The 112,190-nt window shown below is 66.4% G+C and carries 122 protein-coding genes and 1 pseudogene (1 of these 123 running past the window's edge); 44 read left to right on the top strand and 79 right to left on the bottom strand.

What is annotated here, in order from left to right:
• Positions 1-4: 4 nt before the first annotated feature.
• The gene (locus A5707_RS24225) at positions 5-460 is read left to right on the top strand and encodes a glyoxalase superfamily protein (protein ID WP_065016402.1); all 456 of its coding nucleotides are present in this window, start codon (positions 5-7) and stop codon (positions 458-460) included.
• Here A5707_RS24225 and dxs read toward each other — a convergent pair.
• Positions 457-2,370 carry a 1-deoxy-D-xylulose-5-phosphate synthase gene (gene dxs / locus A5707_RS20700; RefSeq protein ID WP_065016303.1) on the bottom strand — a complete coding sequence of 638 codons (1,914 nt, stop codon included), beginning with the start codon at positions 2,368-2,370 and terminating at the stop codon, positions 457-459. The two genes, A5707_RS24225 and dxs, sit on opposite strands and share 4 nt — an antisense overlap.
• Before the next feature lie 81 nt (positions 2,371-2,451).
• Here dxs and A5707_RS20705 point away from each other — a divergent pair, with 81 nt between their 5' ends.
• Together A5707_RS20705 and A5707_RS20710 are read left to right on the top strand one after the other, a co-directional pair.
• On the top strand, positions 2,452-2,895 hold the full coding sequence (locus A5707_RS20705; RefSeq protein ID WP_065016304.1) for a CBS domain-containing protein: 444 nt from the start codon (positions 2,452-2,454) through the stop codon (positions 2,893-2,895).
• A gap of 100 nt (positions 2,896-2,995) precedes the next feature.
• Complete coding sequence (locus A5707_RS20710) at positions 2,996-4,285, top strand: SLC13 family permease (RefSeq protein WP_065016305.1); 1,290 nt, start codon at positions 2,996-2,998, stop codon at positions 4,283-4,285.
• A 93-nt stretch (positions 4,286-4,378) separates the two neighbouring features.
• On the opposite strand, the gene A5707_RS20715 is transcribed toward A5707_RS20710, so the two are convergent.
• Together A5707_RS20715 and A5707_RS20720 are read right to left on the bottom strand one after the other, a co-directional pair.
• Complete coding sequence (locus A5707_RS20715; protein ID WP_065016306.1) at positions 4,379-5,557, bottom strand: class I SAM-dependent RNA methyltransferase; 1,179 nt, start codon at positions 5,555-5,557, stop codon at positions 4,379-4,381.
• Positions 5,554-7,548 (bottom strand): APC family permease, encoded by a 1,995-nt coding sequence (locus A5707_RS20720; RefSeq protein WP_065016307.1) that lies wholly within the window; start codon positions 7,546-7,548, stop codon positions 5,554-5,556. The genes A5707_RS20715 and A5707_RS20720 overlap by 4 nt, the downstream gene beginning before the upstream one ends.
• A 77-nt stretch (positions 7,549-7,625) precedes the next feature.
• Between A5707_RS20720 and A5707_RS20725 the strand changes: the two genes are divergently transcribed.
• Complete coding sequence (locus A5707_RS20725) at positions 7,626-8,291, top strand: potassium channel family protein (RefSeq protein ID WP_197495394.1); 666 nt, start codon at positions 7,626-7,628, stop codon at positions 8,289-8,291.
• Between the two features lie 100 nt (positions 8,292-8,391).
• Complete coding sequence (locus A5707_RS20730; RefSeq protein ID WP_065016309.1) at positions 8,392-9,054, top strand: potassium channel family protein; 663 nt, start codon at positions 8,392-8,394, stop codon at positions 9,052-9,054.
• Here the strand turns inward: A5707_RS20730 and A5707_RS20735 are convergent.
• A complete protein-coding gene (locus tag A5707_RS20735) occupies positions 9,005-9,673 on the bottom strand; it encodes a DUF3159 domain-containing protein (RefSeq protein WP_065016403.1) in 669 nt (222 codons plus the stop codon). The two genes, A5707_RS20730 and A5707_RS20735, sit on opposite strands and share 50 nt — an antisense overlap.
• Before the next feature lie 27 nt (positions 9,674-9,700).
• Complete coding sequence (locus A5707_RS20740) at positions 9,701-10,072, bottom strand: OB-fold nucleic acid binding domain-containing protein (protein ID WP_065016310.1); 372 nt, start codon at positions 10,070-10,072, stop codon at positions 9,701-9,703.
• A 169-nt stretch (positions 10,073-10,241) separates the two neighbouring features.
• On the opposite strand from A5707_RS20740, the gene A5707_RS20745 reads away from it, so the two are divergent.
• A complete protein-coding gene (locus A5707_RS20745) occupies positions 10,242-10,940 on the top strand; it encodes a hypothetical protein (protein WP_065016311.1) in 699 nt (232 codons plus the stop codon).
• Here the strand turns inward: A5707_RS20745 and A5707_RS20750 are convergent.
• Both A5707_RS20750 and dut read right to left on the bottom strand, forming a co-directional pair.
• On the bottom strand, positions 10,937-11,677 hold the full coding sequence (locus A5707_RS20750) for a DUF3710 domain-containing protein (RefSeq protein WP_065016312.1): 741 nt from the start codon (positions 11,675-11,677) through the stop codon (positions 10,937-10,939). The two genes, A5707_RS20745 and A5707_RS20750, sit on opposite strands and share 4 nt — an antisense overlap.
• A gap of 77 nt (positions 11,678-11,754) precedes the next feature.
• Entirely contained in the window at positions 11,755-12,219 is a 465-nt protein-coding gene (gene dut / locus A5707_RS20755) for a dUTP diphosphatase (protein ID WP_065016313.1), read from the bottom strand.
• A 25-nt stretch (positions 12,220-12,244) separates the two neighbouring features.
• On the opposite strand from dut, the gene A5707_RS20760 reads away from it, so the two are divergent.
• On the top strand, positions 12,245-12,721 hold the full coding sequence (locus A5707_RS20760; RefSeq protein ID WP_065016314.1) for a DUF3093 domain-containing protein: 477 nt from the start codon (positions 12,245-12,247) through the stop codon (positions 12,719-12,721).
• 10 nt (positions 12,722-12,731) lie between these two features.
• Here the strand turns inward: A5707_RS20760 and A5707_RS20765 are convergent, their stop codons facing one another.
• Complete coding sequence (locus tag A5707_RS20765; protein ID WP_045382353.1) at positions 12,732-13,034, bottom strand: DUF4193 domain-containing protein; 303 nt, start codon at positions 13,032-13,034, stop codon at positions 12,732-12,734.
• Positions 13,035-13,330: 296 nt separating this feature from the next.
• On the opposite strand from A5707_RS20765, the gene cei reads away from it, so the two are divergent.
• The gene (gene cei, locus A5707_RS20770) at positions 13,331-13,981 is read left to right on the top strand and encodes an envelope integrity protein Cei (RefSeq protein ID WP_065016315.1); all 651 of its coding nucleotides are present in this window, start codon (positions 13,331-13,333) and stop codon (positions 13,979-13,981) included.
• 9 nt (positions 13,982-13,990) lie between these two features.
• On the opposite strand, the gene A5707_RS20775 is transcribed toward cei, so the two are convergent.
• A complete protein-coding gene (locus A5707_RS20775; RefSeq protein ID WP_065016316.1) occupies positions 13,991-14,866 on the bottom strand; it encodes an inositol monophosphatase family protein in 876 nt (291 codons plus the stop codon).
• A gap of 96 nt (positions 14,867-14,962) precedes the next feature.
• Here A5707_RS20775 and ppgK point away from each other — a divergent pair, with 96 nt between their 5' ends.
• Together ppgK and A5707_RS20785 are read left to right on the top strand one after the other, a co-directional pair.
• Positions 14,963-15,772 carry a polyphosphate--glucose phosphotransferase gene (ppgK, locus tag A5707_RS20780; protein ID WP_065016317.1) on the top strand — a complete coding sequence of 270 codons (810 nt, stop codon included), beginning with the start codon at positions 14,963-14,965 and terminating at the stop codon, positions 15,770-15,772.
• A 190-nt stretch (positions 15,773-15,962) separates the two neighbouring features.
• On the top strand, positions 15,963-17,552 hold the full coding sequence (locus tag A5707_RS20785) for an RNA polymerase sigma factor (RefSeq protein ID WP_065016318.1): 1,590 nt from the start codon (positions 15,963-15,965) through the stop codon (positions 17,550-17,552).
• A gap of 49 nt (positions 17,553-17,601) precedes the next feature.
• On the opposite strand, the gene A5707_RS20790 is transcribed toward A5707_RS20785, so the two are convergent.
• The gene (locus A5707_RS20790; protein ID WP_197495395.1) at positions 17,602-17,961 is read right to left on the bottom strand and encodes a DUF952 domain-containing protein; all 360 of its coding nucleotides are present in this window, start codon (positions 17,959-17,961) and stop codon (positions 17,602-17,604) included.
• 136 nt (positions 17,962-18,097) lie between these two features.
• Here A5707_RS20790 and A5707_RS20795 point away from each other — a divergent pair, with 136 nt between their 5' ends.
• The gene (locus A5707_RS20795) at positions 18,098-18,292 is read left to right on the top strand and encodes a DUF7455 domain-containing protein (RefSeq protein WP_065016319.1); all 195 of its coding nucleotides are present in this window, start codon (positions 18,098-18,100) and stop codon (positions 18,290-18,292) included.
• Positions 18,293-18,355: 63 nt separating this feature from the next.
• Positions 18,356-19,336, top strand: coding sequence for a YihY/virulence factor BrkB family protein (locus tag A5707_RS20800; protein WP_065016320.1), 981 nt, complete (start codon positions 18,356-18,358; stop codon positions 19,334-19,336).
• Here the strand turns inward: A5707_RS20800 and A5707_RS20805 are convergent.
• Positions 19,323-19,562: a DUF3039 domain-containing protein gene (locus A5707_RS20805; protein ID WP_065016405.1), complete on the bottom strand. Its 240-nt coding sequence runs from the start codon at positions 19,560-19,562 to the stop codon at positions 19,323-19,325. The two genes, A5707_RS20800 and A5707_RS20805, sit on opposite strands and share 14 nt — an antisense overlap.
• 102 nt (positions 19,563-19,664) lie before the next feature.
• On the opposite strand from A5707_RS20805, the gene A5707_RS20810 reads away from it, so the two are divergent.
• The 3 genes from A5707_RS20810 to A5707_RS20820 all read left to right on the top strand — a co-directional run bounded on the left by A5707_RS20810 (position 19,665) and on the right by A5707_RS20820 (position 22,016).
• Positions 19,665-20,069 (top strand): DUF3099 domain-containing protein, encoded by a 405-nt coding sequence (locus A5707_RS20810; RefSeq protein WP_065016321.1) that lies wholly within the window; start codon positions 19,665-19,667, stop codon positions 20,067-20,069.
• Positions 20,070-20,187: 118 nt separating this feature from the next.
• Positions 20,188-21,174 carry a sigma-70 family RNA polymerase sigma factor SigB gene (sigB, locus tag A5707_RS20815; RefSeq protein WP_065016322.1) on the top strand — a complete coding sequence of 329 codons (987 nt, stop codon included), beginning with the start codon at positions 20,188-20,190 and terminating at the stop codon, positions 21,172-21,174.
• 149 nt (positions 21,175-21,323) lie between these two features.
• Positions 21,324-22,016, top strand: coding sequence for a metal-dependent transcriptional regulator (locus tag A5707_RS20820; RefSeq protein ID WP_065016323.1), 693 nt, complete (start codon positions 21,324-21,326; stop codon positions 22,014-22,016).
• Positions 22,017-22,031: 15 nt separating this feature from the next.
• Here the strand turns inward: A5707_RS20820 and A5707_RS20825 are convergent, their stop codons facing one another.
• Entirely contained in the window at positions 22,032-23,090 is a 1,059-nt protein-coding gene (locus tag A5707_RS20825; RefSeq protein ID WP_065016324.1) for a DUF4192 domain-containing protein, read from the bottom strand.
• 146 nt (positions 23,091-23,236) lie between these two features.
• Here A5707_RS20825 and sthA point away from each other — a divergent pair, with 146 nt between their 5' ends.
• On the top strand, positions 23,237-24,643 hold the full coding sequence (gene sthA, locus A5707_RS20830) for a Si-specific NAD(P)(+) transhydrogenase (protein ID WP_156658245.1): 1,407 nt from the start codon (positions 23,237-23,239) through the stop codon (positions 24,641-24,643).
• A gap of 18 nt (positions 24,644-24,661) precedes the next feature.
• Here the strand turns inward: sthA and A5707_RS20835 are convergent, their stop codons facing one another.
• The gene (locus A5707_RS20835) at positions 24,662-25,450 is read right to left on the bottom strand and encodes a trypsin-like serine peptidase (RefSeq protein WP_065016407.1); all 789 of its coding nucleotides are present in this window, start codon (positions 25,448-25,450) and stop codon (positions 24,662-24,664) included.
• Between the two features lie 206 nt (positions 25,451-25,656).
• Between A5707_RS20835 and A5707_RS20840 the strand changes: the two genes are divergently transcribed.
• The 3 genes from A5707_RS20840 (at position 25,657) to A5707_RS20850 (ending at position 28,481) form a co-directional block, all read left to right on the top strand.
• Entirely contained in the window at positions 25,657-26,634 is a 978-nt protein-coding gene (locus A5707_RS20840; RefSeq protein ID WP_065016325.1) for a proteasome assembly chaperone family protein, read from the top strand.
• A 107-nt stretch (positions 26,635-26,741) separates the two neighbouring features.
• Positions 26,742-27,761 (top strand): alpha/beta fold hydrolase, encoded by a 1,020-nt coding sequence (locus tag A5707_RS20845; RefSeq protein WP_065016408.1) that lies wholly within the window; start codon positions 26,742-26,744, stop codon positions 27,759-27,761.
• Positions 27,762-27,794: 33 nt separating this feature from the next.
• Entirely contained in the window at positions 27,795-28,481 is a 687-nt protein-coding gene (locus tag A5707_RS20850; RefSeq protein ID WP_065016326.1) for a PhzF family phenazine biosynthesis protein, read from the top strand.
• Here the strand turns inward: A5707_RS20850 and A5707_RS20855 are convergent.
• From A5707_RS20855 to A5707_RS20865, 3 genes are all read right to left on the bottom strand, one after another.
• Positions 28,478-28,963, bottom strand: coding sequence for a peroxynitrite isomerase (locus A5707_RS20855; protein ID WP_065016327.1), 486 nt, complete (start codon positions 28,961-28,963; stop codon positions 28,478-28,480). The two genes, A5707_RS20850 and A5707_RS20855, sit on opposite strands and share 4 nt — an antisense overlap.
• A gap of 42 nt (positions 28,964-29,005) precedes the next feature.
• On the bottom strand, positions 29,006-29,470 hold the full coding sequence (gene nrdR, locus A5707_RS20860; protein WP_065016409.1) for a transcriptional regulator NrdR: 465 nt from the start codon (positions 29,468-29,470) through the stop codon (positions 29,006-29,008).
• A 162-nt stretch (positions 29,471-29,632) separates the two neighbouring features.
• Positions 29,633-30,088 (bottom strand): LysM peptidoglycan-binding domain-containing protein, encoded by a 456-nt coding sequence (locus A5707_RS20865; RefSeq protein ID WP_065016328.1) that lies wholly within the window; start codon positions 30,086-30,088, stop codon positions 29,633-29,635.
• Positions 30,089-30,286: 198 nt separating this feature from the next.
• On the opposite strand from A5707_RS20865, the gene lexA reads away from it, so the two are divergent.
• Positions 30,287-30,952: a transcriptional repressor LexA gene (gene lexA / locus A5707_RS20870; RefSeq protein WP_065016329.1), complete on the top strand. Its 666-nt coding sequence runs from the start codon at positions 30,287-30,289 to the stop codon at positions 30,950-30,952.
• A 7-nt stretch (positions 30,953-30,959) separates the two neighbouring features.
• Here lexA and A5707_RS20875 read toward each other — a convergent pair whose 3' ends face one another.
• Complete coding sequence (locus A5707_RS20875) at positions 30,960-32,918, bottom strand: LGFP repeat-containing protein (RefSeq protein WP_065016410.1); 1,959 nt, start codon at positions 32,916-32,918, stop codon at positions 30,960-30,962.
• 210 nt (positions 32,919-33,128) lie between these two features.
• Between A5707_RS20875 and A5707_RS20880 the strand changes: the two genes are divergently transcribed.
• Positions 33,129-34,316, top strand: a complete 1,188-nt coding sequence (locus A5707_RS20880) for a TerC/Alx family metal homeostasis membrane protein (protein ID WP_065016330.1) — start codon at positions 33,129-33,131, stop codon at positions 34,314-34,316.
• Here the strand turns inward: A5707_RS20880 and A5707_RS20885 are convergent.
• Entirely contained in the window at positions 34,313-35,473 is a 1,161-nt protein-coding gene (locus A5707_RS20885) for an acyl-CoA dehydrogenase family protein (RefSeq protein WP_065016331.1), read from the bottom strand. The two genes, A5707_RS20880 and A5707_RS20885, sit on opposite strands and share 4 nt — an antisense overlap.
• Positions 35,474-35,559: 86 nt before the next feature.
• Here A5707_RS20885 and A5707_RS20890 point away from each other — a divergent pair, with 86 nt between their 5' ends.
• Complete coding sequence (locus A5707_RS20890; RefSeq protein WP_331713169.1) at positions 35,560-36,072, top strand: hypothetical protein; 513 nt, start codon at positions 35,560-35,562, stop codon at positions 36,070-36,072.
• 7 nt (positions 36,073-36,079) lie between these two features.
• Here A5707_RS20890 and A5707_RS20895 read toward each other — a convergent pair whose 3' ends face one another.
• From A5707_RS20895 to A5707_RS20930, 8 genes are all read right to left on the bottom strand, one after another.
• Positions 36,080-37,417: a DEAD/DEAH box helicase gene (locus A5707_RS20895; RefSeq protein ID WP_065016333.1), complete on the bottom strand. Its 1,338-nt coding sequence runs from the start codon at positions 37,415-37,417 to the stop codon at positions 36,080-36,082.
• Between the two features lie 249 nt (positions 37,418-37,666).
• The gene (gene hflX / locus A5707_RS20900) at positions 37,667-39,073 is read right to left on the bottom strand and encodes a GTPase HflX (RefSeq protein ID WP_065016334.1); all 1,407 of its coding nucleotides are present in this window, start codon (positions 39,071-39,073) and stop codon (positions 37,667-37,669) included.
• Positions 39,074-39,119: 46 nt separating this feature from the next.
• Positions 39,120-39,992, bottom strand: a complete 873-nt coding sequence (gene dapF / locus A5707_RS20905) for a diaminopimelate epimerase (protein ID WP_065016335.1) — start codon at positions 39,990-39,992, stop codon at positions 39,120-39,122.
• 32 nt (positions 39,993-40,024) lie between these two features.
• On the bottom strand, positions 40,025-40,282 hold the full coding sequence (locus tag A5707_RS20910; protein ID WP_065016336.1) for a Txe/YoeB family addiction module toxin: 258 nt from the start codon (positions 40,280-40,282) through the stop codon (positions 40,025-40,027).
• Complete coding sequence (locus tag A5707_RS20915) at positions 40,279-40,554, bottom strand: type II toxin-antitoxin system Phd/YefM family antitoxin (RefSeq protein WP_065016411.1); 276 nt, start codon at positions 40,552-40,554, stop codon at positions 40,279-40,281. The genes A5707_RS20910 and A5707_RS20915 overlap by 4 nt, the downstream gene beginning before the upstream one ends.
• Positions 40,555-40,620: 66 nt before the next feature.
• The gene (gene miaA / locus A5707_RS20920; RefSeq protein ID WP_065016337.1) at positions 40,621-41,529 is read right to left on the bottom strand and encodes a tRNA (adenosine(37)-N6)-dimethylallyltransferase MiaA; all 909 of its coding nucleotides are present in this window, start codon (positions 41,527-41,529) and stop codon (positions 40,621-40,623) included.
• Positions 41,526-42,212, bottom strand: coding sequence for a hypothetical protein (locus tag A5707_RS20925; RefSeq protein ID WP_065016338.1), 687 nt, complete (start codon positions 42,210-42,212; stop codon positions 41,526-41,528). The genes miaA and A5707_RS20925 overlap by 4 nt, the downstream gene beginning before the upstream one ends.
• Positions 42,213-42,262: 50 nt before the next feature.
• On the bottom strand, positions 42,263-43,174 hold the full coding sequence (locus A5707_RS20930; protein WP_065016339.1) for a DMT family transporter: 912 nt from the start codon (positions 43,172-43,174) through the stop codon (positions 42,263-42,265).
• Positions 43,175-43,622: 448 nt separating this feature from the next.
• Between A5707_RS20930 and A5707_RS20940 the strand changes: the two genes are divergently transcribed.
• Positions 43,623-44,936 (top strand): DUF349 domain-containing protein, encoded by a 1,314-nt coding sequence (locus A5707_RS20940; RefSeq protein WP_419866461.1) that lies wholly within the window; start codon positions 43,623-43,625, stop codon positions 44,934-44,936.
• A gap of 23 nt (positions 44,937-44,959) precedes the next feature.
• Here the strand turns inward: A5707_RS20940 and A5707_RS20945 are convergent, their stop codons facing one another.
• The 9 genes from A5707_RS20945 to A5707_RS20985 form a co-directional block, all read right to left on the bottom strand.
• Positions 44,960-45,544 carry a hypothetical protein gene (locus A5707_RS20945; RefSeq protein WP_065016341.1) on the bottom strand — a complete coding sequence of 195 codons (585 nt, stop codon included), beginning with the start codon at positions 45,542-45,544 and terminating at the stop codon, positions 44,960-44,962.
• The gene (gene miaB / locus A5707_RS20950) at positions 45,532-47,025 is read right to left on the bottom strand and encodes a tRNA (N6-isopentenyl adenosine(37)-C2)-methylthiotransferase MiaB (RefSeq protein ID WP_065016342.1); all 1,494 of its coding nucleotides are present in this window, start codon (positions 47,023-47,025) and stop codon (positions 45,532-45,534) included. The genes A5707_RS20945 and miaB overlap by 13 nt, the downstream gene beginning before the upstream one ends.
• Before the next feature lie 67 nt (positions 47,026-47,092).
• Positions 47,093-47,617: a recombination regulator RecX gene (gene recX, locus A5707_RS20955; RefSeq protein WP_065016343.1), complete on the bottom strand. Its 525-nt coding sequence runs from the start codon at positions 47,615-47,617 to the stop codon at positions 47,093-47,095.
• Entirely contained in the window at positions 47,583-48,623 is a 1,041-nt protein-coding gene (recA, locus tag A5707_RS20960) for a recombinase RecA (protein WP_065016344.1), read from the bottom strand. Before recA ends, recX begins: the two co-directional genes overlap by 35 nt.
• 462 nt (positions 48,624-49,085) lie before the next feature.
• The gene (locus tag A5707_RS20965; protein WP_065016345.1) at positions 49,086-49,451 is read right to left on the bottom strand and encodes a hypothetical protein; all 366 of its coding nucleotides are present in this window, start codon (positions 49,449-49,451) and stop codon (positions 49,086-49,088) included.
• A gap of 92 nt (positions 49,452-49,543) precedes the next feature.
• A complete protein-coding gene (locus A5707_RS24670; RefSeq protein WP_232000806.1) occupies positions 49,544-50,764 on the bottom strand; it encodes a WXG100 family type VII secretion target in 1,221 nt (406 codons plus the stop codon).
• The gene (locus A5707_RS20975; RefSeq protein ID WP_156658228.1) at positions 50,764-51,063 is read right to left on the bottom strand and encodes a WXG100 family type VII secretion target; all 300 of its coding nucleotides are present in this window, start codon (positions 51,061-51,063) and stop codon (positions 50,764-50,766) included. Before A5707_RS20975 ends, A5707_RS24670 begins: the two co-directional genes overlap by 1 nt.
• Positions 51,064-51,285: 222 nt before the next feature.
• Positions 51,286-51,480, bottom strand: coding sequence for a DUF3046 domain-containing protein (locus A5707_RS20980; RefSeq protein ID WP_065016413.1), 195 nt, complete (start codon positions 51,478-51,480; stop codon positions 51,286-51,288).
• Positions 51,481-51,490: 10 nt separating this feature from the next.
• Positions 51,491-52,663 carry a glycosyltransferase gene (locus A5707_RS20985; protein ID WP_065016414.1) on the bottom strand — a complete coding sequence of 391 codons (1,173 nt, stop codon included), beginning with the start codon at positions 52,661-52,663 and terminating at the stop codon, positions 51,491-51,493.
• Positions 52,664-52,704: 41 nt separating this feature from the next.
• On the opposite strand from A5707_RS20985, the gene A5707_RS20990 reads away from it, so the two are divergent.
• Together A5707_RS20990 and A5707_RS20995 are read left to right on the top strand one after the other, a co-directional pair.
• Complete coding sequence (locus tag A5707_RS20990; protein WP_065016415.1) at positions 52,705-53,130, top strand: limonene-1,2-epoxide hydrolase; 426 nt, start codon at positions 52,705-52,707, stop codon at positions 53,128-53,130.
• A gap of 11 nt (positions 53,131-53,141) precedes the next feature.
• Complete coding sequence (locus A5707_RS20995) at positions 53,142-53,549, top strand: DUF5313 domain-containing protein (protein ID WP_065016347.1); 408 nt, start codon at positions 53,142-53,144, stop codon at positions 53,547-53,549.
• On the opposite strand, the gene pspM is transcribed toward A5707_RS20995, so the two are convergent.
• The 4 genes from pspM to pgsA all read right to left on the bottom strand — a co-directional run bounded on the left by pspM (position 53,546) and on the right by pgsA (position 56,375).
• Positions 53,546-54,376 (bottom strand): phage shock envelope stress response protein PspM, encoded by an 831-nt coding sequence (gene pspM / locus A5707_RS21000; protein WP_065016348.1) that lies wholly within the window; start codon positions 54,374-54,376, stop codon positions 53,546-53,548. The genes A5707_RS20995 and pspM overlap by 4 nt on opposite strands.
• A 14-nt stretch (positions 54,377-54,390) precedes the next feature.
• Positions 54,391-55,206 carry a phage shock protein PspA gene (pspA, locus tag A5707_RS21005; protein WP_065016349.1) on the bottom strand — a complete coding sequence of 272 codons (816 nt, stop codon included), beginning with the start codon at positions 55,204-55,206 and terminating at the stop codon, positions 54,391-54,393.
• Positions 55,207-55,355: 149 nt separating this feature from the next.
• Complete coding sequence (gene clgR, locus A5707_RS21010) at positions 55,356-55,682, bottom strand: transcriptional regulator ClgR (RefSeq protein WP_082969607.1); 327 nt, start codon at positions 55,680-55,682, stop codon at positions 55,356-55,358.
• Between the two features lie 96 nt (positions 55,683-55,778).
• Positions 55,779-56,375, bottom strand: coding sequence for a CDP-diacylglycerol--glycerol-3-phosphate 3-phosphatidyltransferase (gene pgsA, locus A5707_RS21015; protein ID WP_065016351.1), 597 nt, complete (start codon positions 56,373-56,375; stop codon positions 55,779-55,781).
• A 63-nt stretch (positions 56,376-56,438) separates the two neighbouring features.
• Between pgsA and A5707_RS21020 the strand changes: the two genes are divergently transcribed.
• Positions 56,439-56,951: an amino-acid N-acetyltransferase gene (locus A5707_RS21020; RefSeq protein WP_232000814.1), complete on the top strand. Its 513-nt coding sequence runs from the start codon at positions 56,439-56,441 to the stop codon at positions 56,949-56,951.
• A gap of 113 nt (positions 56,952-57,064) precedes the next feature.
• Here the strand turns inward: A5707_RS21020 and A5707_RS21025 are convergent, their stop codons facing one another.
• Positions 57,065-59,539: an FtsK/SpoIIIE family DNA translocase gene (locus A5707_RS21025; RefSeq protein WP_082969604.1), complete on the bottom strand. Its 2,475-nt coding sequence runs from the start codon at positions 59,537-59,539 to the stop codon at positions 57,065-57,067.
• Positions 59,540-59,673: 134 nt separating this feature from the next.
• On the opposite strand from A5707_RS21025, the gene A5707_RS21030 reads away from it, so the two are divergent.
• From A5707_RS21030 to A5707_RS21040, 3 genes are read left to right on the top strand one after another with little or no spacing between them, the layout of a single operon-like run.
• Complete coding sequence (locus tag A5707_RS21030; RefSeq protein WP_065016354.1) at positions 59,674-59,988, top strand: putative quinol monooxygenase; 315 nt, start codon at positions 59,674-59,676, stop codon at positions 59,986-59,988.
• Positions 59,985-60,809, top strand: coding sequence for a mycofactocin-coupled SDR family oxidoreductase (locus A5707_RS21035; RefSeq protein ID WP_197495397.1), 825 nt, complete (start codon positions 59,985-59,987; stop codon positions 60,807-60,809). Before A5707_RS21030 ends, A5707_RS21035 begins: the two co-directional genes overlap by 4 nt.
• A gap of 2 nt (positions 60,810-60,811) precedes the next feature.
• On the top strand, positions 60,812-61,684 hold the full coding sequence (locus A5707_RS21040; protein ID WP_065016356.1) for an SAM-dependent methyltransferase: 873 nt from the start codon (positions 60,812-60,814) through the stop codon (positions 61,682-61,684).
• A gap of 15 nt (positions 61,685-61,699) precedes the next feature.
• On the opposite strand, the gene A5707_RS21045 is transcribed toward A5707_RS21040, so the two are convergent.
• From A5707_RS21045 to A5707_RS21065, 5 genes are all read right to left on the bottom strand, one after another.
• Complete coding sequence (locus tag A5707_RS21045) at positions 61,700-63,376, bottom strand: ribonuclease J (RefSeq protein ID WP_065016357.1); 1,677 nt, start codon at positions 63,374-63,376, stop codon at positions 61,700-61,702.
• Between the two features lie 7 nt (positions 63,377-63,383).
• The gene (gene dapA, locus A5707_RS21050; RefSeq protein ID WP_065016358.1) at positions 63,384-64,286 is read right to left on the bottom strand and encodes a 4-hydroxy-tetrahydrodipicolinate synthase; all 903 of its coding nucleotides are present in this window, start codon (positions 64,284-64,286) and stop codon (positions 63,384-63,386) included.
• A 50-nt stretch (positions 64,287-64,336) separates the two neighbouring features.
• Entirely contained in the window at positions 64,337-65,089 is a 753-nt protein-coding gene (gene thyX / locus A5707_RS21055) for an FAD-dependent thymidylate synthase (protein ID WP_065016416.1), read from the bottom strand.
• A gap of 62 nt (positions 65,090-65,151) precedes the next feature.
• Positions 65,152-66,204 (bottom strand): polyprenyl synthetase family protein, encoded by a 1,053-nt coding sequence (locus A5707_RS21060; RefSeq protein ID WP_065016359.1) that lies wholly within the window; start codon positions 66,202-66,204, stop codon positions 65,152-65,154.
• Positions 66,201-66,899 (bottom strand): hypothetical protein, encoded by a 699-nt coding sequence (locus A5707_RS21065; protein WP_065016360.1) that lies wholly within the window; start codon positions 66,897-66,899, stop codon positions 66,201-66,203. Before A5707_RS21065 ends, A5707_RS21060 begins: the two co-directional genes overlap by 4 nt.
• Positions 66,900-67,054: 155 nt before the next feature.
• Between A5707_RS21065 and A5707_RS21070 the strand changes: the two genes are divergently transcribed.
• From A5707_RS21070 to A5707_RS21085, 4 genes are read left to right on the top strand one after another with little or no spacing between them, the layout of a single operon-like run.
• Positions 67,055-68,506, top strand: coding sequence for a hypothetical protein (locus A5707_RS21070; RefSeq protein WP_065016361.1), 1,452 nt, complete (start codon positions 67,055-67,057; stop codon positions 68,504-68,506).
• Positions 68,503-69,015 carry a hypothetical protein gene (locus A5707_RS21075; RefSeq protein ID WP_065016362.1) on the top strand — a complete coding sequence of 171 codons (513 nt, stop codon included), beginning with the start codon at positions 68,503-68,505 and terminating at the stop codon, positions 69,013-69,015. The genes A5707_RS21070 and A5707_RS21075 overlap by 4 nt, the downstream gene beginning before the upstream one ends.
• Positions 69,016-69,017: 2 nt before the next feature.
• Entirely contained in the window at positions 69,018-72,200 is a 3,183-nt protein-coding gene (locus A5707_RS21080; RefSeq protein ID WP_065016363.1) for an ATP-binding protein, read from the top strand.
• Positions 72,197-74,272: an FAD-dependent oxidoreductase gene (locus tag A5707_RS21085; protein ID WP_065016364.1), complete on the top strand. Its 2,076-nt coding sequence runs from the start codon at positions 72,197-72,199 to the stop codon at positions 74,270-74,272. Before A5707_RS21080 ends, A5707_RS21085 begins: the two co-directional genes overlap by 4 nt.
• A gap of 298 nt (positions 74,273-74,570) precedes the next feature.
• On the opposite strand, the gene A5707_RS21090 is transcribed toward A5707_RS21085, so the two are convergent.
• Genes A5707_RS21090 through A5707_RS21100 form a run of 3 tightly spaced genes read right to left on the bottom strand, consistent with a single transcriptional unit; the run spans position 74,571 to position 77,059 of the window.
• Positions 74,571-75,779, bottom strand: a complete 1,209-nt coding sequence (locus tag A5707_RS21090; RefSeq protein WP_065016365.1) for a winged helix-turn-helix domain-containing protein — start codon at positions 75,777-75,779, stop codon at positions 74,571-74,573.
• On the bottom strand, positions 75,780-76,262 hold the full coding sequence (locus A5707_RS21095; protein ID WP_065016366.1) for a dihydrofolate reductase: 483 nt from the start codon (positions 76,260-76,262) through the stop codon (positions 75,780-75,782). It lies immediately after the preceding gene.
• The gene (locus A5707_RS21100) at positions 76,259-77,059 is read right to left on the bottom strand and encodes a thymidylate synthase (RefSeq protein ID WP_065016367.1); all 801 of its coding nucleotides are present in this window, start codon (positions 77,057-77,059) and stop codon (positions 76,259-76,261) included. Before A5707_RS21100 ends, A5707_RS21095 begins: the two co-directional genes overlap by 4 nt.
• A 153-nt stretch (positions 77,060-77,212) precedes the next feature.
• Here A5707_RS21100 and A5707_RS21105 point away from each other — a divergent pair, with 153 nt between their 5' ends.
• Complete coding sequence (locus tag A5707_RS21105; protein WP_065016417.1) at positions 77,213-77,956, top strand: dienelactone hydrolase family protein; 744 nt, start codon at positions 77,213-77,215, stop codon at positions 77,954-77,956.
• Positions 77,957-77,967: 11 nt separating this feature from the next.
• Complete coding sequence (locus tag A5707_RS21110; protein ID WP_065016368.1) at positions 77,968-78,984, top strand: TIGR03617 family F420-dependent LLM class oxidoreductase; 1,017 nt, start codon at positions 77,968-77,970, stop codon at positions 78,982-78,984.
• 7 nt (positions 78,985-78,991) lie between these two features.
• Here A5707_RS21110 and A5707_RS21115 read toward each other — a convergent pair whose 3' ends face one another.
• From A5707_RS21115 to A5707_RS21170, 13 genes and pseudogenes are all read right to left on the bottom strand, one after another.
• Positions 78,992-80,020 (bottom strand): phosphotransferase family protein, encoded by a 1,029-nt coding sequence (locus A5707_RS21115; protein ID WP_065016369.1) that lies wholly within the window; start codon positions 80,018-80,020, stop codon positions 78,992-78,994.
• Complete coding sequence (locus A5707_RS21120) at positions 80,013-80,771, bottom strand: SDR family oxidoreductase (protein WP_065016370.1); 759 nt, start codon at positions 80,769-80,771, stop codon at positions 80,013-80,015. The genes A5707_RS21115 and A5707_RS21120 overlap by 8 nt, the downstream gene beginning before the upstream one ends.
• Positions 80,768-81,589, bottom strand: coding sequence for an SDR family oxidoreductase (locus tag A5707_RS21125; protein WP_065016418.1), 822 nt, complete (start codon positions 81,587-81,589; stop codon positions 80,768-80,770). The genes A5707_RS21120 and A5707_RS21125 overlap by 4 nt, the downstream gene beginning before the upstream one ends.
• A gap of 88 nt (positions 81,590-81,677) precedes the next feature.
• Complete coding sequence (locus A5707_RS21130) at positions 81,678-82,034, bottom strand: type II toxin-antitoxin system PemK/MazF family toxin (protein ID WP_065016371.1); 357 nt, start codon at positions 82,032-82,034, stop codon at positions 81,678-81,680.
• Complete coding sequence (locus A5707_RS21135) at positions 82,031-82,273, bottom strand: DUF1778 domain-containing protein (RefSeq protein WP_065016372.1); 243 nt, start codon at positions 82,271-82,273, stop codon at positions 82,031-82,033. Before A5707_RS21135 ends, A5707_RS21130 begins: the two co-directional genes overlap by 4 nt.
• A gap of 65 nt (positions 82,274-82,338) precedes the next feature.
• The gene (locus A5707_RS21140; RefSeq protein ID WP_065016373.1) at positions 82,339-82,518 is read right to left on the bottom strand and encodes a hypothetical protein; all 180 of its coding nucleotides are present in this window, start codon (positions 82,516-82,518) and stop codon (positions 82,339-82,341) included.
• An 86-nt stretch (positions 82,519-82,604) separates the two neighbouring features.
• Positions 82,605-85,781: an acetyl-CoA carboxylase family protein gene (locus A5707_RS21145; RefSeq protein ID WP_065016374.1), complete on the bottom strand. Its 3,177-nt coding sequence runs from the start codon at positions 85,779-85,781 to the stop codon at positions 82,605-82,607.
• Entirely contained in the window at positions 85,778-87,295 is a 1,518-nt protein-coding gene (locus tag A5707_RS21150) for a class I adenylate-forming enzyme family protein (RefSeq protein WP_065016419.1), read from the bottom strand. The genes A5707_RS21145 and A5707_RS21150 overlap by 4 nt, the downstream gene beginning before the upstream one ends.
• A gap of 74 nt (positions 87,296-87,369) precedes the next feature.
• Positions 87,370-87,690, bottom strand: a complete 321-nt coding sequence (locus A5707_RS21155; RefSeq protein ID WP_156658236.1) for a CDGP domain-containing protein — start codon at positions 87,688-87,690, stop codon at positions 87,370-87,372.
• 90 nt (positions 87,691-87,780) lie between these two features.
• A pseudogene (locus tag A5707_RS24675) lies at positions 87,781-87,881 on the bottom strand (hypothetical protein); the annotation flags it as partial.
• Between the two features lie 53 nt (positions 87,882-87,934).
• Positions 87,935-88,336, bottom strand: a complete 402-nt coding sequence (locus tag A5707_RS21160) for a DUF302 domain-containing protein (protein ID WP_065016376.1) — start codon at positions 88,334-88,336, stop codon at positions 87,935-87,937.
• 15 nt (positions 88,337-88,351) lie between these two features.
• A complete protein-coding gene (locus A5707_RS21165; RefSeq protein ID WP_065016377.1) occupies positions 88,352-88,921 on the bottom strand; it encodes a hypothetical protein in 570 nt (189 codons plus the stop codon).
• Between the two features lie 69 nt (positions 88,922-88,990).
• A complete protein-coding gene (locus A5707_RS21170; RefSeq protein WP_065016378.1) occupies positions 88,991-89,305 on the bottom strand; it encodes a metal-sensitive transcriptional regulator in 315 nt (104 codons plus the stop codon).
• A gap of 137 nt (positions 89,306-89,442) precedes the next feature.
• Between A5707_RS21170 and A5707_RS21175 the strand changes: the two genes are divergently transcribed.
• Together A5707_RS21175 and A5707_RS21180 are read left to right on the top strand one after the other, a co-directional pair.
• Entirely contained in the window at positions 89,443-89,874 is a 432-nt protein-coding gene (locus A5707_RS21175) for an MmpS family transport accessory protein (RefSeq protein ID WP_065016379.1), read from the top strand.
• On the top strand, positions 89,871-92,786 hold the full coding sequence (locus A5707_RS21180; protein WP_065016380.1) for an RND family transporter: 2,916 nt from the start codon (positions 89,871-89,873) through the stop codon (positions 92,784-92,786). Before A5707_RS21175 ends, A5707_RS21180 begins: the two co-directional genes overlap by 4 nt.
• 26 nt (positions 92,787-92,812) lie before the next feature.
• On the opposite strand, the gene A5707_RS21185 is transcribed toward A5707_RS21180, so the two are convergent.
• Genes A5707_RS21185 through dapB form a run of 3 tightly spaced genes read right to left on the bottom strand, consistent with a single transcriptional unit; the run spans position 92,813 to position 94,454 of the window.
• Positions 92,813-93,268, bottom strand: a complete 456-nt coding sequence (locus tag A5707_RS21185) for a flavodoxin family protein (protein ID WP_065016381.1) — start codon at positions 93,266-93,268, stop codon at positions 92,813-92,815.
• Positions 93,265-93,720 (bottom strand): hypothetical protein, encoded by a 456-nt coding sequence (locus A5707_RS21190; protein ID WP_065016382.1) that lies wholly within the window; start codon positions 93,718-93,720, stop codon positions 93,265-93,267. Before A5707_RS21190 ends, A5707_RS21185 begins: the two co-directional genes overlap by 4 nt.
• The gene (gene dapB, locus A5707_RS21195; RefSeq protein ID WP_065016383.1) at positions 93,717-94,454 is read right to left on the bottom strand and encodes a 4-hydroxy-tetrahydrodipicolinate reductase; all 738 of its coding nucleotides are present in this window, start codon (positions 94,452-94,454) and stop codon (positions 93,717-93,719) included. Before dapB ends, A5707_RS21190 begins: the two co-directional genes overlap by 4 nt.
• Before the next feature lie 119 nt (positions 94,455-94,573).
• Here dapB and A5707_RS23560 point away from each other — a divergent pair, with 119 nt between their 5' ends.
• Both A5707_RS23560 and A5707_RS24680 read left to right on the top strand, forming a co-directional pair.
• Positions 94,574-95,509, top strand: coding sequence for a type VII secretion target (locus A5707_RS23560; RefSeq protein WP_082969605.1), 936 nt, complete (start codon positions 94,574-94,576; stop codon positions 95,507-95,509).
• On the top strand, positions 95,506-95,907 hold the full coding sequence (locus A5707_RS24680) for a hypothetical protein (protein WP_232000809.1): 402 nt from the start codon (positions 95,506-95,508) through the stop codon (positions 95,905-95,907). Before A5707_RS23560 ends, A5707_RS24680 begins: the two co-directional genes overlap by 4 nt.
• A gap of 126 nt (positions 95,908-96,033) precedes the next feature.
• Here A5707_RS24680 and A5707_RS24800 read toward each other — a convergent pair whose 3' ends face one another.
• The 9 genes from A5707_RS24800 to A5707_RS21240 all read right to left on the bottom strand — a co-directional run bounded on the left by A5707_RS24800 (position 96,034) and on the right by A5707_RS21240 (position 103,969).
• Positions 96,034-96,162, bottom strand: a complete 129-nt coding sequence (locus A5707_RS24800; RefSeq protein ID WP_269455158.1) for a hypothetical protein — start codon at positions 96,160-96,162, stop codon at positions 96,034-96,036.
• A 112-nt stretch (positions 96,163-96,274) separates the two neighbouring features.
• Positions 96,275-96,490: a hypothetical protein gene (locus tag A5707_RS21205; protein WP_419866460.1), complete on the bottom strand. Its 216-nt coding sequence runs from the start codon at positions 96,488-96,490 to the stop codon at positions 96,275-96,277.
• A gap of 83 nt (positions 96,491-96,573) precedes the next feature.
• A complete protein-coding gene (locus A5707_RS21210; RefSeq protein ID WP_065016384.1) occupies positions 96,574-97,044 on the bottom strand; it encodes an SRPBCC family protein in 471 nt (156 codons plus the stop codon).
• Between the two features lie 34 nt (positions 97,045-97,078).
• The gene (locus A5707_RS21215) at positions 97,079-98,101 is read right to left on the bottom strand and encodes a nitronate monooxygenase (protein ID WP_065016385.1); all 1,023 of its coding nucleotides are present in this window, start codon (positions 98,099-98,101) and stop codon (positions 97,079-97,081) included.
• Between the two features lie 4 nt (positions 98,102-98,105).
• Positions 98,106-99,452, bottom strand: a complete 1,347-nt coding sequence (locus A5707_RS21220) for a M16 family metallopeptidase (RefSeq protein ID WP_065016386.1) — start codon at positions 99,450-99,452, stop codon at positions 98,106-98,108.
• Positions 99,430-101,724, bottom strand: coding sequence for a polyribonucleotide nucleotidyltransferase (locus tag A5707_RS21225; RefSeq protein WP_082969606.1), 2,295 nt, complete (start codon positions 101,722-101,724; stop codon positions 99,430-99,432). The genes A5707_RS21220 and A5707_RS21225 overlap by 23 nt, the downstream gene beginning before the upstream one ends.
• A gap of 358 nt (positions 101,725-102,082) precedes the next feature.
• Entirely contained in the window at positions 102,083-102,589 is a 507-nt protein-coding gene (gene lppU / locus A5707_RS21230; RefSeq protein ID WP_065016388.1) for an LppU family putative lipoprotein, read from the bottom strand.
• A 12-nt stretch (positions 102,590-102,601) separates the two neighbouring features.
• On the bottom strand, positions 102,602-102,871 hold the full coding sequence (gene rpsO, locus A5707_RS21235; protein WP_065016389.1) for a 30S ribosomal protein S15: 270 nt from the start codon (positions 102,869-102,871) through the stop codon (positions 102,602-102,604).
• 123 nt (positions 102,872-102,994) lie between these two features.
• Positions 102,995-103,969 (bottom strand): bifunctional riboflavin kinase/FAD synthetase, encoded by a 975-nt coding sequence (locus A5707_RS21240; protein ID WP_065016390.1) that lies wholly within the window; start codon positions 103,967-103,969, stop codon positions 102,995-102,997.
• Positions 103,970-104,048: 79 nt separating this feature from the next.
• Between A5707_RS21240 and mntR the strand changes: the two genes are divergently transcribed.
• Complete coding sequence (gene mntR / locus A5707_RS21245; RefSeq protein ID WP_065016391.1) at positions 104,049-104,747, top strand: manganese-binding transcriptional regulator MntR; 699 nt, start codon at positions 104,049-104,051, stop codon at positions 104,745-104,747.
• A 3-nt stretch (positions 104,748-104,750) separates the two neighbouring features.
• Here the strand turns inward: mntR and A5707_RS21250 are convergent, their stop codons facing one another.
• The 4 genes from A5707_RS21250 to A5707_RS21265 are packed head-to-tail and all read right to left on the bottom strand — an operon-like array spanning position 104,751 to position 108,481.
• Complete coding sequence (locus A5707_RS21250) at positions 104,751-105,941, bottom strand: lipid-transfer protein (protein ID WP_065016392.1); 1,191 nt, start codon at positions 105,939-105,941, stop codon at positions 104,751-104,753.
• Positions 105,942-105,963: 22 nt separating this feature from the next.
• Positions 105,964-106,848: a tRNA pseudouridine(55) synthase TruB gene (gene truB, locus A5707_RS21255; RefSeq protein ID WP_065016393.1), complete on the bottom strand. Its 885-nt coding sequence runs from the start codon at positions 106,846-106,848 to the stop codon at positions 105,964-105,966.
• Positions 106,845-107,525 (bottom strand): 4'-phosphopantetheinyl transferase family protein, encoded by a 681-nt coding sequence (locus A5707_RS21260; RefSeq protein ID WP_065016394.1) that lies wholly within the window; start codon positions 107,523-107,525, stop codon positions 106,845-106,847. The genes truB and A5707_RS21260 overlap by 4 nt, the downstream gene beginning before the upstream one ends.
• Positions 107,522-108,481: a metallophosphoesterase family protein gene (locus tag A5707_RS21265; RefSeq protein WP_065016395.1), complete on the bottom strand. Its 960-nt coding sequence runs from the start codon at positions 108,479-108,481 to the stop codon at positions 107,522-107,524. The genes A5707_RS21260 and A5707_RS21265 overlap by 4 nt, the downstream gene beginning before the upstream one ends.
• Before the next feature lie 121 nt (positions 108,482-108,602).
• On the opposite strand from A5707_RS21265, the gene A5707_RS21270 reads away from it, so the two are divergent.
• The gene (locus A5707_RS21270) at positions 108,603-109,184 is read left to right on the top strand and encodes a DUF3558 domain-containing protein (protein WP_065016396.1); all 582 of its coding nucleotides are present in this window, start codon (positions 108,603-108,605) and stop codon (positions 109,182-109,184) included.
• Between the two features lie 34 nt (positions 109,185-109,218).
• A complete protein-coding gene (locus tag A5707_RS21275; RefSeq protein WP_065016397.1) occupies positions 109,219-110,244 on the top strand; it encodes an alpha/beta fold hydrolase in 1,026 nt (341 codons plus the stop codon).
• Here the strand turns inward: A5707_RS21275 and A5707_RS21280 are convergent.
• Together A5707_RS21280 and A5707_RS21285 are read right to left on the bottom strand one after the other, a co-directional pair.
• Positions 110,203-110,754 carry a DUF1802 family protein gene (locus tag A5707_RS21280; RefSeq protein WP_065016398.1) on the bottom strand — a complete coding sequence of 184 codons (552 nt, stop codon included), beginning with the start codon at positions 110,752-110,754 and terminating at the stop codon, positions 110,203-110,205. The genes A5707_RS21275 and A5707_RS21280 overlap by 42 nt on opposite strands.
• A complete protein-coding gene (locus A5707_RS21285; protein WP_065016399.1) occupies positions 110,751-111,017 on the bottom strand; it encodes a DUF2277 domain-containing protein in 267 nt (88 codons plus the stop codon). Before A5707_RS21285 ends, A5707_RS21280 begins: the two co-directional genes overlap by 4 nt.
• 42 nt (positions 111,018-111,059) lie before the next feature.
• On the opposite strand from A5707_RS21285, the gene A5707_RS21290 reads away from it, so the two are divergent.
• Together A5707_RS21290 and A5707_RS21295 are read left to right on the top strand one after the other, a co-directional pair.
• A complete protein-coding gene (locus A5707_RS21290) occupies positions 111,060-111,812 on the top strand; it encodes an enoyl-CoA hydratase (protein ID WP_065016400.1) in 753 nt (250 codons plus the stop codon).
• 7 nt (positions 111,813-111,819) lie between these two features.
• Positions 111,820-112,190, top strand: partial view of a hypothetical protein gene (locus tag A5707_RS21295; protein ID WP_156658240.1) — the 5' portion only. The gene runs 37 nt beyond the window's last position; 371 of the gene's 408 nt are visible here — the first part of the coding sequence; the start codon lies at positions 111,820-111,822; its stop codon lies beyond the right edge, outside the window.

Genomic DNA, 112,190 nt, shown 5'->3' on the forward strand with positions numbered 1-112,190 from the left:
GCAAATGAGCTGCTCCCGGCCGGATATCGGACCGCCGGTGCCGCTGCTGCGGATCTTCGACGTCGCCGGCGCGCTGGAGTTCTACTGTGATTACCTCGGTTTTCGCCGCGACTGGGAACATCGCTTCGAGCCCGACCTGCCCGCCTATATCCAGGTGAGCAGGTCGGATGTGGTGCTGCACCTCACTGAGCACTACGGCGACGGCAGTCCCAACACCGTGCTGTGGATTCCGGTCGGTGACGTCGACGCGCTGCACGCCGAGCTGATCGGCCGGCGTCACGGTTACTCCAGGCCGGGGATCGAGAACGACGCCCCCGGCGGGCCGACGATGACCGTCGTTGATCCGTTCGGCAACCAGTTGAGGTTCTGCCAGCGCGCCGGCGACGTCGAAGATCCGCAGCAGCGGCACCGGCGGTCCGATATCCGGCCGGGAGCAGCTCATTTGCAGCGTCAGACCTAGTCCAGGTGCTCGCGGATCTCGGCCTCGGTGACCGAGCTGCCCAACGCCGCCACCCAGCCCGTGATCTGGCGTGCCACGTCCTGATCGGTCAGGCCCACCTCGGCGAGGACCTCGCCACGGGAGGCGTGGTCGAAGAATTGCTGCGGCAGCCCGACGTCGCGGCACGGCACGTCGATCTCCGCGCGCCGCAACGCCGCCGAGACCGCCGAACCGACCCCGCCGGCCACACCGTTGTCCTCCAGCGTGACGACGAGCTTGTGGGCCACCGCCAAGTCGCGCACCACATCAGAAACCGGCAGCACCCACCGCGGGTCGATCACCGTCACGCCGATGCCCTGGTTACGCAGCCGCTCGGCCACCGTCAATGCCATCGACGCAAAAGCCCCGACCGCCACCAGCAGCACGTCGTGGTTCAGCCCCTCGGTCGGCAGCGCGAGCACATCGATCCCTGAGCGCCGCTCGACGGCCGGAATGTCCTCGCCCACATCCCCTTTGGGGAACCTGATGGCAGTGGGACCGTCGTCGACGTCGAGGGCTTCGCCCAGTTCTTCGCGCAGCCGGACGGCGTCTCGGGGTGCGGCCACCCGGATACCGGGCACGATGCCCAGCATCGACAGATCCCACATCCCGTTGTGGCTGGCGCCGTCGGGACCGGTGACCCCGGCCCGGTCGAGCACCATCGTGACGGGCAGCTTGTGCAGTGCCACGTCCATCATGATCTGGTCGAACGCCCGGTTGAGGAACGTCGAGTAGATCGCTACCACCGGGTGCAAGCCGCCCATGGCCAGACCGGCCGCCGAGGTAATCGCGTGCTGCTCGGCGATGCCGACGTCGAACAACCGGTCGGGGAAACGCTGCCCGAACGCCGTCAGCCCGGTGGGGCCCGGCATGGCCGCGGTGATCGCGACCACGTCGCGGCGTTTGGCGCCCAACTCGATCAGCGCCTCGGAGAACGCTGCCGTCCAGCCCGGTCCCGGCACCTTCGTGGCCAACCCGGTCACCGGGTCGATGACGCCGCAGGAATGCATCTGTTCGGCCTCATCGGCCTCGGCCGGCCCGTAGCCGTGCCCCTTGCCGGTGGCGACGTGCACAAGGACCGGGCCGCCGAACCCGCGGGCGCTGCGCAGCGCCGTCTCCACGGCATGTTCGTCGTGACCGTCGACCGGCCCGACATACTTCAGCCCGAGGTCGGTGAACAGCAATTGCGGCGACAACGCGTCCTTGACGCCAGCTTTGACGCTGTGCATGAAGTGGTAGACCAACTCGCCGATGACGGGCATGCCGCGCACGGTGGCGCGGCCCCGGTTCAGCAGTTGCTCATACTTCGGCTGCAGCCGCAGCGCGGCCAGGTGATTGGCGAGGCCGCCGAAGGTCGGAGCGTAGCTGCGGCCGTTGTCGTTGACGACGACGATCACCGGGCGGCGTGCTGCGGCGATATTGTTCAGCGCCTCCCAGCACATCCCACCGGTGAGCGCGCCGTCGCCCACCACCGCGACGACGTGCCGGTTGCGGTGCCCGGCCAGCTCGAAGGCCTTGGCCAGCCCGTCGGCGTACGACAGGGCGGCACTGGCGTGGCTGGACTCCACCCAGTCGTGCTCGCTTTCGGCGCGGGACGGATAACCCGACAGCCCGCCTTTTTTGCGCAGCGTCTCGAAGTCGGCAGCCCGGCCGGTCAGCATCTTGTGCACGTAAGCCTGGTGACCGGTGTCGAAGACGATCGGATCGTGCGGCGAGTCGAACACCCGATGCAGCGCCAGCGTCAGCTCGACGACGCCGAGGTTAGGCCCCAGATGCCCCCCGGTGGCCGCGACCTTGTGGATCAAAAACTCACGAATCTCGTGAGCCAGATCGCGCAATTCCAACTGGGAAAGGTGCTGCAGATCAGCGGGCCCGCGGATCTGTTCAAGCATCCCGCCATCCTACGCACGCCAGCGCCTGCTCTCCCGGCGTGCGGCGCGCCGAGGCGGCCCGAAACGACGTACGGTCGTGGTGTGCACGCCGAGGAGATCGCCGAAGAGTTTCCGGTGGTAACCATCGACTCCGACGCGCTGGAGGTGGCCCGGCTGCTGGCCGAGCATCGACTGCCCGGCATCGTGGTCACCGACACCGACGGTAGGCCCTATGCCGTGCTGCCGGCCTCGCAGGTGGTCCGCTTCATCGTGCCGCGGTATGTACAGGACGACCCGTCGCTGGCCGGGGTGCTCAACGAATCCATGGCCGACCGCGCGGCCGACAAGCTGGGCGGCAAAACCGTCGGTGACGTATTGCCGGACCACCTGCTCAAGGTGCCGGCCGCCAACGCCGACGACACGATCATCGAGGTGGCCACCACGATGGCGCGGCTGCGAAGCCCGCTGATCGCGGTCGTCAAAGACGGCGAGTTGCACGGGGTGATCACCGCATCGCGGTTGCTGGCCGCAGCGCTGCAACACTGAGGCGACCCGCCGACTGATAGCGTGAGCACCGGTGTGCCGGGAAGCCTGGTCGGCGTGAGATGTCCTGCGACCGGGAGTGCACTATGGGCGCCGCCAACCGATGACTGTCATTGCGATCACGGTATTCGCGCTCGCCTATGCGCTTATCGCCAGTGACCGCGTCAACAAGACACTGGTAGCGCTCGCCGGCGCGGGAGTCATCGTCGCGCTGCCGGTGATCAGCTCCGACGACATCTTCTACTCCCGGGAAACCGGAATCGACTGGGATGTCATCTTTCTGCTGCTCGGCATGATGATCATCGTCAGCATCCTGCGGCAGACCGGCGTTTTCGAATACATCGCGATCTGGTCGGCCAAGCGCGCAAATGGCTCGCCGTTGCGCATCATGATTCTGCTGGTATTGGTGACGGCGTTCGCCTCTGCACTGCTGGACAACGTCACCACCGTGTTGTTGATCGCACCGGTGACGCTGTTGGTCTGCGATCGGCTGGCGATCAACGCCGCGCCGTTCCTTCTGGCCGAGGTGTTCGCGTCGAACATCGGTGGCGCCGCGACCCTGGTCGGCGACCCGCCCAACATCATCATCGCCAGCCGCGCCGGCTTGTCGTTCAACGCGTTCCTGGCGCACATGACGCCGATCGTTCTCATAGTCACCGCGGTGTTCATCGTCCTGCTGCCGCTGCTGTTTCGGGGCTCGTTCACGGTGGATGCGCAGCGAGTCGCCGACGTGATGTCGCTGGAGGAACGCGAAGCCATTCGCGACCCGGCGCTGCTGACCAAATGCGGCGTGGTGCTGGCCGCCGTCTTCGCCGCGTTCGTCGCGCATACCCCGCTGCACGTGGAGCCCTCGACGGTGGCGCTGTTGGGCGCCGGTGTGCTGGTGGTGATCTCGGGGTTGGAGCGCTCCGACTACCTGTCCAATGTCGAGTGGGAGACCCTGCTGTTCTTCGCCGGGTTGTTCGTCATGGTCGGCGCGCTGGTGAAGACCGGCGTGGTCGAGGATCTGGCCCGCGCGGCCACTGAGGCGACCGGCGGCAACGCGTTGCTGACCGTGATGCTGATCCTGGGGGTGTCGGCGCCGGTGTCCGGGATCATCGACAACATTCCCTACGTCGCCACGATGACGCCGATCGTCGCCGGGCTGGCCGCGGCCATGCCGGATCAGCCCCACCCCGACGCGTTGTGGTGGGCGCTGGCGTTGGGGGCCGACTTCGGTGGCAACCTGACCGCGGTGGGCGCCAGCGCCAACGTCGTCATGCTCGGCATCGCCCGCCGCGCTGACAATCCGATCTCGTTCTGGGAGTTCACTCGCAAGGGCCTGGTCGTGACCACGATGTCGGTCGCGCTCTCGGCGCTCTATTTGTGGTTGCGCTATTTCGTGTTCGGGTGACGGCGTAACTTCCACCGCGAACGTGCGTGTTTGTACGCCGACGCGCCGCTGAATCCGGCATTCTATGCACCCTCGCGGCCAACCCGTTCGCCGTCAGCGGGTCAGTAGCGCGGCGCACTCGACGTGGTGGGTCAGCGGGAACGAATCGAACACGCGGATCTTCTCGACGGCGTAGCCGTGGCCTCGGTACAAGCCAATGTCGCGCGCGAAAGACGCTGCCTCACAGCCGATGTGCACCACTCGAGGCACATCGGCGCCAGCCAGCAGGTCGATGACGTCGCGGCCCGCGCCTGCACGCGGCGGATCCAGCACCGCCACGTCGGCGCGGGTCGGTTGTGTGGCCACCGCCCGGCGCACCGAATCGTTGACCACACTGATGTGGGGCAGGTCGGATAACGCGGCTCGGGCGGCGCGCGATGCTGCCCGGGAGGTGTCGACGCTCACCACCCGCCCCGACTCACCCACCGCCTCCCCCAGCACGGCTGCGAAAACGCCTGCGCCGCCGTAGAGATCCCACGCGGTCTGGCCGGCACCGAGCTGCGCCCAGTCGGCGACCAACGAGCTGTAGAACCGCGCTGCGTCGCGGTGGGCCTGCCAGAACGCGGTGACCGGCACCTTCCAGCCGCGCTCACCGGCCCGCTGCACGGCCTGGTAGCTGCCCTCGACCACATCGGTCGCGGTGCGCCGGCCCTGCCGTGCGGTGCACACCACATGACGCTGCGCATCGTCGTCAACGGCCACATGCAGTTGCGCGGCCGGCGGCCAACTCGCGGCGGCCAGACCGTCGACCATCCCGGGAATCAGCTGCGCACAACGAATATCGGTGATTACCTCGTCGCTGCGGTAACGATGAAAACCGGCGTGACCGTCGGCGTCCACCGCCAGCCGGACCCTTGTGCGCCACCCCGTCGGGCCGGTCGCCGAAAGCGCTTCGGCCGCACCGCACCACTGCTGATCGCCCAGGCGCGCCAGCTGATTGGCCACCACCTCACCCTTGAGCACCCGCGCGGCCTCCGGTTCGGCGAATGCCAAATCGCAACAACCGGCCCCGTCGACCCCGGCGATCGGGCACAAGGACGCGATCCGGTGCTGCGAAGCCTCCAGCACCTCGATGGTCTCGGCGTGCCAGTAGGAACCCCGCTCGGCGGTGACCCGCACCCGAACCCGCTCACCCGGCAGCGCATAACGGACGAACACCACCCGACCGTCATGCCGGGCCACACAGCTGCCTCCGTTCGCCGGCGCACCGACCGTCAGCGTGAGCTCGGTCAATCGAAGATTCCCCGCCGAGCGTCTCCGGGAGCGATGTGCGGCTGCAACGTCTTGAGCCGCTCCGACGAAGACAGTTGCCATGGAACAGAAGTCACCATCACGCCCGGCATGAACAGCAACCGCCCTTTGAGCCGCAACGCACTCTGGTTGTGCAGCACCTGTTCCCACCAATGGCCCACGACATACTCCGGAATGAACACGGTCACCACAGTGCGCGGCGACTCCTTGCTGACTCGCTTGACGTACTCGAGCACCGGGCGAGTGACCTCGCGGTAGGGCGAGGCGATCACCTTGAGCGGCACACTGATATCGCTGCCCTCCCATTTGCTGACCAGCTCACGCGTTTCGACGTCGTCGACGCTGACCGTGACGGCCTCCAAAACGTCGGGACGTGTTGCCCGCGCATAGGCCAGTGCCCGCAGAGTCGGCAGATGCAATTTCGACACCAGCACCAGGGCGTGGTTGCGGCTGGGCAACACCACACCCTCGTTCTCGGCGGCCTGCTGCTGCAGTTCCCGGCTGACCGCGTCGTAGTGCTTGCGGATCAACTTCATGACCAAGAACAGCGCAGTCATTGCGACGACCGCGATCCAGGCGCCGGCGGCGAACTTGGTGACCACCACGACGCACAGCACCGTTCCGGTGGAAACCAGGCCGATCGTGTTGACCACCCGTGAGCGCATCATCTTGCGCCGGGCCGCTGGCTCAGTTTCGTTGCGCAGCAACCGCGTCCAGTGCCGCACCATGCCGATCTGGCTGAGCGTGAAGGACCAGAACACCCCGACGATGTAGAGCTGGATCAGGGCAGTCACCTGCGCGCGGAACAGGATGATCGCGGCCAGAGCCGCCGCGGACAAGAACAAAATGCCGTTGGAGAAAGCCAACCGGTCACCGCGGGTGTGCAGCTGGCGCGGCAGATAGCTGTGTTGGGCGAGCACCGAACCCAACACGGGGAAGCCGTTGAATGCGGTATTGGCCGCCAGCACCAAGATGAGCGCGGTCACCACGGTGATGAGCAGGAAACCGATCTGAAAGCTGCCGAACACCGCTTGGGCAATTTGGGCGACGAGGGTTTTCTGTTGGTAGTTCTCGGGGGTACCGATCAGTTGACGCGCCGGATCGTCGACGATCTTGACCCCGGTCTTGTCGGCCAGCACGACGATGCCCATCAGCAGGCTGACCGCGATCATGCCCAGCATCAGCAGAGTCGTTGCGGCGTTGCGTGACTTCGGCTTCCGGAATGCCGGCACCCCGTTGCTGATCGCCTCCACACCGGTCAAGGCCGCGCACCCTGAGGAAAACGACCGGGCGACCAGGAAAACCAGTGCGAATCCGACGATCTGGCCGTGTTCGGCGCGCATGTCGAAACCGGCTGATTCGGCCTGTAGTGGATCGCCGAGCACGTAAATCCGGAACAGCCCCCAAACCAGCATGATGCCGAGACCGATGATGAACGCGTAGGTGGGAATGGCGAACGCCACCCCGGACTCGCGGACACCACGCAGGTTCATCGCCATTACCAACAGAATCGCGATGACGCAGAACAGCACTTTGTGATCGGCGATGAACGGAATCGCCGAGCCGATGTTCGACATGGCCGACGCCGTCGAAACAGCAACGGTCAGAACGTAATCCACCATCAGCGCGGCGGCAACGGTCAAGCCCGCATTCGCGCCCAAGTTAGTGGTGACCACTTCATAGTCACCGCCGCCGGACGGGTAGGCGTGCACGTTCTGCCGGTAGCTGGCCACCACGATCAACATGACCGCCGCCACCGCCAGCCCGATCCACGGTGTCAGCGAATACGCCGCCAGGCCGGCCACTGACAGCATGAGAAAGACTTCCTCGGGGGCGTACGCCACCGAGGACAGCGCATCCGAGGCGAACACCGGCAGCGCGACCCGCTTCGGCAGCAGGGTATGGCTCAGCCGGTCGCTGCGAAACGGCCGACCCAGCACCAACCGGCGCGCGGCCGTCGAAAGTTTGGACACGAGAGCCAAGAGTAAGCCCACCGGCGATTGGCGGTAGCGTTCCGTAGACGAGCAGAACGCAGCCGAAAGGACCTCAGGTGCGGGTAGTGGTGATGGGGTGCGGCCGGGTCGGGTCTTCGGTGGCCGACGGCCTGTCCCGGATCGGCCACGATGTCGCGGTCATCGACCGTGACGGGACTGCCTTCAACCGGCTCAGCCCGGATTTCGCCGGTGAGCGGGTCTTGGGCCTGGGTTTCGACCGTGATGTGCTGCTGCGGGCGGGCATCGAGGAGACTGACGCCTTTGCCGCGGTGTCATCCGGTGACAACTCCAACATCATCTCGGCGCGGCTGGCCCGGGAAACCTTCGGCGTACAGCGCGTGGTGGCACGGATCTACGACGCCAAACGCGCGGCGGTCTACGAGCGGCTCGGCATCCCCACGATCGCCACCGTGCCGTGGACTACCGATCGCCTCCTCAACGCGCTCACCCGGGAGACCGAAACCAGCAAGTGGCGCGACCCGACCGGCACCGTCGCCGTCGTCGAAGTGGTGTTGCACGAGGACTGGGTGGGACATCGGCTCACCGATCTGGAAACCGCGACGGGCGCCCGGGTGGCGTTCTTGATCCGGTTCGGCAGCGGATTGCTGCCCGAACCGAAGACGGTCATTCAGGCCGGCGATCAGGTCTATGTGGCCGCGATCTCCGGGCGCGCCGCCGAGGCGGTGGCGATCGCCGCTCTGCCGCCGAGCGAAGAGTTATGAAGCGCGTCGACGACGAAGACGCCGGCGGAGTTGGCGTTGAAAACGACGACATAACTCGGGGTTGTGGGGGTCCCCCCGCTCGCGGGGGAGAGTGGCGCAAATGAAGGTCGCGATTGCCGGCGCCGGCGCGGTGGGCCGCTCGATCGCGCGGGAACTCATCGAAAGTGGCCACGAAGTCAGCCTGATCGAGCGCAACCCCGAACACCTCGATGTCGATGCCATCCCCGCTGCGCACTGGCGGCTGGGCGATGCGTGCGAGTTGAGTCTGCTGGAATCGATCCACCTCGAGGACTTCGACGTCGTCATCGCCGCTACCGGTGACGACAAGGCCAACGTGGTCTTGAGCCTGCTGGCCAAAACCGAGTTCGCGGTACCGCGGGTGGTGGCCAGGGTCAACGATCCGCGCAATGAATGGCTTTTCACCGACGCCTGGGGCGTCGACGTCGCGGTGTCCACCCCGCGGATGCTGGCCTCCCTGGTCGAAGAGGCCGTCGCCGTCGGAGATCTGGTGCGGCTGATGGAATTCCGTAAGGGCCAGGCCAACCTCGTCGAGATCACGTTGCCCGACGACACACCGTGGGGCGGCAAGCCGGTACGAAAACTGGACCTGCCGCGTGATGCGGCGCTGGTGACGATCCTGCGCGGGCCGCGAGTCATCGTCCCGCAGGGCGACGAACCGCTGGAGGGCGGCGACGAGTTGTTGTTCGTCGCCGTTACTGAGGTGGAGGCGGAGCTGCGCCAGCTGCTTCTGCCCGCACACTGACCAGAACGGGACTGGCTGCGCGCTGCGCCGCCTTGATCGCCAGATAGGTCACCACGGCAGCCACAGCGGTCAGCGGCAAGCCCATTGCGATCCGGGCGACGCCCAACCAGCCGGTCTCGTCGGCGTCGTAAAGCAACCGCTGCACCACAAAACGGGCCCCGAAGACCAGCACCCAGGTCAGGGTCGCGAGATCGAAGGCGTAGACGGCGCGACGCACATCACGCCAGCTGCGGTCGTCGCCGGCCCACCAGCTCCACAAGTAGCCCACAACGGGTCGGCGGATCAGCACGGACACCGCGAAGACTGTCGCCCACACCAGCGACACCCAGATGCCCAGCAGGAAATAACCCTTGGACTCCCCGAGCGCGTAGGCGATTGCCGCACAGATCACAACGCCGATGAACCCGGAGACCGCCGGTCGGGTGGACTCCCCCCGGACCAGTCGCCACAGCAGGATGAGGGCGGCCACCACCAGCGCCGCGCCGGTGGCCTGCACCACCCCCGACACGCCGGACACGATGACGAACACCACGACAGGCAGCGAAGAATAGACCATTCCGCTCACACCGCCCAGGTGTGCCATCACCCGTTCGGCGCCGCCGGTGCGGTTATCTGCCATCGTCATCCCCGCCCGTCGCGTCGCATCTCAGCGCTGAATTTCGTAATGCGGGTTGTAGATCGCCTTGGTGCCGTTGTCCAACTTGCCCAGGCGGCCCCGCACTCGCAGCATGCGGCCCAAGTCGATGCCCGGAATACGGCGCTGCCCCAGCCACACCAGCGTGACGGTGTCGGTGCCGTCGAACAACTCCGCGCGAACCCCACCCGCGCAGCCCTTGGCGTTGGCTTCCACGCTGCGCAGCGTGCCCACCATCGTGACCTCTTGGCCGCGACGGCAGTCAATCGCGCGCTGTGCGCCGGTGTTGGTTGCCTCGTCGGACAACTCCTCGACGTCGCGCTGCTCGGGGTCCTCTGTCAAGCGCCGAGTGAGCCGGCGCAGTAAGCCTTCGGGCGTCGCCATCACCTCTTCTGATCACTTCGATCGCTTCCCGCGGGAACCAATCCGCGTATGGCGGCCGAAACCAAACCCTGCTATACCAACGGACACCGTAGACCCGTTGGTTCCTCAACGCCACGCAGCGCCTGGGGTGTCGGATGGATACCCCGCGGATGCCAGGCAATATCAACCTGTGACCGTCGACTTGAGCGGTGTGCCGGCCGTCGTGCTGCCCGGCACCGGATCCGACGACGACTACATCCGGCGGGCCTTCAGCGGCCCGTTACGTGCCGCCGGGGCGCTGATGGTGACGCCGCCCCCGGAGCCGGCTGGCCTGGTGCGGGGATACCTCGCTGCCTTGGACGACGCGGCGCGCGGCGGGCCGATCGCCGTCGGCGGTGTTTCGATCGGCGCCGCCGTGGCCGCCGCATGGGCACTGGCGCATGCCGATCGCGCAGTAGCGGTGCTGGCCGCGCTGCCCGCCTGGGCGGGTGCACCCGACGATGCGCCGGCCGCGCACGCGGCGCGGCATTCCGCGCAGCAACTCCGCCGCGAAGGCCTGGCCGCGACGACGGCGCAGATGCGTGGATCCAGCCCGCCGTGGCTAGGCGACGAGCTTGCCCGCTCCTGGCTGGGCCAGTGGCCCCAACTGCCCGACGCCATGGACGAGGCGGCGGCCTACGTCGCACCAACCTGTACAGAGCTCGCGGGTCTGGCGGCCCCCCTGGCGGTGGCGGCGGCCATCGACGACCCGATCCATCCGCTCGAGGTCGGCGAGCAATGGGCGGCCGCGGCGCCGCGAGCCGCCTTGCGCACCGTGACGCTGGAGCAGATTGGCGCCGACCCCGCTGCGCTGGGCGCCGCCTGTGTGGCGGCGCTGGGGGCCGTTTAGCCTCCGGTGCTGGTGCTGCGCAATTGCTGCATGGCTGACCCCTGGGCGCTGCGCCGGGCAGCCGGTTCCGGGTCATCTTGCTGCGCGGCCGCTTGTTGGGCGGCGGCCTCCCGCAGCTGCGCTGCCATCGGCTCGGGCAACTGAATGGCCAGCGGTGTCCGGACCGGTAGCGGCGTATCGCCGCGACGGACGACGGTGTCCGCCAACGCTTCCCGCGCTTCCTCGGTCAGCGCGTTGATGGTCTCGTGCGTACCGTTGACCACGCAGCGGATCATCCAGCGGTAGCCGTCGACTCCGATGAACCGCACCTCGCCGGCCGCACTGCCGACCACTTCCCGGCCCCAAGGACCGTCCTGAATGCTTACTTTGGCGCCGTCTTTGCGCAGTGAATCAGCGAGCTCGGTGGCCACTTCCCGCCACAACCCGGCCGTCTTGGGCGCTGCATAGGCAGCGATGGTGAACCGGCCGTTGACCGTCACTACCCAGACCGCGCTCGGGACGCCGGTGTCGGTGAGCTCGACTTGCAACTGACCGTCCCCGGGCATCGGGATCAGCACCGAGCCGAGATCCAGGCGGGCCACTTCGGCTGCCGCCGGATCGTCGAAATCCTCGATGTCGAACGGGCCGTCGAGTTCGACGTCAGATTCGGCTGCCGCCGTCGGCTCCGGTTTTTGCACCGGGACCGCCACCTCCGCCTCGGCCGGTTCATCGTGGGGTTTGCGTTTACCGAATGCCATTACAAGCGCCGCTCTCTCCCGCAACCGGGAGGTACCCCCACCTCATTGCACTCTCCCCTCAGCATCCTCGCCCGTGCTCACAAACTCGCATGCCCGCCGGAGGAGCCGTGACCGCCGTCGCCGCGGGAGGTGCCGGCCAGGCCGGCCTCGTCGAACGACGCCACCTCCATCAGTTCGACCAACTCCACTCGTTGCACCAGCAGCTGGGCGATGCGGTCGCCGCGGTGCAGCAGAATCGGAGCCGCAGGATCGAGATTGATCAACGCGACCTTGATCTCCCCGCGATAGCCGGCGTCGATGGTCCCGGGACTATTGACGATCGAAAGTCCCGCTCGCGCAGCTAGTCCGGAACGGGGATGCACCAGCCCGACCATTCCGAACGGGATAGCCACTGCGATGCCGGTGCGCACCAAAGCGCGCTGACCGGGTGCCAATTCGACGTCTTCGGCGCTGTAGAGGTCGACACCGGCGTCACCCTCGTGAGCGCGACTGGGCAGTGGAAGCTCCGGATCGAGGCGGACGATCGCCAGACTGGTCGACACGGGGGCACAGACTACCCTTGACCGCGTGTCGGGTACGCGCGTCGCGCCGCAAAGTGTGCGGTATCGCGAACATTTATGGGTGCCATGGTGGTGGTGGCCGATGGGTTTCGCCGCGGCAGCTCTCATTGCATTGGAGGTCAACCACGGCGTGCCCACGCTGCCCGACTGGTTACCGTTTGCGGTTCTGTTCGCGGTGGCCGCCGGAGCGTTGCTGTGGCTGGGTCGAATGGAGATTCGGGTCACCGCGACCGACGACAGCGTCGAGCTGTGGGCCGGTGAGGCACATCTGCCTGTCACCGCGATCGCCCGTTCCGCGGAGATCCCGCGCTCAGCCAAGTCGGCGGCGTTAGGGCGCCAGCTCGATCCGGCCGCCTATGTCCTGCATCGCGGCTGGGTCGGCCCCATGGTGTTGGTCGTTCTCGACGACCCCGACGACCCGACGCCGTATTGGTTGGTGAGCTGCCGGCACCCGCAGCGGGTGTTGTCAGCATTGCGGAGCTGACCCAACCCGCTCAGGCCGCGCAGTCGGTACAGATCATCACGCCGTTCTTCTCGCTGGCCAGCCGACTGCGGTGTTGCACCAGAAAGCAGCTCGAGCAGGTGAACTCGTCAGCTTGCTTGGGAACAACCCGAACTGACAGCTCTTCGCCGGACAAGTCGGCGCCAGGCAGTTCGAACGACTCAGCGGACTCGGATTCATCAACGTCAACCACAGCCGACGCCGCTTCGTTGCGCCGCGCTTTGAGCTCCTCTAACGAATCCTCGGAAACGTCATCCGTCTCGGTGCGCCGTGGGGCGTCATAGTCGGTAGCCATCGGCCTTTCCCCTCGCTCCCCTCATAAACCCTGCAAGCAACGCTTTGTACCAGCGTCGAACGCATCCGCCAAACGATTCGTGCCCGTAACCCGGTCTGTTCAAGTGTGATTTACGTCACACACCTATCTTGACCGCGCTATCTCGTTCTAAACATCACATTGCGATCGCCGCTCGCCTCGACGGCGGCGACCCACCGCGCCCGGCTACGCCGCGCTTGTGATCGCCGCTAGCCTCGACGGCGGCGACCCACCGCGCCCGGCTACGCCGCGCTTGTGATCGCCGCTAGAGTGCTCCCGTGGTCGCGCAAATCACCCAAGGCACCGCGTTCGACAAACATGGTCGCCCCTTTCGCCGCCGCAACATCCGGCCCGCTATGTTCCTGCTGGCTTTTCTGGTGGTGGCAACCGGCTTCATCTGGACCATTGCGCTGACCCGTCCATCCGACGTCCATGAGGTCGCGATCTGCAATCCCCCACCGCAGCAGACCGATCCGGCGCAACCGCGGCTGGGTGAGCCGGTCCCGTACAGCACAATGATCAACGTCACCCCGGCCAAATTGGCCGATACCAAGATTCGGGTGCTCAACGCCAGCGGGCGCGGCGGTCAGGCCGGCGACGTGGCGGGCGCGCTACGCGACCTGGGCTTCGCCCAGCCGACCGCCGCCAACGACCCGATCTATGCCAACACCCGACTGGCCTGCCAGGGCCAGATCCGCTTCGGCGAGGTCGGCCAGGCTGCGGCGGCCGCCCTGTGGGTGGTAGCGCCATGCACCGAGTTGTTCCGCGACGACCGCGCCGACGACTCTGTCGATCTGGCATTGGGCACCGACTTCACCGCCTTGGCCCACAGCGATGACATCGAAGCGGTGCTCGCCGGTTTACGGCCAGGGCCCGGTGAACCGCCAGATCCCGCGCTGCTGTCGAAGATCCACGCCAACAGCTGCTGATCGCAGATCTCAGTCTTGGATCGGCGCCAGGCCACCGAATCGGTCGAGCGCAGCGAGCAATTCGTCCGCGACCCCCGGCGCGGCCGCCATCACCAGCCCGGCGCTGCCGGCTGACGCGCCCGGTTCCGGCAGCAGCACCCGGGCGCCGGCCTCGGCGGCGATCAACGCTCCGGCCGCGCAATCCCACACGTGGAGCCCATGCTCGTAGTAAGCGTCCAACCGGCCCGCCGCGACCATGCACAAATCCAATGCGGCAGAACCGATGCGGCGCACATCGCGCACCACCGGCAGCATCCGGTCCACCAGCGCAGCCTGGGCTGTGCGGCGCCGCCTGGAATAGCCAAACCCGGTGCCCAGCAGCGCCATCGACAAATCGTCGACGGCAGTGCACCGCAGCCGACGGGTGCCCTGCCGGTCGGTCAGGTGCGCCCCGAGCCCGATGCCGGCCGAATACACCTGAGCACCGACGACGTCGGCGACCGCGCCGGCGACCGACACGCCGTCGACCTGCGCGGCCACCGAGACCGCGTAGGCCGGGATGCCGTAGACGAAGTTCACCGTGCCGTCGATCGGATCCAGTACCCAGGTGACCGTGTCGGCACAGCTGGGGGCCGGGTCGGCCGGCCCGCCGCCTTCCTCACCGAGAATGGGATCGCCGGATCGCAGCTGCGACAGTCGATCACGCAGCAATCGCTCGGTTTCGGTGTCAACGACGGTCACTGGGTCCGTCGGGGTGGACTTGGTCTGCACCGCTTCGCCGGCCGAGGCATTCGCGTCGGCGCCGAACACTTCCGCACGACGACGGCGCACGAACTCGGCCGCTTCGACAGCCAGTGCTTCGGCCACCGAACGCAGCTGAGCAGGGCTGTTGTCAGGTGTCGTCACCGCTCTATCGCATCACAATCGTCGCTGGCCCACCCCCGCGGCAGGGTCATCCCCATTAGGGTGTGGGCGACAGCCACGTCCCGCCGAGGAGATCCGATGACCAATAGCGACTCGACCACGGCTTCGTCTGCAACCGATGGGACCGGCGCTACGCCGCAGCGGCGCGGCTTCGGCGTCGATGTGGGCGGCAGCGGGATCAAGGGCGGGATCGTCGATCTGGACACCGGCGAGCTCATCGGCGACCGGTTCAAGCTGCCCACACCACAGCCGGCCACCCCGTCGGCCGTCGCGAAGACTATCGCCGCCGTGGTCAACGAATTCGGCTGGTCGGGCCCGCTGGGGGTGACCTATCCCGGTGTCGTCACCGAGGGCGTCGTGCAGACCGCGGCGAATGTGGACAAGGCGTGGATCGGGACCAACGCACGCGACGTGATCGCCGGCGAGTTGGACGGCCAGGAAATCGTCGTCCTCAACGACGCAGATGCGGCCGGGCTGGCCGAGGAGCGATACGGCGCGGGCAAGGACAAAACCGGCGTGGTGGTGCTGCTCACATTCGGCACCGGAATCGGGTCGGCGGTCATCCACAACGGGATATTGCTGCCCAACACCGAATTCGGCCACCTGGAGGTCGGGGGCAAAGAAGCCGAACACCGCGCCGCATCGTCGGTACGGGACAAACACGGCTGGAGCTATAAGAAATGGGCGAAACAGGTGACGAAAGTACTGGTCGCTTTCGAGAACGCTTTCTGGCCGGATTTGTTCATCGCCGGCGGCGGAATCAGCCGCAAAGCTGACAAATGGGTGCCATTACTCGAGAACCGGACACCCGTCGTTGCCGCCGCCCTGCAGAACACAGCGGGAATCGTCGGCGCGGCGATGGCGGCGACCAGCGACGTCACCCACTGAATTGCGCGCTCCGGGCGGTGTGGCCGCACTCGGTCGTTACACTGGTCACCGGCAGCCGCCCAACCCATAGCGGCGAGCATCCAAGCTGATATCAAGACCGACATCCGACATAGCCGACACTTTCGGTAACGCACGCCCAGGAGCACCGAAGGCTCGGCTTGACGGACTGAGTCCTACCGAAGGGGTTTACGTGGCAGCGACCAAGGCAAGCCCGGCCACCGACGAGCCGGTTAAGCGCTCCGCTACCAAGTCCCCCGCCAAAGCCGGGACGAAGCGACCCGCGGCCAAATCCGCAAACGGCGCCGCCCCCGCCAAACGGGCCACCAAGACAACAACTCGCGCCAGCAAGGCGCCGGCCAAAGCCGCCAAAGCGGGCGCGGCCAACGGGGCTGACACGGCCAAGAAGAGCCGCACTGCGGCCAAAAGCGCCGCTGCCAAGGCCTCGCCGGCGGGTGGCCGCGCGAAGAAGACGACGTCACCCAAGGACGCCCCAAAGGATCGCGACGTCGTTACCGACGACGCGGTCGATGAAGACCTCGACACCGAGCCCGAACTCGACGGGGAGCCGGGTGAGGATCTCGAGATCGACGCCGCCGACCTGAACCTCGACGACCTCGAGGAGGACGTGTCGTCCGACGGCGACGAAGAAGACAGTGACGACGACGACGCCGAACTCGAGCAAGCCGAAACCGACGACGCGCCGGCCGCCTCGGCCAAGAAGGCACCCGCTGACAGCTCCACCGACGACGACGAGGAAATTGCTGAGCCCAGCGAAAAGGACAAGGCCTCAGGCGATTTCGTCTGGGATGAGGACGAGTCCGAGGCGTTGCGTCAGGCGCGCAAGGATGCCGAGCTCACCGCGTCGGCGGACTCGGTACGCGCATACCTCAAACAGATCGGCAAAGTAGCGCTGCTCAACGCCGAAGAAGAGGTGGAGCTTGCCAAGCGAATTGAGGCCGGGCTCTACGCGACTCAGCTGATGAGCGAGTTGGCCGAACGCGGCGAGAAACTGCCTGCGGCCCAGCGACGTGACATGGCATGGATCTGCCGGGACGGCGACCGAGCGAAAAACCATCTGCTGGAAGCTAATCTGCGTCTGGTGGTGTCGCTGGCCAAGCGTTACACCGGTCGGGGCATGGCTTTTCTCGACTTGATCCAGGAAGGCAACCTGGGTCTGATCCGCGCGGTCGAAAAGTTCGACTACACCAAGGGTTACAAGTTCTCCACTTACGCGACGTGGTGGATCCGGCAGGCGATCACCCGCGCGATGGCCGACCAGGCGCGCACCATCCGCATCCCGGTCCACATGGTCGAGGTGATCAACAAGCTGGGCCGCATCCAGCGTGAGCTGCTGCAGGACCTGGGCCGTGAGCCCAGCCCGGAGGAGCTCGCCAAGGAAATGGACATCACGCCGGAGAAGGTGCTGGAGATCCAGCAGTACGCTCGCGAGCCGATCTCACTGGACCAGACGATCGGCGACGAGGGCGACAGTCAACTCGGCGACTTCATCGAGGACAGCGAAGCGGTCGTCGCCGTCGACGCGGTGTCGTTCACTTTGCTGCAGGATCAGCTGCAGTCGGTATTGGAGACGTTGTCGGAGCGCGAGGCCGGCGTGGTGCGGCTGCGCTTCGGGCTCACCGACGGCCAGCCGCGGACCCTCGACGAAATCGGACAGGTCTACGGGGTCACCCGGGAGCGCATCCGCCAGATCGAATCCAAGACGATGTCGAAGTTGCGCCACCCCAGCCGGTCTCAAGTTCTGCGCGACTACCTCGACTGAGCACGCCCGACGATCCGGGCCGCAAGCCAAGCGGCGGACGCCAAAGCGCTTACGCGGACTCCGGAGCCGCCGGGAAGGTGCCGTCGGGGCCAGGACGATAGTCGGTGACATTGAACACAGCACCGACCGGAAGTGATCCGTACAGATGCGGGAACAGCATCGACTCGGGGTCCGTTGCTACTCCCGGTTCCCAAAGCACCGGTGCATCCAACCGGGCCGGATCGATGTGCAGCAGTACCAGGTCGACGCGTCCACTGAAGAGACGGTTGGCCGGTAGATGTACCTGGCCAGGTGTCGACAGATGGATGAAACCGGAGCCGTCGGGCCGGTGCAGGCCACCGCGAGTCTGGGCAGCAGACCACTGGTCGGCTGAACAGAGGTGGACCAGCACCGCGGGATCGGGGTTCACACGACCACCCTGCCCGAGGTGCAACTCGGTGTAACCGGCAGGGCGTGAGAAACGACACAGCGGGTAACCACTCGGGGAAGAAGGCCAAACGCCCCGACATCTGAGACAGTGGAGATAGGCCAGAAACGGAGTAGCCATGAACGCGACACTGACCAGTCCGGAGTTGACTAGGGCTGATCGCTGCGACCGGTGCGGTGCGGCCGCCCGGGTGCGCGCCACGCTGCCCTCTGGCGCCGAACTACTGTTCTGCCAGCATCACGCGAATGAGCACGAAGCGAAGTTGGTCGAGTTGGCCGCGGTGCTGCACGTTAGCGCCCCTCTGGAGTCTTGAGGCACAACTCACCCCTCGGCAATCCGGACGGCATGACAGCTCGTCAGGAATGCTGGGTTGGTCATGAGTGATCAACGCGCAAAGCCGTCGAGACATCACATCTGGCGTGTGACACGTCGGACGCTGTCGAAAAGCTGGGACGATTCCATCTTTTCCGAGTCGGCGCAGGCGGCGTTCTGGTCAGCGCTGTCGTTGCCGCCGTTGCTGCTGGGCATGTTGGGCAGCCTGGCCTATGTGGCGCCGCTGTTCGGTCCCGACACCTTGCCGGTCATCGAGCACCGCCTAGTGACGCTGGCGCACAGCTTCTTCTCCGAGAACGTCGTCAACGAGATCATCAAGCCGACGATCAGCGACATCGACAAGGGCGCGCGCGGTGAGGTGGTGTCGTTGGGCTTCGTGATCTCGTTGTGGGCCGGATCGTCGGCGATCTCGGCGTTCGTCGATGCGGTGGTCGAAGCCCATGACCAGACCCCGCTGCGTCACCCGGTGCGGCAGCGACTGTTCGCCCTGTTGCTATATGTCGCGATGCTGCTGTTCGTCATCGCAACTGCCCCACTTTTGGTGCGCGGCGAGTGGAAGGTGGCGCAGTTCATCCCCGACAGCTGGCTGGACATCGGCTATTACCCGGCGCTGATCACCGGGTTGATGGTCGCGGTGATGATCCTGTATCGGGTGGCGCTGCCCGAGGCGCTGCCGACCCATCGACTGGTGCTGGGCGCAGTGCTGGCGACCGTGGTCTTTTTGATCGCCACCCTGGGCTTGCGGATCTATCTGAGCTGGATCACCGCCACCGGCTACACGTACGGCGCGCTGGCTACACCGATCGCGTTTTTGTTATTCGCCTTCTTCGGCGGCTTCGCGATCATGCTGGGCGCCGAACTCAATGCCGCCATCCAGGAGGAGTGGCCGGCACCGGTGACCCATGCTCATCGGTTGCGGCGCTGGCTGAAAGCCCGGGCGCAGAACGGCGTCGGCGACGATGCCGAGGGCGCCGACGATGAGGATTCGGGCTGTGTCAGCGGCGAACGGGTCAGCTCTTCTTGAGCTGTTCGTAGATCCGCTTGCAGTCCGGACACACCGGCGACCCCGGCTTGGCCGATCGAGTCACCGGGAACACTTCCCCGCACAGCGCGACGACATGAGTACCCATCACCGCGCTCTCGGCGATCTTGTCTTTTTTGACGTAATGAAAATATTTCGGGGTGTCGCTGTCGGTCCCGTCGTCGACGCGTTCGTCGGTCTCGGTGCGTTCGATCGTCTGGGTCTGCATGCGTTTCATTGTGCCGGAAACCGGTCGGTGAGCCGACCCTGAGCCCGCCTCGCGGCAGCATGCGCCTGTGCCCGACTGAGCCGAATGTGGGACAGTGGATAGATGAAGCACGGCTCCGAGCTGGGTTTCGACGACGACGGTCGGCCGGTGCTCATCACTGCAGCCGCACCCTCCTATGAGGTGCAGCATCGTCAGCGGGTACGCAAGTACCTGACGTTGATGGCATTCCGGATCCCTGCCCTGGTGCTGGCTGCCCTCGCTTACGGTGCGTGGCACAACGGGTTGATTTCGCTGCTGATTCTCGTCGCGTCAATTCCGTTGCCGTGGATGGCGGTGCTGATCGCCAATGACCGGCCGCCGCGCCGCGCTGACGAACCCCGCCGTTTCGATCCTTCGCACCGGCATACCCCGCTGTTCCCGACCGCCGAGCGTCCCGCGCTCGAACGAGACATTCGTCCAGCGCCCCAACCCGAATCACGGGGTCCGGCCGCCGACAGTTCCGAATAGCCGCCACCCGGCGGCACTTCTCAGCACATTCTCAGGGCGTCGGCACATTAGCGCACGTCAACGGGTGTGAGATCGCCGCCCGGTGGGAACTCTTGTCACGGGTTAGTCGTTGGACCACATGACAGTTCAAGCCGATCAGGAGGCCGCAATGGCAAATGCCACCACCCGGGTTGACAGCGATCTGGACGCTCAGAGTCCCGCCGCGGACTTGGTGCGCGTGTATCTGAACGGCATCGGCAAGACAGCGTTGCTCAACGCCGCCGACGAAGTCGAACTCGCCAAGCGCATCGAGGCCGGGCTCTACGCTCAGCATCTGCTGGACACCCGCAAGCGCCTCGGCGAAAAGCGCAAGCGTGATCTGGCCACCGTGGTGCGCGACGGCGAAGCCGCCCGCCGGCATCTGCTGGAAGCCAACCTGCGCCTGGTGGTTTCGTTGGCCAAGCGCTACACCGGTCGCGGCATGCCGCTGCTGGACCTTATCCAGGAGGGCAACCTGGGGCTGATCCGTGCGATGGAGAAGTTCGACTACTCAAAGGGATTCAAGTTCTCGACGTATGCCACCTGGTGGATCCGCCAAGCGATCACCCGCGGTATGGCCGACCAGAGTCGCACGATCCGCCTGCCGGTTCATCTGGTGGAGCAGGTGAACAAACTGGCCCGGATCAAGCGGGAAATGCACCAGAACCTCGGTCGGGAAGCCACCGACGAGGAACTGGCCGCGGAGTCGGGAATCCCGGTCGACAAGATCAACGACTTGCTCGAGCACAGCCGCGATCCGGTCAGCCTTGACATGCCGGTCGGCTCCGAGGAGGAGGCCCCGCTGGGCGACTTCATCGAAGACGCCGAAGCGATGTCCGCGGAGAATGCCGTCATCGCCGAGTTGCTGCACACCGACATTCGCAGCGTGCTGGCCACGCTCGACGAACGTGAGCACCAGGTGATCCGGTTGCGCTTCGGCCTCGACGACGGCCAGCCCCGCACGCTCGACCAGATCGGCAAGCTGTTCGGGTTGTCGCGCGAGCGGGTGCGCCAGATCGAACGCGAGGTGATGGCCAAGCTCCGCAACGGCGAGCGCGCCGACCGGTTGCGGTCGTACGCCAGCTAAGACTTGCCACGGGGTATGCCCGCCGCGTTGCGGCGGGCATACTGCTGCCGTGGGCGCGGTTACCACTAATGCCCCCGGACCGTGGGTGTGTGTTAGCAGACCATTCACGCAGCTGGGCCAGTAGACTCAGGTGCAACGAAGGGTGCGGAATGAACGACCTGGTTGATACCACTGAGATGTATTTGCGGACCATTTACGACCTCGAAGAAGAGGGCGTAACCCCGCTGCGTGCCCGGATCGCCGAGCGGCTCGACCAGAGTGGACCTACCGTCAGCCAGACGGTGTCGCGGATGGAACGCGACGGACTGCTGCATGTCGCCGGTGATCGGCACCTGGAGCTGACCGACAAGGGCCGGGCGCTGGCGATCGCCGTGATGCGCAAGCACCGGCTGGCCGAACGCCTGCTGGTCGACGTGATCGGATTGCCGTGGGAGGACGTGCACGCCGAGGCTTGCCGGTGGGAGCACGTCATGAGCGAAGACGTTGAGCGCCGGCTTGTGCAGGTGCTCAACAACCCGACGACATCGCCGTTCGGCAACCCCATTCCCGGGCTGTTGGACCTTGGCGTGGGACCCGGGTTCGGCGCCGAAGAGGCCAACCTGGTGCGGCTGACCGAGCTGCCGGGCGGGTCGCCAGTCGCTGTAGTCGTCCGGCAACTCACCGAGCATGTCCAAGGCGACATCGACCTGATCACCCGCCTCAAAGACGCCGGCGTCGTCCCCAATGCACGGGTGACCGTCGAGACCAACCCGGCCGGCGGCGTGACCATCGTGATCCCGGGCCACGAAAACGTCAGCCTGCCCCACGAGATGGCCCACGCCGTCAAGGTCGAAAAGGTCTGACCCGCCACTCAGGGCCTAGACCGCACGCTGGCCGAACGATCGACGCGGCGGCAGCCGCACACCGAGGCGCATGGCCAGCCGGTATCCGGTCAGCGCGAGGTCCCGAATGCGTTCGGGTCGCAGTCCCGACTGCAACGCGGTGTCCAGCATGCCCGCCATCCGGTGTGTCGGGTGACACCGCAGCGCAGCCTCCAGCGACACCCCGGCTAGCGGCCCGTCGCCGCGCGCATACGCGCTGAACGCGAGCAGCACCAGCGCTTCGACCCGCCAGCGCTCAGGTAGCTCACGCGAGAGCAGCGCCCACAGCGACTCGGCCTCACCGGCGTGGTCCCCCACTGCCAGGGCATACAGCGTGTCGCGAACGCGCACATCCTCCAGGGCGCAGCCGAGCTTGGCCAGCTCCACCTCCGAAAGCGGTTGCCCGTCGGCCACCCGCGCGGCGGCGGCCATCGCATCTTCAACATCGCGACGGCTGCACCCGTCGGGGTCCGCGCGATGTGCCGCCTCGCGGGAGCGGGCGTATCGGTCCAACGCAGCGGCAAGCTCGGCGCTACCGGCCCGGTCGTCGGCGGCGATGACGGCCTGCAGGTCGGCCCGTCGCGCATACAGGCGTCGGCCGTCCAGGACGGCGGCCACGGCCAGCGGCGACGACGACGGGTCGTCAACCGTGCCGGCGGAGCCACACCCGTCGACACAATGCCAGCGGCCGCCGGGCGCCACCTGATCGACGACGTGGGCGGCCCACAACAGGATGCCGTGGCTGGACAACTCCTGCGTGAGCGTCGTGCACAACTCGCGGTATTCCTCGTTGCACACCGGACACGATGCTCCCTCAGAGTCGACGATCACCGCGATCGCGGCCTCCGGGTCAGCTGCCGCAGCAACCTCGGCGAGGTGCCCCAAACGCTGCGCCAGCGGAGCGGATAGGTCGACGCGCATCACCGAACCCAGCTCGCCGCCGTCGACGGACACCAACACCAGTGATTTCTCCGGCACAAATCCCAAAACCGCGGGCAGTGCGGCGATCAACGCGCCCGGCCGGTTCAATTCAAAGTCGTTTCGATGCTTGGTCATGAGTCGACGCTGTCAATGCCGGCCGTCAACGGTTGGCGGGCAACCGCGGCCGGACCGGTGTGCTGTGGATGAAGTCACGACTGTTGGCCGGTTCGCCGTGCGGCGGCCGGGAAACCGGCGTAGACCTCTATGGCATGGTGAATTCGATGCGGGAGTACGACATCGTCGTCATCGGTTCAGGACCGGGTGGGCAGAAGGCGGCGATCGCGGCGGCCAAACTGGGCAAGTCGGTGGCCATTGTCGAGCGCGGCCGGATGCTGGGTGGTGTCTGCGTCAACACCGGGACGATTCCGTCGAAAACCTTGCGGGAAGCGGTGGTCTATCTCACCGGCATGAACCAGCGCGAGCTGTACGGCGCGAGCTACCGGGTCAAGGACAAAATCACCCCCGCCGACTTGTTGGCGCGGACCCAGCACGTGATCGGTAAGCAGATCGATGTGGTGCGCTCGCAGTTGATTCGCAACCGGATCGACCTGATTGTCGGGCACGGCCGTTTCCTCGACCCGCACACCGTCATGGTGGAGGACGCGTCCCGGGGCGAACGAATCACGCTCTCCGGCGATTTCGTCGTCATCGCTACCGGCACCACGCCGGCGCGCCCGAGCGGGGTCGAGTTCGACGAGGAGCGGGTGCTCGACTCCGACGGCATCCTCGATCTCAAGTCGCTGCCCGCGTCGATGGTGGTCGTCGGCGCCGGGGTGATCGGCATCGAGTACGCATCGATGTTCGCCGCGCTAGGCACCAAGGTGACGGTCGTGGAAAAGCGCGATTCCATGCTCGACTTCTGCGATCCCGAAATCGTCGAGGCGCTGAAATTCCATCTGCGCGACCTTGCCGTGACGTTCCGGTTCGGCGAGGAGGTCACCGCGGTGGACGTCGGAGCTGCCGGCACCATCACCACCTTGGCCAGCGGCAAGCAGATCCCCGCCGAGACGGTGATGTACTCCGCCGGGCGGCAGGGTCAGACCGAGGACCTCGACTTGGCGAACGCCGGCCTCGAAACCGACCACCGCGGAAGGATTTTCGTCGACGACCAGTTCTGCACCAAGGTCGATCACATCTATGCCGTCGGAGACGTGATCGGCTTCCCGGCGCTGGCGGCGACGTCGATGGATCAGGGGCGGCTGGCGGCCTACCACGCCTTCGGCGAGCCAACCGACGGCATGACCGAGCTGCAGCCCATCGGCATCTATTCGATTCCGGAGGTCTCCTACGTCGGCGCCACCGAGGTGGAGCTGACCAAGGACGCGATCCCCTACGAGGTGGGGGTAGCCCGCTATCGGGAGCTGGCTCGCGGACAAATCGCCGGCGATTCCTACGGCATGCTCAAGCTGCTCGTCTCGACCGCCGACCTGACGCTGCTGGGCGTGCACATCTTCGGCAGCAACGCCACCGAGATGGTCCACATCGGGCAGGCGGTGATGGGCTGTGGAGGCACCGTCGACTATCTGGTCGACGCGGTGTTCAATTATCCGACGTTCTCCGAGGCATACAAGGTCGCCGCCCTGGATGTGCGCAACAAGGTGCGTGCGCTCAACCAGTTCCGCAGCTGAGCCTCAGCGCCCAGCCCGCTAACACTCGGTGGTCAGCGCCGGCGGGGCGGCGTCGCCCGGGCCGCCGGCCTCGGCCCGCGCCAACAATGCGGCGGTGTGCTCGTCAAACGGTGCGGAATACGACACGTTTTCCTCACAGCCGCCGCCGTCAAGGCCGCCGACCACTCCCCTCACCGTCGATCCGGTGATCCAGGGCGCGCCGCTGGTACCGTCGACCAGCCCCGCGCACGGCACAGCCGGATAGCCGCCGTGCGCGGTCTGGCTCTTGGCGCGGCAGCCGATCGGCGTGCCGCCCACCCCGGCCGGATAGGCGACAACCGTGATCGCCGTGCCTGGCTCCGGCGCGGTGCCCAGCGTCAGCGCCGAACCGGCCTGCGCCTCGATCGATGCGCCGTCGCCACGACTGACTCGCGCGATCGCATAATCCGCGTGCGGGTCCTTGTCCGTCGTCCACCGCGGATCGAGATAGACGGTGTCCAGCGTCCACGTGTCCGGGGGCGCCGCGGCTCCGGAAAACCCCGGTACGAAGGTCACCTGCGTACCGTCGGACAGACAATGTGCGGCCGTCAGCACCAGGTCGCCTCCGGCTGAATGCAGGACCGCGCCGGTACAGGTGTGCAGATCGCCGGCACCGAAGAACAGCGCGCCCACCCGAGGATCCGGGTCCACCGGTGCGGCCACCACCCACGATGCGGGATCAGCGAGGTGCTGTTGGGTTGTGCTGGCAGGAGGCGACGGATCTGGCTGCCGACCGCAGCCCGTCACGACCAGGATCGCCAGAGCTGCCACCGCCACAACAGTGCGCATCATCGTTGACGATGATGCCCCCGTTCACCCGGCCGCGAAACAGCTATTCCGAATGGGTACCCGTGGAATGCGGGCTTGTGCCGCCGCGTTTCGAACATACAGGCGGGCTAACCGAGGAGTGGGGTCTGTGAGACCTGGCCGGTCCGCCTGAGAGACACTATTTGACACGGTGCGCTATTCGGCGCCGTGGCGAGGAGGCAACATCGATGACCGACAACCAGCCTGCGGACCACGGGCAGCACTATCAGCCCGAGCAGAACGGAATGTACGAGCTCGAGTTCCCGGCCCCGCAGTTGTCGTCCGCAGACGGCCGCGGTCCGGTGCTGGTCCACGCCCTGGAAGGGTTTTCCGACGCCGGTCACGCCATCCGGCTGGCCGCAACGCACCTGAAGAACGCCCTCGACACCGAATTGGTGGCGTCGTTTGCCATCGATGAGCTGCTGGATTACCGGTCACGCCGGCCGCTGATGACGTTCAAGACCGATCACTTCACCCATTACGACGATCCGGAGTTGACCCTCTACGCGCTGCACGACAGCGTCGGCACACCATTTCTGCTGCTGGCCGGGATGGAACCGGATCTCAAGTGGGAGCGATTCATCAGTGCCGTGCGACTGTTGGCCGAGCGCCTCGGAGTCCGGCAGACCATCGGGCTGGGCACCATCCCGATGGCGGTGCCGCACACCCGGCCCGTGACGATGACCGCGCATTCGAACAATCGCGAGTTGATCGCCGATTTCACGCCGTGGATCTCCGAGGTACAGGTACCGGGCAGTGCCTCGAACCTGCTGGAATACCGGATGGCTCAGCACGGCCACGAGGTCGTCGGCTTCACCGTGCACGTCCCGCACTATCTGGCGCAGACCGACTACCCGGCCGCCGCCCAGGCGCTGCTGGAGCAGGTGGCCAAGACCGGGTCGCTGCAACTGCCGCTGACCGCGCTGGCCGAAGCGGCGGCCGACATCGCGGCCAAGATCGACGAACAAGTCGAAGCCAGCAGCGACGTGGCCCAGGTCGTAGCGGCACTTGAGCGCCAGTACGATACGTTCGTCGCCGCCCAAGAGAACCGGTCACTGCTGACGCGTGATGAAGATCTGCCCAGCGGTGACGAACTCGGCGCGGAGTTCGAACGATTCCTGGCCCAGCAGGCCGAGAAGAAGTTCGACGACGACGACAGGACCTGAGCCCGAACGCTCCGGCACGGACGCAGAGCAAGCGAGGTAGCGGACACCCGCCCACTCGCGGGGGGAGAGGAGCGCTTGTGACCGCCGACAACGAGGTTGGCGATGTCATCGGTCGACGGCCAACGCTGCGCCCGGTGCGCGAGGCGGCGCCTTCGTTGCAGTTTCGCACCATCCACGGCTATCGACGCGCCTACCGGATCGCGGGTTCGGGCCCGGCGATTCTGCTGATTCACGGCATCGGCGACAACTCCACGACCTGGGAGACCGTGCACGCCCACCTAGCGCAGCGGTTCACCGTCGTCGCAGTAGACCTGCTGGGCCATGGTCAGTCCGACAAGCCGCGCGCCGACTACTCGGCGGCGGCCTACGCCAATGGTCTGCGCGATCTGCTTTCGGTACTCGACATCGACCGGGTTACCGTGGTCGGTCATTCGCTTGGCGGCGGGGTGGCGATGCAGTTCGCCTACCAGTTTCCGCAACTCGTCGAGCGGCTGATCCTCGTCGGCGCCGGCGGTGTCACCAAGGACGTCAACCTCGTGTTCCGGTTGGCCTCGCTGCCGTTGGGCGGCGAAGCGCTGGCCTTGCTGCGGTTGCCGTTGGTGCTTCCGGCTGTGCAGTTCGCCGGACGCGCGGCGGGCATGGTGTTCGGGTCGACGAGACTGGGCCACGACCTGCCGAATGTGTTGCGGATCCTGGCCGATTTGCCGGAGCCGACGGCCTCCTCGGCATTTACCCGAACCTTGCGGGCCGTGGTGGACTGGCGTGGTCAGATGGTCACCATGCTGGACCGCTGCTACTTGATGGAATCGATTCCGGTGCAGATCATTTGGGGCACCGAAGATGTCGTGGTACCGGTCAGCCATGCCCGGATGGCGCATGCGGCGATGCCCGGTTCCAGACTCGAGATCTTCGAGCACTCCGGGCACTTTCCGTTCCACGACGACCCCGACCGCTTCATCAGCGTCGTCGAGCATTTCATCGACACCACCGAGCCCGCCGAATACGACCCCGACGCACTGCGTGAGCTGCTGCGTACCGGCAGCGGCGAACCGACCGTGTCGGGGCCGCACGACACCCGCGTTGCCGTCTTGAGCGCCATGGGTTCCGACGAACGCAGCGCCACCTGACGCCTTGCGACGACGACGTCGTACAGTCACCCCATGAGCATCGACGTGACGGTGTTGCGGGTCTTCACAGACTCGACGGGCAATTTCGGGAACCCACTCGGCATTGTCGATTCGGCTAGCGTCCCGGTCGCCGAACGGCAGCGGCTGACAAGCCAATTGGGCTACAGCGAAACGATATTCGTCGACATGCCCCAGGCCGGCTCGACCACAGCGCACGCCCGCATCTACACGCCGATGACCGAACTGGCCTTCGCCGGCCACCCGGCCGTCGGACTGTCGTGGTGGCTACGCGAACAGGGCATACCGCTGCGCACCCTGCAGTTGCCGGCCGGGATCGTGCAGGTGAGTTATGACAACGACGTCACCGCGATCAGCGCCCGCTCGGAGTGGGCTCCGGAGTTGGCGATCCACGATCTCGACTCGGTCGATGAGCTCGCTGGCGCCAACCCCGCCGACTTTCCCGACGACATCCAGCATTACCTGTGGGCCTGGACCGACGAGTCGACGGGGTCGCTGCGTTCCAGGATGTTCGCGCCGGGCCTGGGCGTGCCCGAAGACGAGGCGACGGGCTCGGCTGCGGTCCGCATCACCGACTACCTCAGCCGCGACCTGACTATCACCCAAGGCAAGGGCTCGGTGATCCAGACCAGCTGGAACCCGGAAGGCTGGGTTCGGGTGGCCGGCCACGTCGTCAACGAGGGCGTCACCCGCTTTGTCTAACCTTGCCGGTGCAGGACGGCGGCAAGGTGATTTTGCAGCGGCTGGCCGACCGCTCCCATCTGCAGCGAATACGTCAGTTCGTTGCCGTCGATGCGGAAGCGGCGGCCAAGCGCAGTCACCTCTTTGGCGCTGGGTGTCAGGCCGATCGTCGAGGCGGTCAAGTCGATTTCGATGACGTCGCCGTCGACCGTGTAGGTACCGACCTCGATTTCGGTGATCCCGCTGGGATGGGCGAGGACGAGTTCGAGCCGGCCCGGTTGCGGCACCCGCAAATAGCCCGTCTCGGCGTGCAGCGGCTTGCCGTCGGTGGCCGCTTTCGTCTTTTGCCCGTACGCCAAGAACGGCTTGCCGACATGGGTGAACACGACTTCCTCGAGGTAGTCGAACGGCTCGATCGTCGGGTACTTGCCCGATCCGCGGCCGGCCCAGGTGCCCAGCAGCGGTGCGAGTGCTTCGACATCAGGGTGCAGGTCAGCCGGCATGCGGCCAGCCTACGTCGGTCGACGGGGGCCACTCCCGGCGGCTCAACGGGGAGTTGATATCTCGCGGTGCGCGCGCAGCGCCTCGATCTCGCGCTCGAAATCATCGGCCGAGGAAAACGACCGGTACACCGAGGCGAATCGCAGGTAGGCCACCTCGTCGAGGTCGCGCAGCGGCCCGAGGATCGCCAACCCGACCTCGTGGCTCGCGACTTCCGGAGATCCGTTGGCCCGGACGGTGTCTTCCACTTGCTGGGCCAGCAGATTCAACGCGTCGTCGTCGACCTGACGGCCCTGACATGCCCGCCGTACGCCGCTGATGACTTTCTCGCGGCTGAACGGCTCGGTGACACCGCTGCGCTTGACCACGGCCAGTACCGCGGTCTCGACGGTGGTGAACCGCCGACCGCACTCGGGGCATGATCTGCGACGCCGAATCGCCTGGCCTTCATCGGTTTCCCGGGAGTCGACCACCCTTGAATCGGGGTGACGACAGAACGGACAGTGCATGGCCGCTCCTTCGCCGCGCTGATAGCCGGGTATCTCAGAACCTTCTGAGCGTACCTGCGCGCCTCCCCGCAGGCCCAGCGCCGGCCCGATCGGCACCCACCGCCAGCCGCGCGCAGCGGCGACCGTTGGCCCGCCGTGGTTTTCGCCGTCCACGGCCGACGGTCAGCCGACCGGCGCGATCAATGTCTGACCGGCGGCCAGCGTCGCAGTGTCCAGCCCGTTGAGTTCCCGGATTTGGGCGGCGACCTGACCGCTCGGGGCGTCCGGCGCGACCCGGCCGGCCAAGTGCTGCAACGTCTCCCCCGGTTCGACGCGCACCACCGCCAGCTGGTCGGGCATGTCCGCGGAGGTGTTCTGCACGGCCTCGCCGAACTGTGCCACCAAGCCCAGCCACACGGTGATCACCCCGGCCAGCAGGGCCAGCGCCACCGTCGTCGCCGGCGTTATGGGGCGTGGCCGGTGCGGCGCCGTCGACATCAGCACGCCGGTGCCCCGGTAGCGCGGCGGCGCGACGGGCGGCCTCGACGGCCGCGGCCGGCCCTGCTGCCCGACCGGGCGGACCCGCACCGGTCGACTGCGACGCGGCGTACCGGGCCGGGTCGTCTCGATGACTGTCATGGGAACCCCTTCCGTCGCAGGTGATCGATCGCTTGTTCGAACTATAATCGATAACACGTTCGAATTCCGAACATGTGATCGATTCGTTGCATACCCAGCAGCACGATAAAGCGGGGGTCCGACAAGGCCGGGGCGCTTCGACGACACGCCTCGAACACATGTTTGAGTTTCGGTTGGATCGCGGCTACATTCGGACCTATGAGCGACAGCAGCGAGAGCCGGGGCAGCCTGACAGAGCGGCAGCGCACGATCTTGGACGTCATCCGCGCATCGGTCACCAGCCGCGGATATCCCCCCAGCATCCGGGAAATCGGTGATGCCGTCGGTCTGACGTCGACGTCGTCGGTGGCTCACCAACTGCGCACCCTGGAGCGCAAAGGCTACTTGCGCCGCGACCCCAACCGGCCGCGCGCCGTGGACGTCCGTGGCGCCGACGACGCGAGCGGACCCACCGTGCTCACCGATGTGTCGGGCTCGGATGCTCTGCCGGAACCGACCTTCGTTCCCGTGCTGGGGCGCATCGCTGCCGGCGGCCCGATCCTTGCCGAGGAAGCCGTCGAGGACGTCTTCCCGCTGCCGCGTGAATTGGTCGGCGAGGGCGCGCTTTTCCTGCTCAAGGTGGTCGGCGACTCAATGGTCGACGCCGCGATCTGCGACGGCGACTGGGTGGTGGTGCGTCAGCAGAACGTGGCCGACAACGGCGACATCGTCGCCGCGATGATCGACGGCGAGGCCACCGTCAAGACGTTCAAACGCACCGGCGGTCAGGTCTGGCTGATGCCGCACAACCCGGCGTTCGACCCCATCCCGGGAAACGACGCCGCCGTACTGGGCAAGGTCGTCACAGTCATTCGCAAAATCTGAGACGCGCTCACATCGCCTTGGTGAAGCCGTTGGCTTGGGCGACTTCCTCGGTGGTGAACCAGATTTCGGCGAACGCGTCGTCATACAGTGCGCTATCGGGTGTGTAGTACAGGCCGAAACTGACATTGCCCTTGACGGGATAACCGTCGGGCGCTTCGTGGGCGTCCTGCAACGGGAGGTGAATTGCGGGCTGGTCGGCAGCAACCGGCGCCATGGGCTCAGGTTCAGCCTCGGCCTCGGCGGCACTGTCCGTCGCCGCGTGCCGCCCGCCACTGATTTCACTTTCGGTGGGAATTCGCGTCGGCGCGGTGTCCACCGCGTCAGGGTCCTCAGCCTCGGCAGCGGTCTCGAACTCGGAAGGTGCTGCGCCACTAGATGTTTCCTCGCGCGGCAGCGGCTCGTCGAATCCTGCGCCGCCCGGCGGCATCCAGCCGGTATCCGACGAACTGGCGGGGGCCGCTGCCGGTGCCGCCTCGGCATAGCCGCCAGTGAACGCTGACGAGCCCGAATCGCTGTCGCCGTCGGCTGCCCAGCGCACCCGGGATTTCGGCTCGCCGTCATAGCCGGCGTCCATGTCGTGATCGGGCTCGTAAACCGGGGCTTCGCGGCGGGCCATCCGGCGCCGACTCCACCACGGCGCGGCCACGGCGACCAGCCCGATCAACAGCAGGACGGGGATGATGACCAACAGCCACCAGGAGTGCCAGGCCCGCTTCGCGCCGGTGTCGGCAGGCTGCGCCGATCCGGCCGGCTGGTTCTGGCCCGGTATTTGCAGTCCCGACAACGCGGACGCCAACTGGGACGGTTCGGTGCTGAACGTGTTTTTCGCCCGGTCCCAGGCGATCTTGCCGCCGGTGAACTTCTGCGCGACGATGTCGCGGTCCACCGTCTCGTCGCCCACAGGGGCACCGAGCTGGCCGGTCGGGCCACCCAATTTGTCCCATGCGGCCTTCATCGCGCCACGCACGACGAACGCGCCGTGATCGGGAGTCCAGAAAATCACCGGGTCGCCCACGCCGGAGAACGTGCTGATGCGGCTGGCCGGCTTGATTCCCCCGTCGGCCTCATTGGCGGTGGGAAAGCCCAGGTCGCTGCCGACCGGCCCGCCTAGCGACTCGTATTTGGCCAACACCTCGCTCTCGACGGCATTCGCTCCGGTGGCCGGGCTGAAAAAGACCTTGCCGCCGGCGAAGTCCTGGCCCTGGCCGTCGTCGCCGACGGCGTACTGTCCGCCCTGTTTGGCGCCCAACGGACCGGACGCCCCGCCAGCGGCACGCCAGGCCATGTTGATGGCCGCTGTCGGATCGATCGGCACCTGCAGGCCGGTCAGCTGCTGAGCCAGCTCCGGCGGAGTGGTGGTGAACACCTTGGTCTGCCGGTTCCACGACACTTGGCCGCCGCTGAAGAGCTGGGTGGCGACCTGGCCGTCGTAGGTCTCGTCGCCGACCGGCACGCCCAGCACGCCGCCGGAGCTTCCGAGCTTGTCCCAGGCGGCGTTGATGGCGCCGCGCACCACGTGTGCGCCGTGATCGGGCGTCCAGAAGATCACCGGTTTGTCGCCGGCCGAGAATGTGCTGTTCCGGCTATCGGGCCCGGCCAGCCCCGGCACCTCATCGATCGTGGGAAAGCCCAGGTCGCTGTTCGCGGGCCCGCCGAGGGACTCGTATTTCTCCAGCACCGCGCCGTACATGGACCTGGCACCGGTGTCCGGGGTGTAGAACATCTTGCCGTTGGCGAAGTCCTGGGCGAATCCCGCGCCCACGGCATACACGTCGCCCTGCTTGGCACCCAGATCCGAATTCTCGCCGCCGGCATCCTCCCACGCCGCGGTAATCGCATCGTCGGCATCGCTCTCCGGTGAAGCCGCAGCGGTCGGGGACAACAGCGCGGCGGCGGCTGCCAACGCCACCAAAGCAAGGGCCGCGCGGGAAACCACCGCACCCACAAGCCGATGTTGCCCTTTCACCACACCTCCCCGGCGGCGCCGCCATTCGACGCCAGCGAACGAGAATTGCGAAGTCATCTTGCAGACATTACGGAACCAAATATCCGACCGATGTCTAAATCCCCCCGGAACCCGTGCGTGTCGTGGATGGACGAGTGCACACCGACCGTCGGTGCGTTACCGTGCCGGAACGGGCGGCCGAGCAACGGCCGGGGAGGAAATGCATCGGACATGGGTGTTTCCGGGCTGATTTGGGCGCTGACAGTCGTCGTACTCGCCGGCTTGACCTGGTTCGACTACTACTTCCATGTCCGCAGCACACATGTACCGACGCTGCGTGAGGCCGCCATCTGGTCGGCGATCTACACCGGTATCGCGATTGTGTTCGGTGCCGGTGTATTCATCGTCGGCGGCATCGCGCCGGGCGTGGAGTATTTCGCCTGCTACTTGAGCAACGAAGCGCTCTCGGTGGACAACCTATTCGTGTTTCTGGTGATCATCGGAAGCTTTGCCGTGCCGCGGGTGGCCCAGCAAAAGGCGGTGCTGTTCGGCATCGTGATCGCATTGGTCGCCCGTACCGGATTCATCTTTCTGGGCGCAGCGCTCATCACGATCTTCGATTGGGCGTTCTATGTGTTCGGCGTCGTCCTGCTGATCACGGCAGTCAGTTTGGTCAAGCCCTCGGAATCGGAGGGCCGTACCGCCGACACGATGGTCAGCCGGGTCGCCAAGCGGTTCTTGCGCACTTCCGACAGCTACGACGGTGACCGGTTGTTCATGATCGAAAACGGCAAGCGGGTCATGACACCCCTCCTGGTCGTGATGGTCGCCCTCGGCGGCGCGGACCTGTTGTTCGCGTTCGACTCCATCCCGGCGCTGTTCGGCCTCACCGAGAACGTGTATCTGATATTCACCGCGACCGCGCTGTCCCTGCTGGGGCTGCGCCAGCTGTACTTCCTCATCGACGGGCTGCTGGACCGGTTGATCTACCTGTCCTATGGCCTGGCCGCCATTTTGGGCTTCATCGGTGTGAAGCTGATGCTGCAGGCGCTGCACGAGAACAGCGTTCCGTTTATCCACGGCGGCAAGCCAATCCGCGTCACCGAGGTGAGCACGACAGCGTCGTTGACGGTGATCATCGTCATCCTGGTCGTCACCACCGCGGCCTCGCTACTGTCGGCGCGAGGGCGGGCCCAAAACGCCGTCGCCGGCGCCCGCCGGCATGCCACCGAATACCTCGACCGCCACTACGCCCTCGACCCCGCCGAGCGGAGGAAGGTCTTCGAGCGGCTCGTCAGCGAAGAAAATCAGATCCGGGCGCTGCCGATGAAATATCGGGCCAAGATCCGTAACGAGGGCGAACTGATGGATTTACTGCAGCGCGCCCATCACGCCCATGACGCACACACCAACGGCTAGACGCCGAGGCTGCGGCCGATGATCTCCTTCATGATCTCGGTGGTGCCGCCGTAGATGGTCTGCACCCTGGAGTCCAGATAGGCACGCGCCACAGGATATTCGCGCATGTACCCGTAACCGCCGTGCAGTTGCAGGCAGCGGTCGATCAAATTCACCTGCTTTTCAGTGGAGTACCACTTGGCCATCGCAGCCTGCTCGACCGTCAGCTTCTCCTCGAGGTGCAACCGGATGAACTCGTCGACCATGATGCGAACGGCGGTGGCTTCTGTCGCCAGTTCTGCGAGCAGGAACCGACTGTTCTGGAAGTTTCCGATCGAGCGGCCAAAAGCCTTGCGCTCCTTGGTGTATTGCACGGTCTGCTCCAACACCGCTTCCATGGCGGCGGCCGCGGTGATCGCGATCGAAATTCGTTCCTGCGGCAGATTCTGCATCAGGTAGATGAAGCCCATGCCCTCCTTGCCGAGCAGGTTCTCCGCGGGAACCTTGACGTCGGTGAACGACAGCTCGGCGGTGTCCTGCGCGTCCAAGCCGATCTTGTCGAGGTGCCGGCCGCGCTCGAAGCCCTCCATACCGCGTTCGACGACAAGCAGCGAAAAGCCTTGCGAGCCCTTGTCGGGATCGGTCTGTGCCACCACGATCACCAGATCGGAGTTGATGCCGTTGGTGATGAACGTCTTCGACCCGTTCAGCACGTAGTGGTCGTCCTGCTTGACCGCGCGGGTCTTGATGCCCTGCAGATCACTGCCGGTGCCCGGCTCGGTCATGGCGATCGCCGTGATCAATTCGCCGGTGCAGAACTTGGGCAGCCAGCGCTGCTTCTGCTCCTCGGTGGCCAGCCGCAGTAGATACGGCAACACCACATCGTTGTGCAGACCGAATCCGATCCCGCTGTAGCGGCCGGCGGTGATTTCCTCGACGATGATCGTGTTGTAGCGGAAGTCGGGGTTGCCGCCGCCGCCGTACTCCTCCGGCACCGCCATGCCCAAAAAGCCCTGCTTGCCGGCTTCCAGCCAGACCCCGCGGTCGACGATCTTGGCCTTCTCCCATTCGTCGTGGTACGGCGCGACGTGGCGATCGAGGAAGGCCCGGAAGGACTCGCGGAACAATTCGTGCTCGGGCTCGAACAACGTGCGCTGGTATTTGACGGCGCTACCCATGGATCACCTCCGGCGGATGGGAACTCTGCCGCCCAAGATATACCAACCGGGTGGTTGGTTGGACGGCCCCGGCCTACGCTCGGCCTATGGCGCCTATGGCCGAGACGATCGCGGTGCATGAACGCGGCCAGACGCTGGAATTCTCGTTCGCCGACATGCTGCGCTACGCGGGTCCGCACTCGCCCGCCGGTGTCGCCAGCGCGTTCAAGGTCATGCAGCGCGCGTTTGCCGTCTTGTGCCCGGATGCGCCGCCCCAGCGGCGATCGATCGTTATCCGCACGGCGTTTCGGGGCCCCGGTGCCCGCGACGGTTTCGAGGCGGTGACGCGCGCGGTGTCCGACAGGCGCTACACCGTCGACCGCACGCTGGCAAGACCCGATCGGGGCCGATCGTTGGAAGACTTCGTCTTCCAGGTCGGCATCAACGACACCACCGTGACCCTGCTCTTGCGCGATGGGTTTGTCACCGACGAGTTCGTCGATCTGGCCCGACAGCCGGACCGCACACCGGAGCAGGAGCACCGACTCGATGCGCTGAAAGCGCAGCTGGCGCAACGGATCATGGAAACAGCCGACGCTGACCTCTACGACATCGAATAGGCGAGGCTCACCGAGTGCTGTGTTGAGGGCGGACCGCTCTGGCGTCGCGGCGACTGCGCTGCCGGGGATGCCCGTGTTCTGCACCGCTGCGTCGTTGGTCTCGAGCCCGCCGGGATCGGCGACCCTGGCGGCCACCCGTGGGTGAAGCCGCGGTCGCCGCATCCTTGGGGGCCGGCCGCCGCAACGGTGCAACCTCGCCGGCGAGTGTCTGCACCGACGCGGAGTCGGCCGCCACTTCTTGGGGCGTAACGGTGATTCCGGCCTTGCGCAGCAGAAGTCGGGTGTCTTTGCGTTGGTCGGGCAATACGACGGTCACCACCTGGCCCGCGCTGCCGGCCCGCGCCGTGCGACCGGAGCGATGCAGGTAGGCCTTGTGTTCCGCCGGCGGATCCACGTGCACCACCAGTTCGACGCCGTCGACGTGCACCCCACGAGCCGCGATGTCGGTGGCGACCAGCACACGCGCCTCCCCCGCGGTGAACGCGGCGAGGTTACGGTCCCGTGCCGGCTGAGAGAGGTTGCCGTGCAGATCGACCGCCGGCACCCCAGATTCGGTGAGCTGCCTGGCGAGCTTGCGGGCTTGGTGTTTGGTGCGCATGAACAGAATGCGACGGCCGGTGCCCGACGCCAACCGGTGCACCAGTTCCTTTTTCGCCTCGGTTCCGGCGACGTGGAACACGTGATGGGTCATCGCCGCGGGTGGCGCGCTGACTTCATCGACGGAATGCGACACCGGGTTGCGCAGAAAGCGCCGAACCAGCTTGTCGACACCGTTGTCGAGGGTCGCGGAGAACAGCAACCGCTGACCGCCGGCCGGCGTCGCGGCCAGGATGCGGGTGACCCCTGGTAAAAAGCCCAGGTCCGCCATGTGGTCGGCCTCGTCGAGCACGCTGATTTCGACTGCATCGAGACTGATCAGACGCTGTTTCATCAAGTCTTCGAGCCGACCGGGGCAGGCCACCACGATGTCGATACCGCTGTTGAGCGCCGCTACCTGCCGGCTCTGCGCGACGCCGCCGAAGATCGGCGTGACTCTTAGCCCATAGACGGCCGCCAGCGGTTCGAGCGTCGCGCAGATCTGGCTGGCCAGTTCCCGCGTCGGCGCCAAGACCAGGCCCGACGGCCGCGACGGGCGCCGTGTGTGGTCGGCGAGCCGGGTCGCCAGCGGAATCGAAAAGGCCAACGTCTTTCCGCTGCCTGTTTTCGCTCGTCCCAGCACGTCGCGGCCTTCGAGAGTGTCGGGAAGGGTGTTGACCTGAATCGGGAAGGGCGTGGTGATGCCCAGGGCGGTGAGCGCCCCGGCAAGTGGTTCGGGCACGCCAAGGTCGGCGAAGGATGTTGTCATTGAAAGTGCCTTTCAGGCATCGGTTGTGCGGCGCGGCCGCGACGACGACGTCAAGCGGCGCTGGCGCGCAGGTGGCGAGATTGCCGGTCGGCAAAATCGATCGCCGCGAGAAGAGCTTGTGCGGGATGCACTGGTCACCTGAATCGGCATGCAGCCGATGGAGAAAGCGTTCCACGACGTCTTGGCATCATTCCTCGTGACGCCAACGTTCCCGGCAAGCATAGCGTACGAACGAAACAACCCTCGTGTTCAGGTCGTCGAAAACTCACGCACGCTGGCGGCCAAGGCCACCGGCACCCGCGCCTTGATCCGGGTGCCCTCTGCGTTGTGTTCGGCTTGCTGCACCCTGCCCTCGTCGTGTAGCCGGGCCACCAGATCGCCACGGTCGTAAGGGATTACGACGTCGACGGCCGTGTCGATCGGGGCCGCCAATTCGGCCATCCGCCGCCGCAGCGCGTCGACACCTTCGCCGCTGCGGGCGGAGACGAACATCGCTCCGGGCAGCGCGCGGCGCAGCTTGGCCAGCGCCAAATCGCCTGCGGCGTCGACCTTGTTGACCACCAGCAGTTCGGGTGCCGGACGGCCGTCATGGTCGGCGATCACCTCGGAGATCACGTGGCGCACCGCGCTGATTTGGGCCAGCGGGTTGACGTCGGAACCGTCGACCACATGGACCAGCAGATCGGCGTCGACCACCTCTTCCAGCGTCGAGCGGAACGCCTCGACCAGCTGGGTGGGCAGGTGCCGAACGAAGCCGACGGTGTCGCTGACGACATACGTCCGGCCGTCCTCGAATTCTCCACGGCGGGCGGTGGGTTCGAGGGTGGCGAACAGTGCGTCCTGCACCAACACGCCGGCGCCGGTCAGTGCGTTGAGCAGACTCGACTTGCCGGCGTTGGTGTAGCCGACGATCGCGACGGACGGAACGTCGCTGTGCAGCCGGCGACTGCGCTGGGTGTCGCGAACCTGCTTCATCGCTTTGATGTCGCGGCGCAGTTTGGACATTCGTTCGCGGATACGACGCCGGTCGGTCTCGATCTTGGTTTCACCGGGACCGCGCAGACCCACCCCGCCGCCGCTGCCGCCGGCGCGGCCACCGGCCTGCCGCGACATCGACTCACCCCAGCCGCGCAGTCGCGGCAGCATGTATTCCATTTGGGCCAGGGCTACCTGCGCCTTGCCTTCTCGGCTGGTGGCGTGTTGGGCGAAGATGTCCAGGATCAGCGCGGTGCGGTCGACGACCTTGACCTTGACGGCCTTCTCCAGGGCGGTCAGCTGCGCCGGGGACAGCTCGCCGTCGCAGATGACGGTGTCGGCGCCGGTGGCCAGCACCACCTCGCGCAGCTCTTGCGCCTTGCCCGAGCCGATGTAGGTCGAGGCGTCGGGCTTGTCGCGGCGCTGGATCATCCCGTCGAGCACCTGCGAGCCCGCCGTTTCGGCGAGCGCAGCCAGCTCGGCGAGGCTGGCTTCGGCGTCGGCGGCGCTGCCTTCGGTCCACACGCCGACCAGCACGACGCGCTCGAGGCGTAGCTGGCGATACTCGACCTCGGAGACGTCGGCGAGTTCGGTGGACAGCCCGGCGACGCGGCGCAGAGCCGAACGGTCGTCGAGCGCCAATTCGCCGGTGCTGGGAGTGAATTCGTCAGGAGATGTCATAGGCAATAACACATGGTGCACGTCGAAGCGGCGACGTGCATCCGAATTAACGCTGCGCGGCCTGCCACCATTCCTCGCTGATTTCGCCCTGGGCCACCAGAACCGAGGGCCCGCGCAGGTAGCTGGTGGCTTCGGTGATCGTGACGACGACGTCGCCGCCGGGCACCCGCACGGTCAGGGAGCCGCTGGCCGTCCCGGCGTGGGCCAGCCCGGCGACCGCGGCCGCAACGGTGCCGGTGCCGCAGGAGCGGGTTTCACCGACACCCCGCTCGTGCACCCGCATGCTGACCGCGCCGTCCGCGGGCGCGGTGAGCACTTCGATGTTGACCCCGTCCGGGAACTGCGCGTCGTCGAAGGTCACCGGCGCGGCGACATCCAGCGCCGCCAGCGTCTCGGCGGTCAGTTGCGGCTCGACGCACGCCAGATGCGGGTTGCCGACGTCGACGGCGATGCCGGCGAACCGGCGGCCTCCCACGACCGCCTCCCCCGTCCCGAGCCGGTTGGCCTTGCCCATGTCGACGGTGACGTCGGCGTGGGTGGCGTCGCACCCGTGCAGCACGACGGGCCGCGGGCCGGCCAGCGACCCGACGACGAACTCGTCGCGCGACTCCAGGCCGCTGGTCCGCAGATAGTGCGCGAACACCCGCACGCCGTTGCCGCACATCTCGGCAATGGAACCGTCGGCGTTGCGGTAGTCCATGTACCAGTCGTCGGCGCTGACTCCGTCGGGCAGGCGCTCCAGCGCTCCGGCGGCCAACACCGCGCCTGCTGTGCTCACCCGCAATACCCCGTCGGCGCCCAGCCCCCGTCGACGATCGCACAGCGCAGCCACCGCTGCAGGGCGCAGCGCCAGTTCGGCGTCAAGGTCGGGCAGCAGCACGAAATCGTTCTGCGTGCCGTGACCCTTCGAGAAGATCACCTGCTCAGGATACGTGCCGCCACGCCCTTCGATCAGTAGTGATAGCGCGCCATGAGAACCTTGACCTCGCTGTCGTCAGCTCGATACACCAGCCGATGTTCGTCATCGATGCGGCGCGACCAGTACCCCGACAACTCGCCCTTCAGCGGTTCCGGTTTGCCGATCCCGCTGAATGGATCTCGTTGAATCTCTGCTATCAGTCGGACAATCCGGCGGGCGATCTTGCGGTCGGAGGCCAGCCAGAACAGGAAGTCATCCCAGGCGCCGGAATCGAAGTGGACGCTCCTCACTCCTCGCCGCCGGCCATCTCCCGTAGCTTGTCGATCGACATGGTGGGTTCGGAATGCTCCGCCTTGTCACGGGCAACGGCTTCCATCAGCCGTTTGGCATTCTCCGGTGAACGCAGCAAGTAGACCGTTTCTTGCCATGAGTCGTAGTCGTCGGCAGACATGAGCACCCCATCGCCGGCGCGAGAGGTAATGCGCACCGGCTGGTGATCGGTGTTGACTTGTTCCAAGAGCGGGAACAGGCGCTGCCTGGCCTCGCTTGCGCTGATGCTCACGTCCATCACCTTAGCACTAGTTGTACGGAAAATCGGTACTGCAGTAGTACAGGATCATTGTACGTATCAATGCTCCTTCGACCGCCAGGCATGCACTGCCTCGTCGGCGATGCCCACCGCCGTCGCGTCCAGCCAGTGGATGCGATGGTCGCGGCGAAACCAGGATCGCTGGCGTCGGACATAACGGCGCGTGCCAACGAACGTCGGTTCCCGGGCGCCATCGCCGTTGCCGCCGGCCTCGAGGTCGGCGATCACCTGCGCATAGCCCAGTGCCCGAGACGCGGTGACGCCGTCGCGCAATCCGTCTCCGAGCAGTGCAATGACCTCCTCGACCAGGCCGGAATCAAACATCGTGTCGGTGCGCCGGGCCAGCCGCTCGTCGAGAACGCCGGTGTCGCAATCCAACCCGATGATCACGGTGTCCCAGCGGGGCGCGCCGATGCTCGGCGCCGACGCGGCGAACGGTTGCCCGGTGAGCTCGATAACCTCCAGCGCCCGCACGATACGCCGGCCGTCGGTGGGCAGAATCGACGACGCCGCCGCTGGGTCGCGGTGCGCCAGCTCGTCGTGCAGCGCCGCCACCCCCACCTCGGCGAGCCGGCGCTCCCAGGCGGCCCGAACCGCCGGGTCGGTCGCGGGGAACGACCAATCGTCGAGCAGCGATTGGATGTACAGCATCGACCCGCCCACGATGATCGGCACTGCGCCGCGGGCGGTGATCGCTTCGATGTCGGCGGCCGCGTCGCGCTGGTAGCGGGCAACCGTGGCGGTCTCGGTGACGTCGAGAACGTCGAGCTGGTGATGCGGAATGCCCCGACGCTCGGCGGCGGGAAGTTTGGCGGTGCCAATGTCCATCCCGCGGTAGAGCTGCATCGCGTCGGCGTTCACGATTTCGCCGTCGAGCCGCTCGGCGGCCTCAAGCGCCAGCTGCGACTTGCCGGTGCCGGTCGGGCCGACGACGGCCAGCGGTCTCACGGCTGCCAGATACCGGCGAAGTAGCCCACGCCGTAGGGCGCTCCGCGGTAGAGCTCTTTGGCCGACCGGGGTGCCGGCTCGGCCAGGCCGGCCAGCACCTGGAATGCCACCCGCCCCACGATGTGGTCGGGCAGGCGGGTCAGGGCGGCCACGTCGCCGCCGGCCAGCGCGTCGTCCAGGACGCGCTGCACGTCGACGTCGTCGGGGCGGTAGCCGCCGGGCGCGGCGGCAGTCAAGGTGTTGGCGCCGTCGGCAACAACGAGGACGCCGATCGGATCGTTCGCCGCTTCGACCTCGCCCCGCAATCGCCGGCCGACGGCCAGCGCGGCGTCGACGTCGAGATCGGGGCGATACACCTGCACGTCGGCGTGGGCGTCTGGCTGTGCTTGCTCCCGTACCCAGCCGGTGAACAACGCGCACAGCGGCAGCGCCACCGGGTCGCGGGCGCCATGCGGGGACAGTCGGACGGTCACCTCGGCGCCGAATCCCGCGAACGTGCCGACGCTGGATGCGTCGATGACGCCCTCGCCGCCGCCCACGCCCACGGCGATCCAGCGCGGCGGCAGCGCGGCGGCAGCGGCGATCACCGCGGCCCGCAGATCGGCCACTTCGGCGCCTGCGGCGCCGGCCAGCTCGGGAACCAGCACCGGCGCCGAGGGAACGATCGCGATGGCGCCCAACACGCCATCAAACTAACGTCCGCGCCGCGCCTGAGCCGTCGGAGGGCCTAAAGCTATGCGGGCGCCGCCGACTCGTGTGTGCGTTTCACGTCGCGGCCGGCGCCGGACGCGATGGTGGCGGCTTCGCCGCGGGCCAACGCCACCGTCGCGGTGATCACCACCGCGACGGCCGCGATCAGCACGAAGATCTCCGGCCCGTCGACCTGCAGTCGCTCCTCGAGCACCAAAACCCCCAGCGCCGACGCCACCACAGGCTTGGCCACGGTGATCGTCGGCAACGACGCGGTCAATGCGCCGGCTCGAAACGCCGACTGCTGGAAGATCATCCCGGCCAACGATGCCAAGATCCACGCGTAGAACTCGGGTGCCCGCAGCACCGGCCCGAAGCCGCCTTCGAGCAGTTCGACCACACCCTTGGTCAGCACCGCAAACAACGCCAACGACGAACCTGCCACCACTGCCAGCAGCACCGCCGCCGCCGGACCGCCCGACCAGAGCCGCGCCGCCAACACACACAGCACCAACGCCGGGCCCATCACGATGGCCACCACAATCCATGTCCCGAACGAGGCCCGTGAATGCCCGGCGGTCGGGTCGCCGACGCTGACGACCAGGGCCAGCGCGCACGCCAGCACCAGCGCCCACATCCACTCCCAGCGGGTTACCCGGTGGTGGGTGATGCGCGCGTAGATCGGTAGCGCGAACAGCAGAGCCGTCACTTGCAGGGATGTCACCAACATCACCGAGGCCAGAGCCAGCGCGCCGGCTTGCAGCGCGTAGTTGGCAACCGCACCCATGCCGCCCAACCACCACCGGACGTCGCGCAACGACATGCGGAACAACTCGAGGTGGCCGACCTGCTTGTCGGTGATCTCCTGAGCCGAACGCTGACGGATTACATCACCGAGCGCGGATGCCAGCGCCGCGCATAGTGCGAGGAAGATCGCAAGATCAGCCCTCCACATCAAAGACCTCCTTGGCCGTCGTTCGGCCCGGAAGCCGTTACATCTGCGTGCTGTTCGTTCACGGTTCGTCGCCACTCTAGTGCGGTGGACGACGCGCGAACATTAGCCGAACCCCAACGCAACGTACGGCATTACGCACCTCTCATAGCCTATGTATCTGCTATGCAAACGCGGGTCTGTCGGAGCCCGGGTTCACGACGGGCTGATCGCCGAGCACGACGACGCGGTCCGCGTTCCGGCCCGGAAGGCGGACGGCTGCCAACTGGTGCCGTGCCGCCGCGAGAAGTGGTCGCTGAGGCGGCAACGCGAAGGTGGGGGCGCGCCGCCTGGCAAGCTGCTTCAATACTGATTGGGAACCCGTGGAGCGACACGGGCAGTCTCGAGGTGGAGCAGTCGGCGCCGCAATGCGCGGCAGGTGCGCGCGACCCCGCGCGAAGGGTAGGTGACGGTGATGGCGGAAGAGTCCCGCAGCAATGAGTCCAGACCGGTTCCGCGGCCGGGTCCGCGACCTGGTCCCCGGCCGACACCGCGACCCTCGCCGATCGTCGCGCCGCCGACCAGCGACCCACACCGGTTCGGGCGAGTAGACCCGGACGGCACGGTGTGGCTGGTCAGCGCGGCCGGTGAGCGAGTCATCGGCTCCTGGCAGGCCGGCGACACCGAGGCCGCATTCGCCCATTTCGGCCGGCGCTTCGATGACCTGAGCACCGAGGTCACGCTGATGGAGGAGCGACTGGCGTCCGGCAGCGGCGACGCTCGCAAGATCAAGGCCAACGCCGCTGCGCTGGCTGAGGCGTTGCCGACAGCGAGCGTGCTCGGGGACGTCGACGCGCTGGTGGCCCGGCTGGCCGGTATCTGCGAACATGCCGAGGCCGTCGCGTCGGCGGACCGCGCCCGCCGCGAGGAACATCGCGCTGCCCAGATCGCCCGCAAGGAGGCGCTGGCCGACGAAGCCGAGGAGTTGGCCGCCAATTCGACGCATTGGAAGGCCGCCGGCGACCGGTTGCGCGGGATCCTCGAGGAATGGAAGACGATCGGCGGTCTGGACCGCAAAACCGACGACGCGTTGTGGAAGCGCTACGCGGCGGCCCGGGAAACGTTCAACCGGCGGCGCGGCACGCATTTCGCCGAACTGGACCGGGAGCGGTCGGTGGCCCGTGAAGCCAAAGAACGACTGTGCGAGCGCGCCGAAGAGCTGGCCGGATCGACGGAATGGAGCGCCACCAGCGCGGCGTTCCGCAAGCTGCTCACCGAGTGGAAGAGTGTCGGTCGCGCCGCCCGCGACGTCGACGATGCGCTGTGGCGCCGGTTCAAGGCCGCTCAGGACACGTTCTTCAAGGCCCGCAATGCGGCCACAGCCGAACGCGACGCGGAGCTGGGGGCCAATGCCACCGCCAAGGAGGCGCTGCTGGCCGAGGCCGAAAAGCTCGACACCAGCAACCTCGACGCGGCGCGGGCGGCGCTGCGGTCGATCGCCGAGAAGTGGGACGCGATCGGCAGGGTGCCGCGGGAGCGGTCGGCCGAGTTGGAGCGGCGGCTGCGCGCGGTCGAGAAGAAGGTCCGCGAGGCCGGCGAATCGGACTGGACCGACCCGCAGGCCCAAGACCGTGCCGAGCAGTTCCGGGCGCGCGCCGAGCAGTTCGAGCGTCAGGCGGAAAAGGCCGAGGCGGCGGGCCGCACCAAGGAGGCCGACGAGGCCAAGGCGAACGCCGCGCAGTGGCGGCAATGGGCCGACGCGGCCGCTGACGCGCTGAAGTCCTGAGAGCGGGCTGCAGGCACGCCCGCTTATTCGGGCGGTTTCTCGTCGTCGAGGGTTTCCAGCAGCGTCCGGGATTGCTGGCTCGCGGCGGCGCTCCGGCGCTGCTCCTCGGCCGCCAGCTGCACGATCGTGCGAGACCACACCACCCGGGCCCAGTGAAACGTCAGTGCCATCACGGTGATCCACGCGACGATCAGGCCAACGCCGGGCCCGGGGTACCCCTCGGCGACGGTTTGGCGTGACCAGACCGCGAAGAGCCCGACGGCACTGGCCACCGCCGAGCCTGCCAGCGCGATCCAGGCCAGCGTCCAGCGCCGGGTGACCAGGGCCAGCATCGAAAACCCGACGCCGAACACCAGGGCCAGCCAGCCGAACAGCCGCGACGGCAGCGCCACCGCGGCGGCCGCCGCCTCGTCGCCACCGAACAGCACGTCCCATCCGCGCACGTGGCCGGTGTGCGGCAGGATGAACGACGCCACCAGGACAACCACCAGGATCGCCACCACCAAAGCCCTTGCGCCCGGGTCGATCTCGTGGGCGATGCGCCGTTCGGCGGCCTCCAAATCGGCTCGGTAGGCTTCGAAATCCTTGTGCTCGCTCATCGGCTGCATCCTGTTGCTACCGGCGCGGACTGGCCGATGCCGGGCATGCCCAGCCCGACGCCGCCCGGACGCTGCCCGGCGGCCTGCGCGTCACCGGCACGGGTGCGGCGGTGGGTGAGGATGTCGCCGTCGGCGATCAGGTGGTGGGGTGCGGCGTCGGTGACCACCGTGGTGACGACGTCGCCGGGACGCACCTGCTGATCTCCGGGCGCAAAATGCACCAGCCGGCCATCCCGGGCGCGACCGCTCATCCGGGCGGTGCGGCTGTCTTTGCGACCTTCACCGGTGGCGACGAGCAGCTCGACGGTGCGCCCGATCTGGGCACGATTTTCCTCCAGCGAGATCTGCTCCTGCAGCTCGACGAGCCGCTCATAGCGCTCCTGCACCACGGCTTTGGGCAGCTGGCCGTCGAGCTCAGCGGCCGGGGTGCCGGGGCGTTTGGAGTACTGGAAGGTGAACGCCGCCGAGAACCGGGCCTGCCGCACCACGTCGAGCGTGGCGGTGAAGTCCTCTTCGGTTTCGCCGGGGAAGCCGACGATCAGGTCGGTGGTGATGGCCGCGTGCGGCATGGCCGCCCGAACCCGCTCGATGATGCCCAGATAGCGCTGCGCCCGGTAGGAGCGCCGCATCGAACGCAGGACCCGGTCGGAGCCGGACTGCAGCGGCATGTGCAGGGCCGGGCAGACGTTCGGGGTCTGCGCCATCGCCTCGATGACGTCGTCGGTGAACTCGGCCGGGTGCGGCGAGGTGAACCGCACCCGTTCCAGCCCGTCGATGTCTCCGCATGCGCGCAACAACTGCGCGAAGGCGCCGCGGTCGCGGGGCATGGCCGGATCAGCGAACGACACCCCGTAGGCATTGACGTTCTGGCCCAGCAGGGTGATTTCCAGCACGCCGTCGGCGACCAGCGAGCGCACCTCCGCCAAAATGTCGTGGGGGCTGCGGTCAACTTCCTTGCCGCGCAGCGACGGCACGATGCAGAACGTGCAACTGTTGTTGCACCCCACCGAGATGGAAACCCAAGCCGCATAGGCGGATTCGCGGGCCGTCGGCAGGTTGGACGGAAACTCCTGCAACGCCTCGGCGATTTCCACCTGGGCGACGCGGTTATGGCGGGCCCGGTCCAGCAACGTAGGCAGGGACCCGATGTTGTGGGTGCCGAAGACGACGTCGACCCACGGCGCCTTGCGGAGCACCGTGTCCCGGTCCTTCTGGGCCAGGCAGCCGCCGACCGCGATCTGCATATCCGGGTTGCTGCGCTTGTTCGGGGCAAGGTGGCTGAGGTTGCCGTACAGCTTGTTGTCGGCGTTTTCCCGCACCGCGCAGGTGTTGAAGACCACCACGTCGGCGTCGCTGTCCTCCGGGGCCCGCTGGTAGCCGGCCGCCTCCAGCAGGCCCGCCAACCGCTCCGAGTCGTGGACGTTCATCTGGCACCCGTAGGTGCGGACCTGATAGGTCCGCCCCGTGCGTGGTGCCAGCGTCGAAGTCACGGAGCCATGGTACGGCGACTAGCACAGGTCGCCCCATGACGGCCGCCGGACGGTGCCGATCCGCTGGCTAGACGCGTCGACGCTCTCTTTCGGCGGCCAACTCGGTAGTGACCACGTCGTAAGCCATGGTCTGGCTGTACCCGCGGCGCGCCAGCATCCCGACGAGCCTGCGGCTGACCCGGGCATCGTCGTCGAGGTTTTCCCGACGCAGCCTCGCACGCACAAGCTGTTCGGCCCTGTCCCGCTCGGCGCCGGCATCGATATCGCTGAGCACCGCGGTGATCACGTCATTGTCGACACCTTTGGTGCGCAACTCCGCCGCCAACGCCCGCTTGCCTTTTCCCGCGTTCGCCCGACGGGAGTGCACCCACTGTTCGGCGAAATCGGCGTCGTCGACCAAGCCGACAGCGGCCAGCCGGTCCAGAACCGTGGTGCTCACGTCGTCGGGGTATCCCCGCTTGGCCAGCTGACCCTCGAGTTCGGCCCGTGTGCGTGACCTCGCGGTGAGCAGGCGCAGGCACAGCGCCCGCGCCTGCTCTTCGCGGGCCGGCGCCCCGTCAGAAGTCGACGGGGGCGGGCAGGACGTCGTCATCGGTCACCACGGCGCCGATACCGAGCTTTTCCTTGATCTTCTTCTCGATCTCGGCAGCCACGTCGGTGTTCTCCAGCAGGAAATTGCGGGCATTCTCCTTGCCCTGGCCTAGTTGCTCGCCCTCATAGGTGAACCAGGAGCCGGACTTACGGATGAAGCCCTGATCCACACCCATGTCGATCAGCGAGCCTTCCCGGCTGATGCCCTTGCCGTAGAGGATGTCGAACTCCGCCTGCTTGAACGGCGGTGACACCTTGTTCTTGACGACCTTGACCCGGGTGCGGTTGCCCACCGCGTCGGTGCCGTCCTTGAGTGTCTCGATTCGTCTGACGTCCATGCGAACTGAGGCGTAGAACTTCAAAGCCTTTCCGCCCGTGGTCGTTTCGGGACTGCCGAACATCACACCGATCTTCTCCCGCAGCTGGTTGATGAAGATCGCGGTGGTGCCCGAATTGTTGAGTGCGCCAGTCATTTTCCGCAACGCCTGGCTCATCAGCCGAGCCTGCAAGCCGACGTGGCTGTCCCCCATCTCGCCTTCGATCTCCGCCCGTGGCACCAGCGCGGCCACCGAGTCGATGACCAGGATGTCCAGTGCGCCGGAGCGGATCAGCATGTCGGCGATCTCGAGTGCCTGCTCACCGGTGTCGGGCTGGGATACCAGCAGCGAATCGGTGTCCACCCCCAACTTCTTGGCGTACTCGGGGTCCAGCGCGTGCTCGGCGTCGATGAATGCCGCGATACCGCCGGCGGCCTGGGCGTTGGCCACCGCGTGCAGAGCAACGGTGGTCTTACCCGAGGACTCCGGGCCATAGATCTCGACGACGCGGCCACGCGGTAGGCCGCCGATGCCCAGCGCAACGTCCAGCGCGATCGACCCGGTCGGGATGACCGATATCGGCTGACGCACCTCGTCCCCGAGGCGCATCACCGATCCTTTGCCGTAATTCTTCTCGATCTGGGCCATCGCCAAGTCGAGGGCTTTCTCGCGGTCAGGGATTTGCGCCATGGTGCTACCTCTCGGTGTAGTCGGTGTTCGGTTGACCGGTCTTGGTCAGTTGGCCGTGACGCTAGAACAGCCCACCGACAAGTCCTCGTCGTCGAACGCTCACCACAGTAACGAACGTGTGTTCGAGAGCAAGGAGGCGCGCCGAGCGCAGCCAATTGAGCAGTTGTCAAGGACGTGCGGACGCTCCGCCAAGCAGACTCACCCGGCACAGTTTTTGAAGGGCGTACAGTGCTGGCTTCTAATCAATGAACCATTTGATGGGACCATTTGATGCTTTCAGGCGCCAACGGGGGCCCGTATATAAGTTCATCAGTCGCATCCTTCTTGACCTGGTCAGTTCAGCTCGGAGCCAGTAAAAAAATTCTCACACCCCCAGTTGCGGATGCGTTTCTCGGCCGCACGAGCTTAGGCCGGCCGGTTGACCGGACGGCCAACGTTAGCTTGGTGAGGACTTTGGCAAATCTACCCTCTAGCCGATGGCAATGTCAGCTGCAGAAAGCCCGCGCCCCACGGTTGCAGCATCACATCGGCGGGCCAGCTCACGCGATTGTCCTCCCCGCGCAAGTAGTCACCGCTGACGCCGACGGCCTTGACAGGCTTTCCGTGGTCCTCGAAGACCAACAGGCTGGCCTTGGATTCAAAGAAGTTTGCGCGGATCACCGGTGCGCCTACGGTTTTCTCGATGAACTCCCGGTCGGTGTATTCATGGAACAGGTGCACCTCGTCCCAGCGCCACGTGGTGAAGTCGCTGAGTCTGCCCGACTTCTCTTGATGTAGAAGGCTTTCCAAGCCGTCGTTGAGTCGTTGATCGTTGTAGTCGATGTCCATCGATTGCCTCGTTAGCCCACAGCTGGCCGTCAAGAAGCACAGCAATATCAGACTGAGCGCAGTGCGTATCGGCGTTGCACTGGTCGCCACGGTCAGTATCCTCCTGCCGATGTTCCGTAGCCGCCGGGTTGGCCAGGGTCATAGCTTCCACCGGGTCCGGCACCGGTCGCTATTGGCGCCTGGCCGGGTACCGACGCTTTCGTCGTCGTGCCTGCGTCGCCCCAGGGAATGGTGTCGCTCCAGGCCAGCTTCTCGCCGCCAGGCGCGATGACGACGGTGTCGCCTCTGTTGACAGCTTGTTGGACTAGGTCGGCTAGCTGCGCCGGAGTGGCGTGTGGGTTAGCTGCTGCGATTTTTCGTCCGACTTCGTTGTTGTACAGATCCATCGCCTCGGCGGTGGCGGGATTGTTGGGCAGTCGTTCGTGAGCGGTCGTGAAGTCGCGGGTCCAGTTCTCGCCGAATCGTTGCGTCATCAGGGCGTTCCAGTATGCGTGCCGGAAGGCGTCGGTGTGGTTGTCGGCTGTGTCGTTGGGACCATTCTGGGGCGGGAAACGCACCTTGGCCTCGACTGCGGCGGCTTCTTTGATTTGGTTCAGATCCCGCAGCGCAAACGGTGAGAGCTTCCCGAGCATGCGCGCCTCGCGCGCGGTCACATGCACCGGGTCGGTGGCCAAGCTGAGCGGCCACGGCGGCTCCCAATCGAGTTCGCCGTCGGGATCTTCGGATACCTGGTACGTCTTCAGGATCTCTTCAAGCGGATCGACGTGTGGCGGACCGCTTTGGCGGAAATCGACCGCTTGGATGGTTCGGTCGGGCTGGCCGGTCGCGTCATGGCCGGCCGTGGTGATCGCGCGGGCCAGATCGGCGTCGGCGGTATTGCCGTCGACAAGAACTTTCTTGATCCGCGCTTCAAGTTCGACCTGATGCTGTTGGTTTGACGGATGGTCCATGTCGAGCCCATCGCTGGGAGTGACCGTGCCGGTGGCGCGGTCGATCGTGAACCCCCAGGTGTGGGCGTCGCGGTCGATACTGCTCAAGGCGTCTTTGACGTTTTGAATTTCGTCGGCCGATTTGCTGATTGCGGTACCGACGGCCTGCATTTCGTCGGCGTGCGCCGCCAGATGTGTGCTCAGCTTGTCCAATGATGCTTTGGCGGCGTCACCGGCGGTGCCCTGCCAGCTGGCGATCAAGGGCAACCGGCTCAGTCCGGTTTTGACCTCGTTAGCACTGCCGCCACGTTTCCCCAGCGCCGTAGACACCTGGCGAATCAAGCCTACGTCCCAACGGTCGACATCGGCGAGGCTGACCGCCATCAGGTTTGGTCGTTGATGTTGTCTGCGCTCTGGCCGTCCACAGCCCGGTACTGACTGCCGGCGACCCGAAAGGCCTGCTCGTGATCGGCGATGCTGCCACACAATTGCTCGGTGGTGGATTGCCATTCGGCGAGTTTGGCTCGCAGCGCGGCGACCGAGGCGCCGACCCACCCGACTTGCGCGCCTTCGATGTCGCTATCGGCAGTCGCATGAGCGGCCCGCAGATTGTTGTGATGCACGCTCATGTGATTGGCCGAGATGCGCAGATCAACTGGGTCAACTTCCAACGGTTCGAACACGCCCACCTCCCCTGGTTGACCAGGACATCCTAACCGCTTCTCTTGCAGCGCCGATGCACGAAATCGACCTGATGCGCGGGTGCGGCGGCGTCCCGTGGTACCCGTAAAGGAACTTCTCAGGCCTCCGGTGATCGCATGATGGCGATAGCGTTTTGACTGGTCGCTGGTGTGCGTTCAGGTTCTGGATGCAGTCTCAGCGCAGTGGCTACAGCCGCGAAAGACTCACCACTGTTCGCGGGGCACGTCGAAGTCCACGCACAGCGCCCGCCACACGTCGCGTGGATCTACGCCGTCTTCGATCGCTTGGGCGGCGGTGCGTCCGTCGAACCCGCTCAACACATGGTCGGCCAGCACCGAAGCACCGTAGGTGACACCGAACCGCATCGTGACCAGCTCGTTGAACTCCGTGAGACGCACGACGTCCAACTTACCCAGCGTGTGCCAGCGCTTCGTGGCATACCCGCACCGGATCGACCACGTCGGCGATGCTGGCTGCCGCCCGACGGGCCGCGTCGCGGTAGCTCGGGGTGGACAACACGTCGCCAACCGCAGCAACCAGCGCATCGGCGGTCAGCGGCCGGATCAACCGCCCGCTGCCCTGCCGCACCACCCGGTTGGCCATCTCCCACTGGTCACCACCGCCTGGGACCACCACCAGCGGCACACCGGCCAGCAGCGTCTTGGCCACCATCCCATGCCCGCCGCCGCAGATCACCACGTCGGCGTGCGCCAACAGCTCGTCCTGACGGCCCAGCCCCACCACGGCGTACGGCGGAGCAGCCAGCTCGGGACCGTTCAGCCTCGAGACAACGATGCGTGCCCCGGCCGGCAGCTGCTTGCCGGGCACCAGGCAGCCCAGGGCCGTCTGGGCCATTCCCTGTGTTCCAGTCAGCGCCGTCGACGGCGCCACCACCACCACCGGTCCGGAACCGGGCGGGATAGGCAACACGTGCTGGGTCGGTTCGAAGTGCAGTGGCCCCACCACGACGGCTTCGGCCGGCCAGTCCGGCCGGGGCACCTCCAATGCGGGCAGCGTCGCGATTAGCCGCCGCAACGGGCCCGGGTCGCGGGCCGGCAGACCGATCTCGACGCGCACCGCCGCCCGCTGGCGCAGCCCTTCGCGCCAGGACCGGGCGGTCAGCGCCCGCATCACCGCGTCGCGCAGCCGACCGCGAATCCCGATGCCGGGCGCAAGGCCGCTTCCCAGCGGAGGCAACCCCTTAGACGGCAGGTACAGCGGATGTGGGTTGAGTTCGATCCACGGGATTCCCATCAACTCAGCGGCCATGCCGCCACACGCCGTGATGACGTCGGACACCACCAGATCCGGCGCTAAGTCCTGCAGCTGCGGGATATTGAGCACGGCCATCCGCGCTGCCCGCTGGTGGATCTTGGCGCCGGCGTCGCGGTCGTCGTCGGCCGCGGTCGGATCGAGCCCGGCCAACTCGACGGCGTCGACGCCGGCGGCACGCGCGTCCTCGAGCCATTCGGTGCCGGTGAGCAGAGTCGGGGTGTCGCCCGCCGCCGCGAACCGCTGGCACAGCGCGATCGCGGGAAACGAGTGCCCGGGATCCGGCCCGGCGACCACGGCGACGCGCACGGGCCTACCCTGCCACAACGGCCGCATCTAGGCTGGTGACCATGACCGAGCAGACCATCGAAAACACCCGGACGGTCGAGACATTCCTGAACGCGTTGCAGGACGAGGACTTCGACACCGCTGAGGCCGCCTTGGCCGACGACCTGGTCTACCAGAACGTCGGGCTACCGACCATCCACGGGCGCCGCCGGGCGATGAAGCTGTTCCGGCGGATGGAGGGCGGCAGCACCGCGTTCGAAGTGAAGATTCATCGCATCGCCGCCGACGGTGCCGCCGTGCTCACCGAGCGCAGCGATGCGCTGATCTTCGGCCCGCTGCGCCTGCAGTTCTGGGTCTGCGGCGTGTTCGAAGTCCACGACGGGCAAATCACCTTGTGGCGCGACTACTTCGACTTCTACGACATGCTGAAAGCGACGGTTCGTGGTCTCGCGGCCCTGGCGCTGCCGTCATTGAAGGCGTCGTTCTAGGCACGAGTCCGATGCGCGAACGCCCCAACGCTATTCAGTACATCCGTTACTGCTATGGCCACCCGCTGCCCAGTTCGATGCGGGATTGGGTGCGCAACGACTTGGCCGGCAAGGGTGCCACCGCCCGGATGATGATCCGGGTCGCCGTTCCGGCGGTGCTGGTGCTCGCCCCGTTCTGGCTGATCCCGACGACGCTCTATGTGCATGCGGGCATGACGCTGCCGATCCTCATTCCGTTCGTGTATTTCTCGCATGCGCTGAACAAGGTGTGGCGTCGTCACATGCTGCGCATGCACAATCTCGATCCCGACCTGGTCGACGAACGGGCCCGCCAACGCGACGCCCACATCCACCGGGCCTACGTCGAGCGCTACGGCCCGCGACCCGAGTCAGCGCCGCATCGCAGCCACGACATCTAAGCCCGCGGCAACCCGCCGAGTTCGTCGAACGCCTGCGCCCAGCCGACCAGCCGGTCTGTTGCTCCGACCAGTTCTTCGCGATAATGCTGGCGGGACAACGGCGACGGTGCCGCGGCATCACCGTTCGCGGCCGACACCAATTGTGCTGCGGCGGTGACCATTTCGTTGTACTGACGCACACCGGTGCCTAACTGAGCGGTGAACGCGTTAATGGTGGGCACCAGATATGAGCGTGACTGCGGCGTGTACTGCGCCGCCCGCTCCATCGACACCACCTCCGCGGCCGTCGCCGCCATGGCCGCCGCGGTCTGGTTGGCCGCGGTAGTCAGCTCGCGGATCTCGTCGGGCGGCAACATGTTGCCCCGCTCCATCACGCCCAACAGCGAGAAGAAGCCACGTTCGGAAGCGCCGAGGGCGAACATTGCCGATCGGGCGGCAGAGCCCGGCGGCGGTAACCGGCGCGTGCTGCCGGGCCGCTGCACCGGCAGCGGCACCACGCGCAGCCATCGGTAGCGAAGCAGCAGCAGCGTCGCCGGAATCGCCTGCGCGACCGCAATCGAGCCGGTGATCACCAGCAGCAACGTGAACCAACCCCACGCCGCCAACAGCGCCGTCACCACGCCCCAGAACAGGCAGCCGGCGCTGAAGATCAGCCCCCAGCGCAACGCCCGTCGCCGGCGACGCAGCAGTCGCGCCCGCGGGTCGGTGACCGCGCTGATCTTGCGCATGACCAGATCGGAAAGCTCGCCGGCAGTGTCCAGACCCCGCTGCACCAGCGTTCGCCACTGACCGGTAGCCGTTACGCGTTGACCCGATTTCACCGCCATGTCGACCGTCCCGGTTACTGCTGACCGAGCGGCTTCTCAGCAGCGGTCGGGTCGGCAGCGGCCGCCGGTGTGCCCGGACTGGCCGCATTGCCGCCGGCCGGCAACGCCTCGCCACGCATCGACGCGCGGATCTGCTCCAGCCGGGAATGCCCGGCCATCTGCACGCCGGCCTGCTCGACCTCGAGCATGCGGCCCTGCACCGAGTTCTGCGCGAGTTCGGCGGCGCCCAGCGCGTTGGCGTAGCGACGTTCGATCTTGTCGCGGACCTCGTCGAGGCTGGGCGTGTTGCCGGGCGCGGCGAGTTCGCTCATTGACCGCAGCGACGCGCTGACCTGCTCCTGCATCTTGGCTTGTTCGAGCTGGCTGAGCAGCTTGGTGCGCTCGGCGATCTTCTGCTGCAGCACCATCGCGTTTTGCTCGACGGCCTTTTTGGCTTGCGCGGCGGCCTGCAGGGCCTGGTCATGCAGGCCTTTGAGGTCTTCGACACTCTGCTCGGCAGTCACCAGCTGCGCCGCGAACGCCTCGGCGGCGTTGTTGTACTCGGTGGCCTTGGCGGCGTCTCCGGCAGCGGTGGCCTGGTCGGCCAGCGTCAGCGCCTGGCGCACGTTGACCTGAAGTTTTTCGATGTCGGCCAGCTGCCGGTTGAGCCGCATCTCGAGCTGGCGCTGATTGCCGATCACTTGGGCGGCCTGCTGAGTCAGCGCCTGATGGGTGCGCTGTGCCTCCTCGATGGCCTGCTGGATCTGGACTTTCGGGTCGGCGTGCTCGTCGATCTTCGCGTTGAACAGCGCCATCACGTACTTCCACGCTTTGACGAACGGATTGGCCATCTGTCTAGCTCCGCCTTCTTTCGTGACTGCCGGATGGGGCTGGTGCGCTTGCCCTGCTGCTCAATTTATCGGTTTGGCGTCGATGGCCACACCCTTGGCGCGCAGCCGCTCGACAATGTCGCCGCTGAAGCGGCCCGCGCCGACCGCGCTCAGGCGATAGCCAGCGAGACCACCGGCGGAATGACGACCTTTGTGTCGGCATCGATGTTGGCGGCGCTCGACGTGCCCGACGTGGCGCGCTCTTGGCGGGCCAGTCGCTCACCGGCGTCGACGAGCAGGTCGGACAACGACACCTCCAGCGCATCGCAGATGGCGCTCAGCAATTCACTGGACGCTTCTTTGCGGCCGCGCTCGACCTCGGAGAGATATCCCAAGCTGACCCGAGCGGCATCGGAGACTTCGCGCAGGGTGCGGCCTTGTGAAGTCCGGGCCCGACGCAGCACGTCGCCGATGACCTCACGCAACAATGACGACATTGTGCACTCCTTGGTCCGGTCACGCTGATTGACACTGGTCATCTAGGTCAACGTGACGCGGGTGGGCATTGGTTCCCCGGACACAGCCCTTTTGCGTCAGGGCGCTGGCGGCCGGCCCCGAACATCTCGTAGGGCGGAAGCGATGTAGTCCACACCGGTGACCACGGTCAGCACGATGGCGATCGCCATCACCACCGTCGCCAAGACCTGCCATGATCCGGACAACGGCAACACGAACAACCCGATCGCCACCGCCTGCACGAGCGTCTTGAGTTTGCCGCCGCGACTGGCGGGAATGACGCCGCGGCGCAGCACGGCGAACCGCAGCACGGTGATGCCGACCTCGCGCACCAAGATCAGCACGGTGACCCACCAGGGCAGATCGCCGAGCATCGCCAGCCCGATCAGCGCCGCGCCGATGAGGGTTTTGTCGGCAATCGGGTCGGCCATCGTCCCGAATTCGGTCACCATCCCGTAGTTGCGGGCCAGCGCGCCGTCGAACCGATCCGTGATGACCGCTACCGCGAAAATCACGAAAGCCACGATGCGGCTGGGGGTTTCGTGCCCCTCCCCGGCGAATAGCGCCAACAGGAAGACCGGAACCAATACCAGACGCAGCAGCGTGAGCATGTTGGCGAGGTTGGTGACGCGCACACGCCGGACCATCGGACCGGTTTGAGGCTGCCCCGTCACGGCATCAGAATATCGGTTGCCCCTGGGATGGGCCGAAACCGATACTCTGCACCCGTGAACGCAGTGGGGGGTCCACGCGCCTACCGGCCAGCCGTCCGGCGTGCGCGGACCTCCGATGTCCCGGCCATCAAGCGACTCGTCGACACCTACGCCGGCAAGATCTTGCTGGAAAAAAACCTGGTGACGCTCTACGAGGCTGTCCAGGAGTTCTGGGTGGCCGAACACGAGGACCAGGTAGTCGGCTGCGGAGCGCTGCACGTGTTGTGGTCGGACCTCGGCGAGGTGCGCACGGTCGCGGTCGACCCGAGCATGACCGGCCGGGGTATCGGCCACGCGATCGTCGACCGGCTGCTCGAGGTGGCCCGCGACCTGCAATTGCAGCGGCTGTTCGTGTTGACTTTCGAGACGGAGTTCTTTTCCCGGCACGGATTCGCCGAGATCGACGGCACGCCAGTGACCGCCGAGGTCTACGAGGAGATGTGCCGCTCGTATGACATCGGTGTCGCGGAATTCCTCGACTTGAGCTACGTCAAGCCCAACATTTTGGGCAACACCCGGATGCTGCTGGTGCTCTAGCCGCCGAGCGTGAAGCTGGGTTCACGTTGGTGGCCGAACGTGAAACTGGGTTCACGCTCGGCGCCAGTCGGCGACGCTCGGCGCCGCTCGGCGCCAGTCGGCGTCCCTCGGCGTCAGTCGGCGTCCCCGACGTCGTCCCCGCCGCCGCGGATGGACGTCAGCGTCGCGGCCAGCTCGTCGGGTTTGACCAGCACCTCTCGGGCCTTGGACCCCTCGGAGGGCCCGACGATGCCGCGGGTCTCCATCAGGTCCATCAACCGGCCGGCCTTGGCAAAGCCCACCCGCAGTTTGCGCTGCAGCATCGAGGTGGAGCCGAATTGGCTCGACACCACCAGCTCGACGGCCTGCAGGAACACGTCCATGTCGTCGCCGATGTCGGGGTCGACATCCTTGCGCTCCCCGGTGGGCTTGGCGGTGGTGACGCCGTCGGTGTACTCGGGTTCGGCTTGCTCCTTGCACGCGGCGACGACGGCGTGGATCTCCTCGTCGGTGATGAACGCCCCCTGCAGGCGGAGCGGTTTGCCCGCCCCCATCGGCAGGAACAGACCGTCGCCCATCCCGATCAGCTTCTCGGCACCCGCCTGGTCCAGGATCACCCGGGAGTCGGTCAGCGACGACGTGGCGAACGCCAGCCGCGACGGCACGTTGGTCTTGATCAGGCCGGTGACCACGTCGACCGACGGCCGCTGGGTGGCCAGCACCAGATGGATACCGGCCGCGCGGGCCTTCTGGGTGATCCGCACGATCGCGTCCTCGACGTCGCGGGGGGCGGTCATCATCAAATCGGCCAGCTCGTCGACGATGGCCACCACATACGGGTAGGGCCGGTACTCGCGCTGGCTGCCCAACGGCGCGGTGATGGCACCGGAGCGCACCTTGTCGTTGAAGTCGTCGATGTGGCGCACCCGGGAGGCCTGCATGTCCTGGTAGCGCTGCTCCATCTCCTCGACCAGCCACGCCAGCGCCGCGGCCGCCTTCTTGGGCTGAGTGATGATCGGGGTGATCAGGTGCGGAATGCCTTCATACGGCGTGAGTTCCACCATCTTCGGGTCGATCAGGATCATCCTGACCTCCTCGGGGGTGGCCCGCGCCAGCAACGACACCAGCATGGAGTTGACGAAGCTGGACTTGCCGGATCCGGTCGAGCCGGCCACCAGCAGGTGCGGCATCTTGGCCAGGTTGGCGCTGATGAAGTCGCCTTCGATGTCCTTGCCCAGACCGATGACCAGCGGATGGTGGTCGCGACGGGTCTCGCGTGCGGTGAGCACGTCGGCCAGTCGCACCATTTCCCGGTCGGTGTTGGGCACCTCGATGCCGACGGCGGATTTACCGGGGATCGGGGCCAGCATCCGGACACTCTCGGTGGCCACCGCGTAGGCGATATTGCGGTGCAGCGCAGTGATTTTCTCGACCTTGACGCCCGGACCGAGTTCGACTTCGTAGCGGGTGACAGTGGGCCCCCGGGTGCAACCGGTCACCGCCGCGTCGACCTTGAACTGCTGCAGCACCGACGTGATCGCGTCGACCATCTGCTCGTTGGCGGCGCTGCGCCGCTTCGGCGGGTCGCCGGCGATCAGCAAACTCAATGACGGCAGCGTGTACGGTCCCTCGACGACCCGGTCGGTGACCTGCGGTTCGCGCTTGGGTTTGCGCCGGCTGCGCGCGACGGCAGGCTCCGGAACGGTTGGAGTGTCGTCGGCGGCCACGGGCTGGTCGCGGGACGGCCAGGCCTGTGGTTCGTCGTCGCCGTAGGCCGCCGGGTCGTCGTAGTAGCCGTCGGAAAAGTCCTCCGGCACAGCATCGTCGGCTTCGGGCTCGTCGTAGTCGGACTCGTCGGGATAGTCGTAGCCGAACATCCGGGTGCCGAACATGGCGCGCACCGTGTCGGGCACCTCGCGAATCGTGGTGCCGGTCAATAGCAGCAGGCCGAACAGTGCGGCGATGAACAGCAGCGGCGCAGCAATCCACTTGCTCAATCCGTCCGAGAGCGGTCCCCCGATGGCGAACCCGATAAAGCCCGCCGCGTGCTGGCGGGCCTGCGGCGCACCCGGTGAGCCGGCCCACAGATGCCACAGCCCCAGCACCGGCAGCACAACCATTGCCGAACCGAGCACCAGCCGCGGCCGGGCATCCGGGTCGGGCTCGGTACGCATCAGCAGCACCGCCGCCGCGGCAGTGACCACCGGCAGCAGCACGACGGCCGATCCGATGAACGTCCGCAACACCGAGTCGACCCACGCCCCCACCGGGCGGGCGGCATCGAACCACGAGCTGGCGGCGATGACGACGGCAAGCGCCAGCAGAGCCAGCGCGATGCCGTCGCGGCGGTGGCCCGGATCGATGTCGCGGGCCCGGCCCACCGACCGCGCCGCGCTGCCGGTGCCCTTGGCCAGCATCAGCCATCCGGCGCGCATCGCTCGCCCGCAGGTCAGCCCGGCCGTGGCAACCAGCGACGGGTTGCGGCGCTTGGCCGGCGCCGACGGCCGGCGCCGTGGCGATGCTGGGCGCGCGGGCCGGCCGCCGCGCCGCGACGTGGCCTTTGACCTGCTCGTTCGGGTGCCGGATCGGGCCACGGTCTTACTCGCCATGCCGGCAAGCCTAGTCGCAAATGCACCATCTGCACCATCCGCCACACTGGCAACCCGAACCTGGCCGCCTGGACCGCCGGAAAGCCTGAGTAGAGTGACAGCCGTCACGTCAGCTACCTCGAGGAGCTTCCACCATGCCCGTCGTCGTCGTCGCCACCCTCACCGTCAAGCCGGAGTCGGTCGACACCGTCCGCGACATCCTCAGCCGCGCGGTCACCGACGTGCACGGCGAACCGGGCTGCCAGCTGTACTCCCTGCACCAATCGGGCGAAACGTTCGTGTTCGTCGAGCAGTGGGCCGACGAAGACGCGCTCAAAGCTCACAGCACCGCGCCTGCGATGGCGACGATGTTCAAGGACGCCGGCGAGCATCTGGCCGGTGCGCCCGACATCAAGATGCTGCAACCCGTCGTCGCCGGCGATCCGGCCAAGGGTCAGCTACGTCCCTGATGGGCCGTCCTCTCGCCGGCAAAGTCGCGCTGATCACGGGCGCCGCACGCGGCCAGGGCCGCGCCCATGCGGTGCGACTGGCCGCCGACGGCGCCGACATCATCGCCGTCGACCTGTGCGATCGAATCCCGAGCGTGCCGTATCCGCTGGCCACCGCCGCCGATCTGGCCGCCACGGTCAAGCTGGTCGAGGACACCGGAGCCCGCATCGTGGCCCGTCAAGGTGACGTGCGCGACCGCGACTCATTGGCCGCCGCGCTGCAGGCGGGCCTCGATGACCTCGGCCGGCTGGACATCGTGGTCGCCAACGCCGGTATCGCACCAATGCAGGCCGGCGCCGACGGCTGGCGCGACGTCATCGATGTCAACCTCACCGGAGCTCATCACACCGTCGAAGTCGCGATACCGACGATGATCTCCCAAGGCGACGGCGGGTCGATCGTCTTGATCAGTTCGGCCGCCGGGCTTTCGGGCATCGGCAGCGCCGACGCCGGTTCCATCGGCTATGCCGCCGCCAAGCACGGCCTGGTCGGCCTGATGCGCGTCTACGCCAACCACCTTGCGCCGCATAGTATTCGGGTCAACTCGGTGCACCCGTCCGGTGTCGACACCCCGATGATCAACAACGAGTTCACCCGCCGATGGTTGGCCGATCTGGTCGCCGAGTCCGGTGCACCGCCGGACATGGGCAACGCGTTGCCCGTGCAGGTGTTGCAGCCCGATGACATCGCGAACGCGGTGGCATGGCTGGTTTCCGACCAAGCCCGCTACGTCACCGGGATCACGCTGCCGGTCGACGCGGGCTTTTTGAACAAGCGCTAGCGATGGCGCGAAACCCCGCGGCCCAGACCGCTTTCGGCCCGCTGGCGCTGGCGGCCATCGAACAGCACGAACCGCCGGACAAGCGGTTGGTCAACGACGACTTGGCGGCCCGATTCCTGCCGGCACCCACGCGGTGGCTGGTCGCCGCGCTGCGCCCGGCGCCGCTGCGACGACTGCTGATGGCCGGCATGGAGCGCAGCGGCCCGGGACTGTGGACCAACCTCGCCTGCCGTAAGCACTACATCGCCGACAAGCTCGACGAGGCGCTGGAGGGCATCGACGCCGTGGTCGTCCTTGGCGCCGGGTTGGACACTCGCGCTTATCATTTGGCGCAGTACACCGCGATCCCGGTCTTCGAAGTCGATCAGCCGGTCAACATCGCTCGCAAGGCGGCGGCGGTACAGCGGGTGCTGGGCGAGCAACCACGCTCGGTCCGGTTGGTGCCGGTGGACTTCGAGCATGACGACCTGCTCACCGTGTTGGCCGGAGTCGGCTATCGAACCGACTATCGGACGTTTTTCATCTGGGAGGGCGTGACGCAATATCTCACCGCCAACGCCGTACATGCCACGCTGGCAGGACTGCGACCCGTCGCATCGGGTAGCCGGCTGGCGTTCACCTATGTTCGGCCCGATTTCATCGACGGCACCAACCTGTACGGCGCCAAGTCGTTGTACCGCAAGGTTCGGCAGCGTCGCCAACTGTGGCACTTCGGGCTTCAGCCGACCGAGGTGGCGCCGTTTCTCGACCAGTTCGGTTGGCGGCTGATCGAGCAGGTAGGGCCCGAAGAGCTGGTCCGGCGTTACGTCGAGCCGACCGGCCGCAACCTCGCCGCGTCGCAGATCGAGTGGTCGGCGTACGCCGAGAAGCGTTGAGATTGCGTCTGCGGCTCAAATTTCCAGCACCGTCGGCACGATCATCGGCTGGCGACGGTAGGTTTCACCCACCCACTTGCCGACCGTGCGCCGCACCGCTTGGGCGATCCGGGCTGGGTCGGTGACGTTCTCGGCCGCCAGCGATTCCAGTTCGGCCTCGACCTTGCGCACGGCGGGCTCGAGCGCCTTGGGGTCTTCGGAGAATCCGCGCGAATACAGGTGCGGCAATGCGGCGGGCTGACCGGTGCCGCGGCGCACCACGACGGTGACGGCGACGAAGCCCGATGACAGGATGAGCCGTTCACCCAGGGTGATGTCGCCGACGTCGCCGGTGATCAGCCCGTCGACGAACATCTTGCCGACCGGCACCGCACCGGCGATGGTGGCTTTGCCGGCCACAAGATCGACGCTCACGCCGTTCTCGGCCAACAGGATCGACTCCTCGGGCACCCCGGTGCGAGCAGCCAGTGCGGCGTTGGCGCGCAGCATTCGCCAGGTCCCGTGTACCGGCATGACCTGGCGAGGCCGCACCCCGTTATAGAGGAACAGCAACTCACCCGCGTAAGCGTGCCCCGAAACATGCACTCGCACTTGTTGATTGGTGACAACGCGAGCGCCGATCTTCGACAGGGCGTCGATGACTCCGTACACGGCTTCTTCGTTACCCGGTATCAGCGACGACGACAAGATGATCAGGTCGTCGGCACTCAGCGTGATGCTGCGGTGTTCGCCACGCGACATCCGCGACAGCGCTGACATCGGCTCGCCCTGAGTGCCGGTGGTAATCAACACCACCCGTTCGGGTGGCATCATTTCCGCCGCCCCGATGTCGAGCAGATTCGAGTCGTCCACCCGCAAAAACCCGAGCTCGCGGGCGATGCCCATGTTGCGGACCATGGAACGCCCGACGAACGACACCCGCCGGTCCAATGCCACTGCCGCGTCGATGATCTGCTGCACCCGGTCCACGTTGGAGGCAAAGCACGCGACGATCACCCGGCCCTCGGCGCCGCGGATCAACCGGTGCAGCGTCGGGCCGACCTCGCTTTCCGACGGCCCGACGCCGGGAATCTCGGCGTTGGTCGAATCACACAGAAACAGGTCCACCCCATCGGCACCGAGCCGCGACATACCGGGCAGGTCGGTGGGGCGCCCGTCGAGCGGCAACTGGTCGAGCTTGATGTCACCAGTGTGCAGAACGGTTCCCGCGCCCGTGCGCACCGCGATCGCCAGCGCATCGGGGATCGAATGGTTGACCGCGAAGTACTCGCACTCGAACACCCCGTGAGTGCTACGCATGCCCTCGGCGACTTCGATGAACACCGGCTTGAGCTGGTGTTCACGACATTTCGCGGCGACCAAGGCCAAGGTGAACTTCGAGCCGACGACCGGAATGTCGGGGCGCAGCTTGAGCAGGAACGGGATTGCCCCGATGTGGTCTTCGTGGGCGTGGGTCAACACCAGCGCCTCGACTTCGTCGAGTCGCTCTTCGATATGCCGCAGGTCCGGCAGGATCAGATCGACGGCGGGCTCGTCGTGGGTGGGAAACATGACTCCGCAGTCGATGATCAGCAGTCGGCCGAGATGCTCGAAAACCGTCATGTTGCGGCCGATTTCGCTGATCCCGCCCAGCGCAGTAACCCGTAGTCCGCCAGTGGTCAACGGTCCTGGCGGAGAAAGCTCTAGATCCACTTGGGGGTCACCTGAGCACTGAGGCCGCGCGCATGTCGGCAGCCAACGCCTCGACTTGCTCCGGGCTGGCCGGCACTTGTGGCAGCCGGGGGTCGCCGACCTCGATGCCCTGCAACCGCAGCCCCGTCTTGGACATCGTCACTCCGCCCAGCCGGCTCATCGCATCGCACAGTGGGCTGAGCGCGACGTTGATCTTGCGGGCAGTGGCCACATCCCCGGATTGGAAGGCAGTCAACAAGTCTCGCAGTTGCCCTGCCGCGAAGTGAGAGATCACGCTGATGAAGCCGGTCGCGCCCATCGCCAGCCACGGCAGGTTCAGCGCATCGTCGCCGGAGTAATAGGCCAGCCCGGTTTCGGCCATCAGCTGCGCGCCGGCATGCAGATCACCCTTGGCGTCTTTGATGCCGACGATGTTGGGGTGAGATGCCAACGCGCGGATGGTGTCGGGCTGGATCGGCACCACCGACCGCGGCGGGATGTCGTAGAGCACGACCGGCAGGGCGGTGGCGTCGGCGACGGCGGTGAAGTGCGCCAACAACCCGGCCTGCGACGGCCTCGAGTAGTACGGCGTGACGACCAGCAGCCCGTGGGCGCCCACGCCCGCGCACGCCTCGGCCAGCCGGACGCTGTGCTCGGTGTCATTGCTGCCTGCGCCGGCGATGACACGGGCACGATCACCGACCGCTTCCAACACCGCCCGCAGCAGCGTGAGCTTCTCGTAGTCGGCAGTGGTGGGCGACTCACCGGTGGTGCCGGACAGCACCAGACCGTCACAACCGGCGTCGACGAGGTGGTTGGCCAGTCGTGCGGCCGCCACGGTGTCCACCGAGCCGTCCGAACCGAACGGCGTCACCATCGCGGTCAGGACGGTGCCCAGGCGCGTCCGCGCGTCGAAGCCGGCTGTGCTCACGGCTTCTAGATTACCCGCCGGGTACAAGCCTCTCGCACGTCAGCGCTGTCTCAGGCTTCAGTAGCCAGCGGACTGGTCGCCACCTCTGTCCCGTCGGCCAACGTGGTGATCTGGAAGTCGGCGAAGACGGTCGGCGCAACCCCGGCTAGTTCCCGCAGGCAGGCGATGGCCAGCCGCCGGATCTCCACATCGGCGTGCTCGCTGGCCCGCACCGCGACGAAGTGCCGCCAGGCCCGGTAGTTGCCGGTGACCACGATGCGGGTTTCGGTGGCGCTGGGCAGCACCGCGCGGGCGGCTTGACGGGCCTGTTTGCGCCGCAAGACCGCATTGGGCTGGTCGGCGAACTTGGCTTCCAGCTTGGCCAGCAGTTCGGTGTAGACGGCCCGGCTGGTGTCGGCGGCCCGAGCCACGATCTGCTGCAGCTCCGGGTCGTCTTCGATGCCGGGCGGGATCACGACCTGTGCGTTCTTTTCGGGCACGTAGCGCTGCGACAGCTGCGAATAGGAGAAGTGCCGGTGGCGGATCAGCTCGTGGGTGCACGATCGGGAGATGCCGGTGATGTAGAAGGACACGCTGGCGTGCTCGAGCACCGACAAATGCCCGACGTCGATGATGTGCTGGAGGTAGCCGGCGTTGGTCGCGGTCTTGGGGTTGGGCTTTGACCAGCTCTGGTAGCAGGCCCGGCCGGCGAATTCGACCAGCCCCTGACCGCCGTCGGCGTCGGTGCTCCATGGCACGTCCGGCGGCGCCAAGAACTCGGTCTTGGCGATCAATTGCACGCGCAGCGGCGCCGTCTCGGCCACGGCGCTCACCCTAGCGGCGATCGCAAACTCGGCGCAGCCGAGCGCCGCGGGTCGCCGCCAACCTAGCGCCACCGGGCCCATACATAGGGCACCAGCGCCCGCAGGAAGTCCAAGTCGGGGCCGGGTTTCGCGTCGGCGAACGCCTGCTCGAAATACTCCTCGGCGACCAACAGAATGCCCTCGGCGAACTCGCTGGTGTATGCGATGCTGCCGTAGCTGTCCATCAGGGTGCGCACTCGGTGCACCAACTCAGTCGATCGCTCAGATCGACTGAGGTGCAAGTAATCTCGCACCACTTCGAGGTCGCGGCCGTCGGCGACGGACAGTAGATGAACCAGCGGCAGGGTCCGCTTGCCTTCGTAGAGGTCGCCGAGAATCTCCTTGCCGTAAACCCGTTCGTCGCCGACCAGGTTTAACAAGTCGTCACGGATCTGGAAAGCCGCACCGAAATGAAACCCGAACCGCACCAGCGGATCGAGGTGCGCTGTGCCGCGAGAGCCCACCATCGCACCCACCCGCAGCGGATGGATGGTGGTGTACCAGCAGGTCTTGTGCATGATCAGATGCAGGTAGTCGTCCGGCCGCAGATCCTCGACCTTGTCCAGCTGCCAGCCCACCTCGAGCGCCTGCCCTTCCAGGGTGCGCATCGCCATGGTGTCGAACTCGGCCCACACCAACTCGGCTAGGTCGCGGTCGAGCCGCCGGGTCGCCCGCCGCAGCACCTGCCCGGCCACCACCGCCAACGCATCGCCGGCATTCAGCGCTGCGGCTATTCCGTGCGTGGCCGCCAGAGTCGGTCTGCCGCGGCGCATTTCACTGCCGTCGGCAACATCGTCGTGCACCAGAAATGCGTTGTGCAGCAATTCAATTGTCACCGCCAGACCCAGCAGTTCGTCCGAGTCCGCGCCGAACGCGCGGCCGGCCGACAGGCACAGCGCGGGTCGCAACGCCTTGCCCGGGCGGGACGGATACTCGCGCATCGGCGCGTAGAGCCATTGGCTGGGTTCGCCGTCGGGCATCGCGTCGAGCATCGACCGGCGGACCAGCTTGGCAACCTCGCGCAGCCGCTCGTCGACGCCCGACACCAATTGGGTGCGATCGGCGGTGCTGGTCATGTGTCGGGCAGTCGGACGGTCAGCACCACAGGCAGCCAAAGGTCGGGGTGACCGCTGGCCACCAGGGTGCCGCGATAGACGCCGGGCCGCACCTGTGAGCTCACGTCGACCGTGACGACAACACCGCGACTGGACCGACGGGGCATCGGTACGACCGCGGTGTCGATGCGCACTGCATCGGCCGAGATCACGTCGCCGTCGTGACCGAGCAGATCACTGCACTGCAGCCGGACGTCCGCGTGGTCTGCGGGCCCGCGGTTGTGCAACCAGATCTCGGTGCCGGCCGAGCCGGCAACGGCGGCCTCCAGCGCCAAAACACCGTGCGCGTCGGGGTTGTTCAGGTCAAGGGCCAGCACACCGCGGGCCGCCGGCGTGGGCGGTATCGATCGAAGCAGGAGCTGGCCAACCATCGACCACCACGCCCGCGTCAGTCGTTCGAATTCCGGCAGGCCGGCCGGCCCGAGGGTGTCAGTGCCTGCGGCCGCCAACGTCTTTCCGTTGCTCGCTTCGGCGCTGGGCTGTCCGTTCTCCTCCGAGCCGACTGCCCGGACGACGCGATCGACGATCCGGCTGGCGGCCCGAAGCCCTTCGGCCTGAATGGCACTGAGCGCACGCGCGTTAGCCGCGGGATCGAAAACCGATGCCCACGGCAGGTCGTCAATGGTGCCGTCGTCGCCGAAGCCCCGATTCGTCACCGCTGCCTCCCGGCCGTGTGTGGCAAGTAGCCAATGCTAGGTCGCGAGGTGGCCGGAACGCGGCGCTTTTCCGTCGATTCCTCTGCACGAGAACCCGGTGGATCGATCGACGCAACGCTAAACTACCTGGGAAAACCCGGGGACGGGAGACCCAGATGGCGACGACCGACACGCCGACGACCGCTCAATCTCTCCTCGCGCTGTACGGCGCGCTCGATCAAGCGGTCACCGAGACCGGCGACGCGCATACCGAAGCCATCGTCGAGCGCTATCTCCCCGGTACCACGGGGAAAAACGCCGGCTGGTACGACGAATTGCTCGGCTTCCAGAGCAGCCTTGTGCCCCGCACCGTGGAAGCACCCCCCACCCCGGATCTGAGTCAGGCGTTGACCGTTCTGCAAGGCCGAGCCGAGCCGACGGCGATGCCTGAAGCCGAGTTGCAGCCGGGAGTGCAGTACGCCAGGGGCGCAGAAGCCCGACCCGAGCCGCTGACTGCGGTGCAGAAGTCTCGCATGCTCTACGCGATCGGGGCCCTCAGTCACTTGCCGCAGAAGTATCCGCCGAGCGAGTACGACCCGCTGTTCGCGCGGGCGCTGGAGAGCATCGGCACCCCCGGCGGTGACCTGCTTGACCTGCTGCGAAGTGAGTTCAACAGCCCTGACGACTGGCCGCACGTCATGTATCTGGGCGAGCAGCGCGGGCTGATCGGCAGTGTGGTGGCCGCCGTTCCGCTGTGCCAGCGCAAGTTCAAGTGGGTTCACGGCTACCCGTGCGTCGTGCTGACCACCGACTTCGCCCGAACAGATGTGTCGCTCGACGACCTGAAGGCTGTCATCGACCCGCTGAACTGGGACAAGTGCTTGCCGTTCTTCTGCTTGATGACGGGAGAGGTCAAGCGCAACGACGGATGGAGCCGGGTGCTCGAACATGTCAGCACCATCTGTCACGTCCCTGGAGCCCAGATGGTGACGCCACTGAAGTACTGGAAGGGCGAGCAGCTGCCGCAACCCTCGGCGTGGGTCGACTACGAGCTCGACGACGATCCGGCGCCCGGCGAAAAGGGCGACGGGTGGATGGTGGTCGACGAAGGCTTCATCAGAATGACGTCCACGGTCGGCAACTCCGCCCAGGACGGCGTGCGGGTGCGCACCCGCAAGGTTGCGGGCTTCCGCAACCTGGGCTGGGCTCCCGCTGCGATGTATGCGTGCGTGATGGGCTACGGCAACCAAGGCCTGGAGATGCTGATCGACGGAGTCGCAAAGCGAAAGGCCGACGGCGGGGTGGGCTGGACGCCGTGGGAAGCGTCGATAGCGCCGGCTGGGCCCGGCGCCACGCCGGGCTCCGACAAACCGAGGCAGCCGGCAGACGACACGGACCCCGCTCAGCGGGCTGTGGCGCTGGCGGTCGAGCTGGTCAACAAGTGCATCGACGACATGTCGGCAACGAGTGCGGCATTGGCGAGTAAGTGGGCAAGCGGTGCGATGCCGATCGCCGAGACGATGACGTACACCACCGACCTGGCGGCCCGGCTGGCGACCGATCCCTGGCGTTATCTGGAGCGGCTGCGCGGCGCGGACACCGGCCCGGCTCACAAGGATGACAAATGACCAGTCCGTTACCTAATCCGTCGCGCATCACGGAGTGGGCCGAAATCTCACGGCGTTTCATCAACCAGGCGAGTGCCGTGGTGCTGGAGGCCAACGAGCAGATCAAAGCCGAATCCTTCGGCGGAGCCCAGTGGACCAAGTCAGCGCGGCGCCTAGTCAATCTTGCTCTGACCGCGGGGTTGGAAATGGCTCCGCAATCGGTGTGTTTTCCGCAGTCGGCTGCGGACCTCGAGCTGTCGGATTTCATCGACGTCGATCCTGACAATGAATGCGAGAGAGTGCTTTCCGTTGCCAAGCCGTTCGTGTTGGACGGCGCACCGTCGTGTGTGATTCCGAATCAGTTCGTCGTGTTTGTGCCCGCGATCCTGCGCGTGTACGCCAAGCGATTTCGGGTGGGTGTCAGCTGGCCGGACCTTCGAAGCGGCACGTATCGGGGCCGGGTTCGGCTGGCCCGCACCCAGACTCCGCAGCCGGGTAGCCAAGAGATTGACGTCGTCATCGACCTCTGAGCATGTCCGCCGCCCCGCACACCATCGACGAATTGCTGGACCGCGCGGTCCAAGCGATCAACAGTGGTGACCGCGCCACCGCCAGTGCGCTGGCCGAACAGGTGTTGACCGTCGACAGCGCCAACCGCGACGCCGAAGACCTGCTCACCGCCCCAGCCGCCGGTAGCGGCGAATTACGGCGATTGACAATCCTTTTCGCCGACGTGGTGGATTCCACCGCACTATCCACCCGCATCGAGCCGGAAATCTATCGCACGGTGATCGGTCGCTACCGCCAGCAAGTGACCGAGATCGTCGACCGCTACGAGGGCCATGTGTTCTCCACCAAGGGAGACGGGCTGCTCGCGGTGTTCGGTCATCCGATAGCCCACGAGAACGATGTGCGACGTGCGGTCCAGGCCGGTCTGGACATCACGCGTGAGGTGGCACGGCTCAGTGAGCGGGTCCGGTCGCGGTTCGGCTTCGACATCTCGGTGCGCGCCGGAGTACACCGGGGCCTGGTGTACCTCGACGTGGCACAAGACGATGTGTACGGGCTGGGCGCCAATCTCGCCTCCCGGGTCTCGGGACTGGCGTCGCCAGGCTCTGTCGTCGTCTCCGGTGCCATCGCTCCCCTGGTACGCGACCACTTCGAACTCCAAGCTCGGCCGGCCCAGTCCGTCAAAGGTATCGACGAGCCCGTCGACCACTTCCAGGTCGTCGGGGAGCATGTCACCGTCATGCGGATTCCGCTGGGTCCGCTGGTCGGCCGGGAGCGTGAGCTCGAACATCTGCGGGCCAGTTGGGCTTTGGCTGAGAACGGCTCGCTGACCAGCGTTGGGGTCGGCTTCAGCGGTGAGGCCGGGATGGGCAAAAGTCGATTAGCCACGGCCGCAGCCGATTTAGCCGAAAGCGCAGGGCACTTGGTGCTCGCGTTGGTCGGATCGCCGTTTCATACCGACGCCGGCCTCTACCCCATTCGCGCTCTGCTCGAGCAACGATGCGGGATCGACCGGGCAACAGAACAAGCTGACCGGTTGCGGTTGCTGGCCGACGAGGTGCGAACCCGCGGCCTCGATCCGGAATCCGAAGTACCGCTGCTGGCACCGGTATTGGGCATTGCCGCCGAACACGGCTATCAGCCGGTTCGCGTCGAGGGCACCAAGCTCTACCAGCAGATCATCCAGGCCATCGTTGATTACCTGCTTGCCTGCACCGGTAACAGCCCGGCGGTGGTGCTGGCTGAAGACCTGCAGTGGTTCGACGCGTCAACGCTGCACGTAATCGAGTCACTGCTTGGCACGACCAGGGGCCGGCTGCTGGTCGTCCTCACCGGACGCGATCTCACTTCGCTGCGAGACATCGCTTCTCTGCGGGTTTTCGAACTTGCGCCGTTGACCTCGCACGAAACCGACGAGCTGATCACGGCGCTGGACCCGACGTTGTCGGTCGACGAGCGGGGCGAAGTGGCTCGCCGCTGCGACGGGGTACCGCTGTACATCGAAGAGGTCGTCACCAAGATGCACGACCAGCCCACCGACGAGGCGGGCTGGACGCGGGCCCCCGATGCTCTCTACGAGCCGTTGTTTTCCCGGCTTCGGGCAAGTCAGACCACCATTCAGGTCGTCGAGGCCGCTGCCGCGATCGGCCGGGAATTCGACCACGCCCTGCTGCGCAGCGTCCTGGATATGGCCGAGCCCGATCTCGACGCCGCCATTCGGGATCTCGAGGCAGCGCTGGCTTTCGAACCGACCGCCGATGACCGCTGGCGGTTTCGGCATGAATTGCTGCGTGAGGTGGCCTACGAGCTGCCGCCGCCCAGCGTGCGTCGCGCATTGCATGGACGGGTGGCCGACGCGCTTGTCCGGAGCTCGGATGAGCCCGACTGGCACCTGGTCGCGCTGCATTACGAGAACGCGGAACGCTTCGACGAGGCGGCCAATGCCCACCAGCAGGCATCGCTGGTTGCCCAGCGCCGCGGCGCCCTCGAGGAAGCGCGCGCGTGCCTGACCCGCGCCATCGCGCAGAACGAACGGGCGGCATCCGGTCCGGCGCGCGACCGGCGCGAGACCCGGATTCGCCTGCGGCGCGGGTTCCTCACGTCGGCGGTAAAGGGAACCGCCAGCCCGCAGGCCGCCGCCGACTTTGAACGTTGCCTCCAGCTTGCGGGCACCGACCTTCGCGAAGACGTGCTGCTGTCGACGCTGTTCGCGCTGTGGGCGTACTACCTGCCGAGAGGCGACCTGCGCCGCTGCCTACAGCTCTCCGAGTCCACTCGCGGCAAGATTCCCGGCCGCGGCTGGTTTCGCCCCGCGTTCGGCGCCGTCGCGTTGTTCCGCGGGGATTTCGGCACCGCACGCGCGGTCCTCGAAGAAGTCGCGGCAGAAGTGACACAGCGGGACCTCACCGCCTTCGAATCGGTGTGGTTCGTGCCCAGCGACCCGGTCACCTCGGTGCACACCGACTTGGCGCTGGCGCGGTTCGTTCAGGGCGATGTCTGCGGCGCCGAGGAGCAACTCGCCGAAACCGTACGTCGGGTGGCGAATCTCGGGTTCCCGCAGGGCCCGTTCAGCCATGCCTATCAACGGTTTTTCGAAATTTGGATGTGGATGGAGGCCGGCTGGCTGGACCGCGCCGCGGATACTGTCCGGGAGCTCGAGGCGCAGGCCGAACGGCACGGCTTCGAGTATTGGACCATGACGGCGGTCACGCAGCGGGCCACGATCGGCGCGCTGTCGGCACTTTTAGCCGACGGCGGCAACCCGACCATTGTGCAGCCACACATCGAGATGATGACGTTGATCGTCCAAAACCTGCGGGACGCAGAGGTCAAGCTGTTCGTCACCTTCTATGACGCGGTTCTCGCGCGTCTGCTGACCGCGGTGGGCAAGACCGACGAGGCACGCAGACGGTTGGACATCGCATTGCAATTCGGCACAGAAAGCGATGCCAATTTTTACCGCGCCGAACTGTTGCGGTTGCGCGCTCAGACCGCCGCCGACGTCGACGCCCGGGATGCCGACTTGCGCGCTGCCGTCGACACGGCCCACCAGCAGGCAGCGTCGATCTTCGAATTACGCGCTGCGATGGACGTATTCGAGCTGGACGGCCAATCCGGGACCGCACCACTGAAAGAAGCGATCAGCCGTTTCCCGACCGACAGCGATTGGCCGGAGCTCGTCCGAGCCCGGGCGCTGCTCGGGTGAGCCGGCCAGGCGGCAAGGTCGCCATCCTCGGCGGTGGCATGGCCGGTCTGAGCACCGCGTGGCGACTGAGCGAACCCGGTTGGCGCGATCGCTTCGACGCGATCACCGTTTACCAACGGGGCTGGCGGCTCGGCGGCAAAGCCGCATCCAGCCGCGGCATTCACGGCCGCATCGAGGAGCACGGGCTACACATCTGGCTGGGCTCCTACGAGAACGCCTTCGCACTACTTCGCGAGTGCTACAGCGAACTCGACAGGGCCACAAGCGATCCGACGGCACCGATCGCCGACTGGGATCAAGCGCTGATTCCGGCGGACAACGTGGGTGTGGCCGACGAATTCGGCAGCGATTGGCTGATCTGGCTGGCGACATTCACCAGCAACGACGGGCTGCCCGGCGAGCCCGGTGCCACCGGCCGCGAGATGACCGTCGTCGAGTTCACCCGTCGTGCCCTGCGACTGGTGTGCGACTTCGCCGAATCTCAGCGCGGCGCAACGCCTGCCGGACTTACCCTTTCCACCTGTCCCGAGCCGCCGCCGGTCACCCACTGGATCGACACGGTCGCCAACGCGGCGCTGGCGGCGCTGCTCGCGCTGACCGATCCGCACGTGCCGCAGCGCACAGTCGCACAACTGATCGAGGATGCGCTCGACGCGGTGCGCGCTGCACTCGAGTACGAGCGACGCCCAGACCACAAGCGGTCCTGGCTCTTGCTGTCGATGATGACCGCGGTAGTCCGTGGCATTTTCGCCGACAATCTCATCACCGACCCGCGCGGATTCCGGGCGATCAACGACGAAGACTTCACTGCCTGGCTGCTGCGGCATGGTGCTCATCGCGACGTGCTGGACTTCGCGCTGGTGCGCGGTGTGTACGACCTCGTCTTCGGTTACCGGGAGGCCGACCCCGACCAGCTGTCATTCGGTGCCGGGCTGGCGGTCTTCATGACCGGCTTGGTTCTCTTCGGCCACAAAGGGGCGGTCTTCTGGAAGATGACCGCCGGGATGGGCGACGTCGTGATCGCTCCGCTCTACCAGGCGTTGCGGCGGCGCGGTGTCGAGTTCGAGTTCTTCCACCGGCTCGACGCGCTGCATCTCGATGAGCGGCGACTGGCGGTCGACGCGATCACGATGGGACGCCAGGTGCGCCTGACCGACGGCGTGTCCCGCTACGAGCCGTTGACGAAAGTGCATGGGCTGCCGGTCTTTCCCAATGCGCCGCTGGCCGAGCAGCTCGCCGCCGAGCCCAGTCCTGGCGGCGGCTGGCATTCGCTGGAGACGCACTGGTCCGACCACGCCGATGCGGAGACCCGCGTGTTGCGCCGCGGCGTCGACTTCGACCACGTCGTACTCGCCGTCTCGGTCGGCATGCTTCCCGTCGTCGCCGCGGAGTTGATCGACGACCGAGTCGAGTGGCAGGAGATGACGTCTCGCATTCGCACGGTAGCCACCCAGGCGTTTCAGCTTTGGCTTCGCCCCGACGAACCGTCGCTGGGCTGGAACGAACCGGGCGTGACGATCAGCGCCTACCTGCGTCCGTTCGAGACGTGGGCGTCGATGCCGCAGACGCTGTGGGCCGAGGACTGGCCCGAGCATGATCGGCCGGGGACTGTCGCCTACTTCTGCGGCACGCTGAACGCGACGTGGCCCACCGCCGAGGTCGGCGCGAGTTACGCGCGACGCTATGAAGAGCGTGTGCGTGCGGCGGCCACCGACTACGTCGACCGCCATCTGCGACCGTACTTCCCGGCTGCGGTCAGCGACCGGGGCTTCAATTGGCGTCTGCTCGCCGGTGTCAACGGGGAGCGAGGCCGCGCCGCATTCGACACCCAGTACCTGAGTGTGAACGTCGACCCGTCGGATCGCTACGTGCAGTCGGCTCCAGGAACCGATCGCTACCGGCTGCGCCCCGACGAAAGTGGTTACGACAACCTGGTTTTGGCCGGTGACTGGACCGACTCAGGTCTGAACGCCGGCTGCATCGAGGCGGCGGTCTTGTCGGGCCTGGAAGCCGCGAACGCACTGCTGGGCCGTCATCGCTACCACCGCATCCGCGGTTTCTATCTGCCGTGAAGTGGCCGCCCGGCTGTCACGGCGGCGAAACGTGAAAGTCAATTCGTTGTCCGGCTTCCGGCAATCGATTTCCTGCATTGCGCACGCGGTGGAGTTACGGCCGAGGGGTTGGGGTCCCATCCGATCCACCAGATCGGGGCTGACACCGTCGATTGCCGAGCCCGCTTCCGTGTCGGTGCGATCATAACTGGCGGCGGCGGTATTCAATTGCTCACTGAGTTCCGCCAAGTGGCGGTAGTGGTCTGCGCTGTCGTCTTGTGGCGACATCCTCCTGATCTGTGGAGGAGGAATCGCCGGTTTAAAAGACTCCGCGCAACTCGCCGATCAGTCCGCCGCGGCTGCCGACCGTCACATCGGCCAACCCCAGCCAGGACGCCATCGACTCCAGTTGTGCCGCCAGCGCCTCGGCAACGCGCGACGGTGACCGGCCCTCCTCGACGAAGGCGCCGACGACGTGCAGCGCGTCTTTGGTGCGGTCCGCTTTGAGGTCGACTCGTCCGACCAGTTCGCCGTCGAGCAGAAAAGGCCACACGTAGTAGCCGTACCGGCGCTGGCTGGCGGGGGTATAGATCTCGACGCGGTAGTGAAAATCAAACAGCCGCTGCACCCGGGGCCGGAAGAAGATCAGCGGGTCGAACGGGCACAGCAGGGCGGTACCGCGGTCCCGCCGCGGTAGCGATTGGCCTGCCCGTAGGTACGCCGACGCGGGCCACCCGTCGACCTCGACCCGTTCCAACTCACCCTTGGCGACAAGCTCAGCGATGGCCGGCTTGGCCTGGCTGGCGGACAGCCGAAAGTAGTCCCGGATATCGGCTTCGGTGCCGACGCCCAGCGCGGTGGCCGACCGCAGCACGAGTTCACGGATGGCCTCGTCGTCGTCCACCTGACGGGCCACTACCTCGGCCGGCAGCACGTTTTCGGTCAGGTCGTAGTGGCGGGCGAAGCCGACCCGGGTGGCGGTGGTGAGCACACCTGCGGCGAACAATGCTTCGGCGACCCATTTGGTGTCGCTGCGATTCCACCAGGCTCCCTTGGCTTGACGCGGTTCTGCGGCCAAATGAGCTTCGATCTGTCCGGCGGTCGACGGTCCGAGTTGCGCGACCGCGGCGACGATGTCGTCGGCCAACCGCGGATTGGCCTTGACGACATGAGAACCCCAACGGCCGTGCCGATACTGGCGCATCCGCCAGCGCAGCAGCGGCCAGTCGTCGACGGCCATCAGCGCGGCTTCGTGTGCCCAGTACTCGACCAGCAGCCGCGGTGTCCGGGCCGAATGGCTCCATGCCGCGCGGTCCAGTACCTCACGGTCGTAGGGGCCGAGCCGGCTGAACACCGGGGCGTAGTGCGCGCGCACGGCTACCGACACCGAATCCAGTTGCAGCACCTGAATGCGGGAAATCAGACGCCGCAGATGCGCACGGCTGACCGAACCCGCGGGCGCGGCGTCGGCGAAGCCTTGCGCGGCAACCGCTATCCGGCGGGCCTGCGCCACCGTCATCGTGCGCATTTACCGCAGGTAGGTGTGTAGCCGGTAGCGCAGCCCGGACCGACTGGTGAGCCACTCCCCCGCCGTACCTACCCAGGTCTCGTCGAGCACCGGCGCCAGCACGTCGCCGTCGTCGCGGGGCAGGTCGATCTCGATCTCGGTGACCTCGCATCGGGTGGCCCGGGGCATGGCGAGCGCATAGATCTGTTCCCCGCCGATCACCCAGGTCTCGGAGTCGGTTAACGCCTGTTCCAGGGTGTCGACCACCTCGGCGCCTTCAGCCATGTAGTCAGTCTGGCGGGTCAGTACGACATTTCTGCGCCCCGGCAATGGCCGGAACCGATCCGGCAGCGACTCCCAGGTGAGCCGGCCCATCACCACGGTGTGGCCCATGGTGAGTTGTCTGAAGCGGATTTGGTCTTCGGGCAGCTGCCAGGGGATGCCGCCGCCGCGGCCGATGACGCCTGAAGTCGACTGAGCCCAGATCAAGCTCAGGTGCGTCATACGGCGACGGGGGCTTTGATCGCCGGGTGCGGGTCGTAGTTCTTGACGACGATGTCGTCGTAGGTGTAGTCGAAGAGCGAATCCCGCGGTGCCAGAACAAGTTCGGGATACGGCCGGGGGTCGCGGCGCAGTTGCTCGGCGACCTGATCGAGATGGTTGTCGTAGATGTGGCAGTCACCGCCGGTCCAGACGAATTCGCCGACGCCAAGACCGGCCTGCGCGGCCATCATGTGGGTGAGCAGCGCGTAGCTGGCGATGTTGAACGGCACACCCAGGAACAGGTCGGCGCTGCGCTGGTAGAGCTGGCAGCTCAGTTTCCCGTCGGCGACATATAACTGGAACAACGCGTGGCACGGCGCCAGCGCCATCTGCGGGATCTCGCCGACGTTCCAGGCCGACACGATGATGCGCCGCGAGTCCGGATCGGTGCGCAGCAACCGCAGCGCCGCGCTGATCTGGTCGATGTGCTCGCCGGAGGTGGTGGGCCAGGATCGCCACTGCACGCCGTACACCGGGCCGAGATCTCCTGTCGGCGAGGCCCATTCGTCCCAGATGGTGACGCCGTGCTCGCGCAACCACGCGATGTTGGAGTCGCCGCGCAGAAACCACAGCAGTTCGTATATCACCGACTTGAGGTGCACCTTTTTGGTGGTGATCAGCGGGAAGCCGGCTGACAGGTCGTAGCGCATCTGGTGGCCGAACAGACTGCGGGTTCCGGTGCCGGTGCGATCGGCTTTCGGTGTACCGCGCTCGAGTACCAGGCGCAGCAGATCCTCGTACGGTGTGGCGATCGACACGCCCCTGAGCCTAGCGGCGATCGCAAGCGCGGCGAAGCCGGGCGCGGCGGGTCGACGCCGATGGACCAGCCGCGATCGCAAGCGCGGCGAAGCCGGGCGCGGCGGGTCGACGCCGATGGACCAGCCGCGATCGCACAGAGTAGAACGGAGGCCATGCCGAACATCACCGACACCGTCACCACGCAAGACGGCACCTGCCCGATCTGGTTCTACACCCCCGAGGGCGAAGGTCCCTGGCCCGGTGTGGTCATGTACCCCGATGCCGGCGGGGTGCGGGACACCTTCTACGAAATGGCCACCAAGCTGGCCGGCTTCGGTTACGCGGTGTTGCTGCCCGACGTGTACTACCGCTCCGGGGACTGGGCGCCGTTCGACATGTCCACCGCGTTCAGCGACGCCAAAGAACGTCAGCGGCTCTTTTCGATGATCGGCACCGTCACGCCGCTGAAGATGGCGATCGACGCCGAGGCCTTCTTCGACTACCTGGCCGGTCGCCCGGAGGTGAGCGGCAACCGCTTCGGTGTTTGCGGCTACTGCATGGGCGGACGCACGTCGGTGGTGGTGGCCGGCCGCCAACCGGAACGGGTCGCCGCGGCGGCGTCGTTTCACGGGGGCGGGCTGGTGACCGACAGCCCCGACAGCCCACACCTGCTGGCCGACCAAATCCAGGGCGCGGTGTATGTGGCCGGCGCCAAAAACGATGGCTCGTTCACCCGTCAGCAGGCTGAGCAGCTCGACAAGGCGCTGACCGCGGCCGGCGTCGAGCACACCATCGAGACCTATCCCGCCGAGCATGGCTTCGCGGTTCCGGACAACCCGCCGTACGACGCCGACGCCGCCGAACGGCACTGGACCGCGATGCGGGACTTCTTCGGCGCCAAGCTGGCCGACAAGTAGTCGGCGCGCGTATGCACGTCGACGCGATGACGAGCCCGGTCCCGCTGCGCCAAACCGGGGAGCTCGCCCGGAGAGCCCAATCGGCGGGGTTCTCCGGTCTGCTGTTCACTGAGACGGGCCGTACGGCCTACCTCAATGCGGCGATGGCCGCCCAGGCCGCCCCTGGCCTCGAGCTGTCCACGGGCGTCGCGGTGGCTTTTCCGCGCAGTCCGTTCGTGACGGCGGCCGCCGCGTGGGAACTTCAGGAGGCCACCGACGGACGGTTCCGGCTGGGTCTGGGCACCCAGGTGCGCACCCACGTGGTGCGGCGTTACGGCGTGCCCTTCGAGCGGCCCGGCCCGCGGCTACGCGACTACGTGCGCGCCGTGAAGGCCTGCTTCTCGGCGTTTCGCACCGGAAAGCTGGATCACCACGGCGAGTTCTACGACCTGGATTTCATCACTCCGCAGTGGAGCGCGGGACCCATCGAGGCGCCCGACCCCAAAGTGGATATCGCGGCGGTGAATCCGTGGATGCTGCGAATGGCCGGCGAAGTGGCCGACGGGGTGCACATCCACCCGATTGCCGAGCCCGGCTACCTGACCCGCCATGCCGTACCGAACATCGCTGCGGGAGCGGCGAAAGCGGGGCGCAGCGCATCGGATGTGGCGGTGATCGTGCCGGTGCTGACAATCGTCGGCGACAGCGACGAAGAGCGGGATGCCGAACGTGAACGCGTCCGCTTCAGCATGGCCTTCTACGGAAGCACACCCAACTACGCGTTCATCTGGGACGAGGCCGGGTTCGAGGGGACCACCGCCCGGATTCGGGAGAAGCAGAAGTCCGGTGACTTCGCCGCAATGGCCGCCCAGATCAGCGACGAGCACATCGCGGCGTTCGCCACCGAGTCGACGTGGGACGGGCTGGCCGACGCATTGACCGGCAAGTACGCCGACGTCGCGACACGGCTCGTGCTGTACAACGCGCTGACCGACCCGGACCGCGTCGAGCGGTATGGCGAGGTGGCCCGTCGCGTCTCGCGCGGTTGACCGTCTGTCAGATGCCGGCATCGTCGGCCACCTCGCGGGCCCTACGCACCAGCGCGTCGATGCGTTCGGTGGTCGGAGTGCCCGAGGCGGCTTTGTTCCGCGGGTCGTCCATCACGCGACGCATTACACCCTCGGCGATGACGGCCACCTTCCACAAGCCCAGCGCGTGCCAGTACTTCAGTGTTGTTGCGTCTCGCCCGGTTTCGGCCAGATATACCTGTGCCATCTCGGCGCGATTCGGGAACCCGTCAAGCGCGGCGGCGGCAAACGCGCCGGTGGGATCCTCCGCAGCAGATTCCGGCCAATACGCCAGCAAGCTGCCCATGTCGGCCAGTGGCTCACCGAGGGTCGACAACTCCCAGTCCAGCACGCCAACGACTTCGCCGGTTTCATGCGAAGTGATGACGTTGCGCAGATGAAAGTCGCCGTGCACCAAGGTCAATTCCTGCTGCTCGGGCGCCGCGGCGATCAGCCGTTGAGTCAGGTCGTCGAGGTCGGGCAGCTCCCGGGTCTTCGAGAGTTCCCACTGCCCGGCCCATCGTTTGAGCTGTCGCTGTGCGTACGGCTTGTGGCTGGCCAGGTCGTCGAGGCCGACTTGCTCGATGTCAACGGCGTGGATCTTGGCCAGTGTCTTCGCCATTGACAGTCCGATTTGCCTGCGGCGCTGCGGCGTCAGCGATTCTGCCTTTGCCATCCGGTCCAACACCAGGCCGTCGACGAACTCCATCAACAGCAGCGGAACTCCGTCTGTATCGTGAGTCAGCCCATACACCCGCGGCGTGGGCACCGCGGTGCCCTGCAGCGCCGACAGGATCCGGGCCTCGCGCGCGACGTCGTGCGCCGACGCCAACAACGTCCCCACCGGCGGGCGGCGCAGCACCCAGCTGCGATCGCCACGGGCATCATGCACGCGATAGGTCAAATTCGACTGCCCCAGCCCGATTCGCTCGAAGCTCAGCGGCGGACGGAATTCGATTCCGAGTTCCGGCAACCAGTCCGCGATCGCCGCCGGATCGACGCCTAATACGTTAGCCACGAAACGCCTGCGCGTTGCCGAGCAGCGTGCCGCCGTCGATCACCATGGTTTCGCCGGTGATCCAACTCGCCTCATCCGACACCAGGAATGCGACCGCGGCCGCCACGTCGACCGGCTCGCCAACGCGTCCCAATGGAGTCGACGCCGATAAGGCGTCTTCATGGTCCTTCCACAGCGCTTCGGCCAGCCGGGTGCGGACCACGCCGGGGCAGACCGCATTGACCCGGATCCGCGGCGAAAGCTCCAGCGCCAGTTGCTTGGTCACGTGGATCAGCGCGGCCTTGGTGGCGTTGTACATGCCCATGTTCGGCGCGTGGTGCAGCCCACCGATGGACGCGGTGTTGACCACGGCCCCGTGATGCTCGCCCATCCACGCGTTGACCGCCAGTGACGTCCACAGCAGCGGCGCCCACAGATTGACGTCGAAGACCTTGGCGAAGCGGGCGTGGTCCTGCTCGATGAGCGGACCGTAGGCGGGATTGGTTCCGGCGTTGTTGACCAAGATGTCGATGCTGCCGAAGCGGTCGAGTGTGAGCTCGATGCAGCGACGCGCCGCATCCTCGTCGACAGCGTGGGCCGCGACGCCCAGGGCGTTGCCGCCAACCTGTGCGGCCGCTTCGTCCGCGCTTTCCTGCTTGCGAGAAGTCAGCACGACGTTGGCGCCGGCGTCGGCCAGCCGCTGCGCGACGGCCAGCCCGATGCCGCGGGAGGCGCCGGTGACGATCGCGGTCCGCCCGTTCAGATCGGTCATCGCGTCTCTCCCTGCAGGCTGCGCTGGTATCGGCGCATGCCGTGCAGCCAGCGGTCGTAGTCGGTGCCCTTCTGGCGGTACATGTCCAGCACTTGCGGATGTGGAAGGATCAAAAACCGTTCCTCGTCGATGGCCGCCAACACGCTGTCGGCCACTGCGGCCGGTTCCAGTACGTCACCGGCGGTAGTGACCGCCCGGGTGGCGAGGTCCCCGAGCGGGTCGCCGGACTGCTCGCCGGAGTACAGCAGCTTGGTGTTCACGCCCATCGGGCACAGACAACTCACTCGCACCCCTTGGTCGCCGTAGGTGATGTTCAGCCATTCGGCGAAGCCCACGGCGGCGTGCTTGGTGACTGAGTAGGCGGCCGAGCCCAGTTGGGTGAGCAGCCCCGCGGCCGACGCGGTGCTGACGAAGTAACCCTCACCGCGTTCGATCCACTCGGGTATCAGCAGTTGGGCGGCGCGGATATGGGCACGCAGATTGACGTCGATGGACCGGTCCCAATCGTCCTCGCTGATGTCCAGGCCGGCGGGGCCGGTAATGCCGGCGTTCGCGAAATACAGATCCACCGGCCCGAATTCGCTTTGGGCCAGTGCGATCAGCTCGCGGATCTCGGTGGTGTCGGAGACGTTTGCGCCCGCGCTGACGGCCGCGCCCGAGCGCTCGGCGTTGATCTGTTCAACTACCTTCGCCGCGGCAGCTGGATCCAGATCCGCGACGACGACCCACGCGCCCTGCTGGGCCAGCTTTGCCGCCAGCGCGCCGCCGATTCCGCCGCCACCGCCGGTGACGATCGCGACCTTGTGGTCAACTTTCACGCGCACAATCCTTCTAGTTATGGGCCACAATTGCGCCGGATTGATGACGGCAGTGAGCTTGCATCTTCCGGAGCATATTTCGATGGCGTCAGGCGGCGCCTATCGCGATCATGATGCGTTCGCGAATACTCGCCAACTGCACCGCAGTAATCCGCGACTTGGTTGGGGTGACACGCCCCAGCGACACGCTGGTGACGTGATGGGCCAACGCCCAACACGTCGCATCGGCTCCGTTTTCGGCGGTCGGTTCGATGCGCTCGGCGAACGACTTATGCGCCAACCCCTCATCGCGGGTCAACGGAACTACCAGCACGTTGGGATATTGGTCCGGAAATAACTCGTGATCCTCGACGACGACTGCGGGGCGCAGCCTGCTGGGCTCGTGCGGCAATGCACCGCCCCGCCAATCGACTACCACGATGCTGCCGGCTGCGTGCCGACTCACGGCAGCTCGGTCAGCGGCGTCCCGAGCTCATCGAGTTCGCTTCGCGCTTCGGGCTGCTTGGCCAGGTGAGCCATCACTCGATCTCCATCGGCCCGAATCGTCTCCCGCCGCACTTGCCGCGCCGCGGCTTCGGCGATCTCTCGAATGAACGCACTCAGCCCCTTGCCTTGCTTACGGGCTGCCTCCTCGAGCACCGCCCGATCGTCGGCGTCGAGTCGAATCGTCAGTGTTCCGGCCATACACGCTACCGTAACACAGAGTGGTAATACGTTAGCGTAGTCAGCAAGAATCTTTATGCCGACCGTTACGTCGATGTCGCCTGGTCGATGAGCTCGGCGACTTGCTCGGAATGGGCGACGTAGGTGTTGTGCCCGCCCGGGACCTCGACCGGATCGACGCCGAGGCGCTCGCGGGTCATACGCAGCATTCCGGCGCGGGTCAGGACGCGGTCGTCGAGCGGCAGCAGGTAGGTCGAGGGCCGCACGGCGGGATCGACCCGGTGGCGTTTCGGCGTAGATCGCGGTCAAGTCGCAGCGGGCCACGGTCGGCAAGGCCTGCCGCAAGTGTCCGTCAACGGCGGACCAATCTCATGATCCATGCCCGCGAATCCGCCGGGTCGATCACGTCGTCGAGCTCGAACGTGGTGGCCGACGTCAGCGCTTTACCGTGTTGGTAGGCAGCCTCAACGAGCTTGTCGAACAAGTTCTGACGTTCGGTCGGATCGGCGACGGCCGCCAGCTCCTTGCTGAAACCCAACCGCACCGCGCCTTCCAGCCCCATCCCGCCGATCTCGCCGGTCGGCCAGGCCACGGTGAACTGCGGGGCATGGAACGATCCGCCTGCCATTGCCATTGCGCCTAACCCATAGCCTTTGCGCAGGATGATCATCCCCACCGGCACGGTCAAGCGTGCGCCGTGGACGAACAATCGGCTGAACCGCCGTACCGCGCCTTCCTTTTCCGCGTCCGGCCCGACCATGAACCCTGGCGTATCGCAGAGCGAGATCAGCGGCAGGCCAAACGATTCGCAAAGGGCCAAAAAGTCGGCGATCTTGTCGGCAGCTTCTGCGTCGATGGCGCCGCCGAGATGATGGCTGCTGTTGGCCAGCAACCCAAACGGCGCGCCCTCCACACGCGCCAGCGCGGTGACCACCCCGACCCCGTAGTCGGGCCGCACCTCCAGCGTCGAGCCCACGTCGACAACAGATTCGATGGCCCGCCGCACGTCGTAGGCCCGTAACCGGTTCTCGGGCACCACGTGCCGCGCCACGCGCGGGTCCGGCGCCGTCCAGCCGTCGACGCTGCCCTGGAAGTAGGACAGATACTGCTTGGCCAGTGCTACCGCGTGCGCCTCGTCGCGGGCGGCCAGTCCGACCACGCCGTTGCGCCGCTGCACGTCGATCGGTCCGATGTCCTCGGGCCGGTACACACCGAGCCCGCCGCCTTCGATCATCGCCGGGCCGCCCATCCCGATGTTGGCGTCCGGGGTCGCGATGATCACGTCGCACGTTCCGGCCAGCGCAGCATTGCCGGCAAAGCAGCGCCCCGACACGATCGACACCAACGGCACCTGGCCGCTCAGCGCGCCGAGCGCGCGGAACGTCGGCACGTCCAGACCGGCGACGTTGGCGAGATCGGTGTCACCGGGCCGGCCGCCGCCGCCCTCGGCGAACACCACCACCGGAATGCGCTTGCGGGCCGCCAAATCGAAGACGCGGTCGGTTTTCGCATGGTTGCGCATGCCCTGCGTGCCGGCGAGCACGGTGTAGTCATAGGACACCACCACCGCCTCGCCCCCGCCGATCGTGGCCAGGCCCGCGACCAAACCGTCGGCCGGCGTATTGGCGATCAGATCGTCTTCGGATCGCCGGCTGCGCTGCGCAGCAACCGCTAACGCGCCGTATTCCACGAAGCTGCCCGGATCCACCAGGTCGGTGATGTTTTCCCGGGCGGTGCGACGATTCTGGCCGTGCCGCTTGGCCACCGCGGCCGGCCGTCCCTCGTCCAGGGTCAGCAGGTGGCGGCGACGGACCTCGTCGAGATCGCTGCGGGCACGGTCCAGGTCGAGTTCAGCGGCGGCTTCCCCGTCGGCACCGGCGGCGGTGCGGGTGAACACCACCAACGGGTCTCCGGTGCCGACCACCTGCCCCGGCACCACCACGTTGCGCACCGTGTGCACCGCATCTGGCGCGGTGAGCACGTGCTGCATCTTCATCGCCTCCAGTACCACCAACTGCGTCCCGGCCGCCACGTCCACACCTTCGGGTGCTATCTCGACAACGGTGCCGGCGAGTTGGGCCCGCAACGCCTCCTCGCCCGGGTACAACTCGAGCGGCGCAGTCAGGGTTTGCGGTTGGCTGATGATGGCTGCCGCCAGCGCGGGCAGCTTCTCGTCGACAAAACTCGTCGTCACCGCGCCCGACTGAACCTGGCTGTCGGCCAGCAACTCCCGCAGGAATGCGATGTTGGTGCGGATGCCTTCGATGCCGAATTCGTCCAACGCCGTGTGCGCTTTGCGCAGCGCGGCAGCCAACGACGACCCGTGCACATGGGTGATCACTTTGGCCAGCAGCGAGTCGTAGGCCGGGCTCGGGGCCAACCCGCGACGACCGTAGGTGTCGACACGTACGCCGGGACCGCTCGGCGGCGAGAACACCGACAGCATGCCGGCAGCGGGCAGGACCGACCCGTCGGGTGCAAACGTCTCCATGTTGACCCGGGTTTGGATCGCGATGCCCCGAGCCGCGGCAGGTTCGGCCACCACGTCGACGCCGTCGATTCCGGCCGGCAATTCGAGCTCGTCGAGTGTCGCGCCGTCTGCGATCACCAACTGCAGCGCAACCAGGTCGATCCCGGTGACTTCCTCGGTGACGGTGTGCTCAACCTGGAGCCGCGGATTGACCTCGAGGAACACGAATTGCTCGCCAGCGACCAGGAATTCGACCGTGGCCAGCCCGCGATAGCCCACCTGGGCGCACAGCCGCGCTGCTGCGCAGTGCAGCTCGCCTCGCAGAGACGACGAAATACCCTGCGCCGGAGCGATTTCGATCAGCTTCTGGTAGCGCCGCTGGATGCTGCAGTCCCGGTCCCCCACTGCAAGCGCGTGGCCCGGTGTCGCCACAATCTGGACTTCGATGTGGCGCGCGTCGCCGAACAACGCCTCGGCGAATACTGCCGGGTTTCCGAAGCCGAGTTGAGCCTCGGCAGCACAGCGGCGATACGCGTCGTCGAGGTCCTCCCGGCGACGTACGATTCGCATTCCGCGGCCGCCGCCGCCGGCTAAGGCCTTGATCACTACCGCTTCACCGTGGACAGCGAAGAACCGACGAATGTCGTCCAGGCTGCTCGGCCCGTCGGTGCCGGCCAGCACCGGAATCCCGGCCGCAACTGCGGCGCTGCGGGCTGCGGACTTGTTGCCGAACAACTCCAGCAGATCGGCGTCCGGCCCGACGAAAGTGCATCCTGCCGCTGCGCACGCGCGCGCGAATTCGGCGTTCTCACTGAGGAACCCATAGCCGGGGTGAATCAGCGCCGCGCCGGACTGCTTGGCTGCCGCCAGGATCGCGGCGTGATCCAGGTATGCCGCTGGCCCGCTGCCGGACAAGCCGATCGCTTCGTCGGCGGCATGCACATGCGGGCTGTCGGCATCGTCTTCGGCATAGACCGCGACGGTGCCGATACCCAATTCGGTTGCGGTGCGGATGATCCGGAGCGCGATTTCGCCGCGGTTGGCGATCAGCACCGTCATCGCAGCGCAGCGCCCCACTGCACGTGTTCGCGCAACTGGCCCTTGAGAAGCTTGCCGCCCGGATTGCGTGGTAGGGGTTCGCCGGCCACCGTCACGTATTGCGGAATCTTGAAGTCGGCAAGCTGGCCGCGGCAGTGCTCGAGCACGGCTGATACGTCAATTTGTTCGCCGAACAACACGGCCCCGACCTTCTCGCCCATGACCTCGTCGGGCACCGCCAGCACGCAGGCATCGGCCACGCCCGGAGCCGACAGCAGTACCGCCTCGACTTCGACGCTGGAGACGTTCTCGCCACCGCGGTTGATGATGTCCTTGAGCCGGTCGACGATGTGCACTCGGCCCGCATCGTCGACCCGGACCACATCACCGGTATGCAGCCAGCCGTCGACGATCGTGGCCGCGGTGGCATCCGGCCGGTCCCAGTAGCCGGCTGTCACGTTGGCGCCGCGGGCGACCAACTCACCCACGGCCGGATCATCGCCGTAGGTGACCACGCCGAGGTCGACCGAGGGCACGGCATATCCGACCGAGTCGGCGTGCTCGACGGCGTCGTCGTCGGGCAGCACGGTCATCAGCGACGCGGTTTCGGTCATGCCGTACCCGTTGAAGACAGTGGCGTGTGGGAACGCCTGCTTCACCGTCCTGACCAACGACGGGGCAATCGGCGCGCCCCCGTAGCCGACCCAACGGACGTTGGAGACATCTGAGGCAGCAAAGTCGCTGTGTCGCAACAATAATGAGTACACGGCGGGTACGGTCACCAGGGAGGAGATGCGCTCGGCCGATAGCACCGTCACCAACTCGGCGAGGTTGAGCGCGGGCATGATCACCGACGCTCCGCCGACATACCCGGCGAACAGCAGTTGGGAGTTGCACCCGGTCACGTGGAACAGTGGCACCGAGATCAGCGTGCGCAGCTCCTCACCGATGTCACGCGGCTGCCCCAGGCATCGGATCATGTTCTCGGCGTTGGTCAGGAATGCCTCGTGCGTCGTCGGTACACCTTTGGGCCGTCCGGTGGTTCCCGACGTGTAGAAGATCGCCGCGACGTCACGCCGCTCGAGCCCGTCGACCACGTACGGCTCGGCGTCGGGCAACGGCGTGTCAGCGGCCAAATCCAGCTGGGCACCGGCGTCGGACACGACGAACTCAACCTCGGGCTCCGTCGAGCGGGTGTTGACCGGCACGGCCACCCCGCCGGCCATCACCGTCCCCCAGAACGCGAGCACCCAGTTGACGCCCGCGGGATACCGCAGCGCGACGCGGTCACCTCGCCGCAGCCCGCCGGCCCGCAGCCCGCCGGCCACCCGGGCCGCGCGATCCCACAGCTGCCGATAGGTCAACCGGTCGGAACCCAGCTCCACCACCGCCTCGCTATCGGGTCGGTTCTGAACATGCTCGGCAAGCATGTCCAGCAGCGTGGCCGGCGACTCGTCGTAGCGGGGGACGCCGGCTGAGTCCCGGGAGACACCCGTCGTTGGGAAGGGATTGTGGTCACGCGAAATCTCAGTCACCGCGCTCAGTGAAGTCATCACTGCGTCCTTCCGGTTCTTCCTCACCGCATCATCGCTGCGGTCGGGCGCTGATGTCACCCGCCGGCCACAATGCGTTCGGGTGGTTGACCGGCACCGGGCGGGTTGTCTGGACCATAGTCTTCGCAGCGGTGCATCGACGGAATGACGGCGCGGCGGTGCAGTATTTGGGGCGGCGTGGTCATACAGCGGGTCCAGGTGCCGTCGGCTTGGAGCGGACCGTCGCAGAACAAGATTCCGGACGCATCGGTCGCACAGGTGGAATCCTCAACCCCGGGACCGGGTTCGGGATCGGCAGCAGTGTGGGGTGTGCCCGTCAGCGCGGCCATGATGGCGACCAGGCCGGCCGCGGCGAGCATGCGCCGGGTTGATTTCACAGGCATCATCGTCGGTTCGTTTCGCAGTCACCGACTACCAGTACAGCACTAGCCTCGCGTGATCCGGTGCGTTTCAGCCGATGGCGCCGACTACGCCATCAACTGAGCAGCCACCGTCGCGCCGAGGTACCAGCAGGATTCGAGCTCGGCTTTGCTCGACTTCCCCGAACCACCACGGTTTCAGCGCTATCCCACTCGCCGCCGGACCGGTCGTCCGACAACAGCGGATTAGCGCCGGAGCCGGTTACCCCAGCGCGCCGATGGCGGCTTGCAATTTGGCGGTGGCCTGGTCTGCGACATCCTGCAGCGCCCCCGCCTCGCCTGTCACCTGGACCATGACTTGGGGATCCATCGCTTCAATAAGAACCGCATCGCCTGCGCCGTCAGGGTCGGCTCGCACCACCACGTTGCACGGCAGCAACTGCCCGATCTGGCGGTGAACGCCCAGGGCGCGATGCGCCAGCACCGGGTTGCAGGCTCCCAGGATCAGATAATCCTCCATATCCTCCCCGAGTTTCTTCTTCAGCGTGGCTTTGACGTCGATAGTCGTCAGCACGCCGAAGCCTTGCTCAGCGAGCGCATCCGTGGTCCGTTTCACCGCCTCCTCGAACGAGGTGTGCAACGTCGTGCTCAACCCTGGTGTCATGTCGTTCCTCCTCATCTAGGCCGTTGTCCGTGGCCGTTGCAACTGGGTGAATTGGGTAATGCCCGCCAGCGTGGCGACCGCATCGAACAGTGCGGTCGCGGCCTGCTCATCGGGTAATGCGGTCAAGACCGGCCCGAAGAACGTATGCCCGTCGATCCGCAGAATCGGACTGCCGCCGGTCTCGCCGAGCGCCTCCTGTCCCGCCTCATGCGAACCTCGCACAAGTTCGTCGAAGGATGCATCTGCATCGGCCTTTGCGGCGCTGCCCGCCGTTGCCAGCACGTGAGCGACGAGACTGTCATTGAGGGGTTCGGATCGGTCGAAGTACCGCTCACCAAAGGTGAAATACGCAGCGGTCCACCCGCCGGCACCGCGTTCACGACCGATGGCGGCCATCAGCCGGCCAACGCGTTGCGAGTCGCGCATGCGGTCCTGCTGAGGCTGTGGGAGTTCTCGTCCCTCGTTGAGGACTGCCAAACTCATCAGCTGCCAATCGACAGCCACACCGGTCTTCTCGGCGATGGCACGCAGCCACCGTGCGGTGTTCCACGAGAATGGACACACCGGGTCCAGCCACAGCGTCACCTGCGATTCAGCTGGGCGACTATCGGTGGGTTTCACCTGGCCCCCTTTCTTTTCACAGTCGCCTCGCTGTCACGCCAGGCTCAGGAACAGTTTTTCCAATTCATCGATCGTCAAACGATCAGCGGGCGCAGCATCTGACCGCGTGATGCAGTCGCGCAAGCCCGAGGCGATGATCTTGAAGCCGGCGCGATCCAGTGCGCGCGACACCGCGGCCAGCTGCGTGACGACGTCTTTACAGCTGCGTCCCTGTTCGATCATCGAGATGACGCCCCCAAGCTGACCGTGGGCTCGGCGCAACCGGGACAGGACGGCGTCGATATCACCCGCCTCGTAGCCGGCGCCCTCGGCTCTCTGCGATGCGGTGCTGTTCTTTTGAATTGCCATGACTCCTGTATACCATACCCCCTAGGGTATAAATGGACGGCAGGGCCTGCGCATGGGAATTGCGCTGTTTGATGCGCAGCGGCGCGGGCACGTATCCACAAGTCGCCTAGCACCGGCGTCACCGAAGGGAGATCGCGATGTTGGCATTCCTGGGACGAGCTTGGGTACCACTCGTTGTCGTGGCAGCAGTGGGCCTCGGTGGTGTTGCCGTCGACCGACTCCGCGGTGTTTTCGGATCCGACGAAATCTTTTCGGCCACCGGCAGCAGCGCGGCGTCACTCGAGGCGTCCCACGTCAAACGGGTTACTTATGAGGTTTACGGCCCTGGCGGGACAGCCGGAACGGTGAGCTACCTAGATGCGCAGGCCCAGCCCGAACACGCGAACTTCGCTACCCTGCCTTGGACCTTGACGATCACCACGACCGTGCCGGCGGTGATTGCCAGCGTCGTGGCCCAGGGCGACAGCAACGACATCGGCTGCCGCATCACGGTCAACGATGAGGTCAAAGACCAACGGACCTCGGCCGGACACCACGCACAAACCTCCTGCCTGGTGAAGGCCGCATGAACACCGATAGTTACCCCCGTCCGAAATACATGCGGTTCGTCCGCAGGTTCGCCATTCCGATTCTGCTGGCATGGCTGCTGCTGACTGTTGCCCTCAACGTCCTTGTGCCGCCGATTGAGTCGGTCGCGCGAAACCACGCAGTGACGATGTCGCCCCAAGACGCTCCGGCGATGATCGCCGCCAAACGCATTGGCAGCACTTTTCACGAGTCGGACTCCGACAGCATCGCGATGATCGTCCTGGAAGGCGATGACCCGCTCGGGCAGGAGGCGCACCGCTATTACGACGACCTGGTGAAGGAATTGCAGGCCGACTCTAAGCACGTTCAGCATGTCCAGAACGTCTGGGGAGACCCGCTCACCGCCGATGGCGTCCAGAGCCGAGACGGGAAAGCCGCTTACGTCCAACTCAATCTGGCTGGCAACCAGGGCAGCACGCTGGGCAACGAGTCGATCAACGCAGTGCGCGAGATCATCGACAGGTCCGGGCCGCCCCGAGGTCTGCAGGTATACGTTACCGGTCCGGCAGCGCTGACCACCGACATGAATGAAGCCGCCGATAAGAGCATGTTCAAAATGATGGGCGTGACCGGCGTGGTCATCATGATCATGCTGTTCATCGCCTATCGTTCGATCAGCACGGTGCTTCTGGTGCTTGTCATGGTGGGCTTCGAAATGGGCACCGCCAGAGGGCTTGTCGCGTTGTTAGGCAATGCCGGTTTGTTGGGCTTCTCGACGTTCGTTGTCGCCATGCTGTCCTCGCTGGCGATCGCAGCGGGAACCGACTATGCGATTTTCCTCGTCGGTCGCTACCAGGAGGCTCGCAAGTCCGGTCAAGACCGCGAAATGGCCTATTACTCGATGTTCCGCGGTACCTCTCACATCATCTTGGGCTCGGGCTTGACGATCGCGGGCGCGACTCTTTGTCTTCACCTGGCGCGATTGTCGTATTTCAAGGCGTTGGGAATTCCGTCCGCGTTGGGATTGCTTGTCGTCGTGGCGGGGGCGATGACCGCAGCGCCGGCCGTCGTGACCGTCGCCAGTCGGTTCGGTCTCCTCGACCCCAAACGCGTGACAAAAGTTCGCGGTTGGCGACGCGTCGGCACCGCTACGGTGCGTTGGCCCGGTGCGGTGCTTGCCACCTCACTTGTCATCGCGATCATCGGCATCCTCATCATGCCGAGCATGAAGGTCAGCTACAACGACCGCTTCTACATACCCCGTAATCTGTCGTCGAACGTCGGATACGCCGCCGCGGAGCGCCACTTCAGCGCCGCGACAATGAATCCCGACATCCTCATGGTCGAGAGCGACCACGACATGCGCAACAGCGGTGACATGATCATCCTCGACAGGATCGCGAAAGATGTCTTTCGATCGCCGGGAATCGCCATGGTCCAAAGCATCACGCGCCCACTGGGCGGGCCGATCCAGCACACGTCGATACCGTTCCAGATCAGCGCCCAATCGATTCCGATCCAGCAAAACCTTCAGTTCATGAGGGATCGGTCCGCTGACATGCTCAAGATAAGCGACGATCTCGGTGCCATGATCGGCTCGATGGAACGGATGCAAGGCTTGCTGGCAAAGATGAGCCGCGCGACCCATCATATGGTCGACGATATGCATACCGTGCAGGACACGGTGGACGAGATGCGAGACCATCTGGCGGATTTCGACGACTTCGCCAGGCCGCTTCGCGAATACCTGTATTGGGAACCACATTGCTTCAACATCCCCGCATGCTGGGCGACCAGATCAATGTTCGAGGCAATCGACGGCGTGGACAAGTTCAGCGAGAACATGCGCACGTTGATCAAGGACGTGAGCAATATCGACGCGATATTGCCCCAGATGCTCGCCGAATTCCCGCCCATCATCGCCGTCGCCAAATCGATGCAGGGCACCCTGCAAACGATGCACAGCAGTTTCTCTGGTCTGCTCACGCAGATGGCCCAGATGACGGATACGGCGAGCGCGATGGGCCAAGCCTTCGACGCGTCCAAGAGCGACGATTACTTCTATTTGCCTCCGGAAGCCTTCCAGAACCCGGACTTTCAGCGCGGCCTAAAGCTCTTCTTGTCGGCTGACGGCAAGGCAGCGCGGTTCATCATCACCCACGACACGGACCCGGCAACTCCGGCCGGGATTGCCGCGGTCAAGCCGGAGCTCAACGCCGCGCACCAAGCGGTGAAGGGAACGACGCTCACCGGCGCCAAGTTCTACCTGGCCGGAACGGCAGCGATCTACCGCGACATCCAGGCCGGCTCACAATACGACCTGATGATCGTCGGAATAGCGGCTCTGACACTGATTTTCGTCGTCATGGTGGTCATCACACGTGCTCTCGTCGCATCCATGGCGATCGTCGGGACAGTGCTGCTCTCACTGGGTGCGGCTTTCGGGTTGTCGGTGCTGGTGTGGCAACACCTCTTTGGCTTAGAGCTGAACTGGATCGCACCGGTGTTTGGCTTGATCATCCTTTTGGCCGTGGGATCGGACTACAACTTGTTGCTGGTGTCACGGTTCCAGGAAGAGATCGGTGCGGGCCTGAAGACTGGCATCATCCGCTCGATGGGCGAGACCGGTGGTGTCGTGACGGCGGCGGGCCTGGTATTCGCCTTCACCATGATGTCGATGGCCGCTAGTGACCTCCGCTCGATCGGCCAGGCCGGCACGACGATCGGCCTGGGCCTGCTATTCGACACCCTGATCGTGCGCTCCCTGATGACACCGTCGATTGCGGCGCTGCTCGGACGTTGGTTCTGGTGGCCGCAACGAATCAGGCCGCGGCCAGCCAGCTCCATGCTCCGGCCATTCGGGCCGCGTCGTCTCGTTCGCTCGCTTCTACTGGGCGAGAGCGGGGATGCGCCAAACGCCAAGCTCCATACCGCTGAAACATCGGCGACCTAAGCCGATCGCCAACGGCGGGGGCCCGCCTACACCATCAACTGAGCAGCCACCGTCGCGCCGAGGTTCCAGCAGGATTCGAGCTCCGCTTTGCTCGGCTTCCCCGAAACCACCACGGTCTCAGCGGCTTTTACCCAGCCGAGCCCTGTCGTGATGGAGTCGACACCACGCTCGGCTCCTTCGGTGCCCTGGTTGCCATGCAGGTACAGCCCATAAGGTCGCCCGCCGGTGGCGTCCAATATCGGGTAATAGCAGACGTCGAAGGCATGTTTGAGGGCGCCGCTCATGTAGCCGAGGTTGGCCGGGCTGCCCAGCAGGTACCCGTCGGCCTGCAGCATGTCGGTCGACGAGACCGTGAGCGCCGGCCTCCGCACCACCTCGACGTCTTCGATCTCGGGATCGGTGGCGCCGGCCAGCACGGCCTCGAACATCTCCTGGCAGTGCGGCGAGGGCGTGTGGTGGACGATCAACAGCGTCTTGCTCATTGGCGCCCCTGCAAGTCGACGGCCTTCTTCATGGCCTCCCGCGCGCGGGCGCGGTCGCCGGCGTAGTCGTAGGCGCGGGCCAACCGGTACCAGCGCCGCCAGTTGTCCGGGTCGTTGCGCAATTCCGTTCGGACGGCGTCGAATAACGTGTCGGCGGCTTGCCGCTCGATGCGTCCGGACGGCCGCCGCGGCAGGGTGCTGACGTCGAGTTCCATTCCGTCCTCGGCGATGAGCCGGGCCAGCTTCTGATGCGCGAACCCGGCGCGCAGGGTGGCGATCATCGCCCACAATCCGATGAAGGGCAGGACCAACAGCGCCACCCCGAGGCCGACGGCGGCGGCGCGGCCGGAGCCGATCAGCACGACCGCGGTGCGGGCCAGCAACGCGAGGTAGACCAGCAGCGCAGCGCACATGAACGCGATCAACAGCTGAAGGCGCGCGGCGTTGCTCATTGCAAGTTGAGTAGCGATTCAATGCCGATGGTCAGACCCGGGCGTTCGGCGACGCGACGGACCGCCAACAGCACGCCGGGCACAAACGATGTGCGGTCGATGCTGTCATGGCGGATCGTCAACGTTTCTCCCGCGGTGCCGAACAGCACCTCCTGGTGAGCGACCAGGCCGGCCAGCCGCACCGAATGCACCGGGACACCGTCGACGTCAGCGCCGCGCGCACCGGGCAGGCTGGTGCTGGTGGCATCGGGATTGGGCGGCAAGTCTTTTCGTGCCTGCGCGATCAGTTCGGCGGTCCGTGCCGCGGTGCCTGACGGCGCATCGGCCTTGTGCGGGTGATGCAGTTCGATGACCTCGACCGAGTCGTAGAATGGTGCGGCCTGCTTGGCGAAATGCATGCTCAGCACCGCCCCGATCGCGAAGTTGGGTGCGACGATTGCCGCGGTGCCTGGTTTGGCGGCCAGCCACGACCGGACCTGTTGGAGCCGCTCGTCGGTGAAGCCGGTGGTGCCGACAACGGCGTGAATTCCGTTGTCTATCAGAAACTTCAGGTTGTCCATCACGACGTCGGGATGAGTGAAGTCGATGACGACCTCGGTTTGGCTGTCGGTCAGCAGGCTCAGCGGCTCGTCGGCGTCCACTTCGGCGGTCAACGTCAGGTCGTCGGCGGCCTGCACCGCCTGCACCATCGCCGCACCGACTTTGCCTTTGGCCCCCAGCACTCCTACCCGCATGGCTTCACCCTAGCCGGGTCGCATTTCGTGCGGAATGCGGTGCGTGACATTCTCTAGTCTCGTCGGTCCGGCCACTGTTCGCGCGCTGTCGGCGGGCCGGACGCCGCTACCATCGCGGCATGGCCCAGGAACCGCTGAGCGTCGACCCAGAGCGGTTGGCGGCTGCGGCCCAGCGATTGCTGGCTGCGGCTGAGGCGATCCCGCAACCCCCAGCCCCGTACACCTCTACAGGTACAGACCCACTCTCGGCGGCCATCGCTGCCCAGGCATCCAAAGTGGAAGCCCCGGTGGCAGAAGGCCTGCCCGCCCTCCAGAAAGAGGCGAGTGAAAGCGCGCACAATGTGGCGAGCGCGGCCAGTGCCTACGAACGCACCGACCGGCAGCTCGGCGTCGAAATCAACAAGCGCACGTTTCCGGGCCCAGACCGCTCCGAGAATAAGCACAACGGCCGGGTCCAACTTGTTGACTGGAAACAAGGGCCAACCCCGGCACCTAGCCCCGGTCATACAGGCCAAGATGCACGCAACGCGATCAAGGGTCTGCCTAAAGGCACTAAGCCAAACTTTTTAGAGATCCGCAGTGGGGAGGATCTGCGTAGCTTTTGGAACTGGCTTACCCAAGGCGTGCCAGATAGCACGGGTACCGGCTACCCGGGAACGCAGCGCGTTCTATCTGATGGCACCATAGTTGGCATACGCGAAAGCGAAAAGTTCGGACCGACGATGGAGATCCGTTCTCCCAACAAGGATTACTTTAAGGTTCACGTCAATCCGGCTAGAGGCGGCGTACCGAACATCCCGTCCGGTGGGGCGGGGCCGTCGTCTGGCGGGGCCGCACTCGGACCCAGTGCGCCGAGCGGGTCACCGCCTGCCGGCCGTGCGCCCATTGAGCTGCAGCCAGGACAGGTACCGGCCCGTGGCGGCGGCGGCGCGATGCCCTACGACCCGAACGAGTGGTTGGTCCCAGGCCCCCATCCGGTCCCGACGCCGCACACTCATCACGGACCACCACGACTAGGCGAAACCCCGTCAGAAATCTTTGAGGACGAGCCATGAGCACAGGAGCAGACAACGATGGACAAGGTATTGGGCAAATGAACACCGCACGCGAGAAAGTACGCGCGGAACTGCTCACTGACGGCCTTGCTGATTATGTCGACCTTGGTGCCGTTGATTCCCAAGTCACGCGGCACAATCCGCAAGCGTCAGTGTCCGAGGTTCAGAACGAAACCTTGGAGGCGATTCGCTCGTTGGTTAACGACGGGCTGTTTCAACTAGGAGGTCTATCGGCCGAGGGCGGACGTTTCGTTGCCTGGGATGGACCACTTGATGAGTTGATACAGCGGGTCTCCAACGTGTATGTAAGCCACTATGACGATCCGCCTGCGTGGGTCTGGGTCATTTGGATGAAACTCACCGACGAGGGCGAGCGGGCAGCGCGAGCACTTGAATAGAACGCCAAAGATCCGCTCACCTAAACCATGAACGGCCCTCAGGCGACAAGAAACGCGAGAGCCCGTTCGGGTGCGACCATGACGGCGCACCGTGCCCGCACACCGCTCGAGAAGGGGTTCGCCGCGTCACAGCGTGCAGGAGTGGGCGAACAGCAGCACCGGCCAGGAGATGATCGATGCCATCAGCGCGATCAACCCGTCGGTGCCCTGCTCGACTTGCGCCTGGCGCAGTCCCTCGCCGTAGGTGCCGGCCATGACTGCGCCGACGATCAGATACGGGATCGCGCAACAGCGCGACCTCGACGAGCGCCCCGATGCTGATCGGGTAATGCATCATCCGGCGCACCCAGGTGAGCAGCATCGGCGCTCAAGCCACGCAGCCGCCGGTGAAGCCGAGCACCGGCCACAACGCGATCGATCCGAGCAACGACGCAGTGAGGTCCAGGCCGTGCAGCTGCTCGAAATGAGCGCTGTGCGTGCTGGCCCAGGCGATGCCGATCGCCAGATACGGCACAGCCAAGAGCACTGCGGCGCAGACGAGTTCGACGAGGGTGAGCTGGAAGTCCAAGACTCGCTCGAGCATGGTGAGCACATCCATCCCTTCCCGCCGAGGGCAAAGACACGGAATATGTTAACGGCGATTCAGGCTCGGTGGGAGGTACTGCGCTAACCGGTTTCTGCGCGTTCTTTGAGCCGCTGCAGCGTCAGCCGGATGTGATCGGCGTTTACCGACGCTCGGTCGGCGACGCCGGTGGCCAGACCGGCAACTTTGCGAAACCATCCGGGCCGGCGGTCCCAGGTGCTCTCGGTGACGCGGCAACCGCCGTCGACCGTGGTGAAGTCGTAACACCACCGCGCTACCGGGATGACAGACGAGCGCACATCGAACGCAAAGCGCCGACCCGGGTCGGCGTCGGTCACCGTGCATGTCGTACTCCAGCGACGGTTGCCGCTTTGGTTGCGGCCGGTGAACACCGCGCCGGGGCGGACTGCGTCACCTTTGCGCCACCGCATTGCGACGGTCTCCTCGGCCATCGACGCCAACGTCGGCAGATCGGTGACGAGCGCATATACCGCATCAGCGGCGGCGTTGATGTGCACACTGGCCGTGGCCGACGGCGGGCCGGATTCGCTCATCCGGCGATGATAGCGCCGCTCAACTGCGCAACGGTCAACCGGCGGCCAGCGAGGCGACGATATCGGCGGCCGGCCCGGGACGTGCTGAGGCGAACGCCGTTCCCGCCCAGAGGTTTGTCCCGTGCGGATCGTCGGCGGCGACCGCCGCCTTGCGAATCGGCGATGTCATGTGGTTGACCTCGGGATAGCCCAGCGGCGCAACGTCGTCGAGCAGCCGAGTGAAATCGTTCTCCAACCCGCGCGCATACCGCCCGGAGAACGCGCGCGTCACCAACGTCTTGCCGAACTGGGGGTTCTGCAGCGCGGTGCGATGGGCGTTATTGGTCCCGGCTTCGTCGGACAGCAGCAACGCGGTCCCGACTTGGGCCGCCACCGCCCCCCTCTGCAGGACCCTGGCGACATCCTCGGCGCTGCCCAGGCCGCCCGCGGCGATCAGCGGAACGTGGTGGGCGGCGCTGATCCGGTCCAGCAGATCGTCCAGCGACTCGCGGCCGGGCTGCATGTCCGGCGCGAACGTGCCGCGGTGACCGCCGGCGTCCGGGCCCTGCACCACCAAGCCGTCCGCTCCGGCGGCAATGGCGACGCCGGCCTCGTAGGCCGACGTCACCGTGATCAGCAGCACGATGCCCAGCGCACCGAACCACCGCAGGACATCCGGCGGCGGCGCGCCGAAGGTGAACGACACCACCTCGGGCCGTACATCAGCCACCACCTCGAGCTTGCGCTGCCAGTTGTCGTCGTCACCGAACCGGGGCCGGCCAACCTCGACCTCGTAGTGCTCGGCCAGTTCGTCGAGTTGCTCCGCATAGTGGTCCAACTGGACGTAATCGGCGGCGCTGGGTTGTGGAACAAACAGGTTGACCCCGATGGGCCCGCTGGTCGCCGCCCGTGCGGCCGCAATGTCGTCGGCGAACCGCTCGGGGCTCAGGTAGCCCGCGGCGACGAAGCCCATGCCGCCCGCGTTCGATACGGCCGCGGCCAGTGCCGGTGTACCGGGCCCACCGGCCATCGGTGCGCCGACCACTGGCACCTCGAGATCCCAGAAGCCCAGTACCATGGCGCTACCGTACTATTGCCCGAAGCTGCTGTGGCAGAGATCGTTTCGACTTGTGCGGTCCGAGAACAGCTGCGCCGTGGGGTTTGTTCAGCAGCCTGCGGGCCACCGCATTGACCTCGTCGAGGGTGACTTTGTCCAGCTCGAGCAGCGTTCGTTCGATGCTGCGGTGCTCGCCGAAGTTCAATTCGCTGCGCCCGATGCGGTTCATCCGCGAGCCGGAATCCTCCAAGCCCAGCACCAGCCCGCCACGCAGCGAGCCTTTGGCGATCCGGCATTCGGATTCGGTGATGCCGTCGCGTGCGACGGTCTCGAGCACATCGGTGGTCACCCGCACCACTTCACCGAACCGTTCCGGTTGGCAGGCGGCATATACCGACAGCGCGCCGCTGTCGGCGAAGATGTCCAGCGACGAATAGACCGAGTACGCCAGGCCGCGCGATTCGCGGATCTGTTGGAACAGCCGGGAACTCAGCCCGCCGCCCAACGCGGTGTTCAGCACCGACAGCGCCCAACGGTGCTCCCAGTGCCGGCCCGGTGCGCGCACTCCCAGACAGAGGTGGGTTTGCTCGGCCTCCCGATTGGTCACCGCCAGCCGGGGCCGCCCGATGACCCGTCCGGCGCCCTTGCGCGGCGCCACCGGACGCCGACCGCGCACCAGCCGCGGCCCGAAATGTTCTCGCACCAGCGCCACCACGTCGTCATGGTCGACGTTGCCGGCCACCGCGACCACCATCCGCTCGGGCGTGTAGCGCCGAGCGTGAAACGACCGCAGTTGAGATCGGGTCATCGCCGACACCGATTGTGCGGTGCCGATCACCGGCCGCCCGACCGGGTGATCGCCGAACATCGCATCCAGGAACAGATCTCCGAGCGCGTCCTCGGGATCGTCGTCGCGCATCGCGATCTCTTCCAACACGACGTCGCGTTCCAGCTCGACATCGTCGGCCAGGCAGCGTCCGTTGAGCACCACGTCGGCGACCAGGTCGACGGCCAGCGCCAGGTCACTGTCGAGCACATGCGCGTAGTAGCAGGTGTGCTCCTTGGCGGTGAAGGCGTTGAGCTCACCGCCGACGGCGTCCATCGCCTGCGCGATCTGCACCGCGGTGCGGGTCGGCGTCGACTTGAACAGCAGATGCTCCAGGAAGTGCGCAGCTCCGGCCACCGTGGCGCCCTCGTCGCGTGAACCCACGCCCACCCAGACACCGACCGAGGCTGAGCGCACCGCCGGGAGGTACTCGGTGACCACGCGCAGGCCACCGGGCAACGTGCTACGGCGCAGTGCAGCAGACGGTTCGGCCTGGTGCCGGCCGCGGCGCAGCGCGCCGGCCTTAACTGCTGGCGGTCGCGGCATCGGCTGTCGCGGCCCCCGAATCGCCAGTCGCAGCGGCCGGCTCGGCGGACGCGGCTGCAGCTTCTTCGTCCACCGGCACCAACGAAATCTTGCCGCGCTTGTCGATGTCGGCGATCTCCACCCGCAGCTTGTCGCCGACGTTGACCACGTCCTCGACCTTGGCGATCCGCTTGCCTCTGCCGAGCTTGGAGATGTGGACCAGCCCGTCGCGTCCGGGCAGCAGCGATACGAAGGCGCCGAAATCGGTGGTCTTGACCACGGTTCCGAGGAACCGCTCCCCGATCTTGGGCAGCTGGGGGTTGGCGATCGCGTTGATCTTGTCGATGGCGGCCTGCGCCGACGGGCCGTCGGTGGCACCGACGAACACGGTGCCGTCGTCCTCGATCGAGATCTGTGCGCCGGTCTCCTCGGTGATCGCGTTGATGATCTTGCCCTTGGGCCCGATGACCTCGCCAATCTTGTCCACCGGCACCTTGATCGTGGTGACCCGCGGCGCGTACGGGCTCATCTCGTCGGGTGCGTCGATGGCCTCGGCCATCACCTCCAGGATGGTCAGCCGCGCGTCTCGAGCCTGCGACAGCGCACCCGCGAGCACCTGCGACGGGATCCCGTCGAGCTTGGTGTCCAGCTGCAACGCGGTGACGAAGTCCTTGGTGCCGGCGACCTTGAAGTCCATGTCGCCGAAGGCATCTTCGGCGCCCAGGATGTCGGTCAGCGTGACGAACCGGCGTTCGGTGCCGCCGCCTTCAACGTCAATGTCGTCGGAGACCAGGCCCATCGCGATACCAGCCACCGGCGCCTTGAGCGGCACGCCGGCGTTGAGCAGCGCCAGCGTCGACGCGCACACCGAGCCCATCGAGGTGGAACCGTTGGAGCCCAACGCTTCTGAGACCTGACGGATCGCGTACGGAAATTCTTCGACGCCGGGCAGCACCGGTACCAGCGCCCGCTCGGCCAGCGCGCCGTGCCCGATCTCGCGTCGCTTGGGCGAACCGACCCGGCCGGTCTCGCCGGTGGAGAACGGCGGGAAGTTGTAGTGGTGCATGTAGCGCTTGGAGGTTTCTGGCCCCAGCGAGTCGATCTGCTGAGCCATCTTGACCATGTCGAGTGTGGTCACGCCGAGGATCTGCGTCTCGCCGCGCTCGAACAACGCGCTGCCGTGTGCGCGGGGCACCACGGCCACTTCGGCTGAGAGCGCGCGGATGTCGGTGATGCCGCGGCCGTCGATGCGGAAGTGGTCGGTGAGGATGCGCTGGCGCACCAGCTTCTTGGTCAGCGCACGGAAAGCCGCGCTCACCTCTTTCTCACGACCCGCGTAGGTGTCGGCGAGCCGTTCGAGCACCTCGGCCTTGATCTCGTCGGTCCGGTCGTTGCGTTCGGCCTTGCCCGAGATGGTCAGCGCTTTGGACAGCTCGTCGGTGGCCACCGAGGACACCGAGTAGTAGACGTCGTCGCCGTAGTCAGGGAAAACCGGGTAGTCGGCGGTCGGCCTGGCGGCCGCCTCAGCAAGCTCCTGCTGCGCGGCGCACAATGCGGCGATGAACGGCTTGGCGGCCTCTAAGCCTTGAGCCACAATGGTTTCCGTCGGCGCCTGCGCACCGCCGTCGATCAGTTCGATGACGTTCTCAGTGGCCTCGGCCTCGACCATCATGATCGCCACGTCTGGGTTTCCGTCGGCGGAGCCGACGATCCGGCCCGCGACCACCATGTCGAACACGGCCCGCTCGAGCTGCTCGACGGTCGGGAAACCGACCCAGGTGCCGTCGATCAGTGCCACCCGCACTCCGCCGACGGGGCCGGAGAACGGCAGCCCGCCCAGCTGGGTGGAGGCCGAAGCGGCGTTGATCGCCAGCACGTCGTAGAGCTCGTTGGGATCCAGGCTCAGGATCGTCACCACGACCTGGATCTCGTTGCGCAGGCCGTCGACGAACGACGGGCGCAGCGGGCGGTCGATGAGCCGACAGGTCAGGATCGCGTCGGTGGACGGGCGGCCTTCGCGTCGGAAGAACGAGCCGGGGATGCGGCCCGCGGCATACATCCGCTCCTCGACGTCGACCGTCAGCGGGAAGAAGTCGAAGTGCTCCTTGGGGCTCTTGCTGGCGGTGGTCGCCGAGAGCAGCATTGTTTCGTCGTCGAGGTAGGCGACGGCGGCGCCGGCGGCCTGCTGGGCCAGCCGGCCGGTCTCGAACCGGATGGTGCGGGTGCCGAAGCTCCCGTTGTCGATGACGGCGGTGGATTCGAACACGCCTTGTTCAATTTCAGCTACAGACATGGAGTCCGTACGGCCTCTCTGGGTTCATGGCCCGGTTCCTCCTCATCGCGCTGCGCGCTCTGCATCGTCGCCGGGCGGTTCATTCAGCTGTTTTCGCGCGGTCACGCGCAACCCGAGAGAACCGGCCTGGATACGGCTACGGCCGTCGATCGAAGCGGCCGGATAAGCTCATCCGGCAGCCACTACCGAAGACCGCCCGATACAGACGTGCCCTTCTGCGTTCGCGGTCGCGCTGTGACGCGCTGGGACGGTGCACGCGGATCGCGCGAACCGCACCTGCTCGGGCCGATCTGGCCCAGAACGACCTCACTCTACACGCCGACCTGGCGATTCCTAAGCCCGACGGCGGTCGCGACGTTCACGCGACATCTTCAACGCAGACCGTGAACCGTTGATCGGCGTAGGCGTAGCCCACGCCGCTGGCGCACTGATCGACGCTGACCGGGTCCCGCAGGTCGGTGAGGATCTGGGTGGCGCGCTGGCGATGCGGCGCTGATTTGTCGTCGCAATCGACGCGCACCGGGTCGGCGTTGTGCTCCGGGTCGACGCTCATGCAGCCGCCGACGACCCAGTCGATATTCAGGCACGCGGTGTTGGTCGAGTCGCTGAACGCGTTCCGCATCGAATACGAGGAGTCGACGTCGTCCGGGCACTGATCGCGATCGGCGACAGTGGCCGCAACCTTGAAGTTCGACGTCGGGCTACCGCAAGCGACCTTGCTGGCCTCCGGCCGGTCGGCGGTGCCGCCCAGCTTGAGGCAGTCCCCCACCTTGAGGTCCGCGGCGTTGGTCGCAGACGACGAGCAGCCTGTCAGCCCGCCGAGGACGGCGACTGCTGCGATCGCGGCCGCGGCAAGCGCGCGCATCGCGATGGCGAATCAGCGACGCAGGCCGAGGCGCTCGATGAGCGAGCGGTACCGCGCCACATCGATCTGGGCCACATATTTGAGCAGGCGCCGCCGCCGTCCCACCAGCAACAGCAGCCCCCGCCGCGAGTGGTGGTCGTGCTTGTGCACCTTGAGGTGCTCGGTCAGGTCTGCGATCCGCCTGGTCAGCAGCGCGACCTGCGCCTCCGGTGAACCGGTGTCGGTCTCATGCAGGCCGTAGGAGCCCAGGATTTCCTTTTTCTGCTCGGCTGTCAGCGCCACGAAATATCTCCATCAATTGGTCCGCGATCATCAATACCTGGGGCGCGGCCACCGCGAACCGCAGCACGCGCCGTGTCGTCGGGCAGTCTAGCAGCGGGGCTCGTGCGGTCCCCAAACCGCAGCTCAGCCCGCCGACAGCAGGGCGCGGGCCCGCTCGGTGTCGTTACCCATCGCCGCGACGAGGTCCTCCACCGCGGCGAACTTCTCCTGCCCGCGGATGCGGGCCACAAAGTCCAGCGCCACGTGCTGGCCGTACAGGTCGGCGGTGGTGTCCAGAACGAATGCCTCGACGGTGCGGGTACGGCCGGAGAAGGTCGGGTTGGTGCCCACCGAGACCGCGGCCTGGTAGCGCTCGCCCGGGACGACGGTGCCCGTGACCGGCCCATGCCCCAGCACGGTGAACCAGGCGGCATACACGCCGTCGGCCGGGATCGCGGAGTACATCGGCGGCGCCACGTTGGCGGTGGGAAAGCCCAGGGCCTTGCCCCGCCCGTCGCCGCGGACTACCACGCCCTCGACGCGGTGCGGGCGGCCGAGCGCTTCGGCGGCGGCCACCACGTCACCGGCGTCCACACAGGAGCGGATGTAGGTCGAGGAGAACGTCACGGTCTCGGCGTTGTGATGTTCGGTGACCAGCGACATCGATTCCACCGCGAAGCCGAACCGCTCCCCGGCCCGCCGCAGGATGTCGACGGTGCCGGCGGCTTTTTTGCCGAACGTGAAGTTCTCGCCCACCACGACCTCGACCACGTGCAGGCGCTCGACCAGTAGCTCGTGGATGTAGCGGTCCGGGGTGAGCTTCATGAAATCAGTGGTGAAGGGCATCACCAAAAACACGTCGATTCCGAACTCCTCGGCGAGCTCGGCGCGCCGGGTCAGCGTCGTCAGCTGCGCGGGGTGGCTCCCGGGAAACACGACCTCCATCGGGTGCGGGTCAAAGGTCATCATCACCGTCGGCACGCCGCGGGCCCGGCCGGATTTCACCGCATGCGTGATCAGCTCAGCGTGGCCGCGATGCACCCCGTCGAAGACCCCGATGGTGAGCACGCATCTGCCCCAGTCCGTGGGTATCTCGTCCTGCCCGCGCCACCGTTGCACAACCGCAAGCGTACGGCGCGAGGCGGTCTTTCACCGCGCCAGAGTCCCAGATCAGGTGAGCATTGCTTAAACTTCCGGTGTGCGCCCTGACGACGAGCCCGGCGAGCTCACAGCGGTTGCCCAGGACTATCTGAAGATCATCTGGAATGCCCAGGAGTGGTCTCGGGAGAAGATCAGCACCAAGATGCTGGCCGAGAAACTCGGTGTATCGGCCAGTACCGCCTCGGAGTCGATCCGCAAACTCGCCGAGCAAGGCCTTGTCGACCACGAGAAGTACGGCGCTGTCACGCTCACCGAATCCGGTCGCCGCGCGGCGCTGGCCATGGTGCGCCGGCACCGGCTATTGGAGACGTTTCTGGTCAACGAACTCGGCTACAGCTGGGATGAGGTGCACGACGAGGCCGAGGTGCTCGAGCACGCCGTCTCCGATCAACTGGTGGCGCGTATCGACGCCAAACTGGGCTTCCCACAGCGTGACCCGCATGGTGATCCGATTCCCGCCACCGACGGCCAAGTGCCCACCCCGCCCGCGCGTCAGCTGTGGGCCTGCGACGACGGGGAAGCCGGCACGGTGGCACGCATCTCCGATGCCGACCCCGAGATGCTGCGCTACTTCGACAGCATCGGTATCAGCTTGGACTCGCGGCTGCGGGTGCTGACCCGCCGCGAGTTCGCCGGCATGATCTCGGTTGCCATCGAATCAGCGGTATCGGTCGACGGCGCACCGGCCACGGTGGACTTGGGCAGCCCGGCAGCCCGAGCGATCTGGGTGGTCTAGGCGTTAGCGTTCGGCGCGCTGGTAGGCGGTGACGACGGCGGCGCCGCCCAGGCCGATGTTGTGTTGCAGCGCCGCGCTGACGTTGTCGACTTGGCGTTTGTCGGCGCGCCCGCGCAGCTGCCAGGTCAGTTCGGCGCACTGCGCCAGCCCCGTCGCGCCCAAGGGGTGGCCTTTGGAGATCAGGCCCCCGGACGGATTGACCACCCAACGTCCGCCATAAGTGGTGTCGCCGTTGTCGATCAGCTTGGGCGCCTCCCCCTCACCGCACAGGCCCAACGCCTCGTAGAGCAGCAACTCGTTGGCCGAGAAGCAGTCGTGCAGTTCGATGACCTGGAAGTCTTCCGGGCCGAGCCCAGACTGCTGGTAAACCTGTTGTGCGGCTTGCACATTCATGTCGTAGCCGATGAGCGCTTTGGCGGTGCCGTCGAAGGTGGAGGCGAAGTCGGTGGTCATCGCCTGGCCGACGATCTCCACTGCCTGGCCGGCCAGATCGTGTTGGTCCACAAACGATTCGCTGGCCAGGATCGCCGCGCCCGAACCGTCCGAGGTCGGTGAGCACTGCAGTTTGGTCAGCGGATCGGAGATCATCCGCGCGGCCAAGATGTCGTCGAGCGTGTAGGACTCCTGGAACTGCGCGAACGGGTTGTTGACGGAGTGCTTGTGGTTCTTGTAGCCGATCTTGGCGAAATGCTCAGCGGTGCTGCCGTATTGGCGCATGTGCTCGCGGCCCGCGGCACCGAACATCCACGGCGCGACGGGCATTGCGAACTCGTCGATCGCGGCCATCGCTTTGACGTGTCTGCCCATCGGTGATTCCCGGTCTTGGGCACCACCGCCCAGTGAGCCGGGTTGCATTTTCTCGAAGCCCAGCGCGATCGTGCAGTCGGCAAGCCCACCGCGGATCGCTTGCGCCGCCAGGAACAGCGCCGTCGAGCCGGTGGAGCAGTTGTTGTTGACGTTGACGATCGGGATTCCGGTCATGCCCAGCTCGTAGAGCGCCCGCTGCCCTGAGGTGGAGTCACCCGAGCAGTAGCCGACGTAGCCCTGCTGCACTTGGTCGTAGCCGATGCCGGCGTCGGCCAGCGCGTTGGTACCCGACTCGCGCGCCATGTCGGGGTAGTCCCAGCCTTCGCGTCGTCCCGGCTTCTCGAACTTCGTCATGCCGACCCCGACGACGTACACCTTGTTTGTCATTGCCACAGCGTACGGCGGGCGTCTAGAGCGTTGCGGGCCGGATGACGACCACCGACTTGGTCTTGGGCCCGTCGTCGCGCAGCAGTGCGATCACCCGGTTGTCGTCGGCGGCCGCGGCATAGACGCCGTCGATACCGCCCGGTGCCAGTGGCCGCCCGTTGGCGGCCGCCTCGGCCTCCTCCGCGCTGAGCCGGCGGTGCGGGAACATCAGCAGGCACGCCTGGTCGAGGTCCAGGCTCAGCCGCGGCTGCTCGGCCAGCTCGTCGAGGGTGTGGGCCTGCTCCAGCCCGAACCGCCCGACCCGGGTGCGCCGCAGCGCGATCAAATGCCCGCCCACGCCCAGCGTCGCTCCCAGATCGCGGGCCAGCGCGCGGATGTAGGTCCCCGACGAGCAGTCCACCTCGACATCGACATCGACCACCTCACCGCTGCGGCGCACGGCCAGCATGTCGAAGCGGTCGATGTGCACCGGCCGGGCAGCCAACTCGACAGTCTGGCCCTCGCGGACCAGCCGGTAGGCCCGCCGGCCGTCGACTTTGACCGCGCTGACCGCTGACGGCACCTGCATGATGTCGCCGCGCAACTGCGCCATCGCGGTGGCGATGGCCTCATCGGTCAGGTGTCGCGCGGAGACCTCTTGCAGCAGTTCGCCTTCCGCGTCTTCGGTGGACGTCGACTGGCCCAGGCGGATGATGGCTGCGTAGGACTTCGACGTCGCGGTGAGTAACCCGAGGATCTTGGTCGCGCGCTCGACACCGATCACCAGCACACCGGTCGCCATCGGGTCCAGCGTCCCGGCATGTCCCACCCGTCGGGTGGCGTAGATCCGCCGGCAGCGAGCGACCACGTCGTGGCTGGTCATGCCGGCCGGTTTGTCGACGACGACGATGCCCGGCTCGGCGCTCATAACACGATGGCCGTGAGCACCAACCCACGGTCAACCGACCACCGGCCCCGCAGCGCCGTCAGCGGCGCGCCGGACAGCGCGGCCCCGTCGATCAGAATTTTGGAGACGAACTCACCGGCCGCTGCGTCCGACGGATCGACGTCGAACACAATGTGGGCGTCCTCGAATCCGAGCCACCGCTTCGTCAGCGGAAACCACGCCTTGTAGGTGGCCTCCTTGGCGCAGAACAGAATTCGGTCCCAATGCAGGCCGTCCGGCAGGGCGCCGATTTCATGGCGCTCCTCGGACAGCGCGATCGAACCGAGCACGCCGTCCGGCAGCACGTCATGCGGTTCGGCGTCGATGCCCACCGAGCGCACCTGCGTGCTGCGGCCCACCACCGCGCCACGGAACCCCGTGCAGTGCGTCAGGCTGCCCACCACCCCGTCGGGCCAGCAGGGCTCGCCCTTGTCCCCCTTGAGGATCGGTGCCGGTGGAAATCCGAGCTCGCCCAGCGCGACCCGGGCGCAGTGCCGAACGGTGGTGAATTCGTTGCGCCGCTTGGCGACCGACCGCGCGATCAACAGTTCCTCTTCCGGCATCGGCGTTAGGCCGGGTGGGTCGGCGTAGAGCTCGGCCGACGCGAGATCCACGGCGTCGTCGGGCAGCACCGACGACAGCAGCGTTGCGGCCGTCATCGGGACTGCCGCTGGCGGACTCGTTCCCGGAACTTCTCGGCCTGCTCGCGCATTTCGGGCGTGATGACGAAATGCCCGCCGAAATCGTTGAGATAGCCCGGCGCGTACTGCGGATCGGGCAGCACCTGACGCAGCCAGCTGTACGGTTTGCGGCGCCGCCATTCCCGCGGGTAGCCGACCGACACCTCCTCGAAGCGCACCCCGTCGTACCAGGTGGTGCGCGGGATGTGCAGGTGGCCGTAGACCGAACACACGGCGTTGTAGCGGGTGTGCCAGTCGGCGGTCTCGGTGGTGCCGCACCACAGCGAGAACTCCGGGTAGAACAGCGCATCGCAGGGGTCGCGCACCAGCGGGAAGTGGTTGACCAGCACAGTCGGCGTCATCCAGTCGAGGTCGTCGAGCCGCTTGCGGGTGGCCGCCAGCCGATCGCGACACCAGGCGTCCCGGGTGCCGTACGGCTCGCAAGACAGCAGGAACTCGTCGGTGGCCACCACGTTGCGTTGCCGCGCGATCGCCAGCCCTTCGGCTTTGCTGGTCGCCCCCTCCGGCAGGAAGCTGTAGTCGTAGAGCAAAAACATCGGCACGATCGTGGCGGGCCCGCCCCGCTCGGTCCAGACCGGGAACGGATGCTCGGGGGTGACGATGCCCATCTCGTCGCACATGTGGACCAGGTAGTCGTAGCGGGCGCGGCCGAAGACCTGCACCGGGTCCTTGCCGGTGGTCCACAGCTCATGATTGCCGGGCACCCAGATCACCTTGGCGAACCGTCGCCGCAGCAGATCCAGCGACCAGCGAATATCGTCGGTGCGCTCGCCGACGTCGCCGGCGACGATCAACCAATCCTCGGGTGAGGACGGGTGCAGGGATTCGGTGACGGGTTTGTTGCCCTGATGGCCGGTGTGCAGGTCAGAGACAGCCCACAACGTGGGCTGCGCCGCGTCCTGCCGAGTTGCCACGACTCACCAGCCTAGCCACCGGCCCGCACGCCGGACTAGAACAGGTTCTCGTTTCTGCTCTCAGCGCTTCGTCGCGACTTGTACACTGCCACGCAATAGCCAGCGGATTGGAAGGGGTGTTGTGGTCGCCAAAGTGCGCCTGATCGCCGCGCTGGGTGCGCTGGTGATGGCCGTCGTCGTGGTTTGGCAGAGTGCACCCCCGCCAGGCACCAGCGGCGCGACCGTGCAGCTGCGCTCCACCGGAATGCCGCTGTCGCCGGCCAGCACGATGAAAAGCCCGATCGTCGCGACCACCGATCCCAGCCCGTTCGACCCATGCAACGACATTCCGTTCGACGTCGTCCAGCGGCTCGGGCTGGCGTTCACCCCGCCCGAGCCCCAGGAGGGGCTGCGCTGTCAATACGACGCGGGCAACTACCAGCTGGCCGTCGAGCCGATCATCTGGCGCAGCTACGACCAGACACTGCCGGCCGACGCGCTCGAGACCACCGTCAACGGCCACCGCGTCGCGCAGTACTGGATCTTGAAGCCGACCTATCACAACAGCTACTGGTACGTCTCCTGCATGGTGGCGTTCAAGACCAGCTACGGGTTGATCCAACAGGCGCTGTTCTACTCGACGGTCTATTCCGAACCCGACGTGGACTGCCCGTCCACCAACCTGCAACGGGCCAACGAGCTTTCCCCCTACTACGTCTTCTAAAGCCGCCCTCGCAGGTGCCTCTCCGGATGAGCCGATGAGTATCTTCGAGGACTGGCGAAGCGACAGCACCGAGATCCGTTGGCGGTCGTCGACCGCCGCCAACCACGGAGCCGACGTCACGGTCTTCAGCCGCCGCTGCGGCACGCCGGGGGCACCGGCGCTGGTATGTGTGCACGGGTTTCCGACCTCCAGCATCGACTACTACGCCTTGACGCAAGAACTGGGCGCCGAGTTCGAGATCTTCCTGCTGGACTTTCCCGGTTACGGATTCTCCGACAAGCCGCCCGCCCCGTACGTGTATTCGCTCTACGACGATGCCCGCCTGCTGCTCCACGCGATCGCGGAGGTGTGGCAACTGAAGCGCTACACGATGCTCACCCATGATCGGGGCACCAGCGTCGGCATGATTGCGCTGGAGATGATCGCCGCTGCGCAGCAGCCGATCCCGCCGGCCGAAGTCATCTTGACCAACGCCAACATCTATCTGCCCCTGGCCAATCTGACCGCATTTCAACTGGCGCTGCTCGACCCCGCGACCGCCCGCGACACCGCGCGTGCCACCACACCGGAGATGCTGGCCGCCGGTCTGGGCGCGACGACCTTCATGCCGCGACGAACCCTTGAGGATCCCGAAATCAGCGTATTGGCACAATGTCTCGCCTACAACGACGGTATCGCCGTACTCCCGGACACGATTCAATACCTGAATGAGCGTGCCGCCGACGAAACTAACTGGCTGACAGCGCTTTCCCGTAATGACGTCAACACCACTCTGGTCTGGGGCTGCCACGACAGCGTGTCCCCGCTGCGAGTGGCGAACTTCGTCTGGCAGCAGTTCCTCAAAGACAAGCCCGGACGTAACCGCTATTGGGTCGTGCCGGCAGCAGACCACTATGTGCAGTGCGATGCGGCGCCGCAGCTGGCTGACATCGTCCGAAACACCGTCGACGGCAGGGAAATACCGCTGCAGACCTTGGGCAACCGGCCCGACGGCGCAGTGCTGGTCGATCAGACGTCGTCATCCGACGGCGTCGCGGACCCGGGCGGCGACCTGGCGTAGCGCCGCCTTATCGTACACCGGCGCAGCCAACGTCGGCGCCAGCGGAACCTGCACCCAACTGGTGCAACCCGCGAACCCCGGAATGCGGGCCAGTGGCAGCGGCTTCGCCAACGGGACGGCCTGCACCACCAGCACCGCCAGTCGGTGCCGCGGCCGAAAGTCCAGCCGGTCCGCCCGCACCGACTCGGCGGTCCAGATATGCAGGTCCTCGATCGCATCGAGCTGGTCGGGCCGGTTGACCGGCAGCGCCGCAACAACTTTCGCTGCTGCCCGAATGATGACCTGGTCATCGGTACTGTCCGGCGCGGCCCGTGTCAACAGGTCCCGGTGTTCGGGCCGGACCCGCTGTGCGTGGCTGTGCGCGACCGTCGGGAACAACACAAACTCGCGGGCGGCGACGTCGAAGCGCTTTTCGTGAATCCCGCCCTTGCGCAACAACACCTGCTGCCGACCGTCGAGCAGCGCATGCACGACCGCGCTCCACTCCTTGAGCGCCGGGGTGTGGGTCATCGCGCCGACAGCCGGGCAATCACTTCGGGTCGGCGCAGCGGCGGGACGCTTTTGGGCGGCTGGCGGCGCGCCGGCAGCGCCTCGAGCAGCTGCGCCGTCGCGGTGGCGACCTGTGCGACCGCCGCCTCGAACGCCTCGCTGTTGGCCGGCGATGGCCGCGCGATACCGCTGACTTTGCGCACGTATTGGCGGGCCGCCGCTTCGATCTCGACGGCCGTGGCCGGCGGTTCCAGGCCGCGCAGTTCGGTGATGTTCCGGCACATACCCCTCACGATAGGTGCGCCGGCACTGGCTACGGTGATGCGATGACCGACATCTTGCTGATCGATACCGACGAGCGCATCCGCGTCCTGACGTTCAACCGTCCCGAGTCCCGCAATGCGCTGTCGACGGCGCTGCGGGAGAAGTTCTTCGCTGCCCTGGCGCAGGCCGACGCTGACGACGCCGTCGACGTCGTGATCGTCACCGGGGCCGACCCGGTGTTCTGTGCGGGACTGGATCTCAAAGAGCTCGGCGGGCAGTCGGCGCTGCCGGATATTTCGCCGCGCTGGCCGGCGATGAGCAAGCCGGTGATCGGCGCCATCAACGGCGCGGCCGTGACGGGCGGGCTGGAGTTGGCGCTGTATTGCGACATTCTGATCGCCTCGGAACGCGCCCGGTTCGCCGATACCCACGCCCGGGTCGGTCTGTTGCCCACCTGGGGGCTGAGTGTGCGGCTACCGCAGAAGGTGGGTGTCGGGCTGGCCCGGCGGATGAGCCTGACCGGCGACTACCTCTCCGCCTCCGACGCGCTGCGGGCCGGGCTGGTCACCGAGGTGGTCGCCCACGACGAGCTACTCACCGCTGCCCGGCGGGTAGCGGCGTCGATCGCGGGCAACAACCAGAACGCCGTGCGGGCCCTGCTGGCGTCCTACCACCGCATCGACGAGTCGCAGACCGCCGCCGGGTTATGGCTGGAAGCCAGCGCGGCCAAACAGTGGATGAGCACTGCGACCGGCGACGACATCGCCGGCAACCGCGAGGCGGTGCTGCAGCGGGGCCGTTCGCAGGTGCGCTGAGCACGACATGAGGCCGTACAGCGGGGACGTCCCAGGTTATGGCTGGCCGCCCGTGGTTCGGCGGCGATCGGCCGCCGACACCATCGCAACCGTGGTGCTGTTCACCGCGCTGCTGATGGCGAGCGTGTTGTCGGTGGCGGTGTCGCTGGTGCCGTCGCTGTGGATGATGATGCCGATCTGCAGTGACAACTGCGACACTCCCGAGATTGCTCGTTTCGACCACCGGGTGATGGGCGGTGTCACGGTGATCTGGGTGGGAGCCGCCGTCGCCGTGCTGCTCGCCGGGATCGGCGCGATCGTTGCCGGTGTGCGCCGTTGGGTGATGTGGATCTGGCCGGCGATCGGCCTGGTGATCGTGGTCGTCTGCTTTGTCGTCGC

This window comes from Mycobacterium kyorinense (assembly GCF_001672775.1).
In the GTDB taxonomy this organism is placed as follows: Bacteria; Actinomycetota; Actinomycetes; order Mycobacteriales; family Mycobacteriaceae; genus Mycobacterium; species Mycobacterium kyorinense_A.

Excerpts from the sequence above, each read along its gene's own strand:
- A5707_RS24680 (WP_232000809.1), top strand. The coding sequence starts at position 95,506 with ATGAGCACAGGAGCAGACAACGATGGACAAGGTATTGGGCAAATGAAC.
- recX (WP_065016343.1), bottom strand. The coding sequence starts at position 47,617 with ATGACGACGTCCTGCCCGCCCCCGTCGACTTCTGACGGGGCGCCGGCC.
- dxs (WP_065016303.1), bottom strand. The coding sequence starts at position 2,370 with ATGCTTGAACAGATCCGCGGGCCCGCTGATCTGCAGCACCTTTCCCAG.
- A5707_RS21220 (WP_065016386.1), bottom strand. The coding sequence starts at position 99,452 with ATGCCGCGACCGCCAGCAGTTAAGGCCGGCGCGCTGCGCCGCGGCCGG.
- A5707_RS24225 (WP_065016402.1), top strand. The coding sequence starts at position 5 with ATGAGCTGCTCCCGGCCGGATATCGGACCGCCGGTGCCGCTGCTGCGG.
- A5707_RS21280 (WP_065016398.1), bottom strand. The coding sequence starts at position 110,754 with ATGACCCACACCCCGGCGCTCAAGGAGTGGAGCGCGGTCGTGCATGCG.
- A5707_RS20990 (WP_065016415.1), top strand. The coding sequence starts at position 52,705 with ATGACCGAGCAGACCATCGAAAACACCCGGACGGTCGAGACATTCCTG.
- A5707_RS21135 (WP_065016372.1), bottom strand. The coding sequence starts at position 82,273 with ATGGCCGGAACACTGACGATTCGACTCGACGCCGACGATCGGGCGGTG.
- A5707_RS20710 (WP_065016305.1), top strand. The coding sequence starts at position 2,996 with ATGACTGTCATTGCGATCACGGTATTCGCGCTCGCCTATGCGCTTATC.
- A5707_RS20895 (WP_065016333.1), bottom strand. The coding sequence starts at position 37,417 with ATGACAACATCCTTCGCCGACCTTGGCGTGCCCGAACCACTTGCCGGG.
- nrdR (WP_065016409.1), bottom strand. The coding sequence starts at position 29,470 with ATGCACTGTCCGTTCTGTCGTCACCCCGATTCAAGGGTGGTCGACTCC.
- A5707_RS21030 (WP_065016354.1), top strand. The coding sequence starts at position 59,674 with ATGCCCGTCGTCGTCGTCGCCACCCTCACCGTCAAGCCGGAGTCGGTC.
- A5707_RS21170 (WP_065016378.1), bottom strand. The coding sequence starts at position 89,305 with ATGGCAATTCAAAAGAACAGCACCGCATCGCAGAGAGCCGAGGGCGCC.
- lexA (WP_065016329.1), top strand. The coding sequence starts at position 30,287 with ATGAGCGACAGCAGCGAGAGCCGGGGCAGCCTGACAGAGCGGCAGCGC.
- dapB (WP_065016383.1), bottom strand. The coding sequence starts at position 94,454 with ATGCGGGTAGGAGTGCTGGGGGCCAAAGGCAAAGTCGGTGCGGCGATG.
- A5707_RS20945 (WP_065016341.1), bottom strand. The coding sequence starts at position 45,544 with ATGCAGCCGATGAGCGAGCACAAGGATTTCGAAGCCTACCGAGCCGAT.
- A5707_RS21070 (WP_065016361.1), top strand. The coding sequence starts at position 67,055 with ATGGCGACGACCGACACGCCGACGACCGCTCAATCTCTCCTCGCGCTG.
- A5707_RS20735 (WP_065016403.1), bottom strand. The coding sequence starts at position 9,673 with ATGGCAGATAACCGCACCGGCGGCGCCGAACGGGTGATGGCACACCTG.
- A5707_RS21180 (WP_065016380.1), top strand. The coding sequence starts at position 89,871 with ATGAACACCGATAGTTACCCCCGTCCGAAATACATGCGGTTCGTCCGC.
- A5707_RS20810 (WP_065016321.1), top strand. The coding sequence starts at position 19,665 with ATGAAGCACGGCTCCGAGCTGGGTTTCGACGACGACGGTCGGCCGGTG.
- A5707_RS21080 (WP_065016363.1), top strand. The coding sequence starts at position 69,018 with ATGTCCGCCGCCCCGCACACCATCGACGAATTGCTGGACCGCGCGGTC.
- pspM (WP_065016348.1), bottom strand. The coding sequence starts at position 54,376 with ATGGCGGTGAAATCGGGTCAACGCGTAACGGCTACCGGTCAGTGGCGA.
- A5707_RS20800 (WP_065016320.1), top strand. The coding sequence starts at position 18,356 with ATGAGTGATCAACGCGCAAAGCCGTCGAGACATCACATCTGGCGTGTG.
- A5707_RS21060 (WP_065016359.1), bottom strand. The coding sequence starts at position 66,204 with ATGACCAGCACCGCCGATCGCACCCAATTGGTGTCGGGCGTCGACGAG.
- A5707_RS20820 (WP_065016323.1), top strand. The coding sequence starts at position 21,324 with ATGAACGACCTGGTTGATACCACTGAGATGTATTTGCGGACCATTTAC.
- A5707_RS21190 (WP_065016382.1), bottom strand. The coding sequence starts at position 93,720 with ATGAGCAACGCCGCGCGCCTTCAGCTGTTGATCGCGTTCATGTGCGCT.
- A5707_RS21205 (WP_419866460.1), bottom strand. The coding sequence starts at position 96,490 with ATGCTCGAGCGAGTCTTGGACTTCCAGCTCACCCTCGTCGAACTCGTC.
- A5707_RS21110 (WP_065016368.1), top strand. The coding sequence starts at position 77,968 with ATGCACGTCGACGCGATGACGAGCCCGGTCCCGCTGCGCCAAACCGGG.
- A5707_RS21285 (WP_065016399.1), bottom strand. The coding sequence starts at position 111,017 with ATGTGCCGGAACATCACCGAACTGCGCGGCCTGGAACCGCCGGCCACG.
- A5707_RS21145 (WP_065016374.1), bottom strand. The coding sequence starts at position 85,781 with ATGACGGTGCTGATCGCCAACCGCGGCGAAATCGCGCTCCGGATCATC.
- clgR (WP_082969607.1), bottom strand. The coding sequence starts at position 55,682 with ATGTCGTCATTGTTGCGTGAGGTCATCGGCGACGTGCTGCGTCGGGCC.
- A5707_RS21120 (WP_065016370.1), bottom strand. The coding sequence starts at position 80,771 with ATGACCGATCTGAACGGGCGGACCGCGATCGTCACCGGCGCCTCCCGC.
- A5707_RS21090 (WP_065016365.1), bottom strand. The coding sequence starts at position 75,779 with ATGCGCACGATGACGGTGGCGCAGGCCCGCCGGATAGCGGTTGCCGCG.
- A5707_RS20890 (WP_331713169.1), top strand. The coding sequence starts at position 35,560 with ATGGCGCCTATGGCCGAGACGATCGCGGTGCATGAACGCGGCCAGACG.
- lppU (WP_065016388.1), bottom strand. The coding sequence starts at position 102,589 with ATGCGCGCGCTTGCCGCGGCCGCGATCGCAGCAGTCGCCGTCCTCGGC.
- A5707_RS21175 (WP_065016379.1), top strand. The coding sequence starts at position 89,443 with ATGTTGGCATTCCTGGGACGAGCTTGGGTACCACTCGTTGTCGTGGCA.
- A5707_RS20865 (WP_065016328.1), bottom strand. The coding sequence starts at position 30,088 with ATGACAGTCATCGAGACGACCCGGCCCGGTACGCCGCGTCGCAGTCGA.
- A5707_RS21025 (WP_082969604.1), bottom strand. The coding sequence starts at position 59,539 with ATGGCGAGTAAGACCGTGGCCCGATCCGGCACCCGAACGAGCAGGTCA.
- A5707_RS21075 (WP_065016362.1), top strand. The coding sequence starts at position 68,503 with ATGACCAGTCCGTTACCTAATCCGTCGCGCATCACGGAGTGGGCCGAA.
- sigB (WP_065016322.1), top strand. The coding sequence starts at position 20,188 with ATGACAGTTCAAGCCGATCAGGAGGCCGCAATGGCAAATGCCACCACC.
- A5707_RS20750 (WP_065016312.1), bottom strand. The coding sequence starts at position 11,677 with ATGGCATTCGGTAAACGCAAACCCCACGATGAACCGGCCGAGGCGGAG.
- A5707_RS21250 (WP_065016392.1), bottom strand. The coding sequence starts at position 105,941 with ATGACAAACAAGGTGTACGTCGTCGGGGTCGGCATGACGAAGTTCGAG.
- A5707_RS20885 (WP_065016331.1), bottom strand. The coding sequence starts at position 35,473 with ATGGGTAGCGCCGTCAAATACCAGCGCACGTTGTTCGAGCCCGAGCAC.
- A5707_RS20840 (WP_065016325.1), top strand. The coding sequence starts at position 25,657 with ATGACCGACAACCAGCCTGCGGACCACGGGCAGCACTATCAGCCCGAG.
- A5707_RS20930 (WP_065016339.1), bottom strand. The coding sequence starts at position 43,174 with ATGTGGAGGGCTGATCTTGCGATCTTCCTCGCACTATGCGCGGCGCTG.
- ppgK (WP_065016317.1), top strand. The coding sequence starts at position 14,963 with ATGACCAATAGCGACTCGACCACGGCTTCGTCTGCAACCGATGGGACC.
- A5707_RS20730 (WP_065016309.1), top strand. The coding sequence starts at position 8,392 with ATGAAGGTCGCGATTGCCGGCGCCGGCGCGGTGGGCCGCTCGATCGCG.
- A5707_RS21210 (WP_065016384.1), bottom strand. The coding sequence starts at position 97,044 with ATGAGCGAATCCGGCCCGCCGTCGGCCACGGCCAGTGTGCACATCAAC.
- A5707_RS20835 (WP_065016407.1), bottom strand. The coding sequence starts at position 25,450 with ATGCGCACTGTTGTGGCGGTGGCAGCTCTGGCGATCCTGGTCGTGACG.
- A5707_RS21095 (WP_065016366.1), bottom strand. The coding sequence starts at position 76,262 with ATGACGCACCTGAGCTTGATCTGGGCTCAGTCGACTTCAGGCGTCATC.
- A5707_RS21185 (WP_065016381.1), bottom strand. The coding sequence starts at position 93,268 with ATGAGCAAGACGCTGTTGATCGTCCACCACACGCCCTCGCCGCACTGC.
- A5707_RS21260 (WP_065016394.1), bottom strand. The coding sequence starts at position 107,525 with ATGACGGCCGCAACGCTGCTGTCGTCGGTGCTGCCCGACGACGCCGTG.
- A5707_RS20850 (WP_065016326.1), top strand. The coding sequence starts at position 27,795 with ATGAGCATCGACGTGACGGTGTTGCGGGTCTTCACAGACTCGACGGGC.
- A5707_RS20965 (WP_065016345.1), bottom strand. The coding sequence starts at position 49,451 with ATGGACATCGACTACAACGATCAACGACTCAACGACGGCTTGGAAAGC.
- A5707_RS24800 (WP_269455158.1), bottom strand. The coding sequence starts at position 96,162 with ATGGCCGGCACCTACGGCGAGGGACTGCGCCAGGCGCAAGTCGAGCAG.
- A5707_RS21160 (WP_065016376.1), bottom strand. The coding sequence starts at position 88,336 with ATGACACCAGGGTTGAGCACGACGTTGCACACCTCGTTCGAGGAGGCG.
- A5707_RS21215 (WP_065016385.1), bottom strand. The coding sequence starts at position 98,101 with ATGGTACTGGGCTTCTGGGATCTCGAGGTGCCAGTGGTCGGCGCACCG.
- A5707_RS20795 (WP_065016319.1), top strand. The coding sequence starts at position 18,098 with ATGAACGCGACACTGACCAGTCCGGAGTTGACTAGGGCTGATCGCTGC.
- A5707_RS23560 (WP_082969605.1), top strand. The coding sequence starts at position 94,574 with ATGGCCCAGGAACCGCTGAGCGTCGACCCAGAGCGGTTGGCGGCTGCG.
- recA (WP_065016344.1), bottom strand. The coding sequence starts at position 48,623 with ATGGCGCAAATCCCTGACCGCGAGAAAGCCCTCGACTTGGCGATGGCC.
- A5707_RS20765 (WP_045382353.1), bottom strand. The coding sequence starts at position 13,034 with ATGGCTACCGACTATGACGCCCCACGGCGCACCGAGACGGATGACGTT.
- A5707_RS20880 (WP_065016330.1), top strand. The coding sequence starts at position 33,129 with ATGGGTGTTTCCGGGCTGATTTGGGCGCTGACAGTCGTCGTACTCGCC.
- A5707_RS20740 (WP_065016310.1), bottom strand. The coding sequence starts at position 10,072 with ATGGCGACGCCCGAAGGCTTACTGCGCCGGCTCACTCGGCGCTTGACA.
- sthA (WP_156658245.1), top strand. The coding sequence starts at position 23,237 with ATGCGGGAGTACGACATCGTCGTCATCGGTTCAGGACCGGGTGGGCAG.
- A5707_RS21290 (WP_065016400.1), top strand. The coding sequence starts at position 111,060 with ATGACCGACATCTTGCTGATCGATACCGACGAGCGCATCCGCGTCCTG.
- hflX (WP_065016334.1), bottom strand. The coding sequence starts at position 39,073 with ATGACATCTCCTGACGAATTCACTCCCAGCACCGGCGAATTGGCGCTC.
- A5707_RS24670 (WP_232000806.1), bottom strand. The coding sequence starts at position 50,764 with ATGGCGGTCAGCCTCGCCGATGTCGACCGTTGGGACGTAGGCTTGATT.
- A5707_RS20855 (WP_065016327.1), bottom strand. The coding sequence starts at position 28,963 with ATGCCGGCTGACCTGCACCCTGATGTCGAAGCACTCGCACCGCTGCTG.
- A5707_RS21040 (WP_065016356.1), top strand. The coding sequence starts at position 60,812 with ATGGCGCGAAACCCCGCGGCCCAGACCGCTTTCGGCCCGCTGGCGCTG.
- A5707_RS20995 (WP_065016347.1), top strand. The coding sequence starts at position 53,142 with ATGCGCGAACGCCCCAACGCTATTCAGTACATCCGTTACTGCTATGGC.
- A5707_RS21225 (WP_082969606.1), bottom strand. The coding sequence starts at position 101,724 with ATGTCTGTAGCTGAAATTGAACAAGGCGTGTTCGAATCCACCGCCGTC.
- A5707_RS20825 (WP_065016324.1), bottom strand. The coding sequence starts at position 23,090 with ATGACCAAGCATCGAAACGACTTTGAATTGAACCGGCCGGGCGCGTTG.
- A5707_RS21105 (WP_065016417.1), top strand. The coding sequence starts at position 77,213 with ATGCCGAACATCACCGACACCGTCACCACGCAAGACGGCACCTGCCCG.
- pspA (WP_065016349.1), bottom strand. The coding sequence starts at position 55,206 with ATGGCCAATCCGTTCGTCAAAGCGTGGAAGTACGTGATGGCGCTGTTC.
- truB (WP_065016393.1), bottom strand. The coding sequence starts at position 106,848 with ATGAGCGCCGAGCCGGGCATCGTCGTCGTCGACAAACCGGCCGGCATG.
- A5707_RS21275 (WP_065016397.1), top strand. The coding sequence starts at position 109,219 with ATGAGTATCTTCGAGGACTGGCGAAGCGACAGCACCGAGATCCGTTGG.
- A5707_RS20805 (WP_065016405.1), bottom strand. The coding sequence starts at position 19,562 with ATGCAGACCCAGACGATCGAACGCACCGAGACCGACGAACGCGTCGAC.